This is a genomic window from Pantoea sp. BRR-3P (assembly GCF_039621635.1).
Classification (GTDB): domain Bacteria; phylum Pseudomonadota; class Gammaproteobacteria; order Enterobacterales; family Enterobacteriaceae; genus Pantoea; species Pantoea floridensis.
Map to the genome: position 1 here is coordinate 3,912,229 of NZ_CP155066.1, position 115,343 is coordinate 4,027,571.

Annotated in this window: 104 protein-coding genes, 2 tRNA genes and 1 pseudogene (2 of these 107 only partly in view); 54 read left to right on the forward strand and 53 right to left on the reverse strand. The window is 54.1% G+C overall.

The features are described 5' to 3' along the window. The 12 genes from bcsA to AAGR08_RS18110 form a co-directional block, all read right to left on the reverse strand. On the reverse strand, positions 1-629 hold the start of the coding sequence (bcsA, locus tag AAGR08_RS18055) for a UDP-forming cellulose synthase catalytic subunit (protein WP_345827530.1). Its footprint begins 1,477 nt before the window's first position; the window shows 629 of its 2,106 coding nt (coding positions 1-629); the start codon lies at positions 627-629; the stop codon falls past the left edge of the window. A 54-nt stretch (positions 630-683) separates the two neighbouring features. After that, complete coding sequence (gene bcsQ / locus AAGR08_RS18060; RefSeq protein WP_097095380.1) at positions 684-1,484, reverse strand: cellulose biosynthesis protein BcsQ; 801 nt, start codon at positions 1,482-1,484, stop codon at positions 684-686. Then, positions 1,475-2,125: a cellulose biosynthesis protein BcsO gene (gene bcsO, locus AAGR08_RS18065; protein ID WP_345827532.1), complete on the reverse strand. Its 651-nt coding sequence runs from the start codon at positions 2,123-2,125 to the stop codon at positions 1,475-1,477. The genes bcsQ and bcsO overlap by 10 nt, the downstream gene beginning before the upstream one ends. Positions 2,126-2,599: 474 nt before the next feature. Further along, entirely contained in the window at positions 2,600-3,610 is a 1,011-nt protein-coding gene (dppF, locus tag AAGR08_RS18070) for a dipeptide ABC transporter ATP-binding subunit DppF (RefSeq protein WP_345827533.1), read from the reverse strand. Further along, on the reverse strand, positions 3,600-4,586 hold the full coding sequence (dppD, locus tag AAGR08_RS18075) for a dipeptide ABC transporter ATP-binding protein (RefSeq protein ID WP_097095383.1): 987 nt from the start codon (positions 4,584-4,586) through the stop codon (positions 3,600-3,602). Before dppD ends, dppF begins: the two co-directional genes overlap by 11 nt. 12 nt (positions 4,587-4,598) lie before the next feature. Further along, a complete protein-coding gene (gene dppC, locus AAGR08_RS18080; RefSeq protein ID WP_061719333.1) occupies positions 4,599-5,501 on the reverse strand; it encodes a dipeptide ABC transporter permease DppC in 903 nt (300 codons plus the stop codon). A gap of 9 nt (positions 5,502-5,510) precedes the next feature. Then, positions 5,511-6,530: a dipeptide ABC transporter permease DppB gene (dppB, locus tag AAGR08_RS18085; protein WP_097095384.1), complete on the reverse strand. Its 1,020-nt coding sequence runs from the start codon at positions 6,528-6,530 to the stop codon at positions 5,511-5,513. Between the two features lie 198 nt (positions 6,531-6,728). Further along, complete coding sequence (dppA, locus tag AAGR08_RS18090) at positions 6,729-8,339, reverse strand: dipeptide ABC transporter periplasmic-binding protein DppA (RefSeq protein WP_007890813.1); 1,611 nt, start codon at positions 8,337-8,339, stop codon at positions 6,729-6,731. Positions 8,340-9,038: 699 nt separating this feature from the next. Further along, positions 9,039-9,115 (reverse strand) — tRNA-Pro (locus AAGR08_RS18095). A gap of 125 nt (positions 9,116-9,240) precedes the next feature. After that, positions 9,241-10,932: a kdo(2)-lipid A phosphoethanolamine 7''-transferase gene (eptB, locus tag AAGR08_RS18100; protein WP_097095386.1), complete on the reverse strand. Its 1,692-nt coding sequence runs from the start codon at positions 10,930-10,932 to the stop codon at positions 9,241-9,243. Positions 10,933-11,199: 267 nt separating this feature from the next. After that, on the reverse strand, positions 11,200-11,628 hold the full coding sequence (locus tag AAGR08_RS18105; protein ID WP_097095387.1) for an organic hydroperoxide resistance protein: 429 nt from the start codon (positions 11,626-11,628) through the stop codon (positions 11,200-11,202). 95 nt (positions 11,629-11,723) lie between these two features. Next, positions 11,724-12,188 carry a MarR family transcriptional regulator gene (locus tag AAGR08_RS18110; RefSeq protein ID WP_097095388.1) on the reverse strand — a complete coding sequence of 155 codons (465 nt, stop codon included), beginning with the start codon at positions 12,186-12,188 and terminating at the stop codon, positions 11,724-11,726. A 62-nt stretch (positions 12,189-12,250) separates the two neighbouring features. Between AAGR08_RS18110 and AAGR08_RS18115 the strand changes: the two genes are divergently transcribed. Next, positions 12,251-12,844 (forward strand): HD domain-containing protein, encoded by a 594-nt coding sequence (locus AAGR08_RS18115; protein WP_097095389.1) that lies wholly within the window; start codon positions 12,251-12,253, stop codon positions 12,842-12,844. Between the two features lie 46 nt (positions 12,845-12,890). Here AAGR08_RS18115 and AAGR08_RS18120 read toward each other — a convergent pair whose 3' ends face one another. Next, entirely contained in the window at positions 12,891-13,187 is a 297-nt protein-coding gene (locus tag AAGR08_RS18120; RefSeq protein WP_007893362.1) for an HTH-type transcriptional regulator, read from the reverse strand. Positions 13,188-13,667: 480 nt separating this feature from the next. On the opposite strand from AAGR08_RS18120, the gene AAGR08_RS18125 reads away from it, so the two are divergent. From AAGR08_RS18125 to AAGR08_RS18150, 6 genes are all read left to right on the forward strand, one after another. Beyond that, positions 13,668-15,266 carry a gamma-glutamyltransferase family protein gene (locus tag AAGR08_RS18125; RefSeq protein ID WP_345827542.1) on the forward strand — a complete coding sequence of 533 codons (1,599 nt, stop codon included), beginning with the start codon at positions 13,668-13,670 and terminating at the stop codon, positions 15,264-15,266. Positions 15,267-15,405: 139 nt separating this feature from the next. Beyond that, on the forward strand, positions 15,406-16,119 hold the full coding sequence (locus AAGR08_RS18130) for a DUF3053 domain-containing protein (protein ID WP_097095392.1): 714 nt from the start codon (positions 15,406-15,408) through the stop codon (positions 16,117-16,119). Between the two features lie 631 nt (positions 16,120-16,750). Continuing rightward, positions 16,751-18,685, forward strand: coding sequence for a PTS mannitol transporter subunit IICBA (locus tag AAGR08_RS18135; RefSeq protein WP_007893370.1), 1,935 nt, complete (start codon positions 16,751-16,753; stop codon positions 18,683-18,685). 94 nt (positions 18,686-18,779) lie between these two features. Then, complete coding sequence (gene mtlD / locus AAGR08_RS18140) at positions 18,780-19,928, forward strand: mannitol-1-phosphate 5-dehydrogenase (protein WP_345827545.1); 1,149 nt, start codon at positions 18,780-18,782, stop codon at positions 19,926-19,928. Positions 19,929-19,988: 60 nt separating this feature from the next. Continuing rightward, positions 19,989-20,534: a mannitol operon repressor MtlR gene (gene mtlR, locus AAGR08_RS18145; protein WP_176519138.1), complete on the forward strand. Its 546-nt coding sequence runs from the start codon at positions 19,989-19,991 to the stop codon at positions 20,532-20,534. A gap of 250 nt (positions 20,535-20,784) precedes the next feature. Then, positions 20,785-21,147 (forward strand): YibL family ribosome-associated protein, encoded by a 363-nt coding sequence (locus AAGR08_RS18150; protein ID WP_097095395.1) that lies wholly within the window; start codon positions 20,785-20,787, stop codon positions 21,145-21,147. A gap of 7 nt (positions 21,148-21,154) precedes the next feature. Here AAGR08_RS18150 and AAGR08_RS18155 read toward each other — a convergent pair whose 3' ends face one another. The 3 genes from AAGR08_RS18155 to AAGR08_RS18165 all read right to left on the reverse strand — a co-directional run bounded on the left by AAGR08_RS18155 (position 21,155) and on the right by AAGR08_RS18165 (position 24,111). After that, positions 21,155-22,117 (reverse strand): VirK/YbjX family protein, encoded by a 963-nt coding sequence (locus AAGR08_RS18155; protein WP_345827547.1) that lies wholly within the window; start codon positions 22,115-22,117, stop codon positions 21,155-21,157. Between the two features lie 191 nt (positions 22,118-22,308). Continuing rightward, positions 22,309-22,926 (reverse strand): superoxide dismutase [Mn], encoded by a 618-nt coding sequence (gene sodA, locus AAGR08_RS18160; protein ID WP_007893384.1) that lies wholly within the window; start codon positions 22,924-22,926, stop codon positions 22,309-22,311. Positions 22,927-23,085: 159 nt separating this feature from the next. Further along, positions 23,086-24,111 carry a LacI family DNA-binding transcriptional regulator gene (locus AAGR08_RS18165; protein WP_097095397.1) on the reverse strand — a complete coding sequence of 342 codons (1,026 nt, stop codon included), beginning with the start codon at positions 24,109-24,111 and terminating at the stop codon, positions 23,086-23,088. Between the two features lie 292 nt (positions 24,112-24,403). Here AAGR08_RS18165 and AAGR08_RS18170 point away from each other — a divergent pair, with 292 nt between their 5' ends. Genes AAGR08_RS18170 through alsE form a run of 4 tightly spaced genes read left to right on the forward strand, consistent with a single transcriptional unit; the run spans position 24,404 to position 27,161 of the window. Then, entirely contained in the window at positions 24,404-24,844 is a 441-nt protein-coding gene (locus AAGR08_RS18170) for a PTS sugar transporter subunit IIA (RefSeq protein WP_345827550.1), read from the forward strand. Between the two features lie 18 nt (positions 24,845-24,862). Further along, complete coding sequence (locus AAGR08_RS18175; protein ID WP_097095399.1) at positions 24,863-25,129, forward strand: PTS sugar transporter subunit IIB; 267 nt, start codon at positions 24,863-24,865, stop codon at positions 25,127-25,129. A 42-nt stretch (positions 25,130-25,171) separates the two neighbouring features. Then, positions 25,172-26,431 carry a PTS ascorbate transporter subunit IIC gene (locus AAGR08_RS18180; protein ID WP_097095400.1) on the forward strand — a complete coding sequence of 420 codons (1,260 nt, stop codon included), beginning with the start codon at positions 25,172-25,174 and terminating at the stop codon, positions 26,429-26,431. A 49-nt stretch (positions 26,432-26,480) separates the two neighbouring features. Beyond that, positions 26,481-27,161, forward strand: coding sequence for a D-allulose 6-phosphate 3-epimerase (gene alsE / locus AAGR08_RS18185; RefSeq protein ID WP_097095401.1), 681 nt, complete (start codon positions 26,481-26,483; stop codon positions 27,159-27,161). A 96-nt stretch (positions 27,162-27,257) separates the two neighbouring features. Here alsE and AAGR08_RS18190 read toward each other — a convergent pair whose 3' ends face one another. After that, positions 27,258-28,598, reverse strand: a complete 1,341-nt coding sequence (locus tag AAGR08_RS18190) for an aspartate aminotransferase family protein (protein ID WP_097095402.1) — start codon at positions 28,596-28,598, stop codon at positions 27,258-27,260. A gap of 174 nt (positions 28,599-28,772) precedes the next feature. On the opposite strand from AAGR08_RS18190, the gene AAGR08_RS18195 reads away from it, so the two are divergent. Next, on the forward strand, positions 28,773-29,549 hold the full coding sequence (locus tag AAGR08_RS18195) for a DeoR/GlpR family DNA-binding transcription regulator (protein ID WP_345827553.1): 777 nt from the start codon (positions 28,773-28,775) through the stop codon (positions 29,547-29,549). Here the strand turns inward: AAGR08_RS18195 and fdhD are convergent. After that, positions 29,546-30,397, reverse strand: coding sequence for a formate dehydrogenase accessory sulfurtransferase FdhD (gene fdhD / locus AAGR08_RS18200; RefSeq protein ID WP_345827555.1), 852 nt, complete (start codon positions 30,395-30,397; stop codon positions 29,546-29,548). The two genes, AAGR08_RS18195 and fdhD, sit on opposite strands and share 4 nt — an antisense overlap. Positions 30,398-30,490: 93 nt before the next feature. On the opposite strand from fdhD, the gene fdnG reads away from it, so the two are divergent. The 9 genes from fdnG (at position 30,491) to AAGR08_RS18245 (ending at position 40,587) form a co-directional block, all read left to right on the forward strand. Then, positions 30,491-33,538, forward strand: coding sequence for a formate dehydrogenase-N subunit alpha (fdnG, locus tag AAGR08_RS18205; protein ID WP_345827557.1), 3,048 nt, complete (start codon positions 30,491-30,493; stop codon positions 33,536-33,538). A gap of 11 nt (positions 33,539-33,549) precedes the next feature. After that, positions 33,550-34,449, forward strand: coding sequence for a formate dehydrogenase subunit beta (gene fdxH / locus AAGR08_RS18210; RefSeq protein ID WP_097095406.1), 900 nt, complete (start codon positions 33,550-33,552; stop codon positions 34,447-34,449). Further along, complete coding sequence (fdoI, locus tag AAGR08_RS18215; RefSeq protein WP_097095407.1) at positions 34,449-35,090, forward strand: formate dehydrogenase cytochrome b556 subunit; 642 nt, start codon at positions 34,449-34,451, stop codon at positions 35,088-35,090. The genes fdxH and fdoI overlap by 1 nt, the downstream gene beginning before the upstream one ends. Further along, the gene (gene fdhE / locus AAGR08_RS18220; protein WP_345827560.1) at positions 35,090-36,016 is read left to right on the forward strand and encodes a formate dehydrogenase accessory protein FdhE; all 927 of its coding nucleotides are present in this window, start codon (positions 35,090-35,092) and stop codon (positions 36,014-36,016) included. The genes fdoI and fdhE overlap by 1 nt, the downstream gene beginning before the upstream one ends. Positions 36,017-36,085: 69 nt before the next feature. After that, entirely contained in the window at positions 36,086-36,697 is a 612-nt protein-coding gene (locus AAGR08_RS18225; protein WP_345827562.1) for a glutathione S-transferase, read from the forward strand. Between the two features lie 8 nt (positions 36,698-36,705). Then, complete coding sequence (gene selA, locus AAGR08_RS18230) at positions 36,706-38,085, forward strand: L-seryl-tRNA(Sec) selenium transferase (protein WP_345827564.1); 1,380 nt, start codon at positions 36,706-36,708, stop codon at positions 38,083-38,085. Beyond that, positions 38,082-39,935 carry a selenocysteine-specific translation elongation factor gene (gene selB, locus AAGR08_RS18235; RefSeq protein ID WP_345827566.1) on the forward strand — a complete coding sequence of 618 codons (1,854 nt, stop codon included), beginning with the start codon at positions 38,082-38,084 and terminating at the stop codon, positions 39,933-39,935. The genes selA and selB overlap by 4 nt, the downstream gene beginning before the upstream one ends. 111 nt (positions 39,936-40,046) lie before the next feature. Then, positions 40,047-40,331: a type II toxin-antitoxin system ParD family antitoxin gene (locus AAGR08_RS18240; protein ID WP_061719305.1), complete on the forward strand. Its 285-nt coding sequence runs from the start codon at positions 40,047-40,049 to the stop codon at positions 40,329-40,331. After that, on the forward strand, positions 40,297-40,587 hold the full coding sequence (locus AAGR08_RS18245; RefSeq protein WP_097095412.1) for a type II toxin-antitoxin system RelE/ParE family toxin: 291 nt from the start codon (positions 40,297-40,299) through the stop codon (positions 40,585-40,587). Before AAGR08_RS18240 ends, AAGR08_RS18245 begins: the two co-directional genes overlap by 35 nt. A gap of 82 nt (positions 40,588-40,669) precedes the next feature. Here AAGR08_RS18245 and glyS read toward each other — a convergent pair whose 3' ends face one another. Together glyS and glyQ are read right to left on the reverse strand one after the other, a co-directional pair. Then, on the reverse strand, positions 40,670-42,739 hold the full coding sequence (glyS, locus tag AAGR08_RS18250; protein ID WP_097095413.1) for a glycine--tRNA ligase subunit beta: 2,070 nt from the start codon (positions 42,737-42,739) through the stop codon (positions 40,670-40,672). Between the two features lie 9 nt (positions 42,740-42,748). Then, the gene (glyQ, locus tag AAGR08_RS18255; protein WP_008105242.1) at positions 42,749-43,660 is read right to left on the reverse strand and encodes a glycine--tRNA ligase subunit alpha; all 912 of its coding nucleotides are present in this window, start codon (positions 43,658-43,660) and stop codon (positions 42,749-42,751) included. Positions 43,661-43,868: 208 nt separating this feature from the next. Between glyQ and AAGR08_RS18260 the strand changes: the two genes are divergently transcribed. After that, entirely contained in the window at positions 43,869-44,864 is a 996-nt protein-coding gene (locus AAGR08_RS18260; protein ID WP_097095414.1) for an acyltransferase, read from the forward strand. On the opposite strand, the gene AAGR08_RS18265 is transcribed toward AAGR08_RS18260, so the two are convergent. From AAGR08_RS18265 to xylA, 3 genes are all read right to left on the reverse strand, one after another. Further along, complete coding sequence (locus AAGR08_RS18265; RefSeq protein ID WP_097095415.1) at positions 44,849-45,781, reverse strand: helix-turn-helix domain-containing protein; 933 nt, start codon at positions 45,779-45,781, stop codon at positions 44,849-44,851. The two genes, AAGR08_RS18260 and AAGR08_RS18265, sit on opposite strands and share 16 nt — an antisense overlap. A gap of 165 nt (positions 45,782-45,946) precedes the next feature. Continuing rightward, positions 45,947-47,389 (reverse strand): xylulokinase, encoded by a 1,443-nt coding sequence (gene xylB, locus AAGR08_RS18270; RefSeq protein ID WP_345827572.1) that lies wholly within the window; start codon positions 47,387-47,389, stop codon positions 45,947-45,949. A 17-nt stretch (positions 47,390-47,406) separates the two neighbouring features. After that, positions 47,407-48,729, reverse strand: a complete 1,323-nt coding sequence (xylA, locus tag AAGR08_RS18275) for a xylose isomerase (RefSeq protein ID WP_097095417.1) — start codon at positions 48,727-48,729, stop codon at positions 47,407-47,409. Between the two features lie 354 nt (positions 48,730-49,083). On the opposite strand from xylA, the gene xylF reads away from it, so the two are divergent. The 5 genes from xylF to AAGR08_RS18300 all read left to right on the forward strand — a co-directional run bounded on the left by xylF (position 49,084) and on the right by AAGR08_RS18300 (position 54,226). Then, positions 49,084-50,076, forward strand: coding sequence for a D-xylose ABC transporter substrate-binding protein (gene xylF, locus AAGR08_RS18280; RefSeq protein WP_345829938.1), 993 nt, complete (start codon positions 49,084-49,086; stop codon positions 50,074-50,076). A 22-nt stretch (positions 50,077-50,098) separates the two neighbouring features. After that, the gene (locus AAGR08_RS18285) at positions 50,099-51,625 is read left to right on the forward strand and encodes a xylose ABC transporter ATP-binding protein (protein WP_097095419.1); all 1,527 of its coding nucleotides are present in this window, start codon (positions 50,099-50,101) and stop codon (positions 51,623-51,625) included. Beyond that, a complete protein-coding gene (gene xylH / locus AAGR08_RS18290) occupies positions 51,618-52,799 on the forward strand; it encodes a xylose ABC transporter permease XylH (protein WP_345827573.1) in 1,182 nt (393 codons plus the stop codon). Before AAGR08_RS18285 ends, xylH begins: the two co-directional genes overlap by 8 nt. A gap of 92 nt (positions 52,800-52,891) precedes the next feature. Beyond that, complete coding sequence (gene xylR, locus AAGR08_RS18295) at positions 52,892-54,070, forward strand: D-xylose utilization transcriptional activator XylR (RefSeq protein ID WP_345827574.1); 1,179 nt, start codon at positions 52,892-52,894, stop codon at positions 54,068-54,070. 61 nt (positions 54,071-54,131) lie between these two features. Next, positions 54,132-54,226: transfer RNA gene (locus AAGR08_RS18300), tRNA-Sec, on the forward strand. A gap of 65 nt (positions 54,227-54,291) precedes the next feature. Here the strand turns inward: AAGR08_RS18300 and torS are convergent. Further along, positions 54,292-56,988: pseudogene (gene torS / locus AAGR08_RS18305) on the reverse strand (TMAO reductase system sensor histidine kinase/response regulator TorS); the annotation flags it as partial. 77 nt (positions 56,989-57,065) lie between these two features. On the opposite strand from torS, the gene torT reads away from it, so the two are divergent. Further along, positions 57,066-58,094, forward strand: coding sequence for a TMAO reductase system periplasmic protein TorT (gene torT, locus AAGR08_RS18310; protein ID WP_345827576.1), 1,029 nt, complete (start codon positions 57,066-57,068; stop codon positions 58,092-58,094). Here the strand turns inward: torT and torR are convergent. After that, positions 58,067-58,759, reverse strand: coding sequence for a two-component system response regulator TorR (torR, locus tag AAGR08_RS18315; protein ID WP_097095439.1), 693 nt, complete (start codon positions 58,757-58,759; stop codon positions 58,067-58,069). The two genes, torT and torR, sit on opposite strands and share 28 nt — an antisense overlap. 132 nt (positions 58,760-58,891) lie before the next feature. On the opposite strand from torR, the gene torC reads away from it, so the two are divergent. The 4 genes from torC (at position 58,892) to AAGR08_RS18335 (ending at position 64,186) form a co-directional block, all read left to right on the forward strand. Next, positions 58,892-60,055: a pentaheme c-type cytochrome TorC gene (torC, locus tag AAGR08_RS18320; RefSeq protein WP_097095440.1), complete on the forward strand. Its 1,164-nt coding sequence runs from the start codon at positions 58,892-58,894 to the stop codon at positions 60,053-60,055. 10 nt (positions 60,056-60,065) lie between these two features. Next, positions 60,066-62,597, forward strand: a complete 2,532-nt coding sequence (gene torA, locus AAGR08_RS18325) for a trimethylamine-N-oxide reductase TorA (RefSeq protein WP_097095441.1) — start codon at positions 60,066-60,068, stop codon at positions 62,595-62,597. A gap of 2 nt (positions 62,598-62,599) precedes the next feature. Next, positions 62,600-63,235 carry a molecular chaperone TorD gene (gene torD / locus AAGR08_RS18330; protein ID WP_345827579.1) on the forward strand — a complete coding sequence of 212 codons (636 nt, stop codon included), beginning with the start codon at positions 62,600-62,602 and terminating at the stop codon, positions 63,233-63,235. Positions 63,236-63,337: 102 nt separating this feature from the next. Continuing rightward, positions 63,338-64,186: an AraC family transcriptional regulator gene (locus AAGR08_RS18335; RefSeq protein WP_345827581.1), complete on the forward strand. Its 849-nt coding sequence runs from the start codon at positions 63,338-63,340 to the stop codon at positions 64,184-64,186. On the opposite strand, the gene AAGR08_RS18340 is transcribed toward AAGR08_RS18335, so the two are convergent. Then, positions 64,143-64,541 (reverse strand): helix-turn-helix domain-containing protein, encoded by a 399-nt coding sequence (locus AAGR08_RS18340; RefSeq protein WP_345827583.1) that lies wholly within the window; start codon positions 64,539-64,541, stop codon positions 64,143-64,145. The two genes, AAGR08_RS18335 and AAGR08_RS18340, sit on opposite strands and share 44 nt — an antisense overlap. 238 nt (positions 64,542-64,779) lie before the next feature. Between AAGR08_RS18340 and AAGR08_RS18345 the strand changes: the two genes are divergently transcribed. Next, the gene (locus AAGR08_RS18345; RefSeq protein ID WP_176519140.1) at positions 64,780-65,157 is read left to right on the forward strand and encodes a DUF1360 domain-containing protein; all 378 of its coding nucleotides are present in this window, start codon (positions 64,780-64,782) and stop codon (positions 65,155-65,157) included. A 30-nt stretch (positions 65,158-65,187) separates the two neighbouring features. Here AAGR08_RS18345 and AAGR08_RS18350 read toward each other — a convergent pair whose 3' ends face one another. Together AAGR08_RS18350 and AAGR08_RS18355 are read right to left on the reverse strand one after the other, a co-directional pair. Next, the gene (locus AAGR08_RS18350; protein ID WP_097095445.1) at positions 65,188-65,652 is read right to left on the reverse strand and encodes an Rrf2 family transcriptional regulator; all 465 of its coding nucleotides are present in this window, start codon (positions 65,650-65,652) and stop codon (positions 65,188-65,190) included. Positions 65,653-65,811: 159 nt separating this feature from the next. Beyond that, a complete protein-coding gene (locus tag AAGR08_RS18355) occupies positions 65,812-66,780 on the reverse strand; it encodes an alpha/beta hydrolase (RefSeq protein ID WP_345827585.1) in 969 nt (322 codons plus the stop codon). 209 nt (positions 66,781-66,989) lie between these two features. On the opposite strand from AAGR08_RS18355, the gene AAGR08_RS18360 reads away from it, so the two are divergent. Together AAGR08_RS18360 and AAGR08_RS18365 are read left to right on the forward strand one after the other, a co-directional pair. After that, positions 66,990-68,123, forward strand: a complete 1,134-nt coding sequence (locus AAGR08_RS18360; protein ID WP_345827587.1) for an EpsG family protein — start codon at positions 66,990-66,992, stop codon at positions 68,121-68,123. Between the two features lie 235 nt (positions 68,124-68,358). Then, entirely contained in the window at positions 68,359-69,396 is a 1,038-nt protein-coding gene (locus tag AAGR08_RS18365) for an acyltransferase (protein WP_345827589.1), read from the forward strand. 57 nt (positions 69,397-69,453) lie between these two features. Here the strand turns inward: AAGR08_RS18365 and AAGR08_RS18370 are convergent, their stop codons facing one another. After that, positions 69,454-70,446 carry a LacI family DNA-binding transcriptional regulator gene (locus tag AAGR08_RS18370; RefSeq protein ID WP_097095449.1) on the reverse strand — a complete coding sequence of 331 codons (993 nt, stop codon included), beginning with the start codon at positions 70,444-70,446 and terminating at the stop codon, positions 69,454-69,456. Positions 70,447-70,847: 401 nt separating this feature from the next. On the opposite strand from AAGR08_RS18370, the gene AAGR08_RS18375 reads away from it, so the two are divergent. Then, positions 70,848-72,311 carry a sugar porter family MFS transporter gene (locus AAGR08_RS18375; RefSeq protein WP_097095450.1) on the forward strand — a complete coding sequence of 488 codons (1,464 nt, stop codon included), beginning with the start codon at positions 70,848-70,850 and terminating at the stop codon, positions 72,309-72,311. Between the two features lie 62 nt (positions 72,312-72,373). On the opposite strand, the gene AAGR08_RS18380 is transcribed toward AAGR08_RS18375, so the two are convergent. The 5 genes from AAGR08_RS18380 to AAGR08_RS18400 form a co-directional block, all read right to left on the reverse strand. Further along, entirely contained in the window at positions 72,374-73,507 is a 1,134-nt protein-coding gene (locus AAGR08_RS18380; RefSeq protein WP_097095451.1) for an ROK family protein, read from the reverse strand. A gap of 8 nt (positions 73,508-73,515) precedes the next feature. Further along, positions 73,516-74,256, reverse strand: coding sequence for a DNA replication protein DnaC (dnaC, locus tag AAGR08_RS18385; protein ID WP_097095452.1), 741 nt, complete (start codon positions 74,254-74,256; stop codon positions 73,516-73,518). After that, entirely contained in the window at positions 74,256-74,792 is a 537-nt protein-coding gene (gene dnaT, locus AAGR08_RS18390) for a primosomal protein DnaT (protein ID WP_097095453.1), read from the reverse strand. Before dnaT ends, dnaC begins: the two co-directional genes overlap by 1 nt. Positions 74,793-74,903: 111 nt before the next feature. Then, complete coding sequence (locus AAGR08_RS18395; RefSeq protein ID WP_345827593.1) at positions 74,904-75,581, reverse strand: hypothetical protein; 678 nt, start codon at positions 75,579-75,581, stop codon at positions 74,904-74,906. 73 nt (positions 75,582-75,654) lie between these two features. Beyond that, positions 75,655-76,350: an autotransporter gene (locus tag AAGR08_RS18400; protein WP_345827595.1), complete on the reverse strand. Its 696-nt coding sequence runs from the start codon at positions 76,348-76,350 to the stop codon at positions 75,655-75,657. Positions 76,351-76,493: 143 nt separating this feature from the next. On the opposite strand from AAGR08_RS18400, the gene AAGR08_RS18405 reads away from it, so the two are divergent. The 9 genes from AAGR08_RS18405 (at position 76,494) to AAGR08_RS18445 (ending at position 85,768) form a co-directional block, all read left to right on the forward strand. Continuing rightward, positions 76,494-77,054: a DNA-3-methyladenine glycosylase I gene (locus tag AAGR08_RS18405; RefSeq protein ID WP_345827596.1), complete on the forward strand. Its 561-nt coding sequence runs from the start codon at positions 76,494-76,496 to the stop codon at positions 77,052-77,054. A gap of 109 nt (positions 77,055-77,163) precedes the next feature. Then, positions 77,164-77,826: an OmpA family lipoprotein gene (locus tag AAGR08_RS18410; protein WP_097095457.1), complete on the forward strand. Its 663-nt coding sequence runs from the start codon at positions 77,164-77,166 to the stop codon at positions 77,824-77,826. 156 nt (positions 77,827-77,982) lie between these two features. Beyond that, positions 77,983-78,987, forward strand: a complete 1,005-nt coding sequence (locus AAGR08_RS18415; protein WP_345827597.1) for a LacI family DNA-binding transcriptional regulator — start codon at positions 77,983-77,985, stop codon at positions 78,985-78,987. A gap of 58 nt (positions 78,988-79,045) precedes the next feature. Continuing rightward, the gene (locus tag AAGR08_RS18420) at positions 79,046-80,071 is read left to right on the forward strand and encodes a LacI family DNA-binding transcriptional regulator (RefSeq protein WP_345827598.1); all 1,026 of its coding nucleotides are present in this window, start codon (positions 79,046-79,048) and stop codon (positions 80,069-80,071) included. A 124-nt stretch (positions 80,072-80,195) separates the two neighbouring features. Continuing rightward, the gene (locus AAGR08_RS18425) at positions 80,196-80,942 is read left to right on the forward strand and encodes a xylose isomerase (protein ID WP_097095460.1); all 747 of its coding nucleotides are present in this window, start codon (positions 80,196-80,198) and stop codon (positions 80,940-80,942) included. Positions 80,943-80,952: 10 nt separating this feature from the next. Continuing rightward, positions 80,953-81,897 (forward strand): sugar kinase, encoded by a 945-nt coding sequence (locus AAGR08_RS18430; protein WP_097095461.1) that lies wholly within the window; start codon positions 80,953-80,955, stop codon positions 81,895-81,897. Positions 81,898-82,126: 229 nt separating this feature from the next. Then, positions 82,127-83,410 (forward strand): MFS transporter, encoded by a 1,284-nt coding sequence (locus AAGR08_RS18435; protein WP_097095462.1) that lies wholly within the window; start codon positions 82,127-82,129, stop codon positions 83,408-83,410. A 50-nt stretch (positions 83,411-83,460) separates the two neighbouring features. After that, on the forward strand, positions 83,461-84,435 hold the full coding sequence (gene ghrB / locus AAGR08_RS18440; protein WP_345827599.1) for a glyoxylate/hydroxypyruvate reductase GhrB: 975 nt from the start codon (positions 83,461-83,463) through the stop codon (positions 84,433-84,435). An 82-nt stretch (positions 84,436-84,517) separates the two neighbouring features. Beyond that, complete coding sequence (locus AAGR08_RS18445) at positions 84,518-85,768, forward strand: valine--pyruvate transaminase (RefSeq protein ID WP_097095464.1); 1,251 nt, start codon at positions 84,518-84,520, stop codon at positions 85,766-85,768. 64 nt (positions 85,769-85,832) lie between these two features. Here the strand turns inward: AAGR08_RS18445 and AAGR08_RS18450 are convergent, their stop codons facing one another. The 5 genes from AAGR08_RS18450 to AAGR08_RS18470 form a co-directional block, all read right to left on the reverse strand. Then, positions 85,833-87,941: a peptidase domain-containing ABC transporter gene (locus AAGR08_RS18450; protein ID WP_345827600.1), complete on the reverse strand. Its 2,109-nt coding sequence runs from the start codon at positions 87,939-87,941 to the stop codon at positions 85,833-85,835. Next, complete coding sequence (locus tag AAGR08_RS18455; RefSeq protein ID WP_345827602.1) at positions 87,934-89,208, reverse strand: HlyD family secretion protein; 1,275 nt, start codon at positions 89,206-89,208, stop codon at positions 87,934-87,936. The genes AAGR08_RS18450 and AAGR08_RS18455 overlap by 8 nt, the downstream gene beginning before the upstream one ends. A 22-nt stretch (positions 89,209-89,230) precedes the next feature. Continuing rightward, complete coding sequence (locus AAGR08_RS18460; protein WP_345827604.1) at positions 89,231-89,881, reverse strand: CPBP family intramembrane glutamic endopeptidase; 651 nt, start codon at positions 89,879-89,881, stop codon at positions 89,231-89,233. Positions 89,882-90,172: 291 nt separating this feature from the next. Next, entirely contained in the window at positions 90,173-90,511 is a 339-nt protein-coding gene (locus AAGR08_RS18465; RefSeq protein ID WP_345827606.1) for a hypothetical protein, read from the reverse strand. Between the two features lie 378 nt (positions 90,512-90,889). Next, positions 90,890-92,326 carry a PLP-dependent aminotransferase family protein gene (locus tag AAGR08_RS18470; protein WP_345827608.1) on the reverse strand — a complete coding sequence of 479 codons (1,437 nt, stop codon included), beginning with the start codon at positions 92,324-92,326 and terminating at the stop codon, positions 90,890-90,892. Positions 92,327-92,517: 191 nt separating this feature from the next. Here AAGR08_RS18470 and AAGR08_RS18475 point away from each other — a divergent pair, with 191 nt between their 5' ends. From AAGR08_RS18475 to AAGR08_RS18500, 6 genes are read left to right on the forward strand one after another with little or no spacing between them, the layout of a single operon-like run. Next, entirely contained in the window at positions 92,518-93,984 is a 1,467-nt protein-coding gene (locus tag AAGR08_RS18475) for a hypothetical protein (RefSeq protein WP_345827610.1), read from the forward strand. A 17-nt stretch (positions 93,985-94,001) separates the two neighbouring features. Then, positions 94,002-95,279, forward strand: a complete 1,278-nt coding sequence (locus AAGR08_RS18480; RefSeq protein WP_345827612.1) for an ATP-grasp domain-containing protein — start codon at positions 94,002-94,004, stop codon at positions 95,277-95,279. Continuing rightward, complete coding sequence (locus AAGR08_RS18485; RefSeq protein ID WP_345827614.1) at positions 95,267-95,974, forward strand: class II glutamine amidotransferase; 708 nt, start codon at positions 95,267-95,269, stop codon at positions 95,972-95,974. Before AAGR08_RS18480 ends, AAGR08_RS18485 begins: the two co-directional genes overlap by 13 nt. Before the next feature lie 5 nt (positions 95,975-95,979). Further along, positions 95,980-96,780: a hypothetical protein gene (locus tag AAGR08_RS18490; protein WP_345827616.1), complete on the forward strand. Its 801-nt coding sequence runs from the start codon at positions 95,980-95,982 to the stop codon at positions 96,778-96,780. 27 nt (positions 96,781-96,807) lie between these two features. Beyond that, a complete protein-coding gene (locus tag AAGR08_RS18495) occupies positions 96,808-97,308 on the forward strand; it encodes a YbaK/EbsC family protein (protein ID WP_345827618.1) in 501 nt (166 codons plus the stop codon). A gap of 21 nt (positions 97,309-97,329) precedes the next feature. Beyond that, a complete protein-coding gene (locus tag AAGR08_RS18500; RefSeq protein WP_097095475.1) occupies positions 97,330-98,235 on the forward strand; it encodes an EamA family transporter in 906 nt (301 codons plus the stop codon). 49 nt (positions 98,236-98,284) lie between these two features. On the opposite strand, the gene ibpA is transcribed toward AAGR08_RS18500, so the two are convergent. Then, positions 98,285-98,698, reverse strand: coding sequence for a small heat shock chaperone IbpA (gene ibpA / locus AAGR08_RS18505; RefSeq protein WP_097095476.1), 414 nt, complete (start codon positions 98,696-98,698; stop codon positions 98,285-98,287). Positions 98,699-98,983: 285 nt separating this feature from the next. On the opposite strand from ibpA, the gene AAGR08_RS18510 reads away from it, so the two are divergent. Continuing rightward, positions 98,984-99,343, forward strand: a complete 360-nt coding sequence (locus AAGR08_RS18510; RefSeq protein ID WP_320204469.1) for a YceK/YidQ family lipoprotein — start codon at positions 98,984-98,986, stop codon at positions 99,341-99,343. On the opposite strand, the gene AAGR08_RS18515 is transcribed toward AAGR08_RS18510, so the two are convergent. From AAGR08_RS18515 to AAGR08_RS18560, 10 genes are all read right to left on the reverse strand, one after another. Beyond that, entirely contained in the window at positions 99,321-100,583 is a 1,263-nt protein-coding gene (locus AAGR08_RS18515; RefSeq protein WP_345827621.1) for a DUF3748 domain-containing protein, read from the reverse strand. The two genes, AAGR08_RS18510 and AAGR08_RS18515, sit on opposite strands and share 23 nt — an antisense overlap. Before the next feature lie 163 nt (positions 100,584-100,746). Beyond that, a complete protein-coding gene (locus AAGR08_RS18520) occupies positions 100,747-102,039 on the reverse strand; it encodes an MFS transporter (protein ID WP_097095479.1) in 1,293 nt (430 codons plus the stop codon). A gap of 245 nt (positions 102,040-102,284) precedes the next feature. Next, a complete protein-coding gene (gene dgoD, locus AAGR08_RS18525; protein WP_097095480.1) occupies positions 102,285-103,433 on the reverse strand; it encodes a galactonate dehydratase in 1,149 nt (382 codons plus the stop codon). Next, complete coding sequence (locus tag AAGR08_RS18530) at positions 103,430-104,047, reverse strand: 2-dehydro-3-deoxy-6-phosphogalactonate aldolase (RefSeq protein WP_345827624.1); 618 nt, start codon at positions 104,045-104,047, stop codon at positions 103,430-103,432. The genes dgoD and AAGR08_RS18530 overlap by 4 nt, the downstream gene beginning before the upstream one ends. Beyond that, complete coding sequence (locus AAGR08_RS18535; protein WP_097095482.1) at positions 104,031-104,909, reverse strand: 2-dehydro-3-deoxygalactonokinase; 879 nt, start codon at positions 104,907-104,909, stop codon at positions 104,031-104,033. The genes AAGR08_RS18530 and AAGR08_RS18535 overlap by 17 nt, the downstream gene beginning before the upstream one ends. After that, complete coding sequence (locus tag AAGR08_RS18540; RefSeq protein ID WP_345827626.1) at positions 104,906-105,604, reverse strand: FadR/GntR family transcriptional regulator; 699 nt, start codon at positions 105,602-105,604, stop codon at positions 104,906-104,908. The genes AAGR08_RS18535 and AAGR08_RS18540 overlap by 4 nt, the downstream gene beginning before the upstream one ends. Before the next feature lie 392 nt (positions 105,605-105,996). Further along, positions 105,997-106,806, reverse strand: coding sequence for a sugar-phosphatase (gene yidA / locus AAGR08_RS18545; protein WP_345827628.1), 810 nt, complete (start codon positions 106,804-106,806; stop codon positions 105,997-105,999). A 152-nt stretch (positions 106,807-106,958) separates the two neighbouring features. After that, positions 106,959-107,234 (reverse strand): hypothetical protein, encoded by a 276-nt coding sequence (locus tag AAGR08_RS18550; protein ID WP_345827630.1) that lies wholly within the window; start codon positions 107,232-107,234, stop codon positions 106,959-106,961. A gap of 68 nt (positions 107,235-107,302) precedes the next feature. After that, complete coding sequence (locus AAGR08_RS18555; RefSeq protein WP_345827631.1) at positions 107,303-108,091, reverse strand: molybdopterin-dependent oxidoreductase; 789 nt, start codon at positions 108,089-108,091, stop codon at positions 107,303-107,305. A gap of 10 nt (positions 108,092-108,101) precedes the next feature. After that, positions 108,102-108,719, reverse strand: a complete 618-nt coding sequence (locus tag AAGR08_RS18560) for a cytochrome b/b6 domain-containing protein (protein ID WP_345827632.1) — start codon at positions 108,717-108,719, stop codon at positions 108,102-108,104. Between the two features lie 264 nt (positions 108,720-108,983). Here AAGR08_RS18560 and AAGR08_RS18565 point away from each other — a divergent pair, with 264 nt between their 5' ends. Together AAGR08_RS18565 and AAGR08_RS18570 are read left to right on the forward strand one after the other, a co-directional pair. Beyond that, the gene (locus tag AAGR08_RS18565; RefSeq protein WP_345827633.1) at positions 108,984-109,694 is read left to right on the forward strand and encodes a response regulator transcription factor; all 711 of its coding nucleotides are present in this window, start codon (positions 108,984-108,986) and stop codon (positions 109,692-109,694) included. 9 nt (positions 109,695-109,703) lie between these two features. Further along, on the forward strand, positions 109,704-111,176 hold the full coding sequence (locus AAGR08_RS18570; protein WP_097095489.1) for a HAMP domain-containing sensor histidine kinase: 1,473 nt from the start codon (positions 109,704-109,706) through the stop codon (positions 111,174-111,176). Between the two features lie 51 nt (positions 111,177-111,227). Here AAGR08_RS18570 and gyrB read toward each other — a convergent pair whose 3' ends face one another. The 3 genes from gyrB to dnaN all read right to left on the reverse strand — a co-directional run. After that, entirely contained in the window at positions 111,228-113,636 is a 2,409-nt protein-coding gene (gene gyrB, locus AAGR08_RS18575) for a DNA topoisomerase (ATP-hydrolyzing) subunit B (protein WP_097095490.1), read from the reverse strand. Positions 113,637-113,653: 17 nt separating this feature from the next. Next, positions 113,654-114,739 carry a DNA replication/repair protein RecF gene (gene recF / locus AAGR08_RS18580; RefSeq protein WP_097095491.1) on the reverse strand — a complete coding sequence of 362 codons (1,086 nt, stop codon included), beginning with the start codon at positions 114,737-114,739 and terminating at the stop codon, positions 113,654-113,656. A 99-nt stretch (positions 114,740-114,838) separates the two neighbouring features. Continuing rightward, positions 114,839-115,343, reverse strand: the final stretch of a protein-coding gene (gene dnaN, locus AAGR08_RS18585; protein WP_097095492.1) for a DNA polymerase III subunit beta. It continues 596 nt past the right edge of the window; only the last 505 of its 1,101 coding nucleotides appear in the window; the start codon falls outside the window, past its right edge; it ends in the stop codon at positions 114,839-114,841.

The following is a 115,343-nucleotide window of genomic DNA, read 5'->3' on the forward strand; positions in this document are numbered from 1 at the left end:
ATCAGCTCACCTTTGGTGATCTTCATGGCGTGATTAAGGTTACCGGCTTTCGCGTGGCTGTTGTCATCACGGGTGATATAGCCTACGCCGACGTCGGCAGCAAATACCGCAAACTCGCTACGTTTGCCATCATCCAGTAAATAGACCTTCAGCTTGTCGCGCGGATAATCAATGCACTGCGCCGCCAGCACGGTATCTCGCACCACATCAAGGCTTTCATTATAGGTGGGAACATAAACGTCAACCGTCGGCCACAGGCTGGTATCATCGGGTAGCGGCTCAATGGTGCGTTTTAATGGCCAGGTGGTTTGCAGGAAACCAAGAATTAAAATCAGCCAGACATAGAGTTCGGCCAGATATAAGCCAATCCCAAGGATTGCTTCAATCTCTGAATTAAACTGCAGCGTCTCCGTGGTGCGCCACCAGATATATCGGGTCGACATCAGCGCAGAAAGGATAACCATCACAACGGTTATTTTGCGGCTTTTACTGAAGCCCAGTAGAAACATCATCCCGATGCTGATCAAGCCGAAGATATATTGCTTCTGGCTGTCCATAGGCGTGATGACGATTACCGCGGCTACAGGTGCAAGCACCAGCAGCAGCAGGTAAAACCCGAGTTTACTCATGATTCACCCTGAAGGAGCTGTATTGTTTTTATGCGGCCGATACCGGCCTCATTATTAATAATGGCTGCGGATAGGCGCCTGAACTTCACCATTTCCTACGGTGATATCCAGGATATTTGCCACGCGTTTCGCCACTAATTCGATATCAAACGCGGCGGCAGAAGCCGGGCTGAAATCATAAACCGATTGTTGTGAAGCATTCGCTTCAGCCACGCTTTCATCACGATGCACAACGCCTAATAAATTATCGCCCAAACGCTGCTGCATAAAGGTTGTGACTTCACGACTTATATTGCGGCGGTTATCACTTTGGTTAAGGACAAAATAATGACCACGTTTATTATTTAGCGGCTGACCTATCATGCGGTCATTTTCTATTTGCGGCAGCAAAGAGACTGATGCGGTATCCGCTAACATCACCACTACATGCATATCGGCAAGAGCGGTCATGGCTTTAAGCGCAGCACCCGGACCCGGAGGAAAATCGGCAATAATGACCAATCCCGGGTAATTCAGCACGGTATCCAGGCCGCGCTGCAGAAAGTGCGGATCTTTTACCAGGTTTTCTTCAAAACGTTCACGCTGTTCTTCGGTGACATCGCCATAGGGCATAACAAATATATTGCCGCCGGTGGTCAGAATGGATTGGCTCCAGTCGGCCTGATCGGCAGAGCGTGCAACAAAACCGCGGCCATCATGCAGCGGTACACCAAAATGCAGGCGCAGGGCGTTTTGCACATCAAAATCGATTGCCAATACCTTGCTGCCGGCGCGGGCCAGACTCCATGCAAGGTTGGCCGCCATGGTGGTTTTCCCTACTCCCCCTTTTGGCGAGCACACACAAACTAACGGCATAGCGCAATCTTCTCCAGTAGCGGTTTTAATGGTGTTTCTTTTGCAAGATTAGCAGGCTCTGCCGAGCGCGATCGGAACAGGGCACCAAAACGAGAAGGTGTGGGCGCTGCCGGACGTGCCGGTTCTACCGGTGCGGCAAAGGTGGGTGCTGGCGCGATAGGCGCTGCGGCCAGCGGAGCGGCTACAGGCTTAACAGCAGGCGCGACAGCAGGTTTCGCCGGCGGAAACAGTGATGTTGTCGCCTGACGTTCAACCAGCGTGGCCTTGGGCGCCAGCGGCGCCCCCGTTTGCGCCGGTTGCGCGGAGGGTGCTGGCGGGAACAGTGAAGAACCGATCGCCGATGGCGCTGCCACAGGCGCGCTTAAGCTCTCGAGAATCGATCCGCGCGACGTAGCCGCAACAGCGGCAGGCTCAGCCTGAGCAGGTGGTGCGGCAAATTCATCAACGCTAATCGGTTGTGGCTGCGGCAGATCGATACGCTGACCGCTGCCTAATTCCGACTCATCATCGCTAGCCAATTGGCGCAGCAACGCCCACTGACTTTGATCGGCTTCCTGCGACTGGCCGGACATATCCTTAAAAGCAATGTCTAGCGTCTGCGTTTTTTCTTTAAAACGCTGCAGATCGTCGTAATTCTTCATGATCAGAGCCTGTAAAAACGGGAGGGAATTTTCCGCGAATATATCACAAGCATTAAAAGACGGTGAGAGAATTCTGATTATTAAAGCGCCGCATTCAATAAAAGAGTTTTATCTTTATGATTGAAAAATCGGATATGCAAAAAGCGTGCAATTATTTATTGACGGCGATTAATTAATATCGATTAACAGAAATAATCACGCGGGTAATTTTAACCTAAGCTACTGAAAATACTCCACTGCGCTGCAACCTGCAGATTTTAATCTGATGTGATGATACTCACACAATGCTGGCAAAATTAGGAATTTGTCTTAACCCTTTATATCTTAGTCAGGACCAATTAAAGACTGATGCAATGGCGTAATGGTTTTAGAGCCGATTTAAGGATAATGATTTCTCCCGTTAATTTCCCTCATGTATTAAGGGTGAAAAAAGAAAGGCTCCCAAGGGAGCCTTTAACAATGTATGGCGGTAATTTATGGCGTAACCACCGGCTGGTTTTCATCCTGATCTACCGCGAAGCAGGCAATTTGCTGTTCGCCATATTGTTTCAGTTTTGGCTGCAGCTGGACACAAGTGCCAAAACGGCGACGGCAGCGCGCGTTAAACGCACAGCCCGGCGGCGGATTTAACGGACTAGGCAGCTCGCCCGTCAGCTTGATGCGCTCGCGACGCTCGTCGGGATTAAGACGTGGCGTCGCCGACAGCAGCGCCTGGGTGTAAGGATGACGCGGATTGCTGAAAATCGCCTCTTTACTCCCCTTCTCCACGCAGCGACCGAGATACATCACCATCACCTCATCGGCAATGTGTTCTACCACGGAAAGGTCATGCGAGATGAAGACATAGGACAGCCCTAAATCCTGCTGCAAATCCATCATCAGATTGAGCACCTGGGCGCGCACCGAGACGTCGAGTGCAGAAACCGGCTCATCGGCAATCAGGACATCGGGATCGAGCATCAGACCACGTGCGATAGCGATACGCTGACGCTGGCCACCTGAGAACATGTGCGGATAGCGATCGTAATGCTCGGTTTTCAGGCCCACCTTTGCCATCATCTCCAGCGTTTTTTCCTTGCGTTCCGCTTTGGTCAGCGAGGTGTTGATCACCAGCGGCTCTTCAAGAATCTGGCTGATCTTCTTACGCGGATTGAGCGAACCGTACGGGTTCTGGAACACAATCTGGATTTTCTGACGACGCAGCTTCTGCGCCTGCGGATCGTGCTTTAACAGATCCTGACCGTGCCAGAAGAGCTGGCCTTCGGTCGGCGTTTCAATCATGGTCAGCAGGCGGCCTAACGTCGATTTTCCGCAGCCGGATTCCCCCACCACCGCCAGCGTTTTGCCGCGCTCGAGGTTGAACGACACGCCATCCAGCGCTTTCACCAGACGTTCCTGGCCGAACAGACCTTTCTTCACCGGGTAATGTTTTTTCAGGTCAATGGCCTGCAGCAGGTATTCCTGCTGAGTGTTATCAAGACTCATAAGTTGGTCTCCCGGCATCATCCAGTGGGAAGTGACATTTGGCCTGACGGCCAGGAATGTCGCGCAGCTCCGGCTCTTCGCGGCGGCAGCGATCGGTCACGTACGGGCAGCGCGGGTTCAACAGGCAGCCCGTTGGACGATCGTATTTACCCGGCACCACGCCCGGCAGCGACGCCAGACGCGCTTTGTCGGCAGCAAACTCCGGCAGCGCGCGCAGCAGCGCTTGCGTGTAGGGATGACGCGGCGCTTTGAAGATATCCACCGCTTTACCGCTTTCCACCACCTGACCGGCATACATCACGATGATGTGCTGTGCCGCTTCGGCCACCAGCGCCAGATCGTGAGTAATCAGGATCAGCGCCATGTTCTCTTGCTTCTGCAACTCCAGCAGCAGTTCGATGATTTGCGCCTGAATGGTGACGTCGAGCGCCGTCGTCGGCTCATCGGCAATCAGCAGTTTCGGTTTGCAGGCAATCGCCATGGCGATCATCACGCGTTGGCTCATCCCGCCCGACAGCTGATGCGGATAAACATCCAGACGCGATGACGGATCGGGAATACCCACCTGGTCGAGCAAATCAATCGCGCGCTGACGACGGGTCCGTTTGCTGCCGCCCTGATGCACCTTTAACGCTTCCATAATCTGGAAACCTACGGTGTAGCACGGATTGAGGCTGGTCATTGGGTCCTGGAAGATCATCGCCACTTCAGCGCCCACCAGCTGGCGGCGCTCTTTTTCGGAGATTTTCTGCAGATCGCGCCCATTGAATTCCAGTTTTTCGGCCATCACGCGGCCGGGATAGTCAATCAGGCCCATAATCGCCAGCGAGCTGACCGATTTACCGGAACCCGACTCACCCACGATGCCCACCACCTGGCCTTGTTCGACCTGGTAGCTGATGCGGTCAACTGCACGAAACGGTGTCTTTTCGTCGCCGAAATGCACCGATAACTTATCTACATTTAATAACGCCATCTCGGTGCCTCTTTACTGCTTGAGTTTCGGGTCGAGTGCATCACGCAAACCATCGCCCATGAGGTTGAATGCCAGAACCGTTAGCAAAATGGTCACGCCAGGGAACGTCACCACCCACCAGGCACTTTGCGCATACTGCAACACGTCGGAGAGCATGGTGCCCCACTCCGGCGTTGGCGGTTGCGCCCCCATACCGAGAAAGCCCAACGCCGCCATATCGAGGATGGCGTTGGAGAAACCTAATGATGCCTGCACGATCAGCGGTGCGAGGCAGTTAGGCAGAATATTGATGAACATCTGGCGCAGCGTGCCGGCCCCCGCCACGCTTGACGCGGTGACGTAGTCGCGGTTGACTTCAACCAGCACCGCAGCACGCGTCAGACGGATATAGTGCGGCAGCGCCACGAAGGTAATCGCCAGCGAGGCGTTGACGATTGACGGACCAAAGATCGCCACTAACACCAGCGCCAACAGCAGGCTTGGCAGCGCCAGCATGATATCGACCACGCGCATAATGATGGCGTCGACCACGCCACCGAGGTAGCCGGCCATCAGGCCAAAGATCACGCCGAGAATCAGCGACAGCACCACCACCATGCAGCCGACCAGCAGCGACAGGCGTGCGCCGTACATCAGCCGCGACAGCACATCGCGGCCCACGTCATCGGTACCAAGGATATAGCTCCAGCTGCCGCCTTCCTGCCAGACCGGCGGGTGTAGCAAGGCATCGCGGAACTGTTCGGCCGGGGCATGCGGTGCCAGCACATCGGCAAAGATGGCGATTAACAGCATCAGTACGATGTAAACCAGGCCGATGACTGCGCCTTTATTACGTTTGAAGTAGTGCCAGAATTCCTGCAACGGGGTCATCGGCTTGGGTGCAGCAGTTACGCTTGCGGGATCAACAGCAGACATGATTCCCCCTTATTTCTTATGACGGATACGTGGATTGACCACGCCGTACAACAGATCAACCAGCAGGTTGACCACGATGATCAGGATGGCCACCAGCAATACGCCGCCCTGCACCACCGGATAGTCACGGCGTTGCAGCGCTTCGATCAGCCAGCGACCGAGTCCCGGCCACGAGAAGATGGTTTCGGTCAGAATCGCACCGGCCAGCAGGGTACCGACCTGCAAACCAATGACGGTGACGACCGGCAGCATGGCATTACGCAGCGCATGCACCACAATGACACGCATACGCGTCAGGCCTTTAGCACGCGCGGTGCGGATGTAGTCTTCTCCCAACACTTCCAGCATCGAGGAGCGCGTCATACGCACAATCACCGCCAGCGGGATGGTGCCGAGCACGATAGCGGGCAGAATCATGTGCATTACCGCATCTTTGAAATCACCCTCTTCTCCCCACAGCAGCGTATCAATCAGCATGAAGCCGGTGAGCGGATGAGTGTCATCAAGGAAGATGGTGTCGCTGACGCGTCCAGAGACCGGCGTGAGGTTTAACTGCACCGAAACCAGCATGATCAGCATGATGCCCCACCAAAAGATGGGCATCGAGTAACCGGTGAGGGAGATGCCGACGGCGGTGTGATCGAAGATGGAGCCGCGTTTAACCGCCGCCAGCACGCCCACCGGAATGCCGACAGCAATCGCGAACAGCATGGCGCAGATACCCAGTTCCAGCGTAGCTTTGAAGCGTGGTACGAATTCGTCCCAGACTGGGATGCGGCTTTTCAGCGAGATGCCGAGGTCGCCGTGCAGTACGCCATTGATGTAGGTGATGTACTGTTTCCACATCGGCTGATCGAGGCCAAACTGCGCCATCAGCTGGGCATGACGTTCCGGAGAGATACCGCGTTCGCCGGCCATGATCAGGACCGGATCGCCGGGGATCAAGTGGACAAACGCGAAGGTCAATAACGTGATTCCGATGAACGTTGGGATGACAAGGCCCAAACGTCGGAGTATGAATTGCAGCATAAGCCTGGTTCTCTGACATTTCCCATGGCGTTACCGCCGGGGACAACATTGCTCAACACTCGCAGCCAGCCATGGGCGGACGCGACGCAAGAAGCGCTTCAATAGTAGAATTAGCCGGAAAAAAAGTGCGGAGTGCGGGCGACGAAGAGGCCGCCCGAGGGCCAGCAGCGCTGGCCCTCACCGCGATAATCCGAAAGGTTATTCCTGGATATCGACGTTTTCGAAGTGATGTTTACCTAATGGATCAACCACATAACCCGATACTTTCTTGCTCACTGGCTCGTACACGGTTGAGTGAGCGATGATCAGCGCTGGTGCCTGGTCATGCATCACTACCTGAGCCTGTTTGTACAGTTCAATACGTTTGTTGTGATCGGCTTCAGCACGTGCTGGCTGAATCAGATCTTCAAACGGCTTGTAGCACCAACGTGAGTAGTTAGAACCGTCTTTCGCTGCTGCACAGCTGAACAGCGTGGCGAAGAAGTTATCCGGATCCCCATTATCACCGGTCCAGCCCATCATCACGGTCTGGTGTTCACCGGCTTTAGCACGCTTCAGATACTCACCCCACTCGAAGGTGACGATTTTGGCTTTCACGCCAATCTTCGCCCAGTCAGCCTGAACCATTTCCGCCATACGGCGTGCGTTCGGGTTGTATGGACGCTGAACCGGCATGGCCCACAGGTCGATTGAGAAACCATCCGGCATACCTGCTTCTTTCAGCAGCGCTTTCGCTTTCTCAGGATCATAGGCGTAATCTTTGATGTCGTCGTTGTAGCCCCACATGGTTGGCGGGATCAGGTTTTTCGCGGCCTGGCCAGCGCCCTGATAAACGGCATCAATAATGGCTTGTTTGTTTACCGCCATGGTCAGTGCCTGACGCACTTTCACGTTATCCAGCGGTTTTTTCTCGGTGTTGAACGACAGGTAACCGACGTTCAGACCTGGCTGCTCCATCAGATTGATTTTGTCGTCTTTCTTCATGCTGGCGATGTCGGCCGGGTTCGGGTACGGCATCACCTGGCACTCACCTTTCTGCAGTTTGGCATAACGCACTGACGCATCTGGCGTGATGGAGAACACTAAGCGATCAATCTTCGGCTTGGTGCCCCAGAAGTCTGGGTTAGCTTTGTAGAGAATGCGCGAATCTTTCTGGTACTGCTGCAGTACGAACGGACCGGTGCCCACTGGATTGAGGTCCAGCTTCTCTGGCGTGCCCGCTTTCAGCATGTTGTCGGCGTACTCTTTTGACAGAATTGAAGCGAAGTCCATGCCAAGGTCGGCGATGAACGGCGCTTCTGGACGGGTCAGGGTGAAGCGTACGGTGTAATCGTCAACTTTTTCGATTTTGGCGATCAGCTTAGGCATGTCCATGCCTTCGAAGTATTCGTAGCTGCCGCCAGAAACACCGTGATATTTGTTGTTTTTGTCGAGCTGACGCTCGAAGGAGAACACGACGTCATCGGCATTGAAGGTGCGGGTTGGCTTGAAGTCTTTGGTCGATTGCCACTTCACGCCCTGGCGCAGATGGAAGGTATAGGTTTTACCGTCCGCGCTAACATCCCATTTTTCTGCCAGACCTGGCTGCAGCTCGGTAGTACCGGTTTTGAACTCAACCAAGCGGTTGTAGATCGGTACAGAGCTTGCGTCGTAGGTGGTGCCCGAGGTGAAGAGCTGCGGGTTGAAACCTTCCGGCGAACCTTCAGAACAATAAACGAGGGTTTTCGCCTGGACACCAGCGGCAACGGTCATAGCAATCAGGCTGAGACCGACCTTCAGCATCCTGGATTTAGCCAGGGAGTTGATCATGTTTTGCTCCATTGTGATGTGATGTTGTGTGCGTCGCCCGACCTCTGATTTTTTTATGCGGTTCGGGCAGGTCAATTAAGAGTAAGCAAAATGTGAGCGGTTATAGTTGTTGCGCTGGCACCGTGGAATCTGTCAGGCACGTCCGTCTCTACATTTGATTGACGCATCAATTTGTCAACAGTTGCAATGAACGTCAATACAGTGTGGGGTTATTTACACAGAGTGTGAGTAAGTGCAAGCAACGATAAAAAACACCCTTCTGGCGCTAAGCCAAAATTAAAAAAGGTGATAAAGCGCTCAATACCGCGTGATTATCTGGCTATACAGCCAAATGACAGTGATTATCACCGCTAAAAAACATACAAAAGTTATTGGTAAATGTTGAATATCTGAACGATTCTTCGTGCGTTATGACGTTCAGGCAGCGGATTCTGCTAGTAAAATGGCATAAGAAATCAGCATGATGCATAAACCGGTCATAAGAAGAATGTGTCACGAATTAAGCGTGCGGCTTCGATTTGGCGTGGGGTGCAGCGTGTAAAGTGGACATAATACTGAGTATTTAGCGTTTAGCTGGCGGAAAGGGTGTATTTACGATTTTTGCTGTTTGCCCGCTGCGTTGCTCAGGAAAGGTGCAGCGATCCCGTCCAAATGACAGACGAAAAAAAACCTGCTTATAAAAGCAGGTTTCTTCAAAGATGGTCGGCGAGAGAGGATTCGAACCTCCGACCCACTGGTCCCAAACCAGTTGCGCTACCAAGCTGCGCTACTCGCCGATGGGGGCGCATATTACTGCGCTGCTAAAAAAGCGTCAATCCCTTTTACCTAAATTCCGCCCGATCGCCTGGAAAGCAAGCAGTGCCTTAAAAAGCCCTGCTGCTCAATAGCTTCCAGGTAAATATTACAGCGTTTTAGCCGGTGCGCCCGCAGGTGCCTGGCACCAGTTATTGGCAGCTTTAATTCCACCATCTGGAGAGGTATAACCGAGGCAACCTAAAATCGTATCAAACAGCTCAACATGACGATGCGTTTTACCTACGCGCTGCTGCGCCTGCAAGCGCTCGAAGTTGCTGCGGTTGGTTGGGTCTGCCAGATACTTATCGGAAGCCCAGACAATCATCGGCACGCGGAACTGCTCTGGCGGTGCCATCTCGCGCGGGGTACCGTGCAGATGCATATTCTCGCTGATCGATTCACCGTGGTCAGCGGCGTAGAACACTATCGCCTTCTTATCACGCAGCTGATCGAGCACGCTATCCAGCATGGTATCCACGTATAAAACGGAGTTGTCATAAGCATTGATCAACTGCGCTTTACTGCAGGTTTCATCAACCCCCATGCACTCTGGTTTATAGCGCGCGAAATCACGCGGGTAGCGCTGGGAATAAAGGTAGTGCGAACCTTTGGTATGCAGAATCACTACATGCTTACCTTTCGGGAAACGCTGCAGCGAGGCTTGCAGTTCAGGCACTAACAGCATGTCATCCACCGCCTTGCCCTGATTGCGCTTCTCAGAACCAATCTGCTCACGGAATGAGAAGTTGTTGGTATCTGCATTATCGTAGAACCACACTTCACTCTGCATAGCGAACAGCTCAGAGGTGAAGCCCAGCTCTTTCAGCACCGCAAAAATGTTTTGTTCTTTCAACGTGCGGCCTGGGTTGTCCATGGTGCCGCCTTCGCGCACAAACATGCAGCGCAGCGAGAGCTTGGTAGCGGTATCACATGATTCGCCGCGGAAAGCGACCAGGTTTTTCTCTTTCGACAATTTCGGTGTGGTGTCGCGATCGTAGCCCAGCATCCCCATATGGTCCCAGCGCGTGGTTTCACCAATCACAAACACCATATAAGTATCGTCAATGCCTGGCGGCGCAACGTAGGTGAACTTTTTCGCCGGATCCAGCAGCTCTTTGCCATCCCACTCTTCATCCACTTTGGTCCAGGCGAACAGTCCTAGCGCCGCGATCCAGTTTGATGGCAGATAGGAGTGCGCCACGACCCCGCCGTAACTCGGCAAATCGATGTTAGTGATCTCTTCGTTAACTTTCTGCAACTTGTCAAAATAGCGAATAGGCAGCCACACCAGCGCCACGCTCAGCAACAGAATCACCACGGGTTTAAGACGTTGACCCGGCGTTTTCAACTGTTCGATTAGCGTTTGGCTAAGGTTATTACTCCAAATTAGCAACAGCGGCAGCGCACTCACCAGCACCATCCACAGCACGAAACGCAGGCCAATCACTTCTTTAGAGAGATCGACATCGGTAGTCATCACCGAAGCAATGATGCCGTAGCCGATCACCACATTGAAGAACGCCATGTAATAGGCTGCAGCAACCGAAATCACCACAATTAGGCTGGCCAGAACGCGATAAGCCCATTTACCGCCCAGCGACAGCAAGCGCATCAGGAAGAAAGTCAGCAACACGGCCGCCATCACTTCCGCGGCAGCAGAGAGCCAGTTAGAGAGCGTCGATTGGGTTAAAAAACCGTCAAAACGGCGATAAAATATCGGCAAATTCAATAAGATGCCGAGATACAAAGCAAGCAGCAGTGACAGCTTTTGCTGCGTTAAACTTTTAATATAATTCATGAAAATATTTATTCCCGACCTGGTGTCGTTGTATCAACCGTTATGTGACTATTTAAAGGCAGTAGAGTTCGCTAAACCGCGGAAAAAGCGTGACGCAACGTGCAGGATCGGGACGATTCTGATTGGCGATAGGGCGATGACGCGAAGCGGAGCAGTAGAACATTTAACCAATGGTTAGACCAGAAAAATTTTTTCATCGGACCAATCGGCGTAATATTCAGATGTAAAAAAGGCCCCCGCAGGAGCCTTTTATTTTATCAACATCAATTAGTTAATGATGTTCAGCGTTACGTCAATGTTGCCGCGCGTAGCATTGGAATAAGGGCAAACAATGTGCGCCGCATCAACCAGTTTCTGTGCTTCGGCAGCATCCATGTCTGGCAGATGGATATTCAATTTGGCCTCAATACCGAAACCGTTCGGGATCGGGCCGATGCCCACTTCACCTTCAATCCACGCCTCTTTTGGCATGGTAATTTTATCGCGGCCGGCAACAAATTTCATCGCGCCAAGGAAACACGCCGAATAACCCGCAGCAAACAACTGCTCTGGATTAGTCACTTCGCCGCCTGCGCCACCCATCTCTTTTGGCACGCCCAGTTTTACATCCAGCACGTTATCTGAAGAAGTAGCACGACCATCACGACCACCGGTAGCTTTAGCTTTTGCAGTGTAAACAACTTTCTCTAAAGACATAATAACCTCATTAATTCGCTATATAATCGCGCACTACTTATTATGCGCAAGCCTGAACTTCATGGTGTGGGATGTCGAGACAGCGACTTCCCGAATTACTTAGCGCGAGACAAACTGTCGCGCAAATCGTCCAACTGGCCTTTCAGCAACGCCATCGCATCATCATCGCAGGCGGTCGCACACTGAATGGCTTCCGGAATACTTGCGGCTTTGGCACGTAACGCACGCCCCTCATCGGTTAGCGTTACCACCACCTGGCGTTCATCCTGACGTGAACGCTGGCGGCGCAATAAGCCGGCGCTTTCCAGACGTTTCAATAGCGGCGTCAGCGTTGCCGAATCAAGAAACAGCTGCTCGCCAATCTCCGATACCGTGACATCATCCTGATTCCACAGCACCAACATGACCAGATATTGCGGATAGGTAATCTCCAGCGTTGACAGCAGCTGACGATAGACTTTGTGCATCGCGAGATTCGCCGAGTACAGCGCAAAGCAGAGCTGCTGATCTAACTGAAGTGGCGCCTGCTTCACTTTTTTGTCATCTTGATTACTGTTCATGAGGTTCAATATAGATAGCGCGCTAGATAATTGCAAGCAATCTTTCTCTGGGAGAGTGGAATATGCGAGATTCACTGGAAGAGCAAGCGCGCCGTTATGCCACAGAAGCGCATGCTGCTGCGGGCCAGCGCCGTAAATATACGGATGAACCTTACATTGTTCATCCCGCTGCCGTCGCCGAACTGGTACGGAGCGTTACCGATGACGAACAGATGATTGCCGCCGCCTGGCTGCATGATACGGTTGAAGATACCCCCACCACTTTAGAAGACATTGAACGTCATTTCGGCGCGCGGGTGGCTGAACTGGTGGATATGCTCACTGACAGCGAGCAGCCCGCCGCAAAAAATCGTGCCGCTCGTAAGCTGGCGCATTTTCGTCATACCGCTGCGGCCTCACCCGAGGCGCAAACCATCAAACTGGCCGATATCATCGATAACACCCGCGCCATCGTGCAATACGATGCTCACTTTGCCCGCGTCTATCTGGTTGAAAAACAGATTCAGATTCAACTATTGCGCGAAGGGGATCGGCATTTGTGGCAGCAGGCGGAACAGACAATTAAGCAGGGTCTTGCTCAATTAGCACAGCCGCCGCACAGCGTGCCGGAAAGCTGGTTCGTGAAACAGGCGGCGAAGTATAGCGACGTAAATTAAAAAACCCGCCGTATAGGCGGGTTGGAGCACCAAATAAAGCCTGGTGTTACTCCAGCAGTTGACGCCCCAGATAGGGGTTTGCTTGCAGCAGCTTCATCAGTTTGCGCGCCGTAGCGGAAGGGCGCGTACGTTGCGCCTCCCAGCTTTTAACTGACGAGACGCTCACCCCCATCACGCGGGCGAATTCATCCACCTGCATGCCGGTCATCTCGCGTAAACGCTGCGGCTCGGGAACTGAAGCCTGATTGAGTGTAATTTCTGATACGGAAGGCTGAGCATCACGTGTCAAAACAATCTGCTCAAGGCTGCTGAGCAACTCGACCATTGGATCTTTAAATTCCATAGAGAACTCCTTAAAAACTCACTATGAAGCACGTGAAAGTAGAGACGTAAGCACCAAATGGTGCTGAAACCGACCCGTTTAGGTTGTATCGCGGAGTTATTATTAAACCGATGCGGGACACAGCCTGTTGTGCACTGCAAAAAGATGCCAGGGCAATGCAACAATTGTCCGGGTTTCTAAGTATGGGTCAGATCCCCGACTTTGCTGCTTGATTCCTGATTATTTTTTATTCTTTCTTATGCCATTACCCGATCGATCATCATAACCGATTGACCCACCAGCACTTGCTACCCAACCAGTGCCTAAAACTACGAGTCAGTAGCGTTAAGCAGTGCCTTGATTAAAATCTATTCAAAAAAAGTGCCAATTCGCTATCAACATGAATTATCTGACTTATTATTAAACACTTATCCCGCACATTCATGGTGCTGCACAGCGCTGCAGCGTTCCCGCACCAGCATGACGCAGAGAGAAAGGGTTATGAGCGATTTGGATTTTACCGCCAGCTATGCCTCACACCGCGTACCCATGATGGGCCGCAACGCAGTTGCTACCTCGCAGCCGCTTGCAGCACAGGCAGGTATTCGCATGCTGCAACAGGGCGGCAATGCGGTAGATGCCGCAATCGCCAGCGCAATGGCGCTCACGGTGTTAGAGCCGACGGGCAACGGCCTCGGTAGCGATGCTTTTGCCATTATCTGGGATGGCAAACAGCTGCATGGATTGAATGCTTCAGGACGTTCACCGGCGGCATGGAGCCCAGCACGTTTCGCCGGATATAACGCGATGCCGGAAATCGGTTGGGAATCCGTCACGGTGCCTGGCGCGGTATCGGCTTGGGTAACCCTGGCTGAACGCTTTGCCACCCTGCCGCTCACCACGCTGGCACAGCCGGCGATAGCGTATGCACGTGAAGGTTTCCCGGTTTCGCCGCTGATAGGTCACCTATGGCAGCGCGGCTATAACAAACTGAAAGATCAACCCGGCTTCGTCGAGTGCTTTGCGCCCGATGGCCTGCCGCCACGCGCCGGTGAGCTCTTCCGTAATCCGGCGCAAGCCACTACCTTGCAAAAAATCGCCGAAACGCGTGGCGAAGCTTTCTATCGCGGCGAACTCGCCGAAAAGATGGTGGCGTTTGCCAAACAGCACGGCGCATCCCTCACTATGTCTGACCTGGATAACCATCGCGCCGATTGGGTTGATCTGCTGTCGCGTCCGTTTGCCGGTGGATCGGTGCAGGAACTGCCCCCCAATGGCCAGGGCATCGCCACCTTGATTGCGCTGGGCATTCTCGAGCAGTGGGATATTGGCCGCTATACGCCGGATTCGGTGCCGTGGCTGCATCTCTCTATTGAGGCGATGAAACTGGCGCTGGTCGATCTGGATCGCTACGTTAGCGATTACGATCACCTTGAATTCCCTGCCGAACTGCTGTTGAGCGATCGCTATCTTCAGCAGCGTGCACAGCTTATCGATCCTGATAAAGCCGGAGATTTTACCTTTGGCGCACCGCAGCAGAGCGGCACGGTCTATGTTTCCACCGCCGATGCCAGCGGCATGATGGTTTCCTTTATACAATCCAACTTTATGGGCTTTGGCTCGGGCGTGGTGGTGCCAGGCACCGGCATCAGTCTGCAAAACCGCGGCTGTGGGTTCTCGCTCGATGCGCAACATCCGAACGTGGTGGCAGGCGGTAAACGTCCGTTCCACACCATTATTCCGGCGTTTGCTTTAGATGCTGCGGGACAGCCGCTGATGTCGTTTGGCGTGATGGGCGGTCCAATGCAGGCGCAAGGCCATCTGCAGCTGGCGCTACGTATCATGCAGCATAAACAAAACCCGCAGGCGGCGATTGATGCGCCGCGCTGGCGCGTTGAGCAAGGGCGTTCAGTGGTGGTCGAACCGGGTATCGATCGCAACGCGTTGGCAAAATTACGTGAAATGGGGCATCTGATCACGCTCGAAGATCCCCTTCTCGGCTATAACTTCGGCGGCGCGCAGGCGATTGTTCGCGATCCACAAGGCTTCTATATCGCCGCAACGGAAAGCCGCAAAGATGGACAGGCGCTGGTGTTTTAATTTGCCCGGTGCGCCCGTTGTACACACCAGACCATTGCACTATTCTTTAGGACCATTTTCGCAAAAATTTTAATCCCGAATAATTCGAGCATTGGCTTGGAATAGGATGGGAGAAAGCCATTATCACAGGAGTTGAATTATGGCGTCAGGATTATCCCGCATCTGGATGCGTACCGGCATGCTGATGGTCAGCGCATTGGTGGTGTTGCAACTCACCGCCTGTGGCGACAAAGAGGGCGATCAGCGTAAAGCTTTCAGTGATTTCCTTCAAAATACCGTGATGCGTAGCGGCGAGCATCTGCCCAGCCTGAGTGAAAACCAGAAGCAGACCTTCGGTAACTACGCCAGCGATTACGCCATCCTGTATGGCTTCTCACAGCAGGCGAACCAGGCAATTGATCAAGGTATGCGTCCCGTTGTCGATGAATTGGCCGCGATTCGTGTACCGCAGGATTATTTAACCCGCCGCGACAGCCTGCGCCAGGCGAGCAGTAATTTGAGTGTGCTGACACAGCAGATTCAGAGCGCCAAAATGCAGGCCGACAGCAGCAAAGCCACGCTTAAGCAGCCGGACGATCTGAAAAAAGTTTACGATGCCGCCTTCGCTAAAGTCGTCACACAGCCGGCCAGCACGCTGATTCCGCTACTGCCGCAGCTGCAGGCATTAAGCCAGGCGGCAGTGCAAACCGGGGATTATCTGCAATCGCAAGGCGCACGCGTTACCTTTAATGACGGCGGCGTGCAATTCCCAACGCAGGATCAGGCGACGCAATACAACACGCTAATGAGCAATCTTTCCAGTAACGCGCAGGCGCTCACGCAAGCGCAAAACGCGGTGCAAGGCGGTTTGTAAAACGTTGAGTCATTTGTGAGGGGTCGCCATAAATGGCGTAATACCCGTCAGTTAAGAGATGAAAACCCTAATTACCGAGCGCCCACATTGTAGCGGCGCAATTCATTGCGCGATAAATCGCGCCGCTACGGAATGTGCGGTAATTAGATACAGCGCTTAACTGATCGGCATTACGCCATAAAGGGCGTCCCTACAAACCGCCCTTTCTCGTCTCCTGATGGGTTCACCTCTTTTCAGATTTTCGTCACTTCCTTACAGCGCGCTTTTCTGCTGCACGATAGTGTGATCTGACGCATTTTCGACCACAAATTGTTTGTGACAAAGATCACATTTACACAACAAACCAACGCCAATAAAAGGTGATTCAAGTCACATTCATCACCTTGTTTTGCTTAAAAATCCGTCATCGTTGCTTTCTTACAGCTCTTTTTTGTGATCGATGTCACCTTATAGCCCCCTCATCACCCCAAGTTAGCGTGATCTGCATCACACTAAGCCCGTGCTCTACGCAGCGTAATAAACTAGTGCTAGAGTCCGCCTGCATACAGTAATGCCACGGCCCCCGCCGTAACGTTCAAACAAAAACAAACGCGCTCTCTTATTGCAGCGCGTCTCAATAAGGGGTGGGTTTATGTCCTCATCAGTAAAGGTCAAGGTTCAGAGCTTTGGTCGCTTTCTGAGTAATATGGTGATGCCTAACATCGGTGCGTTTATCGCCTGGGGTATCATCACTGCGCTGTTCATCCCAACCGGATGGATTCCAAACGAAACGCTGGCGAAACTCGTCGGCCCAATGATCACTTACCTGCTGCCGCTGCTGATTGGTTTCACCGGTGGACGTCTGGTAGGCGGCGATCGCGGTGGCGTGGTGGGTGCAATCACCACCATGGGCGTGATCGTCGGTGCCGATATGCCGATGTTCCTTGGCTCAATGATTGCCGGTCCGCTGGGCGGCTGGGCGATCAAATCCTTTGACCGCGTAGTAGATGGCAAGATCAAAAGCGGCTTCGAGATGCTGGTGAACAACTTCTCGGCCGGTATCATCGGGATGCTGCTGGCGCTGCTGGCGTTCCTGGCGATCGGTCCACTGGTTGAAGGTCTGTCACACATTCTCGCCGCTGGCGTGAACCTGATGGTGCAGAACAACCTGCTGCCACTGACCTCCATCTTTGTTGAACCGGCGAAAATCCTGTTCCTCAATAACGCCATCAACCACGGTATCTTCTCTCCACTGGGTATCCAGCAGGCGAGCGAGGCGGGCAAATCAATCTTCTTCCTGATTGAAGCCAACCCAGGTCCGGGTATGGGCGTGCTGGTTGCCTACATGATTTTTGGTCGCGGTAGCGCCAAACAATCTGCAGGCGGTGCAGCGATTATCCACTTCCTCGGTGGTATCCACGAAATCTACTTCCCGTACGTGCTGATGGCGCCGCGTCTGCTGCTGGCGGTTATCCTCGGTGGTATGACTGGCGTGTTCACCCTGACGCTGCTGAACGGAGGTCTGGTTTCACCAGCATCTCCAGGTTCCATCCTGGCGGTACTGGCGATGACGCCAAAAGGTGCCTACTTCGCTAACATTGCGGCAATTATCGCAGCCTTTGCTGTCTCCTTCGTGGTCTCTTCAATCCTGCTGAAAACCAGCAAAGTGAAAGAAGATGACGATATCGAAGCCGCGACTCAGCGCATGAAAGATATGAAAGCGCAGTCAAAAGGCCAGGCCGTTGCGGGTTCACCGGTCGCAGGCGATGCGATGAGCGTTGACCTGAACCACGTGCGCAAAATCATCGTGGCCTGTGACGCCGGTATGGGTTCAAGTGCGATGGGTGCAGGTGTGCTGCGTAAGAAAGTGCAGGATGCCGGCCTGAGCAATATCTCCGTCACTAACAGCGCGATTAACTCGCTGCCGGGCGATGTCGATTTGGTGATTACCCACCGCGATCTAACGGAACGTGCGATGCGCCAGGCGCCACAGGCGCAGCATATTTCGCTGAACAACTTCCTCGATAGCGCGCTGTACAGCAATCTGACTGAACGTCTGGTTGCCGCTAACCGCAGTGAAGCCCATCGCGAAACCGTGCAGACCACGCTGGCGGACAGCTATGACGAAGGCAACGCGCACCTGTTTAAACTGGGTGCAGACAATGTGTTCCTCGGTCTGAGCGCCACCCACAAAGAGCAGGCGATTCGCTTTGCCGGTGAACAGTTGGTGAAAGGCGGATATGTTCAGCCGGAATATGTTGAAGCGATGCTGGAACGTGAAAAGCTGACGCCAACCTATCTCGGTGAGTCAATTGCCGTTCCGCACGGTACCGTGGAAGCAAAAGATCGCGTGTTGAAAACCGGTGTGGTGTTCTGCCAGTATCCGGCCGGTGTACAGTTTGGTGATGAACCAGAAGACGTTGCGCGTCTGGTCATTGGTATCGCCGCTCGCAACAACGAGCATATTCAGGTCATTACCAGCCTGACGAATGCGCTGGACGATGACAGCGTAATTGAGAAGCTGGCAAACACCACCAGCGTGCAGGACGTATTGGACCTGCTCTCAGGCAGCACCGTTAAAGCGTAACAGCACGTTTTACCTTCCCTGGGGCGGGTAAGCCCGTCCCACATTTCCGGGGCGGACTTGCCCGCCCTTTCGTCATTTGATATGGGTCAAATTTATGAAAGCGTTACATTTTGGAGCAGGTAACATCGGTCGCGGTTTTATCGGTAAGTTGCTGGCAGATGCCGGAATCGAGCTGGTGTTTGCTGACGTCAATCAGGTGGTGCTTGATGCCCTTAACGCCCGTCATGAGTATCCGGTTCATGTGGTTGGCGAGCAGGCGAAAGTCGAAATCGTAAAAGGCGTTAGCGCCGTAAACAGCACCAGCGACGATATCGTTACGCTGATTGCTGAAGTGGATATTGTGACGACTGCGGTTGGTCCGCAAATTCTGGAACGCATCGCCGGTGGCGTGGCTAAAGGTCTGGCCAAACGCAGCGACAGCGGTAACGTCCGCCCGCTAAATATCATCGCCTGTGAAAATATGGTGCGCGGTACCAGCCAGCTGAAACAGCACGTGCTGAAAGCCCTGCCAGAGCAGTATCACGCATGGGTAGAAGCGCACGTTGGTTTCGTTGATTCTGCGGTAGACCGCATCGTCCCGCCGTCAGAAGCCGGCACCACCGATCCGCTGGAAGTCACCGTTGAAACCTTCAGCGAGTGGATTGTTGATAAAACCCAGTTCAAAGGCGAGCTGCCGAATATCCCAGGCATGGAACTGACCGATAATCTGATGGCATTCGTTGAGCGCAAGTTGTTCACCCTCAACACCGGCCATGCGATCACCGCTTATCTCGGCCAACTTGCAGGTCACGCGACCATTCGTGATGCGATTCTGGATAAGAAAGTCCGTGCCATCGTGCAAGGTGCCATGCAGGAAAGTGGTGCGGTACTGATTAAGCGCTATGGTTTTGAAGCCGATAAACATGCGGCTTACATCCAGAAGATCCTCAGTCGTTTCGAAAACCCATACCTGAAAGATGACGTTGAGCGCGTTGGCCGTCAGCCGCTGCGTAAGCTGAGTGCGGGCGATCGCCTGATCAAGCCAACGCTGGGCACGCTGGAGTATCAGCTGCCTCACGACAATCTGGTGCAGGGCATCGCCGCCGCGATGCACTATCGCAGCGAAGCCGATCCGCAAGCGCAAGAGCTGGTCGCTTTGCTGGCAGAAAAAGGCCCGCAGGCCACGCTGGCTGAGATTTCCGGCCTGGATGCCAATAGCGATGTGGTCACCTCAGTGGTGAGCGCTTACAACGCTATGGCATAATGCGCGCCCTTTAGTGGTTAACTCGGGCACATCTTCGTGCCCGCTGGCGGTAGCTGAACGATGCAGGCAATAATGGAAGAGAAGCAGGCTTTTGAAAACCGGGTGCTTGAGCGCCTGAATGCCGGTCGTTCGGTGAGAAGCTTTCTGATCGCCGCCGTTGAACTGCTGACCGAAGCGGTTAACCTGCTGGTGCTGCAAGTGTTTCGTAAGGACGATTACGCGGTTAAATATGCGGTAGAGCCGCTGCTGCTCGGTGATGGTCCGCTGGGTGAGCTCTCCGTTCGCCTCAAGTTGATTTACGGCCTGGGCGTCATCAACCGGCATGAGTATGAAGACTGTGAACTGCTGCTGGCGCTGCGCGAGGAGCTGAATCATGACATCAGCGATTATCGCTTTACTGACGATGAGATCCTTGGACCGTTTGGCGAATTGCACTGCGTGGTTGCCTGGCCGCCGCAGCCGGATTTCAACCGCGATGACGATCAACTCCGGTCAATGCAGCAGCAGCGTTATCTGCAAATGGTACGATCAACCATGGTGCTGTCGCTGACCGAGCTGATTTCCCGCATCTCGCACAAACAGGTGTTTAAAAAGCCGGCGGTGTAGGGTCGCCATTCATGGCGACCAGGTGCGCATGAATGCGCACCCTACGAAAACCTCGCCAAACCACTGTAGGGTCGCCATTCATGGTGACCAGGCGCGCATAAATGCGCCCCCTACGAAAACCTCGCCAAACCACTGTAGGGTCGCCATTCATGGTGACCAGGTGCGCATGAATGCGCCCCCTACGCTCCACGCTGCAAAACGGCGCAGATTTGTGTATCCTTTCCCTGTTTTCCTTAACGAGTTTCCCCCAATGAAAGAAAAAGAAAAAGCCGAGATCAAACTTCTCAGCGATCAGCTGGACGCACTCAACCGCAAAGAAGCCCCGCTGTTAGCGTCTGGCGATGCCGAAAAGCTCGGAGAGCTGCTGCGTGAAAAAGAGAAGCTGGAGCTGGAAATTGAGCGCCTGCGTGGTGTACGTACAGAGAAGTTAAGCAAAGAAGCGCAACAGCTGCAGAAGCTGGGCTTTAGCCGCGAAATTACCAAAAAAGAGCAGGCCAACATGGGCGCATTCAAGAAAAGCGTGCGCGGCCTGGTGGTAGTGCACCCAATGACCGCGCTCGGACGTGAGATGGGACTAAAAGTGATGACCGGCTACGCGAAGCAGCCGTTCTAATCATGACTTACGCGGCGTGTGAGACGTCGCGTTGGATGCCTGCCGCCTGATGAACTTGTTCATTTAGGCTGTCCAGCAAGGCATAGCGACGGCGGTACTCGGCGCGCTTCTTGCTGGCAATCTCTTCCAACTCTTTCCGCTCTGCGCGCAAAGGCAGCATAAACAGCTCATCCGCCCGCATCACCCCGCCCAGAGATAGCCAAAACTCGCTGTAGCTCGCAAAAAACTTGTCGCTCTTGCTGTGACGATAGCGCAGGCTGCGGAACACGTGTGTGGTATCACCAACGGCAGTTATCGCTTCTACGCCACACTGCTCCGCCAGGTTAAATACGGCTTCCATCAGCAGACGTTTTGGGAATACGCCGTGTGCGGCTTTCGTGGCATCGCGAATCACATCGTTAGAGATATGTTTACGCGGCCCCTGTAAACCACCGATTAATAAGGTGCGCTTCTGGCGCTCACCAATAATAGAGAACGAGAGAGACGCAATTAACTGGGTTTCGTAACGCAACTCCAGTGTAATTTCACCTTCACGGTCGAAGCGGCCCGGACAGCAATAAATCAAAAATGACTCATCATTTTTGCCGCTTAAATTGGCCAGCAAATTGTCGCCCGGACTCTGCAAAAGCTGGCGCAAGGTTGCGTTATCCAGCTGGTCCATCAACATATAGTGATCGATGATGGCCTGCGCGCGCTGCGCAACGCTAAAACCTGCGCGCAAGTAGGGACGATGAGGTTTGGCCGGCAGCAGGCCTTGTAGGCTCAATAATTGCGGCAGCGCTGGTAACTTCGCTAATTTATTAAGGTAACTGAAGGTAGTAATAGGAAATACCAACGACCTTAAGGCAAATTTTGTGCGGAAACTACTGCTATTCCATAATTTATCCGGTCTGAACTTCCCACTAATTAATGGCAAAAACAGTGATGCTGACGAATCATTATTCGTCACAGAAGTTGTGATAATAGACATGATTATTTAGGCTTTGCGAGACAAATTATCGCTACTATATGCCCCAAATTATCAACGGCAGGTTAATAGCTTTCGCAGCGTAATAATCGTGCGGAAAAATATCCGCGTCGTTTAGGAATGGTTTAATTAAAGCGAAAAAAAACCGGTGAACAACTCCACCGGTTACCTATATTGCGGGCGTTAGCCAGAACTTATTTAGCAGAAGCAAAACGCGCTGCAGCTTCGTCCCAGTTCACAACGTTCCAGAATGCTTTGATGTAATCAGGACGTTTGTTCTGATACTTCAGGTAGTAAGCGTGTTCCCACACGTCTAAACCGATGATTGGGAAACCTGAAACGCCAGCGACGGCTTCACCCATCAGCGGGCTGTCCTGGTTTGCGGTAGAAACCACAGCCAGTTTGTCGCCTTTTTTCACCAGCCACGCCCAGCCTGAGCCGAAGCGAGTGGTCGCGGCTTTCTCAAACTCAGCCTGGAAAGCTTCAACGCTACCGAAATCTTTTTCGATTGCTGCTTTCAGGTCGCCTTGCAGCGAGGTGCCCAGCTTCAGACCTTTCCAGAAGAAGCTGTGGTTGGCATGGCCGCCCGCGTTGTTACGCAGTGGACCTTTTTTATCTGCTGGCAGCTGATCCAGTTTGGTGATCAGCTCTTCTACCGGCAGGTTGGCGAATTCGGTACCTTCCAGCGCGGCGTTAGCGTTGTTAACGTAGGTCTGGTGGTGTTTAGTGTGATGGATTTCCATCGTCTGCTTGTCGAAGTGCGGTTCCAGTGCGTCGTAGGCATACGGCAGGGATGGCAGTGAATAACTCATGTTCTTCCTCTCCATTTAGTGTTTTGCAGCACTACCTCACTGGGTGTGCCGCGTAAGCAGTCGGATCATTATAGTTAAAAACATGATCCGTAAAAGGGTTATCAATGCCTTAGAATTGATAAGGATTTGATGAATCTGGGAAAAGGTGCGCACTTACCGCTACACCTTATGCGTGCTGGCGCGCAATTTGAGTTGAACCGGCAGCTCATTGATAGCAGGTGGCTCGTCGCCCTTAAGCGCCGACAGCAGACGTTTGCCCGCTGTCCGCCCCATCTCTTCATACGGCAGCACAATGCTGGTAAGCGGTGGCGAACACACTGCCGCTAACGGACCCCCTCCGATGCTGGCAATCGCTAACTGGCTGGGAATCGAGATCCCTGCTGCATGACACGCCATAATGGCACCGCAGGCAACTTCATCGCTGGTGCAAATCAATACATCCAGTTCGGGCCAGGTCATGCGGATCTCCGCCAGCAGGCTATGTCCCGCAGCAAAGGTCGGCATCTTCGGTGACGTTACCACGCGATGTGGCGCTTGATTCAGCGCTAACATGCCGCTGTGCCAGCCATTCAGCAGCTGGCGAAAGATGGTGTTGTTACTTTGGGTGCAGAGCAAGCCGAGGTTGCGATAGCCACGCTCTACCAGGCTCTGCACCAGCTGGCGAATCGCTTTGGCGTAATCGACGCCAATGCTGATCCCCGCCGAATCCTGATGTACGCCGCCAATATCCATCACCGGCAGCCCGGAATTGCTCAGCAAACGATGCGCCTCGGCAGCGTTATCGAAATTGAAATGCACCATCGCCGCCGGATTATAAGAGAGCAGCATTTCGATCAGTTCGCTCTCTTCCGCAGCCGAATGGTTGGCTTCTGCCAGCATCATGTTGTAACCCTGTGGACGCAGCACTTCCTGCAGCGCTTCCGAAACAATGGTACTGCCCGGCGTGGCAAATGAGGGCACCACCATGGTGATCAGCCGCGAAGTTGCCGATGCCAGATTGCTTGCCTGCACGTTAGGCACGTACGACAACTCAATGACCGCCGCATCAATTTTGGCGCGAATGTCAGGCGAAACCTTCTCCGGCATGCGCAGCGCGCGCGATGCGGTCATGGTACTTACGCCCACCAAACGGGCAACATCGGCCAGGGTGCTTTTGCCGGTACTGCGCCGTTTTTTTTCTGTCATGCACTCTCCTGCATTACTCACCGCTTGTGCCAGGACGCAGCTTAAAACCAAAATTGTTAACGCGCCATGTTAAAAACCACAGATTCGGTCATCCCTCACCCGCGAACTCGCCAGAATGCGTGAGCATGTCAGGTGCTTGCAACAATGACAAACCCATCACATGAAAATGTTAGCGATAACACGTTTTTTAACAATCTCAGTGTTAGCGCTAACTTTTGCGACAATCATCACAGAAAATGGGCGAGAAAATAACCTACATTGCACCCCATCGAAGAATAAAGAGGAATTACTGATGCTCACTCAATGGCTAACGCCACAACATATTCGTGTCGTCGAGCAGGTCAGCAACTGGCAGGAAGCGGTGCGCTTATCTGCTGAACCGCTGCTGGCGGAAGGGGCAATCAGTCCGGCTTATCTTGATGCCATCTTCACCTCGCATGCAGAACTGGGCCCCTACTACGTGCTGGCTCCGGGACTGGCGATGCCACATGCTCGTCCGGAACAGGGTGCGCAGAAAAATGGCTTGTCGCTGCTGCACGTGAAAAAGGGTATGAGTTTTCAGGCAGATGAAAACGATCCTGTGTATGTCGTCATCATGCTATGCGCGGTATCAGGCGACGATCATATTCAAATGATCACCGCATTAGCGGAGGTATTTAGTGACGAATCTCGCCTGCAGCAGCTGCTGTCGGCTTCTACTCTGTCAGCCATAAACGCTGTCATTCAAAATTAATCACCAGAGAACCCTACGATGAAAAAAATCCTGATTGTGTGTGGCAATGGTTTAGGTAGCAGCTTCATTGTTGAAATGAATGTGAAGAAGATTGTAGCGGAATTAGGCAAAGAAGCCGAAGTCGGTCATACCGATTTAACCTCTGCGAAATCTGAACATGCCGATTTAATTATTGCCGCCAAAGATATTGCCGATCAGTTAGCGGGGCACAGCGCGAAAGTGGTTGGCCTGACTAACCTGCTGGATAATGCCAAAATTAAAGAAATCCTGGCTGAGAATATATAACAACACAATACCCCGAAAACTTTACTCACCACGGAGTAAGTTATGCTGCAATTTATTATTAAGGATGTTCTTGGAACACCCGCTATACTTGTCGGCCTTTTTTCCCTGTTTGGTTTATTATTGCAAAAGAAACCGGTCTCTGATGTTATTTCCGGTACGCTTAAAACCATTATGGGTTTTGTTATTCTCATCGCCGGGGCCAATTTAATTGCGGCCACACTGACCATTTTTAGCCAACTCTTTGAACACTCGTTTAATATTCAGGGTGTGGTGCCAAACACCGACGCAATGGCGGCGCTGGCGCAGAAAAGCTACGGCACGGAAACCGCGATGATCATGGTGTTCGGCATGTTGGTGAACATTCTACTGGCACGCATTACGCCGCTGAAATACATCTTCCTGACCGGCCACCATACTCTGTATATGTCGGCGATGCTGGCGGTAATCCTGTCAGTGGGTGGTGTGCACGGATTCTGGTTAGTCGTAATTGGATCACTGATTCTCGGCACCATGATGGTGGTGTGCCCGGCAATTCTGCAGCCCTTTACGCGCAAGATTACCAATTCGGACGATCTGGCGCTCGGCCACTTTGGCTCCACCGGTTACCTGCTCTCTGCGCTGGTAGGTAAAGTGGTCGGTAAAGGCAGCCCGTCGATTGAAGAGTTGAAGGTACCAAAAACGCTCAACTTCCTGCGCGATTCATCGGTAGCGATTTCGCTGACCATGATGATTCTGTTCATCGCGCTGGTGTTGGTCGCCGGTAAAGCATTTACCGAAACCATCAGTGGCGGCCAGAACTACATTGTGTTCGCCATCATCCAGTCGATTACCTTTGCAGCCGGCGTCTACATTATCCTGGCCGGCGTACGTATGGTGATTGCGGAGATCGTCCCCGCCTTCAAAGGCATTGCCGATAAACTGGTGCCTAACGCCAAGCCGGCATTGGATTGCCCAACGGTGTTCCCGTTCGCGCCTAATGCGGTGATCATCGGTTTCCTGTCGAGCTTCTCCGCCGGTTTGATCAGCATGTTCCTGTGCCCGTTGTTTGGTCTGAGCGTGATCGTTCCCGGCCTGGTGCCACACTTCTTCTGCGGTGCCACCGCTGGCGTCTACGGCAATATCACCGGCGGACGTCGTGGTGCGGTGATCGGCGCCTTTGTGCAAGGGTTACTGATCTCCTTCCTGCCCGCGATTCTGCTGCCGATGATGGGTGACCTCGGCTTCGCTTCCACCACCTTTGGTGACGCGGATTTCGGCATTGTCGGTATCGTGCTCGGCCACATTATTTCGTTCTTCCATTGATGTCATCAACAGCGCCTGCGGGCGCTGTTTTTGTAATGAGGAAAGAGTTATGAGTGCAAAATTTTCGCCGTCATTAATGTGCATGGACCTTACCCGCTTCCGCGAGCAAGTGGAGGCAATGAATAGCACCGCTGCGTTTTATCATGTCGATATTATGGATGGCAGCTACGTCAAAAATATTACCCTATCGCCGTTCTTTATTGAGAACCTACGTAAAATTACTGAAGTGCCGATTGATGTGCATTTAATGGTGAATCATCCGGAAGATATTATTCCAATGTGCATTGAGGCGGGCGCGGATATTATTAGCTTTCACCCCGAAACCGCCAATAATAAAATCTTCCGTTTACTTACGCAGATCAAAGAGGCCGGACGGCGTTGCGGCGTCGTGTTAAATCCGGCAACCCCAGCGGAAACCATTCGTGAATACGCGCATCTGCTGGATAAAGTAACGGTGATGTCAGTAGATCCCGGCTTTGCTGGACAGAAATTTATACCGGAAACGCTGAATAAGATCCGCCAGCTGATTGCGATGCGTGAAGAGCAGGGTTATCACTATCTGACCGAAATTGATGGTTCGTGCAATGCGCGCACCTTCAAGCAGATTGCGGCGTCGGGTGTTGATGTGTTTATCGTTGGCACATCGGGATTATTTAATCTGCATGACGATGTAGCGCAGGCGTGGCAAAAGATGGAGCGCATTTTCGCCGCTGAAACCGCCAGAGTCTGAGAATGAGGTGGCCATAAATGACCACCCTACAAAATCCGTAGGGTCGCCATTCATGGCGACCTTGTTAATAATCGCACCTTATTTATGACGATCGTTCTATCGTCCCAGCTCGCTCAGCGACTTATCCAGCGCCCCTACCAGCCAATCGATATCCGCCTCCTGGAACGCCAACGGCGGACGCAGCTTCAGCACGTTGCCGTACGGGCCCGCAACTGACGTCAGCACGTGGTGCTCACGCAGTTTCTCAATCAAATCCAGCGCTAGCGCTTTATCCGGCGTTTTGCTGGCGCGGTCTTGCACCAGTTCGAAACCAATAAACAGCCCGGCGCCGCGCACATCGCCGATTGATTCATGACGATCCATCAGTTTCTGCAATTCGCTCAACAGCTTAGCCCCGACTACGCGGCTATGCTCCTGCAGGTCCTCTTCTTTAATCACCGTCAACACCGCCTGCGCTGCGGCCATTGCCACCGGATTACCGCCAAAGGTGTTGAAGTAAGGAATTTCATCGCTAAACGCCGCCAGCACATCGCTTTTTGCCAGCAGGCCGGAAACAGGAATACCGTTGCCCATTGGCTTGCCGGTGGTGACCACATCCGGCACCACGCCGTGGCGTGCAAAGCCCCAGAACGCATCGCCGGTACGGCCAAAGCCTGGCTGCACTTCATCGGCGATAAAAATCCCGCCGTTGGCATGCACCACATCGACCGCTTTCTGCAAGAAGCCGCGCGGGTTAGGCAGCACACCATCTGAAGAGAAGATGGAATCAGCGAGGAAGCCGGCAAACTTAATACCGTGGGCTTTCATATCGTCGATCTGCTTTTGGATTTCATTGGCAAACCACTCGCCGAGATCGGGCGCATTGACGCGATAGGCATCCGGCGGCGGCACCAGACGCGTGGTTGCTGCTAACGGCTGTCCGCTGCCGAGCGCCGGTGAAACCCCCGACGTGAGATCGCTGGTGCCGTGATAGGCCTCCTGCGACACAATAATGCCGGTGCCGCCGCTGAAGGCACGCGCTACGCGAATCGCCAAATCGTTGGCTTCCGAACCGGTGCACATGTACATCGCGCGGTCGATGGCATCCGGTGTGGTCGCCAGCAGCGCTTCGGTATAATCGAGAATGCGCTCATGCAGATAACGCGTATGGGTGTTCAGCATCTTCATCTGCTGATTGACCGCCTCAATCACCGCCGGATGGCAGTGACCAATGCTCGCCACGTTGTTGTACACATCAAGATATTTATGGCCAGCGGCATCCCATAAATATTGCCCTTCGCCGCGCACCAGATGCACTGGCTTGCGGTAAAACAGACGATATGACTCGCCCAACACTTTGCTGCGTTTATCGGTCAGCTTGCGGGTTTCCGCATCCAAATCGTCGGCGTGCTCTGCACGAAAACTGTTGGTGTCCATGATGGTAGAACGTGTAGCCATGGTAACTCCCGTTGCGAAGGTGAAAGGGGTGCATGCGAAATAGCCAATTGTCGCTATCATGCCTGCTTTAGCGACAAATGCAACCAAATACACAAATACAACCAAATACACATGACGGCCTGATGACACTCAGGTAAGCTTAGGCCCAGATTGAACACGCCCCAGGGAAAAGTCATGCTGCAGGAAACTCGCTTACACCGCATTCGTGCGCTCCTGACCACGCAACATCAGGTCAGTACCGAGCGCATTATTAAAGAGCTTGGCATCTCGCGCGAAACCGCACGGCGCGACATTATTGAGCTGGAAGCACAAGGATTGGCGCGGCGGGTGCATGGTGGTTTGGTGGCCGTTGATAGTCAGCCAGAGCCGCCGCTGCAGGTGCGCCGCAACGCGCAGGCGAAAGAGAAACGCGCCATCGCCATCGCCGCCGCGCAGCATTTGCAGCCGGGACAAACCCTGTTCCTTGATGCCGGCACCACGACAACCATGCTGGCGGAAGCGCTGCGCACCATGTCGGGTTTAACCATCATCACTAACAGCCTGCAGGCCGCGCTGGCGCTGAGCGCGGCGGAAGAGCATGAGACATTGAATAATCAGGTGATTTTGATTGGCGGCATGATGATGGCAGGCGCACAGCAAACGCGCGGCGAAATGACCCTCGGCGAGATTTATCGTTATCGCGCTGATGTCGCGCTGCTTTCGCCGGTCGGCATTGATGCTAAAAACGGTGCCAGCAGCTTCCATCCCCATGAAGCAGCAATTGCCCGTGCCATGGTGCAGCAGGCGAATCGCACGATTTTACTGGCGGATCACAGCAAGCTCGGGGTGGTTAGCCGCACGGTTTACGCTCCGATTGCCGATGTCGATTTGCTGATCTGCGACAGCGGCCCGGCAAAACCCGGCGCGCTGGCGGCACTGCAACAGGCGCTGCCGCAGGTACAGGTAGTTTAACGCAGGCGTTGCGGATGACTGTAAACGGTGGCGCGGCCCGGTTTACTGAAGCCAACCAACGTGAGATTGCAACGCTCGGCTACCTCAACGGCGAGCTGTGTCGCCGCCGATACCGCAAACAGAATTTCAACGCCGCACATGGCGGATTTCTGCACCATCTCATAGCTGGCGCGGCTGGAAACCAGCACCGCGCCCTGCTGCCACGGCTGCTGGCTGCGACTGCCGAGCAGTTTATCCAGCGCCACATGACGTCCCACATCTTCGTAACCACCCTGCAACTCGCCCTGCGGCGACATCCAGGCCGCCGCGTGTGTGCAACCGGTGAGATTACCGATCGGCTGATAATCGCGCAGCTGCGCCAGCCCTTTATCAAGATGGTCTAAATCAAAGGTTTGGCTGAACGGCAGCGGCTGCAACGGTTTGCCGATTTGATCGAGTTGCTCCACGCCGCATACGCCGCAGCCGGTGCGACCCGCCATGGCGCGACGCTGCTCTTTTAACGCCATAAAGCGGCGGCTGGAGAGCTCAATCTGCACTTCAATACCCTGGCAACCCGGCACCACGTCCATGCCGAAAATCTCATTCGGCTGCTCGATAATCCCTTCCGATAGCGAAAAACCGAGCGCAAAGGCTTCGAGATCGTTGGGCGTCGCCATCATCACCACGTGCGAAATGCCGTTATAGACCAGCGCGATCGGCACTTCCTGCGCCAGCCAGTCGGTTTCTGCGCTATCGATAGTACGGCGCTGCCACACCGGCGACTGCACCGCACCTGAGATCTTATTCACACTCTCGTTACATTCTGGCTGATTCACGTTCACTTTTTTCGTCTCGGGCAACAACCACATTAAAGCTGTGGTAATATTTAGCCGCTATTGTCACAAGTTTAGTCGGGTCATTCTTGCACCGTATATCGCAAGAATATAGAGGGATAATAATCCATGAATGTCAGCCGAAGAAAATTCTTCAAAGTATGCGCTGGCGGTATGGCAGGGACAACGGCAGCACTGCTCGGCTTTGCGCCGGAAGTGGCATTGGCGGAAACACGACAGTACAAACTGCTGCGTGCCCGCGAAACCCGTAATACCTGTACTTACTGCTCAGTCGGCTGTGGCTTGTTAATGTACAGCCTCGGCGACGGCGCGAAAAACGCCAAAGAGACCATTTTCCATATTGAAGGGGATCCGGATCATCCGGTGAGCCGCGGTGCATTGTGCCCGAAAGGCGCAGGCCTGCTCGACTTCGTGCACAGCGACAGTCGTCTGCATTTCCCGGAATATCGCGCACCAGGCTCCAATAAATGGCAGCGCATTAGCTGGGATGATGCCTTTGATCGCATCGCCAAGCTGATGAAAGCTGACCGCGATGCCAATTTCATCGCGCAAAATGCGGCGGGCGTGACGGTTAACCGTTGGCTCTCCACCGGCATGCTGTGCGCTTCGGCATCCAGCAATGAAACCGGCTATTTAACCCAGAAATTTACCCGATCGCTCGGCATGTTAGCGGTCGACAACCAGGCACGCGTTTGACACGGACCAACGGTAGCAAGTCTTGCTCCAACATTTGGTCGCGGTGCGATGACCAACCACTGGGTCGACATCCGTAATGCCAATCTGATCGTTGTGATGGGCGGGAACGCGGCTGAAGCGCATCCTGTCGGTTTCCGCTGGGCGATGGAAGCCAAGATTCACAACAAAGCCAAACTGATAGTTATCGATCCGCGCTTTACGCGTACGGCATCGGTCGCTGATTTCTATACGCCGATTCGCTCGGGCACCGACATCACCTTCCTGTCGGGCGTACTGCTGTGGCTGCTGCAAAACGACAAAATCCAGCATGAATATGTGCAGGCGTATACCAATGCCAGCCTGATCGTGCGTGAGGATTATCACTTTGAAGATGGCCTGTTCAGCGGCTACGACGAAGAGAATCGCAAATACGATAAAACCAGCTGGAACTACGAGATGGGCGACGACGGCTTCGCCAAACGCGACGCCACGCTCACCCATCCGCGCTGCGTGTGGAACCTGCTGAAACAGCACGTCAGCCGCTACACGCCGGAGATCGTCGAACGTATCTGCGGTACGCCGAAAGCAGACTTCCTGCACGTTTGCGAACTGATTGGCGAAACCAGCGCGCGCGATCGCACCACCTCGTTCCTGTATGCGCTCGGCTGGACGCAGCACTCGGTGGGCGCGCAGAACATCCGCACCATGGCGATGATTCAGCTGCTGCTCGGCAACATGGGCATGATTGGCGGCGGCGTAAATGCGCTGCGCGGCCACTCCAATATTCAGGGGCTCACCGATCTCGGCCTGCTGTCGCAAAGCCTGCCGGGTTACATGACTTTGCCGTCGGAGAAACAAGCCGATTTGCAAGCCTATCTGGCTGCCAATACGCCAAAAGCGCTGCTGCCGGATCAGGTGAACTACTGGAGCAACTATCCGAAATTCTTTGTCAGCCAGATGAAAGCGTTCTACGGCGACAAAGCCCAGAAGGAAAATAGCTGGGGCTTCGATTGGTTGCCGAAGTGGGACAAAGGCTACGATGTGCTGCAGTACTTCGAAATGATGTCGCAAGGTAAGGTCAACGGCTATCTGTGCCAGGGCTTTAACCCGGTGGCGTCGTTCCCGAATAAGCGCAAAGTGATCGCCTCGCTGTCGAAGCTGAAGTTCCTGGTCACCATTGATCCGCTCAACACCGAAACCGCCACCTTCTGGGAGAATCACGACGAATTTAATGATGTTGATCCGTCACAGATTCAAACCGAAGTGTTCCGCTTACCGTCCACCTGCTTCGCCGAAGAGAACGGTTCCATCGTTAACTCCGGTCGCTGGCTGCAGTGGCACTTCAAAGGCCAGGATGCGCCAGGCGAAGCGCTGAATGATGGCGAGATTCTTTCCGGCATTTACTCTCGCCTGCGCAAGATGTACGCCAGTGAAGGCGGTGCGCTGCCTGAGCAGGTGTTGAACATGAGCTGGAACTATAAAACGCCTGAAAATCCTGCCCCGGAAGAAGTGGCGATGGAGAGCAACGGTAAAGCACTGGCGGACGTGTTCGATGATAAAGGCACGCTGCTGGTGAAAAAAGGCCAACAGCTCAGCACCTTTGCCCATCTGAAAGATGACGGCAGTACCAGCAGCGGCTGCTGGATTTTCGCCGGCAGCTGGACGCCAGAAGGCAACCAGATGGCGCGCCGTGACAACACCGATCCAACCGGACTCGGCAACACGCTGAACTGGAGCTGGGCATGGCCGCTCAACCGCCGCATTCTCTACAACCGCGCCTCAGCGGATCCGCAAGGCAATCCGTGGGATCCGAAACGTCAGATCCTGAAGTGGGATGGCAGCAAATGGGGCGGCATGGATGTGCCGGACTACAGCGCCGCCGCGCCGGGCAGCGATGTCGGGCCGTTCATCATGCAGCCAGAAGGTCTTGGTCGCCTGTTTGCGCTCGACAAAATGGCCGAAGGTCCGTTCCCGGAACACTACGAGCCGTTTGAAACGCCGATTGGCACCAACCCACTGCATCCGAATGTGATATCCAACCCGGCGGCGCGCGTGTTCAAGGACGATTTGGCCTCGATGGGCCAGGCGGAGCAGTTCCCGTATGTCGGCACCACCTATCGTCTCACCGAGCATTTCCATTACTGGACCAAGCACGCGCGGCTCAACGCCATCGCGCAGCCGGAGCAGTTTATTGAAATCGGCGAGAAGCTGGCCAACAAGCTCGGCATCGCGCAGGGCGATACGGTGAAAGTGAGCTCCAATCGCGGCTATATCAAAGCCAAAGCGGTGGTCACCAAGCGCATCCGTCCACTGAACGTCGACGGCAAAATCGTCGATACCATCGGCATTCCGATTCACTGGGGCTATCAGGGCGTGGCGAAGAAAGGCTTTATTGCTAATACCCTGACGCCGTTTGTCGGTGATGCCAACACGCAAACGCCAGAATTCAAGGCGTTCCTGGTCAACGTCGAGAAGGTGTAAGGAGAACGAATATGGCTTATCAATCTCAAGACATTATCCGCCGCTCCGCCACCAATGGACTCACGCCTGCCCCGCAGGCGCGTAACCATCAGCAGGAAGTGGCGAAACTGATCGACGTGACCACCTGTATCGGCTGCAAAGCGTGTCAGGTGGCGTGTTCAGAGTGGAACGATATCCGCGATGAAGTGGGGCATAACGTGGGGGTATATGACAACCCCGCCGATTTAACCGCCAAATCCTGGACGGTGATGCGCTTCTCAGAAGTGGAAGAGAACGGCAAGTTAGAGTGGCTGATCCGCAAGGATGGCTGCATGCACTGCGCCGATCCCGGCTGTCTGAAAGCCTGTCCCTCTGAAGGTGCGATTATTCAGTACGCTAACGGCATCGTCGATTTTCAGTCCGAACAGTGCATTGGCTGCGGCTACTGCATTGCGGGCTGTCCGTTCGACGTGCCGCGTCTGAATAAAGATGATAACCGCGTGTATAAATGCACGTTGTGCGTCGATCGTGTCAATGTTGGCCAGGAACCGGCATGCGTGAAAACCTGCCCGACCGGTGCGATTCATTTCGGCAGCAAAAGCGATATGCAGGCGCTGGCGGGTGAACGCGTGGCCGAGCTCAACACGCGCGGTTATGCCAATGCGGGCTTGTACGATCCCGCAGGCGTGGGCGGCACACACGTGATGTACGTGCTGCACCACGCCGACAAGCCGCAGCTCTATCACGGTTTGCCGGAAAATCCGAGCATCAGCCCGGCGGTGACGTTCTGGAAGGGGATCTGGAAACCGCTGGCGGCCATCGGTTTTGCCGCCACCTTTGCTGCCTCGGTGTTCCACTACGTCGGCGTAGGCCCGAACCGCGTGGAAGAGGATGAAGACGAGAACCTGCACGAAAAAGAGGAGCGCGAATAATGAAAAAACGCGATCGTCTGGTGCGCTACAGCGCACCGGAACGCATCAATCACTGGATTGTGGCGTTCTGTTTTGTCTTCGCCGCGCTGAGCGGACTGGGTTTCTTTTTCCCTTCGTTTAACTGGCTGATGCACGTTCTTGGCACGCCGCAGCTGGCGCGCATCCTGCATCCGTTTGTCGGTGTAGTGATGTTTGCCGCCTTTATCATCATGTTCTTACGTTATTGGAAACATAATCTGATCAACCGTGAAGACCTGGTGTGGGCGAAAAACATCCGCAAAATCGTGCAAAACGAAGAGGTGGGCGACACCGGCAAATACAACTTCGGGCAGAAGTGTGTGTTCTGGGCTGCTATCATCAGCTTAGTCTTGCTGCTGGTGAGCGGGATTGTCATCTGGCGCCCTTACTTTGCCGGCGCCTTTGCCATTCCGCTGATTCGCGCCGCCTTAGTGGTGCATTCGGTCTCAGCTGTGGCGCTGATCGTGGTGATTATGGTGCACATTTACGCCGCGTTGTGGGTAAAAGGCACCATTACCGCCATGGTTGAGGGCTGGGTTCCGGCCGCGTGGGCGAAGAAACATCATCCACGCTGGTATCGCGAGCAGCGCCAACGCCAAACACAACAGGAAAAACGTCCCTGATGAGTATTCGCATCATCCCGCAGGACCAGCTGGATAAAGGCGAAAAGCACACGGCGGAGCAGGTTCCGCCGTTACTTTTCCCCCGGTTGAAAAATCTGTATAGCCGCCGCGCGGCGCGTTTGCGCGATCTGGCCGCGAAGAATCCGCTGGGTGATTACCTGCGCTTTGCCGCGGTGATCGCCGAGGCGCAGGAGATCGTGCTGTATGACCATCCGCTGCAGCTTGATCTGCAGCAGCGGCTGGCGCAAAGCGCCGAACAGGGCAAACCGCCGCTCGATATCCACACCTATCCGCGCGATGCGCACTGGCAACGTCTGCTGCATTCGCTGATTGCCGAGCTGAAGCCGGAGATGAGCGGTCAGGCGCTGGCGGTGCTGGAGAATCTGGAAAAAGCCTCCACCACCGAGCTGGAGAATCTGGCACAGGCGCTGCTGGAAGGTGATTTTGCCCAGGTCAGCAGCGACAAATCGCCCTTTATCTGGGCGGCGCTGTCGATCTACTGGGCGCAGATGGCGGCATTGATTCCTGGCAAAGCGCGCGCGGAATATGGCGAGCATCGCCAGTTCTGTCCGGTGTGCGCCAGCGTGCCGGTGACCAGCGTGGTGCACATGAGCGTGGGCCAGCAGGGATTGCGCTATCTGCACTGCAATCTGTGTGAAAGCGAATGGTATGTGGTGCGCAGCAAATGCTCCAACTGCGAACAAACTGGCGATCTGCATTACTGGTCGCTGGACAGTGAAAAAGCGGCGGTGAAAGCAGAAAGCTGCGGCGACTGCGGCACCTACCTGAAGATGCTGTATCAGGAGAAGGATCCCGCCGTGGAGCCCGTCGCCGATGATTTGGCCTCGCTGGTGCTGGATGCCCGCATGGAGCAGGAAGGATTCGCTCGCAGCAGTTTGAATCCGTTTATGTTCCCCGGCGATTAAACGTTCCGTTTGTAGGGTCGCCATTCATGGCGACCTTCTTCATGAATTCATTCAACACGGAGGCGAACGATGAAACTGATTGGCAGCTACACCAGTCCTTTTGTACGCAAAATTTCGGTGATTTTGCTGGAAAAAGGTCTGGTTTTTGAATTCGTGAATCAATCTCCGTGGACCGACGACACTCATGTGCCGCAATACAATCCGCTGGGCAAAGTGCCGGCGCTAATTGATGACAATCAGCTCACCTGGTTTGACTCCTCCATCATTGCGCAGGTAATTGAACTGCGCGGTGACGCGCCTGCCCTGCTGCCCGATGATCCCCTCCGCGCTTTGCAAATCCGTCAGCTGGAAAAACTGGCCGACGGCATCAATGACGCCGCGGTGATGATCGTGCGTGAGCAAATGCGTCCCGGCGATCGGCAATCCGAAGAGGTGCTGCTGCGCAATCGCGATAAAATCCAGCGCGGCCTTGATGCACTGGAAACCGCCGCCGCGCAGGGGGAACTGCTCAATAGCGTCGCGCTCAATCTGGCCGATATCGCCACCGGCTGCATGCTTGGCTACCTCAACTTCCGCCGCGTCATGCCAAACTGGTGCGTTAATCGCCCGGCGCTGGTGAAGCTGGCTGAAACCCTGTTTGAACGGGAAAGTTTTGCCCGCACCGTACCCCCCACTTGTTAAGCCATCCGATGAAAACCCTGTACAGCCAACTACCTGCTATCGATAGCCTGCTGCGCGATCCCGCGCTGCAGCCGCTGCTTGCTCAAACCGGTACCGCCTTTACCACCCATCAGCTACGCGCCATGCAGCAGGAAGCGCGTGAACACATTCAGCAGCATCAAACGTTGCCCGCCTGGCACGCCAACTGGCCGCAGGAAGCATTACGGCGTGCAGCACGACAGCAGCAAAGTGCGCTACGCCCGGTGTTTAATCTCACCGGCACGGTGCTGCACACCAATCTCGGCCGCGCACAACTGAGCGATCGCGCCATTGAAGCGGTGGTTAACTGTTTACGCCAGCCGGTAACGCTGGAATACGCGCTGGATGAGGCGGCCCGTGGCCATCGCGATAATGCCGTCAGTGCGCTGCTGTGCGAGTTAACCGGCGCCGAAGCGGCATGCATCGTCAATAACAACGCGGCGGCAGTTTTACTGATGCTGGCGGCCTTAGCGCCGGGGCGTGAAGTGATAGTCTCGCGCGGCGAGCTGGTCGAAATTGGCGGCGCTTTCCGTATTCCTGACGTAATGCGTCAAGCGGGCTGCACACTGGTTGAAGTTGGCACCACCAATCGTACTCACCTGAAGGATTATCGCGCCGCGATCGCAGAAAATAGCGGCCTGTTGATGAAGGTGCATACCAGTAATTACCAGATTCAGGGCTTTACCCATGCGGTAACCGAAGCGGAGTTGGTTGAGTTAGGCGAAGCGTATCAATTACCGGTGATTACCGATCTTGGCAGCGGTTCGCTTATAGATATGACCGGGTTTGGCCTACCCGCCGAGCCGATGCCGCAGCAGCTGATTGCCGCCGGCGTCAGTTTAGTCAGTTTCTCTGGCGACAAGCTGTTAGGCGGACCGCAGGCTGGCATCATCATCGGTAAAAAAGCGCTGATTGAGCAGCTGCAATCGCATCCGCTGAAGCGTGCTCTGCGCGTTGATAAAATGACGCTCGCCGCGCTGGAAGCGACCTTGCAACTGTATCGTCAGCCAGAAACCTTGCGTGAAGTCTTGCCGACGCTACGGCTGCTGACGCGCAGCTCGCAGGATATTCTGCAGCAGGCTGAACGGGTACTGCCGCCCTTAGCGCAACGTTATAGCGCTGATTTTTCACTGGCGATCGCGGCGTGTTCATCACAAATTGGTAGCGGATCGCTGCCGGTTGAGCGCATTCCCAGTTATGCCATCACCTTCACACCGCGCGATGGTCGCGGCAGTCACCTAAACCACTTGTCGCAACGCTGGCGTAGCCTGGCGCGCCCGGTGATTGGTCGCATTCAGGAAGGCAAACTGTGGCTGGATTTACGCTGCCTCGATGATGAAACCGCCCTGATTCAGGCGTTAGTCGCATGATTATTGCCACCGCTGGGCACGTCGATCACGGCAAAACCGCACTGTTGCAAGCGTTAACCGGCGTCGATGCCGATCGCCTGCCGGAAGAGAAACGGCGCGGTATGACTATCGATCTCGGCTACGCCTACTGGCCGCAGCCGGATGGGCGCGTGCTCGGCTTTATTGATGTACCGGGCCACGAGAAATTCCTCGCTAATATGCTGGCCGGCATTGGCGGCATTCATCATGCGCTGCTGGTGGTGGCCTGCGACGATGGCGTGATGCCGCAAACGCGCGAACATCTGCAACTGCTCAGCATGGCCGGCCAGCCGCCGCTCAGCGTGGCGCTGACCAAAGCCGATCGCGTGGATGAAGCGCGCATCGCCGAAGTACAGCAACAGGTAGCTCAGCTCACCCAACAGCTCGGCTGGCTGGCGGTGCCACAATTTGTTACCAGCAGCCACACGCAGCACGGCATCGATGCGCTGCGGCGGCATCTCAGCACCCTGCAGGAGCCGGCGTTCGACACTCGCTACCGTTTTCGTCTCGCCATCGATCGCGCCTTTACCTTAAAAGGCACCGGTTTGGTGGTCACCGGCACCGCACTGTCGGGGGAGATCAACGTCGGCGACACGCTGTGGCTCAGCAGCCTGAATGTGCCACTGCGCGTGCGCGCGCTGCATGCGCAAAACCAATCGGTGACGCGGGCGCAGGCCGGTGAGCGCATCGCGCTGAATATCGTTGGCGATGTGGAAAAAGCGCAGATCGCCCGCGGCGACTGGCTGCTGGCAGAACCACAACCGCAAGGCACCACGCGTTTAACCGTGGCGCTGCGCTTGCTGCAGCCACCAAAAAGCACCTCGCAGCCCATTCATGTCCATCATGCCGCCAGCCGCGTTACCGGACGCATTATGCTCCTGGCCGATAATCTGGCAGAAATAGTGCTGAATGAACCGCTCTGGCTGGCAGAGAACGATCGGCTGATTATCCGCGACAGCAACGCCCAGCAAACGTTGGGCGGCGCGCGCGTGCTGCTGCTTAACAGCAAAAAGCGCGGGAAACGTCAGGCGGATTACCTTGCCTGGCTGCAACAACTGGCCGCATCAGAAGGCGATGACGCCAACCTGCGCGCGCATCTGACGTATCAACCCCGCGAATCAGCTGAATTGGCCTGGGCGCGGCAGCTTACGCCGCCCGCGCTGGACGCCCTGATGGAAAATGTCGCACCGGTTCAGCTCGGTAACGCGCTGATGAGTGCCGCACAAGCAGCCAACTGGCAACAGACGCTGCTGGAGGCGTTGGCGCATTTTCATCAGCAGCATCCGGAAGTGCCGGGCATCGGGCAGGATCGTCTGCGCCGGGTAGCAATGTCGCATCAACCGGCCGCATGGGTCTTCGCGCTGATTGAGCAACTGCTGGCACAAGGTCAGCTGCAACAGCGACAGGGCTGGCTCCATCTGCCTGATTTCGAACCGCGCTTTAACCCGCAGGAAGAAATAGTGTGGCGGCAGGTTGGCCCGCTGTTTAGCGACCAGCCGCTATGGGTACGCGATATCGCGCTGACGTTACAGCAGGATGAGCAGACCATTCGCTCGCTGCTGCTGACCGCTGCCCGCCTCGGGCACATTACAGCGATCGTGCGCGATCGCTACTATCGCAGCGACCAGATCCAGATCTTCGCCGATCTGATTCGCCAGCGCGCCGCGCAAGGTGGCAGCACCAGCGCCGCCGATTTCCGCAACCAGCTCGGTACCGGGCGTAAAGTGGCGGTGCAGATTCTGGAATTCTTTGACCGCAGCGGCTTCACCCGCCGTCGTGGCAACGATCATCTGCTGCGCGACGCACGCCTGTTCCCCACCTCTTCTGCTTAAAATCTTTCGCGTTGCCTCGCAGTTTTATCTGTAACCGCGCTGCAACGCGCATTCCCCGTTGCGCAAAAAAGTGCCAGAATGTAAGAAATACTCTTACAGTGGATAACGATAATGGCACGTACCATGACGATCGATTTAGGCGATGAACTGCGCGAGTTTGTTGAATCTCTGGTTGAGTCCGGCGACTACCGTACGCAAAGCGAAGTGGTACGCGACTCGCTGCGTTTGCTGCGTGAGAAACAGGCGGAATCGAAGCTGGAGAAGCTCAGAGAGTTAGTCAGAGAGGGTTTCGAAAGCGGCCCAGGAAAAGAGTGGGATCATGAAGATTTTCTAAGACGTGCAAAAGCCAGGGTAGGCATTTATGAAAAGGACCATCACGATAAAACCGGAAGCTGATGCGGATCTGATGAAGATCTGGATTTATGGATACTGGAATTATGGCGAGCAGTTAGCTGATGATTATAGCTCCAGATTTGCTCAGCTCTTCGACAAACTCGCCATGTTTGATTTAGGTCGCAAACGACCAGATTTAGGTAAGCAGATATATTCGCTGCCTCTCGGACAGCATGTTGTGATCTATCGCGCTGAAGTGGATGAAATCTTTATCGGCCGCATCTTGCACCACTCGCAGGAAATCAGCGCCGAATTTTAAAACAACAAGGGACGATTTCTCGTCCCTTCCGATTTATCCGGCCCCTACAGCGTAGGGTCGCCATTTATGGCGACCAAGCCAATTACTGCAACAGCGAAATATCCGCTACCTGCAGGAACAGCTGACGCAGCTGTGCCAGCAGCGTCAGACGGTTAATACGCACCGCCTGATCGTCAGCGTTAACCATCACTTTATCGAAGAAGTTGTCCACCGCTTCACGCAGTTGTGCCAGTTCCACCAGCGCATCCTGATAGCGACCCTCTGCAAAGAACGGCTGCAGCTTATCGCCCAGCGCGGTCACGAAGGTCGCCAGCTGGATCTCTTCGTTCTCTTTCAGCAGGGAAGCCTGCACGCTGTCATTCAGGGTTTCGGTCGATTTCGCCAGGATATTCGACACGCGCTTGTTGGCCGCGGCCAGCGTGGCTGCGGCTTCCAGCGTACGGAAATGCGAAACCGCCTTCATGCGCGCATCGAAGTCTGCCGGACGAGTTGGACGACGCGCCAGCACCGCCTGAATGGTGTCAACGCTGTGGCCCTCTTCCTGATACCAGGTACGGAAGCGACCCAGCATAAAGTCGATCACTTCATCGACCACTTTCGCGTTGCTCAGCTTGCTACCGTACAGACGCACCGCTTCTTCGGTTAGCGTTTGCAGATCGAGCGGCAGGTTTTTCTCAACGATGATGCGCAGCACGCCCAGTGCCGCGCGACGCAGTGCGAACGGGTCTTTATCGCCTTTAGGATGCTGACCAATACCGAAGATGCCCGCGAGGGTATCCATCTTGTCAGCAATCGCTACGGCACAGGCGACAGGATTCGACGGCAGATCGTCACCGGCAAAGCGCGGCTGATACTGCTCGTTCAGGGCCACGGCCACATCTTCCGCTTCGCCATCGTGGCGCGCGTAGTGCATGCCCATCACGCCCTGCGTATCGGTGAACTCGAAGACCATGTTGGTCATCAGGTCACATTTCGACAGCAAGCCGGCGCGGGTCGCGTGATTGACATCGGCGCCAATCTGCGCCGCAATCCAGCCAGCCAGCGCCTGAATGCGGTCAGTTTTATCGCGCAACGTACCCAGCTCTTTCTGGAACAGGACCGTTTCCAGACGCGGCAGGTTATCTTCCAGACGCTGTTTGCGGTCAGTATTGAAGAAGAATTCCGCATCCGCCAGACGCGGGCGCACTACCTTCTCGTTACCGGAGATGATCTGCTGCGGATCTTTGGATTCGATGTTGGTGACGAAGATGAAATTCGGCAGCAGTTTGCCCGCCGCGTCGTACACCGGGAAGTACTTCTGGTCACCTTTCATGGTGTACACCAGCGCTTCAGCCGGTACCGCGAGGAACTTCTCTTCGAACTTCGCCGTCAGCACCACCGGCCATTCCACCAGCGAGGTCACTTCTTCCAGCAGGCTTTCGCTCAGATCGGCGATGCCGCCAATTTTCTGCGCTGCCGCTTCAGCATCCGCTTTGATTTTGGCTTTACGCGCGGCGTAATCAGCGACAACGTTGCCACGCTCCAGCAGCAGCTGCGGATATTGATCGGCATTATCGATAGTGAACTCTGGCTCGCCCATAAAGCGATGACCGCGAATCACGCGATCGGACTCAATACCGAGAATCTTCGCGGGAATCAACTCATCGCCGAGCAGCAGCGTAACGGTGTGTACCGGACGCACAAACTGCACATCGCTCGCACCCCAGCGCATTAGCTTAGGAATCGGCAGCTTGCTCAGCGCAGTCGCGACCATCGCGGGCAGCAGCGCCTGCGCGCTTTCGCCAGTGATCGCTGCGCGATGCACCAGCCATTCGCCTTTATCGGTGCTCAGGCGCTCAGCCTGATCAACGGTGATGCCGTTGCCACGCGCCCAGCCTTCGGCCGCTTTGGTCGCCTTGCCGTCGGCATCAAACGCAGCGGCGATAGCCGGGCCACGTTTTTCAACTTCGCGATCCGGCTGCGCGGCGGCAAGGGTAGCCACTTTCAGCGCCAGACGGCGCGGCGCGGCAAACCAGCTCACTTCGCCATGCGCCAGACCGGCGCTATCAAGTTCAGCGGTGAAGTGCGCAGCAAAGGCTTCTGCCAGGCTGCGCAGCGCTTTCGGAGGCAACTCTTCGGTGCCAATTTCCACCAGGAAAGTTTTATCGGTCATGGCTGCCTCTTACTTGTTTTTATTGCACATTGGGAAGCCAAGCGCCTCGCGGGACGCGTAATAGGCTTCCGCCACGGCTTTCGTCAGGGTGCGGATACGCAGGATATAGCGCTGGCGTTCGGTGACTGAAATCGCCTTGCGGGCGTCCAGCAGGTTAAAGCTGTGTGCCGCTTTCAGAATGCGCTCGTAGGCAGGCAGCGGCAGCGGTTTTTCCAGCGCCAGCAGCTGCTGCGCTTCTTTCTCATACTGCTCGAAGCAGGTGAAAAGGAAGTCGACGTCAGCGTATTCGAAGTTGTAGGTCGACTGCTCCACTTCGTTCTGATGGAACACTTCGCCGTAAGTGGTTTTGCCGAACGGACCATCGCTCCACACCAGATCGTAAACGCTGTCTACGCCCTGGATGTACATAGCCAGGCGCTCTAAGCCGTAAGTGATCTCGCCGGTCACCGGCTTACACTCAAGGCCGCCCACCTGCTGGAAGTACGTAAACTGCGTCACTTCCATGCCGTTCAGCCACACTTCCCAACCGAGTCCCCACGCACCGAGCGTTGGGTTTTCCCAGTTATCTTCGACAAAGCGAATATCGTGAATGGTCGGATCCATACCCAGCTCTTTCAGCGACCCAAGGTACAGCTCCTGAAGATTGTCCGGGTTGGGCTTAATCACCACCTGGAACTGGTAATAGTGCTGCAAACGGTTCGGGTTTTCACCGTAGCGTCCGTCAGTTGGACGACGCGATGGCTGCACGTAGGCGGTGGCCATCGGCTCTGGGCCTAAGGCACGCAGGCAAGTCATCGGGTGAGAGGTGCCGGCGCCCACTTCCATGTCCAACGGTTGGACGATGGTGCAGCCTTGACGCGCCCAGTAATCCTGCAAGGTCAGGATCAGGCCCTGAAAGGTCTTGGTATCAAACTTTTGCATGTTGAATTCGCACGCGATACGGATCGGTTAAAAAAAGAGTGCGCCAGTATACCCTTTGACCGCAGATTGTGCAGCCGGAAATCCAGCGCCAATTTCGTCGCCATAGCGCGCAGGTTATTGATACAGAGTGATCTGAATTGCAGCCAGAAGGGTTGTTGGCGTGCCACCCACTGGCTACCCTTCTTCGCAGTGAATGCAAGAGGACGCCATGCAGCAAAAAATCTACTGGATCGATAACTTACGCGCGGTGGCCTGCCTGATGGTGATCGTCATCCACACCACCACCTGGTACATCACCGGGCCCATGGCGGTAACCGGCACCAGCTGGGATGTGGCGAACCTGCTTAACTCGGCGTCGCGCGTCTGCGTTCCGCTATTCTTTATGATCTCAGGCTATCTGTTCTTCGGCGAACGCAGCGCGCAGGGGCGGCATCTGCTGCGCATCGTGCTGTGCCTGCTGTTTTACAGCGCGGTGGCGCTGGCATATATCACCTGGCTAACGCCGATCAGTGAAGGACGATCGCTGCTCAAACTGCTGCAAAAACCGGTCTTCTATCACCTGTGGTTCTTCTTCGCCATTATCGGCATCTATCTGCTTTCACCGTTGATTCAGGTGAAAAGTGTGGCGCCGCGTTACGTGGCCATGTTGGTCATCGTGTTGGCGGTACTGGCGAATCCCAATACCGTGAGCCAGTCGCTGGGGCCATTCCACTGGCTGCCGGTGAATCTTTATGTCAGCGGCGACAGCATTTATTACCTGCTGTATGCGCTGCTCGGTCGCGCGATTGGCTGTATGGAGACGGATAAGCGCGGCATTAGCTGGCTGGCTGGATTAGGCTTTATCGCCTGCGTGATTGGCATTGCACTCGGCACTAAACAGATGCTGAAAATCAACGGCGCGTTCAATGATACATGGTATCTCTACTGCGGACCGCTGGTGTTTATTGCTGCAATTAGCCTACTGATAGTGTTCAAAAATAGGTTGAATCAGCGCGCCCTGCCGGGGCTGGCGACGATCTCGCGCTATTCACTGCCGATTTATGGTTTCCACGCGCTGTTTATCCATTATCTGCGCACCCATCATTACGACGACATGTCGCGGCCGTGGCTCGATTTACCTTGGGTGATGGGCGTTACGCTCCTTGGCAGTTTGCTGCTAGCGATGCTGTTAAAACGCATCGATAAACGTCATCTGGTGAGCTGATCGTCCCAACGCTGATACGCTCGCTTCAGCTGGCGTGCCGAGGAGAATCCGGCCGCCAGCGCCGCTTTTTCCGCCGCTTCGCCCTGCTGCTGACGTTGACGTGCAATCACCAAACGCAGCTGCTCATGATACTCACGTACGCTGATCCCCAGATGCTGACGGAACAGCCGCGTGAGATGACGCTCGCTGACGTGCGCCCGCTCGGCGAGTGCGGTAAGCGACCAGTCGCGCTCGGGATGGGCAATCATCAGGTCCTGCGCGCGATGAATCGCCGGATGCAGATGGTTGCGATAGCGCAGCCACGGCGAGAGTTGCGGATCATCGCCCGAACGGCGGAACCACACCACCATTTCGCGCGCCACCTTCAGCGCCTGTTGCGCACCACATAAGCGATTGATCAGATGGAGCGCCAGGTCGATCCCCGCGGTAATGCCAGCGCTGGTCCAGATGCCACCATCTTCCACGAACACGCGGTTATCTTTCACCAATGCAGCGGGTGCGGCGGCTTTCAAACGTGGCAGAACATCATGATGGGTGGTGCATTGCACGCCATCCAGCAATCCCGCCTGAGCCGAGAGCAAAGCACCGGAACAGATACAGATCAATGTGATGCGCTTAGCATCAATGTCCGCTTGCTGCTGACGCAGCCAGTCACGCGCCAGCGCCGCCGGTGCGGTATCAAACCATACGCGTGAATCATAGACGCCTGGCACCACCAGCAGGCTGTTTTCAGGAAGCTGTGCCGGTAGCGGCGCAACGTCTGCGATGGTCATGCCGGTGGAGCACAGCACGCTGGGCTGCGGGCCGACGTAGTGCAGCGCGAAGTGACCGTCGGCCAGCTGCAGGGTTTCCGCCGGGCCGGTGAGATCCAGCGCCATCACGCCGGGAAGGACAAGGAAGAAGACGTGTTGTGGCATGATGGGCTCCGGGTTAGGGGTGAGGTCTTCAGCCAGGGCAGCATAAATGCCGCCCCTACAGCGTAGGGTCGCCATTCATGGCGACCAAATCAGGCCACACCATCTGACATTACTCACTTATCATATCTAATAAAAATTTCCAGCACCTGCCAAATCCAGCCATCATTAAGACATCAACGGCTTTAACTGCTGATACAAGCGCGCAAACTTGTCGCGCTGCGGCTGATAGGCCTGATGACGCGCCGCATCGGGCTGATGCCGCTGCGCCAACGCCAGCGACGGCCATTCGCTATCTGCATCAATCGCCAGCTGCGCTAATCTCGCCGCACCCAGCGCCGGACCGACTTCGCCGCCGTGACAATAATCCAGCGTCAGCCCGCTAATATCGGCCAACATCTGCCGCCAGTATGCACTGCGCGCGCCGCCGCCAATCAGCATCACGGTTTTTGGCTGCACACCACACTCGTGCACCGCATCCATGCCTTCAGCCAATGCAAAACCCACGCCTTCCAGCACCGCGCGCGCCAGCTCCGGTCGGCCATGTTGATGCGTTAAACCAAAGAATGCGCCCTGCGCCTGCGGATTGTTGTGCGGCGTCCGCTCACCAGAGAGATACGGCAGGAACCACAGCGGCGAGGCATCGCTGCGCGCGGTTTCTGCTTCGGCCAGCAGCTGCGGCACACTCTCGCAGCCGGTCAGCGCCGCCGCCCAATCGAGGCAGGACGCAGCGCTTAACATTACTGACATCAAATGCCAGCGCTGTGGCAGCGCATGGCAGAAGCTGTGCACGGCACGCGCTGGATTGCTGAGATAGCCGTCGCTCACTACGAAATAAACACCGGATGTGCCAAGTGAAAGCATGCCTTGTCCCGGCTCGACCATACCAACACCCACGGCGCCCGCCGCATTATCGCCACCGCCCGCCACCAGCGGTACGGCTTGCATACCCCAGCGCGTGGCAACATCCGGCAATAAGCTGCCGGTGATCTGATTGCCCTCAAACAGCTGCGGCATCTGGCTGCGCTGCAAATCACAGGCGTTGAGCATCACATCGCTCCAGTCACGCTGTGCCACATCCAGCCATAGGGTTCCCGCCGCATCCGACATATCGCTGGCGAAGTCACCGCTCATACGCCAGCGCAGATAATCTTTCGGCAGCAGCACCTTAGCCACCTGCGCAAACAGCTGCGGCTCATGCTGTTTCACCCACAGCAGCTTGGGCGCGGTAAAGCCGGGCATCATCAGATTGCCGGTGATGTGACGCGTATCCGGCACGCGCTGCTCCAGCTCGCGGCACTGCTCGCCGCTGCGCCCGTCATTCCATAAAATCGCCGGGCGCAGCACCTGGTTATCGCTATCCAGCAAGGTAGCACCGTGCATCTGGCCGCTTAGACCTATCGCCTTAACGCCGCTGAGATCGTGCTGCTGCCCCAGCGTCTGCATGGCTTTATCTGTCGCCTGCCACCAGCTTTCCGGATCCTGTTCGCTCCACAGCGGCTGCGGGCGTGAGATCTCCAGCGGCGCACTCGCCACGGCAATCACCTTGCCGACTGCATCCAGCAACACCACTTTCACGCCGGAGGTGCCCAAATCGATGCCGATAACCATGCTGCGCTCCTGAAAATTTAAAAATCAAACAGATAGTGATTCACCAGGTTTTCCAGCTGTTCCTGACGGCCACTGCGATGTTGTGGATTGAACTGCTGTTGTTCTGCTTGCTCTGCCAGCGCTGCAAGTGAGAACTCTCCTTTCAGAATCTGCTGACCAAACTCCCCGTTCCAGCCGCTATAACGCTGTGCTACGCGCTTATCCAGCTCGCCATCCGCTACCATGCGTGCCGCAACTTTTAATGCCAGCGCCATCGTATCCATCGCCCCGATATGGCCATAGAACAGATCATATTTATCCGTGCTCTGACGCCGCACTTTGGCATCAAAGTTTAAGCCGCCGGTGGTAAATCCGCCCGCTTTGATAATTTCGTACAACACCAGAGCGTTCTCTTCGACGCTGATGGGGAATTGGTCGGTGTCCCAGCCGCACTGAGCATCACCGCGGTTTGCATCTACCGAACCAAAAATACCGAGCGCGATAGCGGTAGCAATTTCGTGGTGGAACGAGTGGCCCGCCAGCGTGGCGTGGTTAGCCTCCACATTCACCTTAATCTCTTTCTCCAGCCCAAACTGCTTCAGGAAGCCATAAACCGTCGCCACATCATAATCATACTGATGTTTTGTAGGCTCCTGTGGCTTCGGCTCAATCAGCAACATGCCGTTGAAACCGATTTTGTGCTTATGTTCCACCACCATCTGCATAAACCGGCCAATCTGCTCGCGCTCCTGGCGCAGGTCGGTATTCAGCAAGGTTTCATAACCTTCGCGGCCGCCCCATAACACATAATTTTCGCCGCCAAGGGTTTGTGTCGCCTGCATCGCACTGCACACCTGAGTCGCCGCCCAGGCAAAAATTTCCGGATCCGGATTGGTGGCTGCCCCGGCGCCGTAGCGCGGATGAGTGAAGCAGTTTGCGGTTCCCCACAGCAACTTCACGCCGGTTTCCTGCTGCTTTTGCAGCAACTTATCCGTCATGACGGCAAAGTTCTCTCGATAGCGTTGCAGCGAGTCGCCTTCCGGAGAGACATCTACATCATGGAAGCAGTAATAGGGTACGTTCAGCTTCTGGAAAAATTCAAAAGCGACATCCGCCTTTTGCTGCGCCAGCGTGAGCGCATCGCCCTGCTTCTGCCAGGGGCGATCAAATGCACCAACGCCAAACATATCCGCGCCATTCCAGCAGAAAGTGTGCCAGTAACAGGCCGCAAAACGCAGATGCTCAGCCATGGTTTTCCCCAGGATCACTTCTTCTGGGTTGTAATGGCGGAACGCCAGCGGATTATGCGTTGCGGTCCCTTCATAACGAACGCGGTCAAGCTGGTCGAAATAGGCGTGCATATAAAGCTCCTTAGCATGAGGACCCGAATGGTCAGCTTTGAGCCTTCATTGTGATAATGTAATTTACTGCTTCTCAATTACGATATTTAACACTCGCAGTGAGATAATTATTATTTGTGCGCCAGCTCGCAAAACAATGTTGTTATTTTCATTATCCCCTTTCATCTTCTCCACACCATTCCTTTTTCTGAAAACAATTAAATCCCGATCGCGCTCATAAAATCGCAAATAAACCAAAAAACGTAATGGCCAGATAAAAATCAGTAATTGATGTTGTCAGAAACTCAGCGCAACAATTCATCGGCCTGGTTTTTCCTTACAACGACAATAGCCTCAACCTACAGGATGAACACCATGAAGATAAAACATTCACTGTTAGCCGCCTGCGCAGCACTGGCTCTGTTTAGTCATGCTGGTAGTGCTAAAGAAGTAAAAATCGGTATGGCCATTGATGATTTACGCCTGGAGCGTTGGCAGAAAGACCGCGATATCTTTGTTAAACAAGCTGAATCTATGGGTGCCAAAGTGTTTGTGCAATCGGCAAACGGCAATGAAGAAACCCAGATGTCGCAAATTGAGAATATGATAAATCGCGGCGTCGATGTGTTAGTCATCATCCCTTATAACGGCCAGGTTTTAAGTAATGTCGTGGCAGAAGCGAAACGTGAAGGTATTAAAGTTCTGGCCTATGACCGCATGATTAATAACGCTGACATTGATTTTTATATCTCTTTTGATAATGAAAAGGTTGGCGAATTGCAGGCTGAAAGCATTGTGAAACAGGTACCAAAAGGGAATTATTTTCTAATGGGGGGTTCGCCCGTTGATAATAATGCTCGCCTGTTCCGCGCAGGTCAGATGAAAGTGTTAAAACCTTATATTGATAATGGCAGTATTAAAGTGGTGGGCGATCAGTGGGTTGATGCCTGGCTGCCGGAAAATGCCCTGAAAATTATGGAAAATGCGTTAACCGCTAACGGTAACCATATTGATGCCGTTGTGGCCTCGAATGATGCCACCGCCGGGGGGGCGATTCAGGCGCTTAGTGCGCAGGGGCTTTCGGGCAAAGTTGCCATCTCCGGGCAGGATGCCGATCTTGCCGCTATCAAACGCATTATGAACGGCACACAAACCATGACGGTTTATAAACCCATCACAGAGCTTGCCACCGAAGCAGCCAAAATCGCCGTGCAACTGGGTGACAATCAACAGCCGACCAGCAACGGCAAACTCAATAATGGCCTTAAAGATGTGCCATCACGTCTGCTGAAACCGATCTCCGTAAACAAAGACAATATTGAAAGCACAGTTGTTAAAGATGGCTTCCACAAGCAGAGCGAACTTTAAAAAGTGAGCCGGTGAAGGAGAGATGTCGATGTTGCTGGAAATGAACCATATCACAAAGCGTTTCGGCACGGTGAAAGCACTGGATGACGTTAGCTTGCGGCTGGAAGCGGGTGAAGTGATGTCACTGTGCGGTGAAAACGGCTCAGGAAAATCGACACTGATGAAGATCCTGTGCGGGCTTTATCCACACGGTGACTTCGACGGCACTATCCAGTTTGCAGGTGATGAAATCCAGGCGCAGACCATTCGTGATACCGAGCGCAAAGGGATTGTGATTATTCATCAAGAGCTGGCGCTGGTGCGACAACTGACGGTCATGGAGAATATTTTCCTCGGTGCGGAGCTGAGCCGCTTTGGCATGGTGGATGATGAAATCATGACGTTGCGCTGCCAGCAGTTGCTGGAGCGAGTCAAACTCCATGTCTCACCTGACACGCGCGTCGGCGAACTGGGATTAGGCCAACAGCAGCTGGTGGAGATTGCGCGCGCCCTGAATAAACAGGTGCGCCTGTTGATTCTCGATGAACCAACCTCTTCGCTCACGGAACAGGAAACCGGGGTTCTCCTTAGCATCATCCAGAACCTGCGCGAACATGGCATCGCCTGTATTTACATCTCGCACAAGCTCAACGAAGTGAAGGCGATTTCAGACACCATCTGCGTAATCCGCGATGGCCAGCATATCGCCACCCGTCCTGCCGCTGGCCTGAGCGAGGATGACATTATTACCATGATGGTGGGCCGAGAATTAACTGCACTCTATCCCCACACTCCACATGAAATGGGTGACACCGTGTTGCAGGTTGAGAATCTCACCGCCTGGCATCCCATCAACCGTCATGTTCGAAGGGTAAATAATGTCTCTTTCAGCCTGAAACGTGGCGAAATCCTTGGCATCGCCGGTCTGGTGGGTGCGGGCCGAACAGAAACCGTGCAGTGCTTATTTGGCGTTTGGCCGGGCCGCTGGCAGGGAGACATCTTTATCAACGGGAAGAAGGCCCACATCCGCGACTGCCGCAGCGCCATTGCCCATGGCATTGCGATGGTGCCCGAAGATCGTAAAAAGGATGGGATTGTTTCACTAATGGGCGTGGGTAAAAACATCACCCTTGCCGCCCTGGAACAATTCACACCACGACTTTCCATCCTGGACGAAGCGCAGGAGCAGCAAGCGATCAATCAGGCCATTACGCGCCTGCGGGTGAAAACCTCGTCGCCGGAGCTGCCGATTGGTCGCCTGAGCGGCGGGAACCAACAGAAGGCAATTCTCGCCAAATGCCTGCTGCTCAATCCGCAGATTTTAATTCTTGATGAGCCAACGCGCGGCATTGATGTCGGCGCACGCCAGGAGATCTATCTGCTGATCAATGCGCTGGTGCAGCAAGGGATTGCCGTGATTGTTATTTCTTCGGAGTTGCCCGAGGTGCTGGGGCTGAGCGATCGGGTTTTGGTGATGCATGAAGGACAAATCAAAGCCGATCTGATTAACGATAACCTGACTCAGGAGCAGGTGATGGAAGCCGCCCTGCGGAGTGAACATTATGCTTAAGACCGAAAGTACACAACGCGGCCTCACTACACCCGGTAAAGGCGCGCCGGGGAGATTCGCACTGCCTGATCTACAGGTACTGGTGATGCTGGGTGCGATTGTGCTGATTGCTCTGTTCTTTACCTGGACCACCGACGGGGCGTGGCTCAGCGCCCGGAATGTTTCCAATCTGCTGCGCCAGACTGCCATTACCGGCATTCTTGCGGTCGGCATGGTGTTTGTCATTATCTCCGCAGAAATCGATCTCTCGGTCGGATCAATGATGGGTTTGCTCGGCGGTGCAGCAGCCATTTTTGACGTCTGGCTCGGTTGGCCTCTGCCACTGACTATTGTCGTAACGCTGGTAATGGGGTTGCTACTTGGCACCTGGAACGGCTGGTGGGTAGCCTATCGCAAAGTGCCTTCCTTTATCGTCACGCTGGCGGGGATGCTGGCGTTTCGTGGCATTCTGGTGGGCATCACCGACGGCACAACGGTTGCGCCGACCAGCCCAGCCATGTCACAAATTGGGCAAAGCTATCTGCCTGGCGGTATTGGTTTCGGATTCGGCTTTGCGGGTCTTGCGTTATTTATTCTCTGGCAATGGCGTTTACGTCTGCGCCGTCAAAAGCTGGGCCTGACGCAGGCCTCAGTCAGTGGTGCGCTGGTACGGCAGGCCATTACCGCCATTTTGGTGCTGGGCGCGATCTGGCTGCTGAACGATTATCGCGGCGTACCTACGCCCGTACTGTTATTAGCCCTGCTATTGCTGGGCGGAATGTTTATGGCAACCCGTACTGCATTTGGTCGCCGGATCTATGCCATAGGCGGCAATCTTGATGCCGCGCGTCTCTCCGGAATCAATGTGGCCCGCACCAAGCTGGCTGTTTTCGCGATCAATGGCGTTATGGTGGCGATTGCTGGTTTGATTTTGAGTTCACGCCTGGGTGCGGGTTCGCCTTCAGCGGGCAACATAGCTGAACTGGATGCCATCGCCGCCTGTGTCATCGGCGGCACCAGCCTCGCGGGCGGGGTGGGATCTGTGGCCGGCGCGGTAATAGGCGCCTTTATCATGGCTTCACTTGATAACGGCATGAGCATGATGGATGTCCCGACCTTCTGGCAGTACATCGTTAAGGGCGCGATTCTGCTGCTCGCGGTATGGATGGACACCGCGACGCGACGCCGGATGTAATCGCGTGAGCGATCACAATGTGGCGCAAATTCTTTCTGCCATCGGCTGCGCCGTGCTATGCAAGGTGCAGCGAGTTTAGGAGGGGCGCCATTATGCATGAGAAACGTTTTCGCATTACGTTGCTGTTCAACGCCAACAAGGTTTATGACCGCCAAGTGGTTGAAGGTGTTGGTGAATATTTACAGGCGTCGCAGACGGACTGGGACATCTTTATAGAAGAGGATTTTCGCTGCCGTATCGACAACATTCGCGAATGGCTGGGCGATGGCGTAATCGCCGATTACGACGATCCTTCCATTGAAAAATTGCTGGCGAATGTGTCGGTACCGATTGTGGGTGTTGGAGGATCTTATCATCAGCAACAGGACTATCCGCCCGTTCATTATATCGCCACTGATAATGCCGCGCTGGTGGAGAGTGCCTTCTTACATTTAAAAGAAAAAGGCATTAACCGCTTCGCCTTTTATGGCCTGCCCACCGCCAGCGGCAAACGCTGGGCACAGGAGCGTGAATATGCTTTTCGCCAGCTGGTATCGCGCGAGCGCTATCAGGGGGTGGTTTATCAGGGAATGGAAACGGCACCGGAAAATTGGCAGCACGCACAAAACCGTTTGGCAGACTGGCTGCAAACGCTGCCACCACAAACCGGCATCATCGCCGTCACCGATGCCCGTGCACGACACCTTCTGCAGGCCTGTGAATACCTGAAAATTCCAGTGCCGGAAAAGCTCACCGTAATTGGCATCGACAACGAAGAGTTGACGCGTTATCTATCGCGCGTGGCGCTCTCATCGGTCGCGCAGGGATCGCGCCAGATGGGTTATCAGGCAGCAAAACTGCTGCATCGCCTGCTGGATAAGCACTCTTTGGAACTGCAACGCATTCTGGTGCCGCCGGTGAAAGTGATTGCGCGTCGCTCCACCGATTACCGCTCCTTACACGATCCCGCCGTCATTCAGGCGATGCATTACATCCGTTTTAACGCCTGTAAAGGCATCAAGGTTGAGCAGGTTCTCGACGCCATCGGTATTTCACGCTCTAACCTGGAAAAACGCTTCCGCGACGAAACCGGCGATACCATCCACGCCATGATCCATCGGGAAAAACTGGAGAAAGCGCGCGAGTTGCTGGCGTGTTCTTCAATGAGCATCAATGAGATCTCGCAAATGTGCGGTTATCCTTCGCTGCAATACTTCTATTCGGTGTTTAAAAAGAGTTATGCCAATACGCCAAAGGAGTATCGGCAACTTCACGGCGAAAATGTGTTGTGACGACTGGCTAAGATCAAGAATTCCCCCGCTTTTGCCGCTATACTCCTGCGGCAACGTAAAAGGAAGATCGTCGTCTCCGGTGAGGCGGCCGGATTTCAAATCCGGTTAGGGCCGCCAGCGGTCCTGGGCAGGTTCGACTCCTGTGATCTTCCGCCACTTCTGTTACGAACGCCTTTCTCCTCACCACTTGAGTCACTTTGCGCCTCACGATTCTCCTGATAAATCCACGCCTCCACCTCCACCAACCCGCGTTCAACAATGGCTCTTAGAGGGATATCCGCTTGTGGATCCTGCTCCAGCCGTGCGCAGGCTTGCCAGGCGGTTTGCATCCCCAAACTGCCGCAGCTACTTTTGAGCTGATGCGCTAACTTCGATACGATTTCATCCTGTTCTGCAGATTCAATGTCATCCAGTAACGGCATTGCATGTTGGCGAAACAATGCAAGCCAGCCACGCAGCGTATCCGCACCAAAGGTGTCGTAATCTTGCTTTAGTTGGTTAGCGTTGAGATCCGTTACGGGGGCAGAAGCCAAAAAGCGCACTATCTGACGGCACAGCGTTTCACCGTGGACGGGTTTCTGGATAATGCCGCAGAACAGCTCGTCAGCATGCGGCTGCAACTCGTCGGGAACGCTTGCGCTGAAGCCGATACGCCGCGTGGCGGGATAAAATTGCGCCAGTTTTTGTGCTAACTCGATGCCATTCGCATCGGGTAACGCGAAATCTACCAGCGCACAATCGATGTCATCGCCTTGTGCCAAAAACGCCAACGCTGACTCAGCGCTACCGGCAATACTGACGCGTGCGCCCTTACGCTTCAGCATTTCTGCCGTAATCTGCTGCGTCAGCGGATTGTCTTCAATAATTAACACATGCAAATGGCTAAGGTCGGCGGGAGCGGAATCGGGCAATAACACCGTGGCCGATGCATGAACCAGCGGCAACGTCAGCCGGAAACAACTGCCGACCTCCGGCTGGCTGGTGACGGTTAACTGGCCCTGCATCGCCTGCGCCAAACCGCGACAAATCGCCAAGCCTAAACCGGTGCCGCCCTTGCCGGGTTGTAACTGGACGAAAGGCGCGAAAATGGCCTCCTGATGGTCATGCGCAATACCGCAACCCTCGTCATCAACCTCAATAAACCACTCAGAGGCGCAACTCTTCATACGTAGCACGATGGCGCCATTTTCGGTGAATCTCAACGCATTCATCACCAGGTTCATCACAATTTGTCGTAATCGGTGTACATCTCCCTGTATCCATTCTGGTACATGCGCATCCACTTCAATGTTGAGCGCCAGCCCTTTGTTGTGTGCGCGGCCATTCATCAACTGCGCAACACTGCCGAGCAGCTGGCGCGGTTCGAACGGCGCGTTGTGTAAAGTGATGGTTTTCGGGCTGGACTCAATCGCCGAATAATCAAGAATATCGTTAAGGATAAACAGCAGCGTTTCGCCGGAATCGTTGATCGCTTGCACATAGCGTTGATCGCTAATGTTAAGCGGCTGATCGGCAAGCAGCTGCGCGGTACCCAAAATCCCGTGTAATGGCGTGCGAATTTCGTGGCTCATCGCCGCCAGAAATGCGGATTTTGCGCGGTTAGCCTGCTCAGCATCGGCGCGCGCCTGATGATGTTCGACCACCAGCGCCTGCAACTCTTCGGTGCGGTTTTTTACTAACTCCGCCAAATGCTGCTGCTGATATTGCAACGCACGGACATTGGTACGAAAGGCCTCCATCAGGCGGCTGATGGTATTGAGTTCGCGGGCATTGCCACTGGAGGGAAAGGGGGAGTCGAGATCGCCGTCGAGTAGACGTTGCAGCGCATCGGTTTGCCGCGCCAGCGGCAGCGAAACCGAGCGATAAACCAACCGCCAAAGCACCAGAGATAAGATCAGCAATGCCATCACACCCAACAGCGCCAGTGCGACGGTACCGAGTACGCGCGCGCGGTTTACCCGGCTCAGCGCCTCCGCGTTACGCTGTTCAATCTCGCTCACCTGCCGTTCCATTTCGCTACTGAAACGGCTGAAAAGCGTGAAATTTTGCTGCGATAGCGTTGCTAATTGTGCGTGTAAGCGCTGCTGCTGCTGGCACATTTCAAGCAGCGTGGTGTAATGCGCAACAATCGCCAGCGCCTCGCGAATATCTTGTCTGATACGGGGATCTTCAACGCGCTGCTGGCGACGATGCAGTACCTGTATCAACTCTGCCAGCGGTGTCTCTGCCGGCTCCGCCGCGCCGTTATAGCGCTTCAACGTCATCACTATCTGCTCAACGCGTAGCGCAATGAGGCGCAATTCGCCCATCTGATTGAGATACTCAAGATCAACATCAATCAACCGGTCGAGTGCCTGTCCGGCGGCGGCGGTATGCTGTTGTTCGATGAGATCGTAGATGCCTGCCTGCGTTGCGCCTGCTGCGGTGGCCGCATTACTCGCCTGCCCCTGTGCCAAATCAACAATGCGATGTGCGGCTGCTCCAATATTATCGCTCAACTGGCGCTGCTGCTGGGTGAGCTGCAGGCGCTGATGCACCACATCGCCCTGCTGGATGATCGCCTGCCGGTTAGCGGTCTCCAGCTGCACCATCGCGCGAGTATCAAAGCCTTGTGCGCTAAGCTGGTGGAGGAGATAAACGATTTTCTGACTCTGCTTGCCCAGCATAGTGCGTTGAACCTGCCACTCCTGCTCATCCTGGGCGCTAAGGAGCTGCTGTGCAGAAAAGAGCACCCTGGCGCTCGCTACACTAAGGTGACGCGCCATGTTCATGCTGGAAAGGAGCGATTGGGTATCGGCCTGTTCAACGCGGCCGACATAGCGCAGATTCAGCCAGCCCGTGGCCACGCTCAGCAGCGTGAGTAACGCCATCAGGGCAAAGGCCAGCCATAACCGACGAATTAAGGAAGTATTAGCCATGCGGTTTCGCGCTAAAAAGAGTTGAGTCCGGCGGGCGAATGCCACTAGCATTAGCCGCACTTTGTTTGAGGTTATTTATGCGCATACTTCTTTTAACGTTGTTAGTGCTGGCAATGCCGCTGCAGGCAGCGCTACCGCTGCTGCACTGGCAGGACAATCGCAGCAGCTCCCCCGCCGCCAGCCTGCCAGCACTGAGCGCTTCACGTGCCTGGAAATTGTGCGCACTTTACCCCAATCTGAAAGACGGTTACTGGCTCTCGATCAATTATGGGATGAGTAAAGCGGCAGCCCGATTAGGCGTCACGCTCAATGTTTTTGAAGCCGGTGGCTATCGTCAGGGCGACGTACAGCAACATCAGCTGGAAGCCTGCCAGCGCTGGGGAGCAGAGGCTATTTTACTCGGCAGCAGCGTGGCAACGTTTCCTGGTGCGGTGTTATTTGCCCAACACACCCCGATCATTGAGGTGGTGAATGCCGTTAACGATGTTCCGGCGCGGACGCGCGTTGGCGTTCCCTGGTATCAAATGGGATATCAAATTGGCCACTATCTGGTGGCGCATCATCAAGATAAGCCGATGCAGATTCTACTGATGCCGGGACCGATTGATGCGGGAGGGAGCCAGGAGATGAGCAGCGGTTTCCGGGCAGCACTCACTGGCAGCCTGCTGAAAATCGTCGATGTTGCCTATGGTGATAATGACATTGAGGTGCAGCGTAACCTGTTACAGGACCGCCTGGAGCGCTATCCCGAAATCAATCTGGTGGCGGGCACGGCGATTGCAGCGGAAGTGGCCATGGGCGAAGGGCGTAATCGGACAACACCGCTGGAGATCGCCTCATTTTATTTAACCCATCAGGTTTATCGTGGATTGAAGCGCGATCGCATCGTGGTTGCGGCCAGCGATCAGATGGTTTGGCAGGGTGAGCTCGCCGTGGAGCAAGCGGTGCGGGTACTACAAGGCCAACGCGTACCGGATAATATCAGCCCGCCGATATTGATTTTGACAGCAAAAAACAGCAACAGCGCCGGTGTCGCGCTTTCGCTCTCTCCTCCGGGATTTCGTCCGGTGTATTTCTATCAACGCACGTCAGCTGCCAGTAAATAACCTTCGCCATGCTGAGTCACAAACAGCTCACTGCGTAACTTACTGCGCAGGCGGCGAATTAACACATCGACGGTGCGCATATCAGGCTGATCGACGCGGCTCGATGTCAGCATACGCAGCAGACGCTCGCGACTCAGTATCTGGCCCGGATTCGTCACAAAAGCCACCAGCATCTCGTATTCGGCGCGCGTCAGTTTGATCAACTCCCCTTCATGCTCCAGCGTATGGCGGGAAATATTCAGGCTGTAACCAGCAAACAGATAGCTATTCTCCTCCTGCAGCGGCTGCGCCTGGCGCGCCAGATCGATGCGCCACAGCAAATTTTTCACCCGCACCACCAGTTCGCGCAGCTCGAGCGGCTTTGTAACATAATCATCGGCACCCATTTCCAGCCCGACGATACGATCAATTTGATCGCTGCGTCCCGTGACCAAAATAATGCCCACCGTGGATCGCTCGCGCAGCGCACGCGTGAGTTGCAGGCCATTTTCACCGGGCAGATTGATGTCCAGCAGGACTAAATCAACGGGTTGCAGCAGCATGTGTTCTCGTAATCCCGCACCGCTGCTGGTCACCGAAACGCGATATCCCTCCTGAATGAAGTAGTCGCGCAACCGCGCCTGCGTCACCACATCATCTTCAACAATCACTATGTGATGCGACATCGCTAGCCCATTCCTTTCTGTTCATAACTGTTCATATTACGCCGTATTCTGTTCATGCCGCCCGCTGACCTTGTTCATATCTCATCCCTAAAATTGCCGCGCGATATAGCTAAAAAAAACAGGGTTACAGCAATGAAAACACTATGGAAGCGATTACGCCGACCCAGCGCACGTTGGTCAGTGCTGGCAATCCTGCTCGTCGGGATTGTCATTGGATTAGCCGTTATTGTGGTACCTCACACCGGGATTAAACTGACCAGCTCAACAGAGTTTTGCGTGAGCTGTCACGGGATGCAGCAACCGTACAAAGAGTATAAGCAGTCCACCCACTTCAAGAATCCATCAGGCGTTCGCGCAGAGTGCCGCGATTGCCATATCCCCCGTGATATTCCGGGCATGCTAAAGCGCAAGCTGGAAGCAAGTAATGATCTCTATCAGGCTCTGATTGCGCGGTCGATTGATACGCCAGAAAAGTTTGAAGCGAAGCGCTTAATCCTTGCTGAGCGCGAGTGGAAGCGCATGAAAGAGAGCAATTCCGCCGTATGTCGCGGTTGCCATAACTATGATGCGATGGATCATACGCGCCAGAAACCCGAGGCTGCGCGCCAGATGAGTGCCGCCGCGCTGGAAAATCGCTCCTGTATTGACTGCCATAAAGGTATCACTCATCAGCTGCCCGATATGAGCAGCGGTTTCCGTAAACAGTTTGAAGAGATGCGCAAAACCGCCGATGCCAACAGTAGCGGCGATACCTTGTTCGCACTCGATATGAAGCCGCTCTTCGCCAACAAAACCGACAGCGCCCCTTCAGGATCGCTGCTGCCTGCTTCAGAAGTGCATGTCGTGAAGCGTGACGGCGACTGGCTGCAAGTGCAGGTCACCGGCTGGACCGAAACCGAAGGTCGCCAGCGCGTGCTGTCACTCATGCCAGGCAAACGTATTTTTGTCTCTTCCATCCGCGACGATCTGCAAAAAGACGCGAAAACGCTGGAAACCACCACGGTTGCGGCCACGAACGTGAAATGGAGCAAACTGCAAACCACCGCGTGGATGCAGAAAGGCGACATGGTTAATGACAGCAAACCGATTTGGGCCTATGCCAGCGCGCTTTACAGCGGCACCTGTAATCAGTGTCACGGCGCGCCGGATAAAGCGCACTTTGATGCCAACGGCTGGATCGGCACCCTCAACGGCATGATCGGCTTCACCAGTCTGGATAAACGTGAAGAACGTACCTTGCTGAAATATCTCCAGTTGAATGCGTCCGATACCGGCGGCGCGCAGCAGAAACACTAAGGAAGCGAGCATGAAACATACTGATTCGTTTAACCAATCACGCCGCCGCTTTCTTGTTCAGCTCGGCGGACTGAGCGCGCTGGGCATGTTTGCGCCCTCGCTGCTGGTGCCACGTCAGGCACAGGCGGCAACCCATGCGGCACAAGGTATTCTCACCGGATCACACTGGGGTGCAATTCGCGCTACGGTGGTGGAGGGTCGCTTTGTGAAAGCCACGCCGTTTGAGCAAGACCGTTATCCCAGCAAAATCATCGCCGGATTACCGGATCACGTGCATAGCACCGCCCGCGTGCGCTACCCGATGGTGCGGGTGGACTGGCTGCGTAAACGCCATCAAAGCGATACGCGTCAGCGCGGCGATAACCGTTTTGTTCGCGTGAGCTGGGACGAAGCGCTGGACCTGTTCTATCAAGAGCTGGAACGCGTGCAGACGACTTATGGTCCAAGCGCGTTACTGAGCGGCAGTGGCTGGCAATCTACCGGTATGTTCCACAACGCCGGTGGCATGCTGAGCCGTGCGCTGGCGCTGCATGGTGCCTCTGTTGGCAGCGGCGGTGACTACTCCACCGGTGCGGCACAGGTGATTCTGCCGCGCGTTGTTGGATCGATGGAAGTTTACGAACAACAGACGTCATGGCCGCTGGTGCTGGAAAACAGCAAAACGCTGCTGCTGTGGGGATCCGACATGGTGAAAAACCAGCAGGCAAACTGGTGGTGCCCGGATCACGACGTGTATGACTATTACGCGCAGCTAAAAGAGAAGGTCGAGAAAGGCGAGATCCGCGTCGTCAGCGTCGATCCCGTGGTATCCAGCACCCATGAATTTTTGGGGCGCGATAAGGTGCAGCATATTGCTCTGCATCCACAAACTGACGTCCCCCTCCTGCTGGCACTCGCGCATACGCTCTACAGTGAAAAGCTGCACGACAGCCAGTTCCTCAGCACCTATTGCGTGGGCTTTGAGCAGTTCCTGCCTTATCTCACTGGGGAAACCGACGGCCAGCCAAAAGATGCCGAATGGGCAGCAACCTTAACCGGTATTGATGCACAGACGATTCGCGCTCTGGCGCGTCAGCTGGCGGCCGATCGTAGCCAGATTATCGCGGGCTGGTGCGTGCAGCGCATGCAGCACGGCGAGCAATGGGCGTGGATGGTGGTGGTGCTGGCCGCGATGCTGGGCCAAATTGGTCTGCCCGGCGGTGGCTTCGGTTTCGGCTGGCATTACAACGGCGCGGGTACGCCAACACGTAACGGCATCATCCTGAGCGGTTTCTCCGGCTCAACGACAACGCCGCCGCGTCACACCAGCACCGACTACAAAGGTTACAGCAGCACTATCCCCATCGCGCGTTTTGTTGATGCCATGCTGGAACCTGGCAAAGTGATCAACTGGAACGGCAAAAAAGTCACCCTGCCACAGCTGAAGATGTGTGTGTTTGCCGGTACCAACCCGTTCCATCGCCATCAGCAAACTAACCGTATCATTGAAGGCTGGCAGACGCTGGAAACCGTGGTATCGATTGATAACCAGTGGACCGCAACCTGCCGCTTCGCCGATATCGTGCTGCCCGCGACCACGCAGTTCGAGCGCAATGATATCGATCAGTACGGCAATCTCTCAAACCGCGGTCTGCTCGGCATGAAGCAAATTGTGCCGCCACAGTTTGAAGCGCGTAACGACTTCGATATTTTCCGCGACCTATGCCGTCGCTTTGATCGCGAACAGGCCTTCACCGAAGGGCTGGATGAGATGGGCTGGCTGAAGCGTATTTATCAGGATGGCGCCAAGCAGGGTAAAGGCCGCGGCCTGCAGTTACCGGCATTCGACGCTTTCTGGAATGAGAGCGGCTATATCGAGTTTAACGATCCTAAGCTGTTTGTTCGTCATCAGGCATTCCGTAACGACCCCGATCTGGAGCCGTTAGGAACGCCGAGTGGCTTAATTGAGATCTACTCGAAGAGCATTGCCGATCTGCACTATGACGATTGTCAGGGTCACCCGATGTGGTTTGAAAAAGCCGAGCGCTCGCATGGTGGACCGGGATCGTCACGCTATCCGCTGCATCTGCAGTCGGTGCATCCCGATTTCCGTTTACATTCGCAACTCTGCGAATCCGAAACGCTGCGTGCACAATACAGCGTGGCGGGCAAAGAGCCGGTCTATATCAGCCCGCAGGATGCTAGCGCACGCGGGATTCGCAGCGGCGATGTGGTCCGCGTATTTAATGCGCGCGGTCAGGTGCTGGCGGGCGCGGTGGTCACCGATCGTTACAAGCCAGGCGTGATTCGCATCCATGAAGGCGCGTGGTACAACCCAGATCGCGGCGGCGTAGTGGGCGCACTGTGCAAATATGGCAATCCGAATGTGCTTACCCTGGACGTTGGCTCGTCGCAGTTGGCTCAGGCAACCAGCGCACATACCGCTATCGTGAATATCGAGAAATATCAGGGTGATATCGCGCCGGTAACGGCTTTCGCCGGTCCAACTGAGATGATCGCGAAGTGTGACTACATTCCGAAGCCAGAAGAGGCGAGTGCGTAATCATGGCGGGTCAATTAACACCTCATCATTACGCCTGCTTGTATGGCTGGTTCGCCGGGATGTTCGCCCGTGAATTAGACGAGCAGCAGCTTGCGCAGTTGCAGAGCCCGGATGTGGCGTTATGGCTTGAGCATCTGGCTGCCGAGGCTGCATTACAGGATGGCGTGCTCGCCTCCCGGAACAGCATCGCGGCGCTGCAATTGCGCCCCGATGCGCGTCTGGAACTGGCGGCTGATTTTGCCGGTCTGTTCCTGATGTCGCAAAAACAGGCGGCGTTGCCTTATGCCTCCTGTTATGAGCCGGGTAATGCGCGCTTCCGTCAGGCTGCCTGTGAAGAGATGCAGGCGCTGCTGCTGGAAGCCGGTTTGGAGCGCGATCGGGCGTTTCCTGAACCGGAAGATCATCTGGCGATTTGCCTTGAGTTGTTGAGCTACCTGAGTTTTGCCGCCAGCGAAAACAGAGCGAATGCCGCGGCCTGTCTGGCGCTGCGCGACAAGACGCTTGGCCTGCTGTGGCGTTGGCTACCCGCGTTTACCGCACACTGCATTGAGCATGACGCATTCGGTTTTTATGCTGCACAGAGCCAGCTGTTACTGGCTCTGGTAACCTATGACCGTATGAGCCAGAACGCTCTCTAATCTTTGCAAAAGCGGGCACAGTCGCCAATCGATCTGCGCCCGCACTTTACTTCCCCCCTAATCTCCGCCACTTTGCTTCTTCAGCGCACAGCGGAGGCAAAAATGCTTATTCATCCGACCGACACTCTCACCTTTTCTGGCCATCCGCGGCAGGATGAGTTGCGAAAGCGCCTGCTGGCGCCAGATGCACCAAAAGTGATTGCCGCTGCATTGTCGAAGCAGCTACATGGTGAAAGCATCACGCATCGCCATGCTGCCGGACAGCTCTACTGCCTCAAACAAGGATTAATGACGGTGAAAACGCCTTCGGGCATCTTTGCTAATCCACCCCGTCTGGTCGGCTGGATTCCCCCCTACTTTGAACATGCGATTATCGGACCGGGACGCGTGCTGGGTTGGACAGTATTAGTTGACGACTCGCTGGCCGCACCGCTGCCCGATCGCCCAGTGTTACTCTCCTGCCCCACGGTGCTGGAACCGTTGGCAGAAAGACTGGCCACGCTGTCACCCGATCACTGGGGTAGCGCGCGCTACAATCGTCTGTGCGAGGTGTTCCTTGATGAGCTCAATGAATCAACCGAGCATCCCCTCACGCTACCCTTGCCTGCCGAACCGCGGCTGCACCAGATTGCGCGACTGTTGATGGACGATCCTTCCGATGCGCGCACCGGGCCAGAACTCGCACGCTGGGCAGGATTAAGCCCGCGCAGCCTGAGCCGTCACTGGTCTAGCGCGGTGGGGATGAGCTTGACGCGCTATCGTCAGGTTTCACGCTTACTCAAATCACTGGAAGGATTGGCAGCCGGCAAAAGTGTGCAGCAGGTTGCGTGGCAGGTTGGTTTCGACAGCGTTAGCAGCTACCTCAGCGCTTTTCGCAGCGCATTTGGTTCAACGCCGGGAAAATATTTTACGCCGCCTGCCGACTCAGCGGATGCAAAAACAGCAGACTAGCTGGCCCATCAATTTCCGGCAGGCTGTACTGAAACTTGCGACGAAATGCACCGGGCGGCAGATGGTACATGCGACGGAAGGTGCGGCAATAGGTTTGCTGCGAGTCGAAGCCATATTTGATAGCAATATCCATCAGCGGCATGTTTCCGTTCAATAACGCAATCACCGATGCGGTTAACTTTCTCTCGCGAATATAGGTGCCGAGCGCAATGCCGGTATAGCTACGGAACAACCGCTGCAGATGCCACTGCGAATAACCGGCGCGACGCGCTACGGTTTCCAGAATGAGTTTCTGCTCAATATTATCCTCAATCCAGAGCATCAGTTGCTGCATAAAGGCGACGTTAATATCCATCTTTCCTCCTGATGTCGAAAGGTAAAGCCGGAAACGTTTCCAGCGAGTGGATAGCATTATAGAAAGGCGCTAGCTGGCTATGTGATGGGTAAAAGCCAATAAATAACGATAACTCGCCAATTTAACCCTGTTGGGCTCATAGCCACATCGCGGCATCTTGCGGCACAGCCATTCATGTAATATTGTTAGTTACATGAAATCACCTCTCACCCTCTGCTCTGAACTAAAAGGAAGTTATATGAATACGCTCCTGATGTCCGATCTGGCGATATGCCTGGCGATTGCGCTGGCATCCGCCAGCATTTCTATGACGATAACTCAAACTGAGCTGTTCGCGGGATTACGCGCCTGGACCGCTAAAAAACATGCCTTATTGGGCCACCTATTCCATTGCTTCTACTGCCTAAGCCATTGGGTAGTGTTTATCGCAATGGTGATTTATCACCCTTATTTACTGCACAGCGGGATAACGATTGTTGACTGGGCGATGACCGCCTTTATCACCTTAACGCTAACCACATTTATTAATGGTTTGATGTTTAAGGTCTTTCAGGCAGCGGTCACTACGCACGTTATGAAGCATGAGGCACAAAAAGCGTTACAGAAGCAGGATTAATGCGCATAGCGAATAACCGACAAAAATCGGTTATTCGCTGCAGTCAGGGAAGGTGTCAGACGGAAGCCCAAGTTTTTTCATTTTTGCCAGGTAATCGTCGCTGATATCGGCAACGGTTATTTGGCTAAAACGCTTTAACAACATCGCTTCCGCTTCATTCAGCGCCTCGTCGAGCCGCGCATCGACGGCGTGTTCCACCAAACAAGGTGATGACTCGGCGGCGGGACCAATGCTAAACAAGGCCGGCGATCCAATGGCTTGATAAACGTCCAGCAGGGAAATGTCTGACAGCGCCGCACGCAGCTCCCAGCCTCCTCCATGCCCTTTTTCTGACACCACATACCCTTTTTCGCGCAGGCCAGACATCATGCGGCGCACCACTACCGGATTGGTATCCAGCATTTTGGCAATGGTTTCGGACGTAGCGCGTTTAACGTGACGATCCAGATGTATCAGCACATGGAGTGAGCGAGATAAGCGATTGTCGCGTGGCATAGAGCATTCCTTTAAAATTCATCACACTCTAACAAAGGAACCGCGCGGTAACGAGCGTGAAATGAGAACACGATGGAGAGGAATATATAAGCGCAGGAGAGCGATAATCGGCAGGGAAATCCCTTTCCCCTGCTGCCTCTGCGCTATCTGCCATGATCGTTAATGCTTCACCAGACTCGCCTGCCAGTCGCTGAACAGCGTCGGCCAGTTTTTGGCGGGGATATTCTGCTTCTGGGCGGTACCGAAGCCATGTCCGCCCTGCTGGAAGAGATGCAGTTCCACTTTCACTTTGTTTTTGCGCAGCGCATCAAACATGCGCAATGCGTTTTGCGGTGAGGCCGTACCATCATCCAGCGCCTGCGCCAGGAATGTTGGTGGCGTATTGGCAGTGACACGATCTTCCTGCGAGTTCTGCTCAATCACTTCAGGGCTAATCGCTTTCCCGTACATCGCTGCACGGGTTCCCACATGCGTTATCCCATCTTTCAATGACAGCACCGGGTAGATCAGCGCGGTGAAATCCGGTCGCGCTGAAACCTTGTCCTGCTCATCGGCTGCAGGGTAGTTAGTCACATCCGGGTTGTTACTGACGTTAGCGGCCAGGAAAGCGCCCGCCGAAAAGCCCATCACGCCAATTTGATTGGGTGCAATGTGATAATTAGCGGCGTTGGCACGAATCAAGCGCATCGCTCGCTGCACATCGGCGAATGCGTTATTTCTATTAACGTCAGAACCGTCGTGCGGCATACGGTAAATAAGAACAAAAGAGGAATATCCCTTCTGGCTCAATATTTTTGCCACATCCAAACCTTCAAGATCTTTCATAATATAAGAAAAACCACCACCAGGAATGATTAGCACCGCCGAATGATTATTTTTTCCAGTGGGTGGAACATAAAACATTTCTGGAGAATCAACATTTGTGACAGCACGATTATTACTGGCCGGGTTTTTACTGAAATTAATAAATTTATTATTTCCTGACATTTCATTTGGCCAGATCGGAATTTCCTTATTGGCAAACACCGCAGGAAGATACAGTAAAAAAAGCAGGGCTGACAATTGAGGGAACTTCATCACACGGGCTCCAAATCCTGAGTAAAAACAGCGACAAAAAACGGTTCGCATCGGCAAAAAGTGGCCTTTGTTACATTACGCTTACCCATGAGATAGCGAAATAGTAGCGGAGCAAAAAACGCATCCCTGAACGTTAGCAAATAATAATACTCGCTTGCACTCAATATAATACCGGGCCAGTAAAAATTAGACTTTTCTCATGTTTACGTTAACAAGACCATATGTTATAAGTAAATTTTAAACTATAAGAATATGTGACCATGGGAATTTACTGGATCATAAGTCTTAGCCTGACTTTCGTCGCTATCGTCGAAACCATGTTAAGTAAAAATGAAAACACAGCACAAATCAGAACCTATCTTTATTTTGTCGCCGTAGTAGTACTTTTTACTTTCGGCGGTATTCGTGGTCTGGGAACCGGCCTGGATGACTTCCAGTATCGTGATTTCTTCGTACAGTTTGTTGATAAAATTGTTATCGAAGGCTTTTGGCGTACCGTAGAGGAGTTTCGTTACGAACCCGCTATATACGCAATTGCTGGGATTACCCGTATGTTTACGGCGAATCCCGATATCTTCATTTTTGTTTTTGCTGTGATTTCGGTTGGCGTCAATGCCCACTATTTCCGCAAACTGACGCCGCTGCCACTGGTTGCACTGGCCGTATACTCCGCACACTTGTTCATTAACAAAGACATGAACCAAATTCGCTTCGGTTTATGTTCCGCCTTCCTGATGGGCTTTGTTTACCATATGTCCCGCCGCAGCAAATCCGGGATGATTACCACCTTTATTCTTTCATTTATTAGTCATGCCACCGCGATTGTTGCCATTCTCATTCCTTTGGCGATGATTGTCCGAAAAAACAAATACATTCCAATCTTCATCGTGCTGGCCAGCCTGCCGCTCGCCTTTATGGGCAGCTCGGCGCTGATTGCCTTACTCTCCAGCCATCTTGGTGGATTAGGCGACAGGGCAATGGGTTACGCCAACCAGGATTCGACTCAGGATCAGGGGATTCTCACCCTCTCTAACCTGAAAAATATTGGCTTCGTATTTATTTTTAGTTTTGTTCTGCTCAGCGATAAGATTAAAAACCTTGATCTTGAAAAGTTTAACACTTATTACATTCTGGTCATTACCTTCGCGATTGGTAGTGGTCTAAGGATGGCGCTGCAGGATTATGCTTCAGGCGGTCGTCTGGCTAACTATTTATTACAGGTTGAACCGGTGCTGATTTCCCTGTGTATTTGGGAATGTAAAAAGCTCAAGAAATTGGTTGCAGTGGCCATTACCATATTAATGGTGTTGTATTACCTTTATTACAATACTGTTTCCAGCAAGCAGTCGATTACTGGCTATCAGGTTTCACAAAGCTTTAAGATTTTCCGGTAGGGCCAGAAACGCTAACTGATTACAGTTAGCGTTTTTCATTTTATAAGATAACACTGATAGACGCCTGGCGAAATTCTGAATATTTTGCCTAATTCTGGCATCAGTTGCATTTTGCTTTATTTGAACCTCTAATAGGTAACATCTGTGCCAGCAGAGGTCGGAATATTCCTAACCATCCACGCGAAGTCTCCCGTGACTTTTCTGGTGCCACGTCACTCAATGTAAGAATGCAGACATGAACGAAAAAAATAACTTTGACATCGTACGATTCTCACTCGCCTTTATCGTCATGCTCGTGCATGCCGCCGAGGTGACACGGAATGCCGATATTCGTTTCCTCGCTCATTTTCTAAATAGTGACTTTGCCGTGAAAGGATTTTTCGCAATAAGTGGATTTCTTATTGCGAAAAGTTACTTAAGAAGTAAATCACTTAAATCCTATTTTATTAAACGCGCACAACGCATTTTACCTGCTTATATATTCGTTATTATTCTGTGTTTTGTGATTGGCATGTGTTTGACCACGCTGCCGCTGATGGATTTCCTCAAGAATAAAGAAACCATCAAGTATTTGATTGCTAACTTCTCTTTCCTTAACTTCATTCAGGCTTCGCTGCCGGGCGTGTTCACTCACAACCCGAATCAGCCGATGGATGGATCGCTGTGGACCATCAAGGCCGAACTGACGCTCTATGTGCTGCTGCCGTTTATCGTGCCGTTGATGAAAAGGCATCCACTGAAAGTGTGGAGCGTGATTTTCGTTATCTCCTGCGCCTGGTTCTTCTACTTCACTACCATTTATACCGGCGCGAAAGCCGATACGCTGGCGAAACAGTTTATCTCGCTGTCGTCTTACTTCTTCTTCGGTAGCCTGTTAGCGGTTCATCAGCCCATTTTTGAGCGCCTGAAGGAAATTACCATTGTTTCACTGGTGCTGTTCCTGCTGTTTAAGAGCACCGATTATGCCTTCATCATTGAACCGGTGGCGTTCTCTTCTGTGGTGATTTTGTTCTGCACCAACCTGTGCAAAGAGGTCAAAATCAGCCAGTACGGCGATCTCTCATACGGTATGTATCTCTATCACTGGCCGATCATTCAGGTACTGCAGCACTTTGGCGTGTACGATTCCAATGCCTTTGTTGGTCTGCTGCTGACGATAGTGATTACGCTGGCGCTGGCTTACACCTCATGGAACGTGCTGGAAAGTCGCTTCCTGAAGCGTGCGCATCATGCTCAGCCACCGATTGTTCCTACCACGACAGCGCGCGACTGAGTTCGTCAGGCTGTAAAAAACCCGCTTCCGCTGCAGCCTGAAGCGGGTTTTATTTTTTCAGATGGTCGCGCCCATTGAGAGCCGGTAATGCAAATTTACCTGCTCGATGGTCGGCTGCTGATTGATTTTTTTCAGGATGATTTCCGTCGCCACTTTGCCCATCTCAAAGCGTGGCGTAATCACGCTGGCTAATCTTGGCGTGGTTGCCTGACCAATATCCAGCCCGTGAAAACCGGCAATCGCCATCGCTTGCGGAACGGCAATGCCCGCCGCCTGGCACTCCTGCAACACGCCGACCGCTAAATCATCATTGGTACACAGAATGGCATCCATCTCAGGATAGAGCTGGCGCGCCAGCGTCATCATGCCGGTTCCAATCGATACCGAGGAGATCTTATTTGGCACGATTCGCCCTGCAGGCAAGCCCGCGGCTTCAACCGCATCGCGATAACCGGCATAGCGCTGCTCATCACGGCGATCGGACATTGAACCAAAATAGATGACGCGCTGTTTGCCGCTGGCCAGCAGCATGGCTGTCATATCGTAGCCGGCGCGATAGTTGTCGAAACCCACGTTGATACGTCCACGCGCCTCCGTCAGCCCCATCACTTCTGCCACGGGGATATTGGCCGCATTAAGGTATTTCTCCGCCCGCACCGTGTGCACCGATTCAGTCAGAATCAGCCCTTTGATGTTGAAGGCCAGCACCGTAGCGATCTGCTCCTCTTCACGCTGCGCGTTGTAATCATAATTGACCACCAGCGTTTGATAGCCTTGCGCACTGGTAACCGATTCGATTCCTGCCAGCAGATCGGCAAAGATTTGATTATTAAAGGAAGGAATTAATACGCCAATACGGGGAGGATTTTGCCGGCTCGTCGCCACGTTCTCGGTATCCGCGACGTAGCCAATTTCGGCAATAACGCTGGCAATCTTCTCTGCCGTCTCCGTTTTGACTTTCTCAGGGGTGCGCAGATAGCGGCTGACCGTCATTTTCGTGACGCCTGCCAAAGTAGCAATATCGTCCAGGGTGATGCGCTGCGTTTTCATTACGGCGTCCGCAAAGAGGGGCTGAGAATCAACATATTATGCCCGTTGCCTGGCAAAAAATGAAACGCGCTAATCCGCTCAGCATACTGAAATAACGTCTACAATGCTGAGCGCACAACAGAATGAAAATTCCATTATTAAGCAAGCTTTGCAATGTCCTTACAAAGAACGCTGACGAAAAACCTATCATTTCATTGAGCTATAAATTAGCCGCGGCTCCGTTAATCAATGAATTTCGCAACCCCCTTCACACTTTTCGGAAAAAATGATCCAAAAAATACCATTTAGAACATATATTCCACAATGAAGACCTCGCGTGAATAACAGTTGAACATCTGAACCTACACCACCCTCTTTCTGAACAAGCAACGTTCAGGCCGTAGAGACAAGGGGCTATAACAATGGATACCAGGCAAAAACGCTACAACATGAAGTATGTCATTCTCTGCTGTACCGTCGCGGCATTTGGCGGCCTGCTGATGGGATATGACTCTTCCATTATTTCCGGTGCAATCGAACCCTTAAGTGAATATTTCCAGTTAACGCCAGCTGAAACGGGCTGGGCGGTTTCCAATATCCTGCTCGGTAGTTTGGTCGGCTGCTTTATGGCGCCGCGCCTCAGCGACAGACTCGGACGCAAGAAATCACTCGCCATCACCGCTCTACTGTTCACCGTTTCGGTAGTCGGTACTGCTATCGCCCATAACTTCACCGTCTTTGTTATCTTCCGCATGATCGGGGGGTTAGCGATTGGCCTGGCATCGGTGATTTCCCCCATCTATCTGGCCGAACTTTCCCCTTCAAAGTTTCGCGGCCGCACGACCGCGCTGTATGCCGTGTGCTGCGTCGGCGGTCAATCAGTCGTGTTGCTGACCAACTATTTCATCACCAAATCCACCTTGCCCGAGGTGATGATCAATATGGGCTGGCGCTACATCCTCGCGACGGCGCTGGTGCCCTGTGCGCTGTTTATGCTGTTCATCGCCTTTATCCCGGAATCCCCGCGCTGGAATGTGCTGAAAGGGAAATATGATGAAGCGCTGGATACGCTAACCAAGATCTCAAACCGCGAACATGCCGAGAGCGTGTTCAACGAAATCAAACACTCTTTTTCTGACAAAACCGCTCAACAGCATAAATCGCGCCTGCGACTGGATAAAACGACCATTCCGCTGCTGATCGTCGGTGTTGGCCTGGCGGTGGGTAATCAGATTAGCGGTATCAACGTGATTCAGTATTTCGGGCCCACGCTGCTGAAGAATGTGGCGGGCAGCACCGACTCGGCGCTGCTGCAAACTTTCTGGCTGTCGATTTGTCAATTTATTGGCGTACTGGCCGGCATGCTGCTGATTGATAAAGTGGGGCGTCGTAAGCTGCTGCTGCTGGGTGCCATCACCTCCTGCGTGTGCCTGACGTACTCCTTTATCGCCTTCTATTACCATTTACCGGGCATGCTGGCGGTGGTTGGCCTGTTCGCTTACATGATCTTCTTCGGTATGACGTGGGGACAGATCGTGTGGACCGTGCTGGGCGAAGTGTTCCCTACGGAGATTCGTTCGATTTGCGTGGGGATTTCCATCTGTGCGATGTCGATGGCGAACTTTGTCATCAGCAGCACCTTCCCAATTATGAACAGTAGCCCGATGCTGCTGGATATGTTCCACGGCGGCTTCCCGCTGCTGCTGTTCGCGATTTTCTCGCTGGGGATGTACTTCTTTACCTTCCGCTATTTACCAGAAACGGCGGGCGTATCGCTTGAGAAGATCCATGCGTTGGTACTGCGTAAGTTTAATGTCGAAGCCGATTTGCCGGAGAGCACCGCAACTGGCAAGCCGAGCGAGTCGTTTGATATTCCAAGGCATTAATCGAAAGGATGCGCAATGAATTGCGCCGCTACGGACTTGTAGCGGCGCGATTTATCGCGCTGTTATTGGCTTGGACGCTCGTACTGCTCGATCACCGCCAGTGCTAAACCGTTGGCAGGATCGATACGCAGCGGCAGAAAATGCAGCGCAGTATGGGCGAAGGTAAAGGCCAGCGCACCGGCCTGCGCCGCCTGCTGCACGGCAAGCACAAAAGCAGGTTGGGCATTCCAGGGTCCATCAATGATAATGCTGGCCGGATTCACCAGCTGCATGACCTGACTCAGCGCATTGCCTAAATGGGTGCCCGCCTGCTTCATCACCTCATTGACGATCTCCGGCTCGCTCTCGCAGTTCTGCCAGCGCAAACCCGATTTGCGTTTTGCCAGCTGCTGCTGAATCGCGGGCTTACTCACCAACGTTTCCAAACATCCCAGCCGTCCGCAGCTACAGCGCTCGCCGTTGGGCTGAATGGTCAGATGGCCAATCTCGCCAGCCGTCCAGCTGCTGCCGGTGAACACTTCACCCTGCTCCACCAGCGCTCCGCCCAATCCTTCAGAGATACGCAGATAGAAATGGCTCTGCGACTTATCCAGCTCCAGCTGTTGCACCGAGAGCAGCGCTGCGGCTTTAACGTTGTTCATAATGCGCAGAGGCAAAGGGACTTCACGGTGCAGCAGGGTCATGACATCAACATCCTGCCAACCGAGATGGGCAGAGAAATGGACCCATCCACGCACGGGATCGATGATGCCCGGGAAGCCAATCGCTACGCCCAGCAACTCGGGATGGGCAGCATGCAGGGTTTGGCATACTTCCACCAGCTCATGCAGCAGATGCTCTGGATCGCGGGTTTCCGTTCGCCAGGTTTGTTCCGCAATCACCTGCGAAAAGTAGTCACAGACGCGCCAGTGAATCGCCTGTCGTTCCACCATAATGCCGGCGCTTTTCAACTTTTCTGCGCGCAGCGAAATTTCAATTTTTGGCCGACCGGCCGATGCCACGCTGACCGGGCCAAGCTCGTTGATCAGCCCTTGCTCCAGTAAATCATCAACAATCAAAGAGACGGTGTTTTTGCTGAGTTCAAGCGCTAGTGCCAGATCCTGGCGGGAGGTGATGCGGGTCGAACGCAGTTGCGTCATTACCCGCTTCAGATTGTTCAGACGAAGTAACGCTGGACCTTTACCGGCTGCTTTCATAGCCCCCCTCAATACTCATCACCGCGCACGCGGCTGCGGTAACTTTCCCAATCAAAGCGCACCCACAGGCTATTGCCGAGGCGCATACGATCCATTACGCGTTCGCCGAGCAGAGAATTCATCCCGGCCGGATCAAGATTGGATAGCATTCCCGTCGGGCGTTTCGATGAAGATCGACGATCGACAATCTGATTGATGATTACTTTTTCATAGCGCGATTCACTCTGCATACCGATCTCATCGATCACCAGCAGATCAACATGGCTAAGATCGTGCAGCAGACGCTCTTCGGTTAAATCACTGCCACCGCTGAAGGTGCCTTTCATGCTGGACATCAAATCGGCCACGGTAACAATCAGCACGCTTTTACCGCGGATAATCAGATCGTTGCCAATCGCCGCAGCAAGATGATTTTTGCCGGTGCCGGGACGGCCGGAAAAGACAAAGCTGGAGATGCTATTTTCAAATCCAGCGGCATATTCGCGCGCCATGGCCAGCGCTTTACGCTGCCCATCATTTTCCACGCGATAGTTATCGAACGAGCAGTTCATGTGCAGCTCACGGATGCCGGAGCGTCCCATGATGCGCTGCATTTTCATCGCGCGGTTTTCCCGCACAATTGCTTCCGAGCGCAAACGGCCCTGCTCCTGATTCCAGGCCAGCAGCTCCGCACCGTTTTTAAATTTCGGCTGCACGTCGGACGGCATCATTTTTTTCAGGCGGCTAAAAAGTTCGTTCGGCGTTTTCATTACTCACCTCGGAATCCATCGGGAATATCATAATCAGTATTGCTGATTTGCGTGAGATCGCGTTTTGGCTGCCCGCCATTGGCGGCACGGTTCATCTGCACGCTGCGCGCTAATTTTTGCTGCCACTGGACGTGGTGGAATAATCGGCCTTCCGCCTGCCAGTACGCGACAAAAGCGGCCAGCTCAGCGGCGGTGACGCCTTCGCTCAGCGCCACGCCCCAAATGGCCGCCTGACGCTGAAAATCGCTATCCGGCTGCCAGCCTTCGTACATAGCGAACTTGCCCACCGGCGTGGCAATGGGCGCGCTTTCTGTCTGAAAGAGACTTTCATCCAGCGTGACATCATTAGGCTGCTGCGCGGCCGCTTCCAGCGCCAGCAACTGCGCCAGACGCTGCGGCGTCAGCGCATAAAACGCGGGCGTATTGTTATGCAGCACCGCCAGCGTGCCGTTATCGGCCTGTTGCAGTACCGCGAGCGGGTCATGACAAAAGCCATCCAGCCCCACCAACGTTGAAGATAAGATTTTGACTGACATGAAGAAACCTGACGTTAACCAGCATGATGCGTCGGGCGGCAAATTCAGACCGACGTTATGCGGTAAGTGTACCTGTTTTAGGGCAAGGGATCGCCAAAAAGGTCGTAGGTATTAGCGTGATGCAGACAGCGGTTGAGCGTGTTCCACATGGCGTGAAACCGGCAGTGCCTGAACCGAGACAGGCTGTGGTCGGGTTTGCCACAAATAGCGTGCAGAGGCGATCAGGCAAAGAGTGTAACCGAACATCTCGCTGCCCTCTTCCGCCATATTTTTCACCACGCGGTTATATCCGTCCATCATCAGATGTTCCCACAGCTGATGCATGCCAAATAAGCGCGAAAACACCAGCACAGCCAGTAATCCTGCGGCCATCATCTGCCAGCTGCGATGCTGCACCAGCGATACCAGACAGGGCAGAATCTGACGTGGCTGGCGCAATGCCATGGCCAGACTGGCAGCCGTTGTCGCCAGCGCAAACCACAGCCACGATCCGTGCCTGATGAAATCGAACAGAAAGTCCATCTCGCGAATCAGCATACAGCTATAAAAACCGCCGACCAGGAGCAGCACGCTGCGCTGCTGCGACCGTTGCCAGGCGCAGAGGAAATAGCAGGAAGCGATCAGCAGCAGCATTACCTCCTGCGTGATTTCGGTGAAAGACGCTTCGTGCAGTGCATCGTTCATCCAGTTGACGTCGATATAGACCATCGCCATACAGAAAACCAGCACCAATCCACTGATGATAAATGCCGTAATTTCACGGCTAATAAGAATAATATTGTTGCGCATATTGTGACCAAGGTAATGATTAGCGCGCTTAGTATATTGACCTCACTTTTTAACACTTCTCTTTTTATGCCGATTAGAAGCTGGCGCTGACGCCAAGGCTATAAATAAACTGCTCGCCGCTGCTCACCGCACCGGTTTGTGCAAAGGAGGCAAAGGCCGCCATATTTTGGCCCAGCGGCATATTGGCACCGACGCTCACATCCACCCAATTGTTTTCACGGCCATTCGTCTCATCGGGGCGGAGGCGCGTGGGGGAAGAAAGCTCTTCATTCACCAGATGGCTATAGCTCACCTGTGCCCAGGGCAATATCCCGCCGAGGCTGGAGTCAACGCGCCAGCCTAATGACGCAATATGCTCGGCGTTATTGCTGTCTACCCATTCACACTTTGGACAGCTGAGCGTCGAATCATCGACCGCAAATTGTGCAACCGGTCCGGTGCTGATTGTGCCACTCATCGGCATTGACCAGCCTGCTGAGTAACGATTCACAAACGGCGCGGCACCGACGCTGGCGGTTTCGCTATGCAGCACCATCTCGCTGTTATTGGGTGAGTTAAGTGCCGCGTCTAGCAAGCTGACATCGCTATTTTCCGTCAGCATCAGATGATTACTGGAAATTTTTTCAGCAAGAATTGCGTTGTAATCGGGAACACTATTTTGGCTCGTCTGATCTAAGGCATGCGCATTCCCGGCCAGAAAAAATAGCCACAAACCGCCAAAAGCCAGCGCAAGATTGTGCTGGCCTGTCCGCTGACTTTTCTGCAACATGAAAGACTCCTGACGAGCCGGGGAAGAGAATGGGCGTTAAGATTTTATAAGATCACTATCGGCACCCATTGCTTAACTATTAATCGATTTCGTCATTCGTCAAGGGATTTACGGCTTTTTCATCTGCTAAAGGGAGTGAGGCAATGCAACGTTGTGGCTGGGTAACTCAGGATCCGCTGTATATCGCGTACCACGACCAGGAATGGGGTGTTCCGCAAACTGATAAGCGCGTCTTATTCGAGATGATATGCCTTGAAGGCCAGCAGGCCGGTCTTTCATGGATAACGGTATTAAAAAAGCGCGAAAATTATCGCCGCGCATTCCATGAATTTGATGCCAATGCTGTGGCCCTGATGGATGAAGACGATTTGGCGCGCCTGATGCAGGATGCCGGCCTGATCCGCCATCGCGGCAAGCTGGAAGCCATCATCAATAATGCCCGCGCGCTGCTCGCGCTGGAAGCCGCGGGGGAAGACTTTTCCCGCTTTATCTGGTCATTTGTTGATAATCAGCCGATTTTGCATCATTACGCGGATTATAAATCGGCCCCCACCACCTCCGAACCCGCAATTGCGCTCTCTAAGGCGCTTAAAAAGCGTGGCTTTAAATTCGTCGGCCCAACAATTTGCCACTCATTTCTACAGGCTTGCGGCCTGATCAACGATCATCAAACCACCTGTTTCTGCCATCCTGATAATCTTTAACGCAATTCTTTACATTTTAAGACTGCCTCTCACGCATTTCCCCATCATTGAACGGCATAATAGTGCCGTTTTGGGGCTTTTCCCCGTTTAAATCTGTGAGGGATTTTTTATGAACAAGCGTATTTTGGCGCTGACCTTGTTATTGAGCGGTAGTGTTGCTTTGTCAGGATGTACCACCAATCCTTACACCGGCGAATCACAGGCCGGAAAATCGGGCATCGGCGCCGGGTTAGGCGCGGTGCTGGGCGCAGGTGTCGGCGTGCTGTCATCGTCGAAGAAAGATCGCGGTAAAGGCGCGTTAATTGGCGCAGCCTCTGGTGCCGCACTGGGCGGTGGCGCGGGCTATTACATGGACGTGCAGGAAGCCAAACTGCGCGACAAAATGCGCGGTACCGGCGTGAGCGTGACGCGTCAGGGCGATAACATCGTGCTCAACATGCCAAATAACGTCACGTTTGATTCCAACAGCAGCAACCTGAAACCGGCGGGGGCCAATACTCTGACCGGCGTGGCTATGGTGCTGAAAGAGTATCCAAAAACAGCCGTGAATGTGGTGGGCTACACCGACAGCACCGGCACTCGCGCGCTGAATATGCGCCTGTCACAGCAGCGTGCAGAGAGCGTGGCCAGCGGCCTGATTCTGCAAGGCGTGGCACAAAACCGCCTGCGGACCCAAGGTTTAGGTCCGGACAATCCGATCGCCAGCAACAGCACCGAAGACGGCAAAGCACAGAACCGTCGTGTAGAGATTACGCTTAGCCCGCTGAGCTAAGCGGGCAGCCGGTCTGCACGGGCAGGCCGGTTTTTACGCGCTTTTTAGCAACTTTCAACAGCATATTTGTTAGAAAAAGCTAAAAAATCGTCCACTTCTAGAGCCGCCGTTTCCTTTATGCTAGCGTGATCAAAATTTGATCAATGGAACGTCATCATGTCGCTAAAAGCCATCGCTGCTACCCTTGGCCTCTCTGTTACCACCGTGAGCCGGGCGCTAAATGGCTATGACGATGTAGCCGCCACCACCCGTAAACGCATTGAAGAAGAAGCGCATGCGCGCGGTTATCGCCCTAATGATGCTGCTCGCCGCCTGAAAACCGGGCGCGCTAATGCGGTGGGTTTGGTGTTTCCTATCAGCCATGCTTCGCTCAATGACAGCTATTACAGCCAAATGCTGCTGACGCTGGATCAATGCCTTGCTCAACACGATATTGATTTGCTGCTGCTGCCCGATAAATCTCACGATCAGCACCGTAAGCTGATGCGTATGATGCGCAGCGGCGCGATTGATGCACTGATTCTGACCCACACGCTGCCGCAGGATGCGCGCCTGCAACGCTTGCAGCAGAAGGGGTTTCGCTTTTTGACACTCGGCCGCAGCGAGCTGCCACAGCCTTATGCCTGGATTGATTACGATAACCACGCTGGCACCTTTCTGGCGGTAGAACACTGCCTGCAACAAGGATTACCGCGCCTCGCCTATCTCGGCAGTAATGAATTCTCGACTTTCACCCTCGATCGCCGCCAGGGGTTTATCGATGCGTTAATCCAACACCAGGCGCCGGTCGATCAATCATTGATGGCAGCGTTGCCCGCTACGCGCCGCTCCGGCTATCAGCAAACCAATGCCTGGCTGGCACAAGGCGATGCGCCGCAGGCGATCATTACCGATTGCAGTACGCTGGGTGAAGGTGCCGCGATTGCCCTGCAGCAGGCTGCGAGGCTGAAGGGCGCGCAGGCTATCCCGCTGTATGTTTACGATGGTTTACCGCATGACTCAATCATCGATCAGCCGGTCAATACTATTCTGCAACTCTCACAGCAGCGCATCGGCGAGCGCATCGCGGAAATGGTGCTACAGCTGCTTAATGATACCCCTGTTAACCAGTTGCAGACGCTGTGGCAACCGGTATTGCGCCTCACTTCTGACGCGCAATGATTGCGCCAGGCGCGAGCTGTGTTAGTCTTCGCCTGTTTCTTTACAGCAGGTGTAAGCAATGAAAACCAGGCCGCCACGAGCCACAATCAGTGACGTTGCCCGTACGGCAAAAACCGGTAAAACCAGCGTTTCACGCTACCTCAATGGCGAAGTGAATCTCCTCTCGCCCGATCTCAAAGCCCGTATCGAACAGGCCATCGCCGAACTCAACTATCGTCCCAGCCAGATGGCGCGCGGGCTCAAACGCGGCCGCACCCGTTTGATCGGCCTGATCATTGCCGATATTACCAATCCCTACTCGGTGGATGTGCTAAGCGGCATCGAAGCGGCCTGCCGCGCGCAGGGTTTTACTCTGTTGATGTGTAATACCAACAATGAAGTCGATCTCGAGCAGCATTATCTGCAGCTGCTGAGCAGCTATCAGGTTGAAGGTATTGTGGTGAATGCGGTAGGTATGCATGAAGAGGTGTTGAATCGGCTACAGCAATCGATGCTGCCAATGGTGTTGATCGACCGTAAAATCCCCGACTTCGCCTGCGATGTGGTTGGGTTGAACAACCTTGAAGCGTCGAACATTGCCACACAGCATCTGCTGGAGAATGGCTATCAGGCGCTGCTCTTTCTCAGTGAACCGCTGGGCAGCGTCAACACGCGTCGCGAACGTCTGCGCGCCTTCTATGACACGGTAAAAAACGCCGCACACGTGCAAGCGGAGAATGCCGAAGTGGCGCTGCATCAGCCCGATGCGCTGGAAACGCTGTTACGTGACTTCCACCAGCGCCATCCGGGTAAAAATTGTGCGGTAATCGCGGCTAACGGCGCGCTCACCTTGCAAGTCGCGCGTGCACTGCAACGCTTGCAACTGCGCTGGGGCGAATCTATCGGCCTGCTCGGTTTCGATGAACTGGAGTGGGCCGCGCTGGCGGGGGTTGGCATTACCACCCTGAAGCAGCCCACCTGGCAAATTGGCTATGCCGCGCTGGAGCAAGTGATCGCGCGTATTGAAGGCAGCGAGACGGCGATCCGTGAGCAGCTCTTCTCCGGCGAACTGATCGTGCGTGGCTCCAGCCAGCCGCTACGCTAACCCCTTATTTGTGGCTCACTTCGTGAGCATGATCATACTTCCGCAGTCTGCGCCTTTCTTTTGGAACCGGTTCCATTTAGCTTTTTTACAACGAATGGGATGTGGTCATGCCCGGAGAGAAGCGATGAAACCAGAAATTATTGTTGTATCTGCCGCATACGGCGCGCAGAAAGTAGCGGAACTTGGCGGCCAGGCTGCGCTGCTGCCGCTGATAAAAAAAGCAGGCGCGGATGGCATAGAAATCCGTCGCGAGCTCTTCAGTGACAGTGAACTCTGCCTGCTGCACGCGCTGGGCAACGCGATTTCCCAGCATCAGCTCAGCGCCAGCTATTCCGTGCCGGAAGCGCTGTGGCTGGATGATGGCGCACTAAATCCACGTCTGGCCCAGTTTCTGCACGAAGCTGAGCAGATCGGTGCTAAACGCCTGAAGCTGGCGTTAGGGCATTTCGTTGCTTTGGACGTCACCCCGCTGCTCGCCGTGTTGCAGGCGTCAAACGTGACGCTGGTGGTGGAAAACGACCAAACACCTGACAGCAAACTGGCGCCGATGCTGCGCTTCTTCCATCAAGCCTGCGATGCGGCTCTGCCGCTGGATATGACCTTCGATATGGGCAACTGGCAGTGGACGGGTGAAGAGGGTTTGCAGGCCGCGGCCCAGCTCAGCCGTTATGTCAGCTATATTCACGTTAAGGCCGCCGTGCCGCATGGCGACACTTTCCGCGCCATCGCGCTGGATGACGCCGATGACAGCTGGCGTTCGCTGCTCAACGCGCTGCCCGCCGATGCACCGCGCGGTATCGAATTCCCGCTGGAAGGTGCGGATTTGCTGGCGGTGACCCGCCATTACGTTGACCTGCTGCGTGCAGCGTAAGGAACCGATGATGACGCAAAAAACGCTGGATGTGGTGACGATTGGCGAAGCGATGGCGATGTTTATTGCCCAACAAACCGGCGATCTCGCGGCGGCTGAAGGCTTCATCAAACGCATCGCCGGCGCCGAGCTCAACGTGGCGATTGGCCTGGCACGTCTCGGGTTGAACGTGGGTTGGGTCAGCCGGGTCGGCGACGACAGTTTTGGCCGCTTTACGCTGCAGCAGCTGGAAAAAGAGGGCGTCGATCACCGCTGCGTCACCACCGATGCGCGCTATCGCACTGGCTTCCAGCTTAAATCTCGCGTTGATGATGGCTCCGATCCGGAAGTGGAGTATTTCCGTAAAGGTTCGGCCGCCAGCCACCTATCGCCAGATGATTTCAACGACGACTATTTTGGTCACGCGCGCCACCTGCACTTAAGCGGCGTGGCGGCTGCGATCTCTGATACGTCACTTCAGCTGGCACAACACGCGGCGAAAGAGATGCGCGCACGTGGCAAAACCATCTCCTTTGATCCTAATCTGCGTCCGGTGCTATGGCGCAGCGAAGAGGAGATGCGCAAGCAGCTGAACCATTTAGCGGAATATGCCGATTGGGTGCTGCCGGGTGAGAAAGAGGGGTTGATTCTCACCGGCTTCAGTCAGCCTGAAGCCATTGCCGACTTCTACCTCGATAAAGGGGTGAAAGCGGTGGTGATTAAAACCGGCGGCGATGGCGCCTGGTACAAAACCGCCAGCGGTGAGCAGGGTCAGGTGGCGCCAATTCATGTGGCAAACGTGGTCGATACCGTGGGTGCCGGCGATGGATTTGCCGTTGGTCTGATAAGCGCCTTGCTGGAAGGAAAAACGCTGCCGCAGGCGATTTTGCGCGGCAACAAAATCGGTTCACTGGCGATTCAGGTCGCCGGCGATAGCGAAGGCCTGCCGACCCGCGCGGCGCTGGGCGATTACTAAGCACGATTCCGTATTCAAAACCCTGGTCGCCATAAATGGCGACCCTACGAGATTGGTGCGGTTTTGTAGGGTCGCCATTCATGGCGACCACCCAACGTCAGTGCGGTTTTTGTAGGGTTGTCATTCATGGCGACCACCTGACAAAGATTCAAAAATAGTCTGTACCTACAACAACGATATTCCGAGGCGCATCCATAGAATGCGCCCACCTCAACCAGAGGAGTCACCCATGAAATCGCAGACAATCGCGCCAAAACGCTGGTGGTTTATCATGCCCATCGTGTTTATCACCTACAGTCTGGCGTATCTGGACCGGGCGAACTTCAGCTTCGCCTCTGCCGCAGGGATTAATGAAGATCTCGGCATCACCAAAGGCATGTCATCGCTGCTGGGCGCCCTGTTCTTCCTCGGCTACTTCTTCTTCCAGATCCCCGGCGCGCTGTATGCCGAACGCCGCAGCGTTAAGAAACTGATTTTCTGGTGCCTGATTTTATGGGGCGGCTGCGCCTCGCTGACCGGCATCGTCAGTAACATCCCGATGCTGGCGGCGATTCGCTTTGTGCTCGGCGTGGTGGAAGCGGCGGTGATGCCAGCAATGCTGATCTATATCAGCAACTGGTTTACCAAATCAGAGCGTTCGCGCGCCAATACTTTCCTGATTCTCGGTAATCCGGTCACGGTGCTGTGGATGTCGGTGGTTTCTGGCTATCTGATTGAATCCTTTGGCTGGCGCGAAATGTTTATCTTTGAAGGCATCCCGGCGGTCATCTGGGCGGTGGCCTGGTGGTTTATGGTGCAGGACAAACCTGCGCAGGCCAAATGGATGAGCGAAAGCGAGAAAGCGGCGCTGCAGGCGCAGCTGCAAAAAGAGCAGGAAGGCATTAAAGCGGTACGTAACTACGGTGAAGCGTTCCGCAATCGCAACGTCATCCTGCTGTGCCTGCAATATTTTGCCTGGAGCATCGGCGTGTATGGCTTCGTACTGTGGTTGCCATCCATTCTGCGCAATGGTTCGCAGATGGGTATGGTGGAAGCCGGTTGGCTTTCTGCCGTGCCGTATCTGGTGGCGACCATTGCGATGATCGTGGTGTCGTGGGCGTCCGATAAAACCCAGAACCGTAAACTGTTTGTCTGGCCGCTGCTGCTGATTGGCGCGCTGGCTTTCCTCGGTTCGTATCTGGTCGGTTCCAGCAACTTCTGGCTGTCGTATACGCTGCTGGTGATCGCTGGTGGTGCGATGTATGCACCGTACGGCCCCTTCTTCGCCATCATTCCCGAGATGCTGCCGCGCAACGTCGCCGGCGGGGCTATGGCATTGATAAACAGTATGGGCGCGCTCGGTTCCTTCATTGGATCGTGGATTGTAGGCTATCTTAATGGGGCTACCGGCAGCCCTGCTGCCTCCTACATTTTCATGGGTGCAGCGCTGCTGGCTTCGGTTTGGCTAACGCTTGTCGTGAAACCCGCCCAGAACAAAACCTCGCCGCCCGTCCACGGGGCGAAGCACGCGTAATCGATTCGGGAGGCCGCAAGGCCTCCCCAACATTTTAAAGGGAGCAAAAGATGAAACCTGCTGTGATTCTGTATAAGAGCCTGCCAGATGACCTGCGCGCCAAGCTGGACGGTCATTTCTCCGTCACTGAAGTAGATGATATTTCCGCGGAAACTATCCAGCAGCACCAGGCACAGTTCGAACAGGCGCAAGGTTTACTTGGCTCTGGCGGCAAAGTAAATGGCGATCTGCTGGCAAAAATGCCCGCGCTGCGCGCCTGCTCAACCGTATCGGTGGGATACGATAATTTTGATGTCGATGCACTGAATCAACGCAACGTATTACTGATGCATACGCCAACCGTGCTGACCGAAACCGTCGCCGATACCATGATGGCGCTGGTATTAAGCACTGCACGTCGTGTTACCGAGCTGGATAAGTGGGTGAAGGGCGGCGAATGGAAAGCGAGTATTGGCCCGGATCATTTCGGCATTGATGTGCACCACAAAACCCTCGGTATTCTTGGCATGGGCCGCATCGGTCTGGCGCTGGCGCAACGAGCACATTTCGGCTTCGGTATGAATATTCTCTACAATGCGCGCCGTCAGCATGAAGAAGCCGAAACCCGCTTTGGCGCGCGCGCCTGCGATCTCGAAACCTTGCTGAAAGAGAGTGATTTTGTCTGCATCAGCCTGCCGTTAACCGAACAGACGCACCATATGATTGGCGCGGCGCAGCTCAAGCTGATGAAGCCAAGTGCAATCCTGATCAATGCCGGTCGCGGCCCGGTAGTCGATGAGCAGGCGCTGACCGCCGCACTGAAAGACGGCACAATTCATGCCGCTGGGCTTGATGTTTTCGAAGTTGAGCCGGTGCCTGCCGATGCCGAGATTTTAACGCTGCCAAACGTGGTGGCCCTGCCACACATTGGGTCTGCCACCCATGAAACCCGTTATGGCATGGCGCGCGACGCGGTTGATAATCTGATTGCAGCCCTAAGCGGTAAAGTGGAGAAAAACTGTGTGAACCCACAGATCCAACGCTAAGCCGGCTGCTTTACCCATTGCGCCTGCCAGCGGCGGGCGCTATGGTGGTTCCCCATTCGATTTCACAACGTTTTAACTTCCTATGTCCTTTTCTCAGTTCGGCGACAAATTTACTCAACATTCCGGCATCTCCCGTCTGATGGAAGACATGGGTGAAGGCCTGCGCACGCCCGGTACCATCATGCTGGGCGGCGGTAATCCCGCGCAAATCCCGGCGATGAACGACTACTTCCATCAACTGCTGCTGCAGATGCATCAGGACGGCAAGCTGAGCGAAGCGCTGTGTAACTACGACGGCCCGCGCGGCAAAGCGCTGCTGCTGGAAGCGCTGGCGAAGATGCTGCGTGAGGAACTCGGCTGGCCGTTAACCGCGCAAAATATTGCGCTGACCAACGGCAGCCAGAGTGCGTTTTTCTATCTCTTTAATCTGTTCGCCGGACGTCGCGCCGATGGCAGCAAAAAACGCGTGCTGTTCCCGTTAGCGCCGGAATATCTTGGCTACGCCGATGCCGGACTGGAAGAGGATCTGTTTGTCTCCGCCAAACCGAACATTGAGCTGCTGCCGGAAGGCCAATTCAAATATCACGTCGATTTCGATCACCTGCCGCTGAATGATGATATCGGGCTGATCTGCGTTTCGCGTCCGACCAATCCGACCGGCAACGTGATCACCGATGACGAACTGCTGCAGCTCGATGCGCTGGCACAGCAGCACGGCGTTCCATTGCTGATTGATAACGCTTACGGCGTGCCGTTCCCGGGCATCATCTTTAGCGAAGCGCGACCGCTGTGGAACCCGAATACCATTCTGTGCATGAGCCTGTCGAAACTCGGCCTGCCGGGTGCGCGCTGTGGCATTATCGTCGCCGATGAAAGCACCATCGCCGCCATTGGTAACATGAACGGCATTATCAGCCTCGCGCCGGGCAGCATTGGGCCGGCGATTGCCAATGAGATGATCGTACGCGGAGATTTGCTGCGTCTGTCAGAAGAGGTGATTAAGCCGTTCTATCAGGCCAAAGTCAGCGAGACGATTGCCATTCTGCGCCGCTATTTGCCGGAAGATCGCTGTCTGATTCATAAACCTGAAGGCGCCATTTTCCTGTGGCTGTGGTTCCGCGATCTGCCTATTAGCACCGAAACGCTCTATCAGCGCCTGAAAGCGCGCGGCGTACTGATGGTGCCCGGCCACTTCTTCTTCCCCGGCCTGGAACATGAATGGCCGCATACCCATCAATGCATGCGCATGAACTACGTGCCGGATGCGCAGAAGATTGAGCGCGCGGTGCAAATTCTGGCGCAAGAGTTGGAAAACGCGTTTAACGGCGAGTAAAAAATTCCGCGTTGTAGCCAGGTGCGCCTGAATGCGTACCTGGCTCAGGTCAGTTGTAAGGTCGTCAATTACATGACTTTAGCGTAATAACTCTATCTGCTGATGCTATCGTGCTCTCTCGGTGTGCGATGATTAACCGCGTAATGCTCAGTTTTTTGATTGCCTGATTCACCATTGCTTCACTCTCTTTGTCCAGTGCGCTGGTGGCCTCGTCCAGAAATAGAATCGCAGGTTTCTTGTACAATGCCCGGGCGATGAACAACCGCTGCTTTTGCCCGCCAGACAGCCCTTCGCCCAATTCACCAATCAGCGTTTCATATCCCATTGGCATACGCGTAATAACCTCATGCAAATAGCTGGCTCGAGCACACTCCTTCATCCACGCTTCATCTATTTCCTCTGCAAAGCTGCAAATATTCTCCCGGACTGAGCCGCAGAACAGTTTATCGTCCTGCATCACGCAGGCGATCATCTTGTGATAGTTGTTGATACCGATTTGCTGGATATCAACGCCATCCACCTCGACACAGCCACTTGTAGGAGAAAATAAACCGCACAGTACTTTCAACAGCGTGGATTTTCCCGAACCGGACGAGCCGACAATCGCCACGCACTCTCCCGGTAAGATCGAAATGTTCAGTGCATCAAATATTGCCGGAGACTGGCTGTCGTAGCGGTAGCTCAGCGCATGGGTTACCAGCCCCATTGGTTGCAGTCTCGCTTCGTAGCAGAGCTCAGGTCTATAATTTTCCCGCGGGTGCAGAGCAATGTCGGCAATGCGCTCGTTATGCAGACTCATCATGCGTAGCTGCAGTAAAAATTCTGTCAGCGACCCAACGCGGTCTGAGAACTGTGCGCGAAAAACGCCAAATGCGACAAACATACCCATCGTTATCTGGTTATCGATCACGAGGAGGGTTCCCATCCACAGAACAACAACCTGATCGCAGGCGGCAATAAAGGTACTGATACCGCCAAACAGCATATCCATTTTGGTGACGCGAATACCGGTGTTAATTGAATCGATTTCGAGATTCAGCCAGTGGGAGACGCGGCGCTGAGCCATGCCCTGCATTTTGACGGCGGCAATGCCATAGAGTGTTTCCATAAAATACGAGCTGGCGCGCGCTTCCCTGACCAATAACTCTTCAGAAAGTTGCCGGTAATACTCGTAGGTTACCAGGCGCAGCAGAACATAAAAGGTGGTAAACGCTATCACGATCCAGGTCAGCCAGCCGCCATACAGAACCATCATCACCAGCACGCCAATCACCATGATGCTGTCCATAATGCCGCCAACGATGCTGGTAGTGAAGGTGCTGCGCAGCGTATCCAGTGAAGCGAATCGAGACTGAATATCACCCAACTTACGCCGCTCAAAGTAACCAAGCGGCAGGCGTACCAGATGATTGAACAGGCCGGATTGCCACTGCACGTTGATAAACGTTGCCATAACCAGCGCGGTCCAGGCGCGTCCCATCCCCACGGCAGCACGCAGCAGGATAAAAAAGAGTAATCCAGCACAGATTAAGGTCAGTAAACCCCGATCGCCTGCGGGTATGGCGTGATCCATCACCAGCTGCGTGCCGACCGGCATCACAAGATTGATGGTCTCGAACACCAGTGATAAGCAAAGTATTTTGCCGAGTACGGTCTTGAGGCCGTGCACGCTAGCGATCAGAGTACGGAAGCTGATTTTGTTGTGGACGCTGTCGGCGGTAAATGTGCTGCCTGGGCAGGCTTCGAGCGCCACACCGCTAAAATTTTTCGACAGCTCTGCGAAGCTGACCGTCCGGCGGCCGCGCGCCGGATCGTGTAGCACCACACCATTCCGCCGGATGCTTACCAGTACGACAAAATGGTTGAATTCCCAGTGCAAGATGCACGGTATCTTCAATGCGCCTAACTCGTCGATATCGAGTGATAGCGGTCGGGTGCTCAGCCCTAGCTGATCAGCTATCCCCGTCAGTGCCGACAGCGTAGTGCCGCGAGCCGAGAGGTTGAACTGCCGTCGCAGCGCTATCAAATCAACATTCTTGCCGTAGTATCCGCAGATCATTGCAAGGCAGGCCAGACCGCACTCGGCTGACTCGGTTTGGTGGATCATTGGGACACGGTGGCGCAGCCATAATTCCAGCTGACCGACCAGCGTTTTGCAGGTCAATCTACTCATTGACTGGCCCCATAACGCTGTGTTTCATGTCGTAGAACGGCGAAAACATCCATTGATATAGCCTCCTTTTTTCAAGGAACAGCGTGCTCTGTGCTTTAATGCCGTTCTCCAAACTCAGACGTTTACCGCCATACATAACAACCGGCTTTTCTGGCCTGACGATGACTTTGTAATAGGGGATCGCGGCAGTTAATGCCGATCGGGGTGCGCCCTGGTAGGTCAGCATTTCCTGCGGTGATGCGGGTGCTCTGGAGATGGCAGTAACGGTGCCAGCAAACTGACCAAATTTCTCCGCAGGGAAGGCTTCATAGCGAATATTGACCCGATCGCCGAGGGTGAGATAAGGGATTGCGTCATTGGGCACCCACAACACTAGGGCGTAATGGTCGATAGTGTGAGGGAGAATTTGCAGCAAACTGTCGCCAGCGTTAACCATCTGTCCAACCGTAACGCTCAGCGAATCGATACGGCCAGCAGCCAGCGCTCGCACAATGATGGTTCCACCGGCATCAATGTTGAGTTGTTCTTTTTGCAATTCAAAACGCTGCAGTTCCATCTGGTAAATCTGATTGTCAAATTCAGCGCCCTGAGTATATATCTGGCTCTCCAACGCCGTGACTTGCAGCGCATTTTGATCATTCTGGCTTGATAGTCCGAGGAGATTATTTTGCTGTTGGTAATACAGTGCTACTTGGTTGGTAAGTTGATCTTTATTTACTAATCCCCGGAGCTGATAACGCCGATAGTTATCCATATTCTCCTTAATAATACCGATCCCTTCCTGGGCGCGGCGGAGGATGTCAGTAGAGCGCAATAACGCGCCGGCATACTGCTCTTTTTGTTTTTCCAGCATGTCGAGAGTGGCTTTCTTGCTGCTTTCAAGCCGGCTAATAATCTGTGCAATACGTTCAAGCTGGTGATCAATATCCCGGCGTTGATTTTCACTGACCACGCCGTTGTGAGTAGTTTTGCTGACGTCTATTTGGTAAATGGGTGCACCCGTTTCAATCATCTGCCCTGCAGTAACGAACTGCTTAACCACGACACCCTGAACGCTGGAATAGACATTAGCTGCGCGAGGATAAGTGGATATTTCTCCCGTGACGTTGATCCGTCGGGTATAAGTGCTAGCAATAACAAAGGTCAGGAATAGAGTAATAAAAAAGAGAGACAGCCCCGCAATGAGCCAAAAAGGGATGCCGGGGAGCAGCAAGGCTCGACCGCGCCATTTCATTCTGTGATTCTCAACCGCTTCCTGGCGAAACAATTTAGTATTCCTTACTCATTTTTTAGTGGCCGAATAGATAATGTCCATTGACCACAATGCCGTTCATAAAGACATGCAGCAATACAGGTAATAATAATCCCTTTGACAAGACTCTCGCAGCAACCAGCGTTAAAGAAATAAGATAGAGAAGAAAGAAAGGCTTAAACCCAGAATACTGGGTGTGCAGCAGCGAAAAAATTAAGGACGTTACAAGCGCAGAAAATATTTTACTGTTAGAAAAAACAGTTAACGCGCCAAATAACCCGCCTCTGATGGCTATCTCTTCATAAACTGGCACCATCAAAATATAAGATATTTGCGTGAGAATAAGCGTATAGAGCGGTAGCGAAATCTGCTGATGGCTGACAACGACTTCGCCTGTGTTAAAAAGTACCTTTGGTATAACAAACTGGATGATTAAAATTAAAGCAAAAAACATAACAAATTGCATTAGTGTAAAGTTACCGACACCGAACCCCTCTTTCTTCTGAAATTTAAATAGATAAACGGGCACAATTACAAAAAACTCAACTATAAAGCCATACGGTAAAAACAATTCAGACGCAATTAATTCTCTTCGATTGGGAAAAAGCAACGGAACAGCTGTCAGTAGAAACATCAAAAGAAAAAGAGATAGGTTTAACAAACCTTCTTTTTTAGTGTTTGTTTCCACAAGCCTTTTCCCTTAGCATTATATCGTCATCATGACACTTTGTATTTTTTTGCTAAAAAACTGTTTACCTTATGAGCCAGAGCAACAAAGGATAATAATGAACTGATAATGACGACCAATTTTGACAACTCAGGTGGCGGGGTGTAAATGAAGAATTCTGCAACAACCCCAGCGCCACTAATAAATAAAAAACCAGTCATCAAAAACACAAAAAAAACAAAATTCTTGAATAAAAAGAACACGTCTAACTCCTATTTACCCGCTCGCAAATAAGGAGCGGGTGAGGGTTATCTATCGGCTGCAGGAACCGCCCATCCCACCTGAATTACAATTTCCAGAGGAATTACTGTTACCGTTATTATTACCGTTGCCACTGCCTGTGAAACAACCCCCGGCTATCGCGCCACCGACCATTCCCAGGCCTGCGCCGACGATTCCACCAGCGGCCCCAGCAATAGTGCCGCCAATGATGCCATTATTACAACCAACCACATAGCCGCTGTTGTAACCTGAGCTACCTCCAGCGCCACCGTTATTGCTATTGTTTTTACTATTTGAGCCCCGAGGGGGATCGTTACGACCACCACCACCAGAAATGAAGCTCAGTAATTCTCTCTCAATTACTTTCATAAACAACTCCTTTGTTCAATATTGTAATCCCACATACCTATTCAGCGAGGAGATTAATACCTCACTTTTTATTTCGTGCAAAGCGGTTTTTCTCGGAACTAATTAGCTGGTCTTGTAATAAGAATCCAATAAAATAGCGTATTATTTGGCTAAATTATTGTTTTTTAGATTTAATTTAAATGACCAGGTTCGTGCTATTTTTTTGCGATTTTATTCCTGGCAGATATCAAGATTAACGTTAATCAGAGCAATGAGCGTAGTTACTAATATTAAAGGAAGTATTTAATGAATCTATTAATTCGTAGATGGAGAGTAGCGACAAAGTCATTGTTCCTTTGCCGTTTATGCTATTAACGCGACCCTTTCCTCAGAGTATATTTACATCGCCGCCCCCAACGACAACTGGCACCACTGCCCCAGCTGCTGAATCGCCTGCTCCACTTCGGCATTCCAGCCAAAGCCGGCGTTGAGTCGGAAACAGTGATCGTAGCGGTCATCAGTGGCGAAAATATGCCCCGGTGCAATACCGATGCCTGCATTACGCGCCTTGAGAAACAGCGCGCGCACGTTCAACGCGCCCAATGGCATCTCCACCCATAACACATATCCTCCTTCGGGATCGGAGACGCGCGTGCCCGGCGGGAAGTAGCGCAGCACCGCCTGGCGCATGTGCTGGATTTGGTTTTTCAGCTCGCGCCGCAGCTTGCGCAGATGGGCGTCGTAGCCGCCGCTGCGCAGCAGTTCGGCAATTGCCGCCTGCGACAGCACCGAGGTTCCCATGCTGGTGGTGTATTTCAGCGAGGCGATTTTGCGCATGTAGTTGCTGCTGTGCACCCAGCCAATACGTATGCCGGGCGCGACGGTTTTCGAGAAGCCGCTGCACAAAATGGCATTTGGGCTGAAGGCGCGCATCGGGAACGGCCGACGCTCGCCAAAGGCGGTATCGCCAAAAATATCATCTTCGATGATCACCACATCGTTCTCGTCGGCCTGGCGCGCGATATACGCTTTCTGCTCGTTAGGAATGCTTTTGCCCAGCGGATTATTGATGTTGTTAATGGTGAGGTAGGCCTGCACCGCTTTGCGCTGAAATAGCGACGTCAGTTTTTCAACATTCACGTAGCCTGCCGGGCCAGCCTCCACTTCAATCACGCGTAGATTGAGGTTATGCAGCATTTGCAGCAGTACAAAATAGCAGGGCGATTCCACTGCGACGATATCGCCAGGCTGCGTCGTCGCGCGCAGCGCCAGAGAGATCGCTTCAATACAGCCATTGGTGATCAGGATGTCATCTGCACTGATATTGCAGCCATAATCCACCGCCCGGCGGGCAATTTCGGTTTTCAATGGCATATAACCGGTGCCTTTAACCGTATTCCCCAGCAGCGCCGGTTTGCTGTAACCCATCTGACGCATCAGCAAGCCGATTTTCTTGACCGGATAGAGTGAAATATCGCCGTTCGCCAGATCCAGCCGCACGCGACAGTCCGATCCCAGCATCGCCAGATGCAGTTCGGTTTGCTCGTCGAGCGGCGCAACGTCGCGCGCTTGCTCATTGATGACCCCCGGAAAAACGTTATCGGCCTTGCGCGGCGCGACAAAAAACCCGGACTTCGGCCGCGCGACCGCGTAGTGCTCATCCTCAAGCGTACGTAATGTTTTTAGCGCAGTGGTCATACTGACACTGTGCTGCGTTGCCAGCGTGCGCACCGAAGGTAAACGGCTGTCGGGCGGCAGAGAACCGCTATGAATGGCTTGTTTTATCTGTTCTGCAATTTGACGGTAACGACTGCCCTGTTCCGTTTCACCCGCCATCTGTTCCACCCTATTTCGTGATGATCTGTGCGTATTCACCAGATTACATTCAAAGTACTTTAGGCTGCATTAGTTAATTGAGAACCCTGCGCGCTGAAAAATTCATTCCGTAACCCCTTCGTGGCCCATTTTCCGCTCGCTGCCGCCAGCAGGACAATTGCGATTTTCTTAGCCAAAGGATGAAGTGAAAAATGAATAATCTGTCCACCATGATGAGAGAAATTGAAGAATATCTCACTGCCACGATTATCGACTCAGCCCAGCGTTGCTCGCGCCGTCTGCTTGCCGCGTTACCCGATGCGGCCAATCCTGGAAACAATCGCGTACTGCTGGCTTATGGCGGCGGCAAAGACAGCAGCTATATGGTGGCGTATGTACGCTACATTCAGGGACTGATCTGGCAGCAGCACGGCAGCACGTTTCAGTTGCGCATCAGCACCAACCGCCATGCGGCGATGAACGACAGCGTGATGGAAAATATTGATCGCGTGTATCGCGCGTTGCATATCTTTGAAGATGACTTCACCGAATGTTTGGTAACCGATGGCCTGCAAATCCGCCCTTTCGATCGTCATTTGCCCATGCCAGACAGCGTACGTCAGCAGAATCGCAACGATGTGCTGATGAATGGCCACCGTTTCCGTGCCGATGCGCGCTCTACCTTTTGTAATGCCTGCAACCTCAGCATGGTGAACTCCTTTGGTTTGGCAGCGCATTATGACGGCGGCGTTGATGTGATCATTACCGGCGATTCACCGCAGGAACAAACCGCTTATCTGGCGTGGGCGCGCCATCTTTCACGTCTGTTTAATGCACCGGTGGCGGATAAGTCACGCGGCTTTAGCGGCTTCCTGCAAACCTTAGATGGCGTCGCTGAGCGCTACTTTGCTGATATTTACGGCGCCGATCAGGTGACCCCCGCGCACCGTATTACCTGGCAGCTGGCGCGCGATCCGCTGTTCTTCAACATCTATCAAGACACCGCCTATGAGGCCGGCGCGCACTGGGCGCTGCTGACGGAATTTATGCATTTCCGCTTTGATGAGCTGATGTTCAGCTTTTCCGAATCGGACTGCGGCAACCCGACGTTAATGGCACATATTCGCGGTCTGCGTGCGGAGACGCTATTACAGCGTAGCTACGCCGAAGGCATTCGCGAATATGTGCGCTTTGCGCTTGGGTTAATGGTGAAAAAGGATTTCCCACCGCAGCTGATCGATGAAATGGCAGCACGTTATCAGGACGATGAAGCGATTAAACGCGCCCGCCAGCGCGCCGCGCAGTTCGCCGAGCAGGCTTTTGGTCTGAATGAAACCCAGCTGATTTGCATGATCTATTCACCATTTATCGCCGCAGGCCACCAGCTGAAAAACTGGCTGCAGCAGGTAGAGGATGCACCGGACGAAGCGGCAGTGCGCACGCTGCTGGGCGGCGATAACGACGATCTGCTGGTAGCGCAACAGCTGGAGCAGCTTTCTGGTTTAACCCTTACGCAAATGCGCCATTGCTGGCGCAGCGAGCAGGTGAGTTCACTGCTGGACAGCCAGCGCGGCGATGCGCTCTCACGCGTGCTGCGTTTTGATCCGCACAAAGCAGTGATTCAGGTGAATAACGGTGTGCTGCAAGACATCGTCACTGAAGTGATCTCCGGGCGTTAACCCGGTAAGGCAACGCGATGAGAAAGATTTTCCTGCAGATTGGCGCCACCCGCGATGGGCAAAATCCCTACTGCGCGGTGGCCAAACGCGAGGGCTATTTTACCGTGCTGGCGGAGATGGGCGATTTTGTCGATTACCAATCGCTAAGCATCCCGTTGCCGTTCGATCTGGTTGTGCGCCTCGATCGCCCGGAAAATCCGTGGGATGTGCTGCAGGCCTGTTTGCATGCCGGGTTAATGGAACATCCGCAGATCGTGCTGGCAGGCTTTGAGGCCTACAACACCAGCGCCGGGCGCGTGCGGGAGTTGCTGGCCGGGCCGGACGCCGCCAGGTGCTTTATTCCCCCGGATAAGTACGCTCAGCGCATGGCATTACGCAAAGCCTGGCAGCGGTTTCCGCAGCCGGAATTTCGCTTCTTCGCCTCACCGCTGAGCATCCGTGACGCGCGTGATGCCCTGCTCTATCCCTGCGTCGTCAAGCCCGTCGACGGCGGCGGCGGCCTGGGCATTTGGCTCGTCAAAGACGCGCAGCAGCTGGATGCGGTGATCAACAAGCTGGTCGATACCATGAATTACGGCGGTCGCGGCTTCAGCGGCTTTATCGTCGAGAGCTGGCTGGCTGGCGATGAGTACTCGCTGCAAGGCGTGGTGGCGGAAGGCCATGCGCTGGCGCTGACCTGCTGCCAAAAGGTGATCGAACATCACACCGATGTCGACGGCTGCGTCAGTTTTTACGAATCCGGCCATGTCGCCGTCGCGGCGCAGCAGCTGCCTGCCAGCTTCTCTAGCCTGATGAGCTTCTGCTGCGAAACCTTTGGCTATCGTCAGGGCGCGTTTCACATCGACTTCATTATGGTGAACGGCGAACCGCACTTTCTCGAAATGGGCTTTCGCCTCTCCGGCATGGGCGTGGTGAATCTGGTGCAGGAAGTCACCGGCATCAACTGGGCTGAAGTGGCGTTCCATATCGAAGCCGGTCACGGCCTGCCGCAGCTTGATTTCCCTGTCCAGCCGCCGGCGGTGGGGCGTGTACGTTTACGTCAGCGCCTGCAATATGACGCCGCAGAACGCTGGATCGCGCAGCAGCAGCGCGGTCAGCTGTTGCCGCCGCTCAATCTACCGGTGCTGGATGTCTCACCGCGATCTTCGCTGTATGCCGATCTAACCCGTCACGCCGGGATTCTGGCGACCTTTCGTCTTGCGGCAGAGAGCCGGGACGAGATTCTGGCGATTTTCCATCAGATCCTCGACGTCTCATCGCTCACCACACAGAGAGATTTACTATGTGCAGAATGATTCTGGCGCACGGCCAATTTGATGCCGCCGCGGTGCTGGAGGCCGCACGCGCCATGAGCTGCGGCGAAACCGCCACGCATGAAGGACCGATCAAACAGCATCCCAACGGCTGGGGCTGTTTATGGCTGGAGCAAGGCCACATCCGCACGCTACACGGCACCGGCACCTTCGCCGATGCGCTGCCGGGCATTGATGTTGATCGCCTGCGCGGACGCTTTTTGGCGGTACATGTGCGCCACGCCACTTTAAGTAAGAATCAGGGTATCGAATTTTCCCATCCGCTGTGGCGCACCAGCGGCGAAACCCAGTGGTACATGATGCATAACGGGTTTTTGCCTACCGTGTATCAGCAATTAGGCATGGCCGCGTCGCGCTTCGATTCTGCCGAGTATCTTGAGTACATCGTTGATCGCGCCACGCCCGCTGATTTCACCCGCGACTATTTGCGCAACAAAATGGCGCAGGTGGCGCCAGGCGGCAGTTCGGCGAACGCAATTTTTGTTACCCGCGAAAAAGCCTGGGCATGGCAGTGGCATCCCGCTGATACGCTCTATCCCAACTATTTCACGCTGCACCGTTTCCAAAACAACAACACGACATTTATCTCTTCTGAACCTATTTCGGCACTGGGCACGGCGTCTGAATGGCGCCGCATGAGCAACCATGAACTTCATGAATTTCCTTTAGGGGAGTGATCAACATGGCTATTTTCAATCAGATACGCGTTATAAACCCAGAAATGTTTGTGGAAAGTACCTGGCTGGACGACATCGTTACGGCACGCGTGCCGCTGCTGGTTTTACGCAACTTTCTAACGCCGGAGGTGCGCGAAGCCGTGGTGAACGATTTGCAACGCTGCCGCGAGCAGGTGCGCGTATCGCACTACCCCAATGGCGCGTTGACGACGCTCGGCCCTTATCTGGCGAAGCATACCGCCGCGCCGGAAAACTACTTCACCGAACTGCGCGATATCCAGCCGATGCTGCCGCCCTCGCTGCACTGCCTGCGCGATCAGATCTACCATTGGGTGAAACACGCCTTACGTCTGGAAAGCCTGCAAACCGCCAACGAGCCTGAGTTGGGCGATTACGCCGGTTCGATTGTGCGTTTCCACGCCAACGGCGTCGCCAATCCCCTGCATAACGACAATATCGTGCGTGATGCCGCCGGCAGCGGCCTGGCCGTGACCGGGATCTTGCATCAGCTGAGCTGCGTGGTCTGTTTGCAGGAGTGCAACGCGGGCGGCAAGCTGCGCATCTTCAATAAGAAGTGGCAGCCTCTGGATGAGCGCTTCAAAACGCCGGGGGAACTCGGCTATCAAACCGCCGTGATTGAACACAGTGAAGTGTGTGAATTTTCACCGCGCGGTGGCGATATCTACCTGTTTAACCCGGCTTTTTATCATGAAATTGATCGTGTGGAAGGCGACACGCGCATCACCATGGGCTTTTTCTTTGGCCTGACCGACAAAAAAATGAAACACGCCATCGCCTGGAGTTAACGCCAGGTTTTAGACGAGGAGACGAGCATGAACAGTTTTGAAAAGGTGACGGCCCTGCTGGATCAGCATCAGGCGCGCTATCGCGTGGTGGAGCATGAAGCCATTGGCCAAACCGATCGAATTAGCGCCATTCGCGGTAACGATCTCAATCAGGCGGCCAAAGCGATGGTGCTGGAAGTGACGATGCCAGAGGGTGCCGATCCGCGCTATCTGCTGGCGATTGTGCCGGGTGACTGCAAGATCAACTTTAAAAGCGCCGCCCGCGCTATCGGCGGCAAGAAATCGAGCTTTGCTGCGCCTGAAAAGGCGCAGGAACTGACGCAGTGCGAGATGGGCGCGGTGCCGCCGTTTAGTTTTGATGACCGGCTGGCGCTGCGGGTTGATAATCGCCTGCGCGATGTTGGCACGCTGTGGTTTAACGCGGGTGCTCTGGATCGCTCTATGGCGTTACAGGTGGCTGATTTCTTTCGCGTTGTCGGTGATGAATGTTGTGCCGAGATTGCAACACCGATGACGGCAACCGCCTGAATGCGGCAGTAAGGAAACGGTATGTCAGTAAAAGATATGTTGTTGGCCCTGTGTGTCGTGGTGGCGTGGGGCATCAATTTTGTGGTGATCAAGCTGGGTCTGCAGGGCATGCCGCCCTTTTTGCTGGCCGGACTGCGTTTTACCCTGGTGGCATTTCCGGCGATCTTCTTTGTGAAGCGTCCGGCGATTCCCCTGCGCTGGCTGGTGGTTTATGGCATGACCATTAGCTTCGGCCAGTTCGCCTTTCTGTTCCTTGCCATCAAGCTCGGCATGCCCGCGGGATTGGCGTCATTGGTATTGCAGGCGCAGGCATTTTTCACCCTGCTGCTCGGCGCGCTGTTCCTGGCGGAGAAGCTGCGCTGGAATCACATCGTCGGGATTTTAGTGGCGACGCTCGGCATGTTTATGCTGGCGACCGCCGGCATGGAGGGGCAAACCACCGCGGGCATCACGCTCACCACCATGATGCTGACGCTGGCTGCGGCGCTGTCATGGGGCCTCGGGAACATCACCAACAAAATCATTTTGCGTAATCGCAGCGTGCCGGTGATGTCGCTGGTGGTGTGGAGCGCGCTGGTTCCGGTCGTGCCGTTCTTTGCCTGCTCATGGCTGTTTGAGGGGGAAACGGTGATTGTCACCAGCCTGCTGCATATCTCGCTGCAAACTCTATTGGCGCTGATCTACCTCGCCTTTGTCGCCACCATCATGGGCTATGCGATTTGGGGCAATCTGCTCAGCCGCTACGAAACCTGGCGTATAGCGCCGCTCTCTTTGCTGGTACCGGTGGTGGGGATTCTCAGCGCTGCGTTGATTCTGAATGAGACCCTGTCGCTACGGCAGATGATCGGCGTTTCCGTGATCATTCTCGGCCTGCTGGTCAATGTATTTGGCGGGATGGTGACGCAGCGATTAGCGGTGCGCACCTAAACAAAAACGCCGCATCGCTGCGGCGTTTTCATTCAACTGAGTATCCTGATTACAGGATTTCGATACGACGTGGTTTCGCCTCTTCCGGGACGATACGCACCAGATCGATGCTTAACAGACCATTTTCCAGACGCGCATCGCGCACCGTAATGTGATCGGCCAGCTGGAATTTGCGCTCGAAGTTGCGTTCGGCAATGCCCTGATACAGATATTTACGCTCCTGCTGCTCTTCAGGATGCGCACCGCGCACCACCAGCACATTGTCGTGAGAGGTGATATCTAATTCGCTCTGCGCGAAGCCTGCTACGGCAATGGTGATGCGGTAGAAGTTCTCATCCACCAGCTCGACGTTGTACGGAGGATAGCCACCGTTGGCCTGGTTCTGATTGGTCTCTAGCAGGTTAATTAAACGATCAAAACCAATTGCAGAACGATAAAGCGGAGAGAGATCAAAGTTACGCATAATAAGACTCCTGATAATCAGCAAGTTTAGGCAACCTTCCACCATGGACAGGTTGTTTAGCCCGTTGCTGCCCCTTACGGCAACAGCAACAACACTGTTCTCTGAAAATGGGTGCAGCCTGATGACTTTCAAGGGCTAATGCGTATTTTTTTACAGCAATTCTGACGATATGGCATACACTCAGGGGACGATTCGCCTGAAATGCCAGACATGGCCACAGAGCTTTGCTAACGTCAGGTGACACACTCCAGCCAGGGCGATGCCATGTCTGAAGGGATGATGAAAATGAATATGATGAAACGCTTTCCGCTCACCGCTGTGCTGGTGTGCACGACCTTTGCGACCTCGGGCTGCTCCAGCGTTATGTCTCATACTGGCGCAAGTCAGGGCTATTATCCCGGCACGCGCGCCAGCGCAGAGATGCTGACTGACGACAAAACCAGTTGGGCGATCAAGCCGCTGGCGCTGATCGATTTACCTTTCTCCGCCGTGATGGATACGATTCTGCTGCCGTGGGATTACTTCCGTTCCGATGACGACAGAAGTAAAGATTCCATACACGAACGCGTGCTGCAGAGCGAAAAGCTGGCGGGCACCCAAGCCAGCCTGGCGACTGCAGCATCTATGCCTGGGGAATCGCACTGACGCAGAATAGCTGACGCCACCCCTCAACATCCCGCATATAGGCGATCTGCTCGCCATCCGGCGACCATACCACTGCATCACCGGATGGCGCTTGCTCACTACGTTGTGTCAGACGTGAGCATTGCCCCGTCGCCACCTCACAGCGCATGACGCTGTTATCGCAAATGAAGGCTATCGCGTTGCCAGCAGGTTGCCAGCTGAAGGCGGACTGAATGCTACTCGCCAGCTGTGTGATCTGACGCGGTTCTCCGCCATTAGGCGATACCTGCCACAGCTGCACGACGTCGCGATCGTCTGCCATTAAGAAGGCAATGGCGCTGCCGTTGGGTGCGGCGCGTAGCCAATGACGCGGCTGCGGTGCTAAACCTCTGCCGTGCGTAATGCGTCGCTGCTGCACGCCCGCCGGGGGCGCAGGCAGTTTTTCGGCTGTGCCCTGCAAAGGCGATGCGCCTGCTTTCGCGTAATCCGCCAAAGGTTCGGGTAAATCCACGACAAAGATTTCTGCCACTTTGTCGCCATTCGCCGCACGCGTATCGCCGATAAAGGCAATTGCCCAGCGCTGCCAGCTTCCATCGGCTTTCTGATAGCCTTGATCACCTATCCAGCACTCTTCATAAGCGCGGTCAATCTGATCGCTGCCGGGCTGTGGCTCACGCTGCGTCTGGCTTATCAGCACGCAATAATGGCTGCCGTCATATTCACGCGGATGCTGTTTGGGCGGACACACCGGATGCAGCGGTACCGCAACGCCCACGTTGCGCAGGTCATCGCGCGCATCCTTTTCATGCATCACGTGATCGTTGTAGGTAAAACTCAGGCGTGTCCCATCGGGGCTGAAGACGTGCACATGTGAACCACCGCGTAATGCCCCGGGCGTATAAGGCGCGGTGATGTCACAGGCATCGAGATTCTCCGCCATGCCTTGCTGCACGATTACGCCGCGACGGTGATGAAAATCATAGCGCCAGTGTGCATCCGGATGTTCTGGGCCGTGAATGCAGACATAACGTGGTGGCAAATCCGGGCTAACGGTCACCACGCCAACGTGTGCGCCATCGCGCGCCTGATACAGCACTTCAATGGCACCACTCGCCACATTGACGCGTTCGATAGTCAGGCTGGTAAAAGAGGCGCCGGAAGGTCGCACATCAAACGCCAGCCATTGGCTGTCGCCGGTCCAGACGTTGATGTTGGTCAACTGGTGATGACGCTGAGCAAAGGTGAGTTGTTTTTCTGACATGAGGCAACCTTACAGCTAACAGTTGCCGGATAAATTACGTGATTTGCAGGCGGGATGCGAATAAACCCGGTCGCCATTATCGTGCGGTTATTAGCCAGGTCGCCATGAATGGCGACCCTACTACACGGTTTTGTAGGGTGCGCATTCATGCGCACCGGATGAGTTAACCCACGCGCTTCACGTCACCAACCAGCAGGATGTACGACAACGCACCGATCAGCGCCACCGCTGAGATATACACCAGCGCAGGCGCAAAACCATAATCCTGCGCCAGATAGCCCACCACCAGCGGTACAGTGATGCCGCCCAGGCCACCGACAAAGTTGAACATCCCGCCGGTCAGGCCAATCAAGCGCACCGGCGCCAGCGACGACACCAGCGACCAGGTAATCGAAGCGAAGCCGTTGCCGAAGAAGGCGATGGCCATCAACGTCATAATCCAGATGGGATCGTTGGTGTAGTTAGCGCCCATGATGCAGGTTGAAATCAGCAAGCCGCAGATAATCGGCGTTTTACGGGCGAACCCAAGTGAACGGCCGCTGCGCACCAGGCGATCGGCAACGATGCCCGACAGAATCACGCCAACAAACGCCGCGAGGAAAGGCACCGTGGTCATAAAGCCCGCGGTCAGCGCCGCGATGTGTTTTTCCTGCGTCAGGTAGTTCGGGAACCAGGTCAGGAAGAACCACAGCGTTGACGTCACCGCGAATTGGCCGAGATACACGCCGCACAGCTTGCGATGGAATACCAGTTTCCAGTCGGCAGCGGTAAGTTTGGTACGGGTTTTCTTCTCGCTCGGCGCATCGCCATCAACCATCGCGCCCCCTTCACGGATGTAATCCAGCTCGGCTTTGTTGATGCCTTTGCTCTGACTCGGTGCCTGATAGCACTTAATCCAGACCAGCGACCAGATAATGCCGATGGCCCCGGTGATGATGAACACCCAATGCCAGCTCAACAGTTCCTGGATCCAGATCAGCAGCGGCGTCAGGAATGCCAGGCCAACAAACTGGCCGGAGGTATAAAAGCCCACCGCTGAAGCGCGCTCCTGTTCCGGGAACCAACTGGTCACCAGACGGTTATTGGTGGGGAAGGCGGGCGCTTCAAAGATGCCCGTAATAGCGCGCAGGCCAATTAAGGATAATAAGCCCGTCGCGAATCCCTGGAATAGCGTTGCGACCGACCAACCGAAGATGGCAATAAAATAGGTTAAGCGTGAACCAACGCGATCAAGGAACCAACCGCCGGGAATCTGGCACAGCGTATATAACCAGGCAAAGGCAGAAAATACATAACCCATTTGCGCTTTGGTGATGCCGAATTCTTCCTGAATATGGGCAGAGGCCACCGCTAAATTAGCGCGATCGACATAACAAATAACCACCGTAATAAAGATCATCAACAAGGTAATATAACGACGGCGCGTCGGTTTGGCGTGAACAGCAGAGAGATCCATGGTGTTTCTCCGTAATCGCGATTGCCGTTAAGGCGCGATAAAGCGCGCCCCGGTAAACGCAGGTAGTGGTAACAAAGGTAAAGCCGCCGTGGCGGTAAATAAGCTGTGCCGGGAAAAAGGCTGAGTGAAGCCCTATGCCCTATTTCACCGGCATATAATCGTTTAGATTTAATTTAATTAAATTTAATATCCTAAATAATTTAAGTGGCAGAAAACACATCTGCAGTCTAAATTAAGATAGGTATTTACCATTCAGCAACTGAACCGTCCGGGAATCTCCAGAGTGGGTTTCTCCAGTCCGGTGCATTTTTACTACGCTCAATCACTAACTCTTCGTTAATTTCCACGCCGAGGCCCGGTTTATTTAACGGATAGAAATGACCGTCATCCATTTTGAAATCGTCTTTATTGATCACGTAATCGAGCAGTTCAGCGCCCTGATTATAGTGAATCCCCATGCTTTGTTCCTGGAACACCGCATTGCGCGAGACGAAATCGACGTGCAGGCACGCCGCCAGCGCGATCGGGCCCAGCGGGCAGTGTGGTGCCAGCGCGACATCGTAGGATTCGGCCATTGCGGCAATTTTATAGCACTCGGTGATACCGCCCGCATGCGACAGATCCGGTTGCAGAATCGCCAGACCACCCGCTTCCAGCACGCGTTTGAATTCAAAGCGCGAGAACATACGTTCGCCAGCGGCAATTGGGATGTGGGTTTGTGCGGCGAGGCGCGGATAGTATTCCGCCTGTTCGGCCAGCACCGGCTCTTCAATAAACAGCGGACGATAGGGTTCCAGCTCTTTGATCAGCACTTTTGCCATTGGCGCACTGACGCGACCGTGGAAATCGAGGCCGAATTCAATCTCTTTACCGAAGGCTTCACGAATCTGTGCCACGGTATTGACGGCCTCGTCGACTTTGCGGGCGTTATCAATAATGCCCATCTCTTCACAGCCGTTGAGTTTAAAGGTATCAAAACCGATAGTGCGCAGTTTCTTAATGCCATCAATCACCTCTGATGGGCGATCGCCGCCTACCCAGCTGTAGGCTTTGATGCTGTCGCGCACTAAGCCGCCGAGCAGTTGATAAACCGGTACGCCCAGCGCTTTACCTTTGATATCCCACAACGCCTGATCGATACCGGCAATCGCGCTCATCAGAATCGGGCCACCGCGATAGAAACCACCGCGATACATCACCTGCCATAAATCATTGATGCGCGCCGGATCCTGGCCAATCAAATACTCCGACAGCTCGTGTACCGCCGCTTCCACGCTGCGAGCGCGCCCTTCGATGACCGGTTCGCCCCAGCCGACAATGCCTTCATCGGTTTCAATTTTCAGGAACATCCAGCGCGGCGGCAGGCGATAAGTGGTCAGTTTGGTAATTTTCATCGTACAGCGTCCTTATAAGCAGCAATAAATGCGCGAGCCTGTTCCACAGTGCGCGACAACGGTTGCCCGGCGCGATAAAGATCGCTACCTAAGCCGGCACCAATGCAGCCTGCGGCCATAAACTCATGCAGGTTCTCCGGCGTCACGCCGCCCACGGCAAACACCGGCACCTCTGGCGGCAACACCGCTTTCAACGCTTTGATGTAGCCCGGACCAAAAGCCGACGACGGGAAAATTTTCAGCGCCTGCGCCCCGGCCTGTAAAGCAGTGAACGCTTCGGTGGCGGTCGCACATCCGGCGGCAACGATCATGCCTTTGGCCACCGCCTGGCGGATAACCGCAGCATCGGTATTCGGCGTGACCACTAATTTGCTATTCAGCGTCGCCAGCTCGTCGACCTGCGCCGGATTCAGCACCGTACCGGCGCCAATTAGCGCCTTGTCGCCAAAGGTTTTCACCATCGCGCCAATACTTTTGCCCCATTGCGGCGAGTTCAGCGGGATTTCAATCGCGTCGAAACCCGCGTCGATCAATGCGCCAACGTGCGCTTCCGCTTCATCCGGCGTGATACCGCGCAGAATCGCGATCAGCGGAACCTTAGTTTGCCAGGACATTCGCAATACTCCTTATTCCGTGCTGGAAAGCACGATCGCCCTCCAGCGTGACTGAATCCAGGCCGATAAAATGCAGCGCCTGCTGATAGCGTTGCGCCAGCGCACTTCCGGCAATAATGGTGATCGGTTGGCTGCCTGCCGCGTGGTTTTTTGTCATTAGCGCCACTTCGTGGCCGATCAGTAAACCTGAGAGAAAATCACTGATATGACGGCGATCGCGCGCGCCGAGTACGTGTGAAGCACGCACCTCAAACAGCCGAGACAGAATCGAGGCATCGTTGCTACCGATCTGTAGGCCATCGAGGAAGGCGGTGGCGTTCTCTTCTTGCTGCGGTAAACCGGCGCCCACCAGCGACTGTTTCAGCAGCAGATGGTGTAGCTCACCGGTCATTACGGTACGGAAATCCAGCACGCGATCCTGTTCCACCTGCACCCATTTAGCATGCGTACCGGGCATGACGTAGAGCGGCGCGGGCTGCAATGCCAGCGCACCGAGTAGCTGTGTCTCTTCACCGCGCATCACGTTGTAGTTGTCGTCACGTTCGACGCTCAGTCCCGGCACGATCCATGCCTTATCTTCAACGCGCGTCAGTCGGCTACTCAACTCACCCAGCGCCACCGGGCAGGACAGATAGGGCACCGATAGCCAGCCCGCGTTGCTGCCAACCATGCCGGCCATGACGACGGGAACGTCATTGGTTGGCCAACCGTCGGTCACGCTGGCAAAGACTTCGGCAGGTGTGCGCTCGCCCAGGCGCGTGACACCCGCTTCTGAACGGCGCTCCTCTTTGCATTCACCGGCCTGATAATACCAGGCGCGCAGGTTGGTCGATCCCCAATCAATCGCGATATAGCTGGTCACATAATCTCCTTGAGTCGTGCCGTTGAGCTGGCAATCATCGCTTTAGCCGCCTGCTCCGCTGCATCACCATCCTGATGGCGAATGGCATCAAACAGCGCTTTATGTTCGGCTAAGGTGCGCGGCATGTTGCCTTCATCAGCCATATAGGTTTGCGCAAACACCGCTTTTTGCAGCTGGCTGATTGCCACATTGAGCTGCTGCAATACCGGGTTGTGCACCGAATTCAACACCGCTTCGTGATAGCGAATATCCGCTTCGTTAAAGGCTTCACGATTGAGGTGATTGGCCACCATGGCGTTGTAGGCCAGCTCAATGGCGGCCAGATCGGTTGAAGTGGCGCGCTCGGCTGACCAGCGCGCAATCTGCGGCTCCACCAGCACACGCACTTCGTTCATTGCCGCAATCAGACGCGGATCCTGATCGTGCGCCAGCGCCCACTGCAACACATCGCTATCCAGATAGTTCCACTGGTTACGTGGCGTAACGAAGGCGCCGCGATAGCGCTTCATCTCCATTAAACGCTTCGCCATCAGCGAACGAAAAACTTCACGGATGATGTTGCGCGAGGTGCCAAAACGCTCACACAGTTCAGCTTCCGCCGGCAACGCCGCACCTGGCACAAACTTCCCTGCCACAATCTCTTCACCCAGCGTGAGGATGATGCGTTCCGTTTTACTTAATTGTTCTTGCGTCATGATGTTCCATTCAGTGAAAGGCGATAGCGCATCAGATTACTGCTTTCGTTCCGCGAAGCCTACGCCGCCGATTGTAGTACCATAACGTTAAGTTGTACTACAATGTGGATCACAAAATAGACAATCCATAGGTGAAATCGCGGTAGGGTTGCCAGAAATGGCGTAATGCTCGTCAGTTAAACCTGAATCGGTCACCATGAATGGTGACCCTACGTGGATATAGCCCGGGTTTTCGTAGGGTGCGCATTCATGCGCACCAGCATAAACAGGCATTTTTTTGCTTAACCGATCGGTATTACGCCAGGAATGGTGACCTTAAAATCGCATCGAAGGGTTTGTTGGGTCGCCACTCATGGCGACCCAATCACAACGTGAGGAGAAAAAAGAAGGGTTTACAGCACCAGCTCTTCGATAGCGTGCGCCACGCCATCTTCCATGTTGGTTTTGGTAATGAACTGCGCAATTTTTTTCACCGAATCAATGGCATTACCCATTGCTACGCCCGTTCCAGCATACTCAATCATGGCCAGATCGTTTTCCTGATCGCCAATCGCCATCACTTCCTCACGCGCCAGGCCAAGTTTCTCAGCCAGCATTTTCACGCCTTGTCCTTTATTCGCACGCGAATCGAGGATTTCGAGGTAATACGGGGCGCTTTTGAGGATGGTGTAATTATCGCGAGCCTGCTGTGGCAAACGCTGAATGGCAGAATCCAGCAGATCGGGTTTATCGATCATCATCAGCTTAGGGAAGCGCGTGGCGCGATCCATTTCTTCAACGGAGCGATAGCGCACCGGAATGCCAGTGAGGCTCGCTTCGTGGATGGTGAATTCGCTGATGTCTTTGTTTGGCGTATAGAGGAAGGATTTGTCGAAAGCCTGGAAGTGGACGCCAAGGTCACGCGCTAGCTGTTCAATATAAAGGTAGTCGTCAAAGCCCAGGGTAATTTCTGCAACGCATTCACCATCATTGGCACGATGCACCAGCGCACCGTTATAACTGATGCAGTATTGGCCCTCATCAACCAAATTCAGCTCCATTAAATAGCGCTGAATACCGACGTAGGGACGGCCAGTGGTAAGCACCACCATAACGCCTTTTTTGTGCGCGCGCTCAATCGCGGATTTAACGGCGGGCGTGATCTCATGCTGCGGATTGAGCAGCGTGCCGTCCATATCGATTGCAACCAGTTTTATTGCCATAACGTCCTCGTTGAGTCAGGGTTTTGATCAATGCTAGCGCGATTCAGCTCGCATTGACCAGTTTCACAGCAGACTTAGGACTTTTTACTCAACCATTAAAAAAGGCCATCATATACATGATGGCCTGAAATACAGGGAGCAAGAGGCTGGTTTTACTGGCTCATTGCGTCTTTTTTCATTTTATCTTCTTTACCCATCGCATCCTTCTTCATGCCCATTGCATCTTTGTGCATGCCGTCTTTTTTCATGCCCATTTCATCTTTGTGCATGCCCTCTTTCTTCATGCCCATTTCATCTTTGTGCATGGCCTCTTTCTTCATGCCCATTTCATCTTTTTTCATGGCGTCTTTGCCCATGGTGTCAGCAGCATAGGCAACGGACATGGTCATCATTGAAGCGATAAAGGTTGCTACGATTACGTTTTTCATAGGGTGTTTCCTTACATTATTTTCATTTATGAAGCGTATTGGCGCACCAGGCGCCGGGTTTTTAGCGATCAGCTTCCGCCGAACCAGTTGTATCCTTCGTCTTCCCAGTAACCGCCGGTATAACGGTTGGTTACTTCAATCACCTGTATATGCTTTGGATTTTTGTATCCCAGCTTGGTTGGGATACGGATTTTCATCGGATAACCATATTCAGGCGGTAAAATGCGTCCATCCCAGCTCAATGCCATGATGGTTTGTGGATGCAGCGCCGATGCCATATCGATGCTGGTGTAGTAATCATCCGCACATTTGAAACTGACATATTTGGCCGTGGTATCAGCCCCGATGAGTTTCAGGAAGTCAGCAAAACGCACGCCGCCCCAGCGGCCAATCGCGCTCCAGCCTTCCACGCAGATATGGCGCGTAATCTGATCAACCTGCTGCAGGTTGTAGAGCTGTGGCAGCGACCAGCTGCGCTTATCACTCACCAGACCGGCAATCTCCAGGCGCCACTGCTCGCCGTTAACCTGTGGAATATCCTCTTCACCGTAAAACGCGTTGAACGGGAAAGACTTAGCGATACGATCTGCGCTGTATTCCGGTGCCAAACTGGCAGGATTAAATAGCCAGCCCTGAACGCGATCGTTGAAGCGAGAAAAGCTATTCAGCACGCTATCCACGTCGGGCGTTTCGCGGAGATCGCAGCCGGTTAGCATCACCACCCCACCAAGTGTTAATCCCTGGCGTAAAAAACGGCGACGTGCGGATGAATCCAGCTGGCGCGCCAAAAGTTGCTGCGCTTCTTTTACTACTGCCTCCGCATCGCCCGGTGAAAGTCCGAGATTACTTTTTTTCATTTCGCTCTCCTTAGCGTCCACGCAGCATGGCAATGAAGGTTTTAGGCACCAGCGCCACCATCACCAGATGCACCACGACAAAACCCATCAGCGCTGTCATCGCGTAAAAATGGATGAAACGCGCGGCCTCATAACCGCCAAGGAGTTCGCGTAACAATCCAAACTGGACGGATTTCCATAACACCAGCCCAGACAGCACCAGCAGCAGGCAATCCACCATTACAAACAGATAGGCAGCCCGTTGAACGTTGTTGTAATGCCGTAAATCCGCATGTGCCAGTTTGCCCTTTAGCGCGTTGATGGCATCCTGCTGGATCCCACGTAGCGTCAGCGGTAGAAACTTTTTGGCAAAACGTCCGGTCACGATATTCATCGTCAGATAAAACACGCCATTCGCAGCGAAAATCCACATGGCGGCGAAGTGCCACTGCAGCGCTCCGCCTAACCAGCCGCCGAGAGTAACCTCGCTCGGAAAATAAAAGTCGAATAGGGGTGAAGCGTTATAAATGCGCCATCCGCTCAACGTCATAAGCACAATGGCTGCGGCATTGATCCAGTGGCACGCTCGCAGCCAGCGTGGATGAATCACGGCCGGGCATGCGGTATTTTTGTCCAAATGAATGTCCATATCATCTGCCTCCCTTTTTAATGTGGCCGCATTGTTGCGCGGGCCCGCTCTGCCCTATGACAAGAAATGTCTCAATGACTGGCTTTTAAACCCACGGCCTCATGGAGAAATTTTCAATCCGTGTCTGAGCTCAGCGTTTAAGGTCTGAATGCTATTGTGGTGCGTTGTTGTTCACTAAAGCCTCACGCAGGTTTAAACAAAATGTGAACACTTTCCGCTGTCTTTAGCGGTAAATTGATCTGATAAGCGAAGCAGGAATGGATGATGCACAACGCAAAAAAAATACTTATCGTCGAAGATGACTGCGGAATTGCCGACGTTTTACGTCTGAACTTTCAGGATGAAGGCTACGATGTAACCCACGCAGCCGAAGGGAATCTCGCTGTGCAGCTGCTTGAAACCCAGCATTGGGATGCCTTAATTCTTGATTTGATGTTGCCCGGCGTGGATGGATTAGAAATCTGTCGTCGAGCCCGCGCGATGAAGCGTTATACGCCAATTATCATGATCAGCGCACGTTCAAGCGAGGTGCATCGCGTATTGGGTCTGGAACTGGGTGCAGATGATTACCTGCCAAAACCTTTTTCCGTACTGGAACTGGTGGCGCGGCTCAAAGCCCTATTTCGTCGCCAGGAGGCGATGGCCATCAATTCACGCATGGAAGCCGGTACGCTGCACCACGAGGCGCTAATGATTGATCCCATGGCACGAGAAGTCTGGCTGCGCAGCAAGCCAGTAAATTTAACGCCGCGCGAGTTCGATCTGCTCTACTACTTTGCCAGGCATCCCGGAAAAGTTTTTTCTCGCCTCAACCTGCTTAATCAGGTTTGGGGTTATCAACACGATGGTTATGAACACACCGTAAACACCCATATCAACCGTTTACGGTTGAAAATTGAAGACAACCCAGCCGAACCCCGCTACATCCTGACGGTGTGGGGGAAAGGCTATAAATTTTCGCTGCCTGCGAATTAGGTTTTAAACATGAAACGCCTGACACTCAGCCAGCGCCTGGCGCTGGTTTTTGCTTCTCTGCTATTACTTTGCACACTGTTGTCGGGCTGGATGCAGATTCGCATTAATGCACAATATGGCAGCGCCGTGGTTCAACGCTTATCCGACGGACTTGCCAGACATATCGCCAGCCTTAATCCCGATATGATTGGCGAAAAAGGCGTTAACCTGCCGCTCATGAAGGCGCTGTTTAATGATTTGATGGCGCTCAACCCCAGCGTTGAGGTCTATTTGCTGGATTTGCAGGGCAATATTCTGGCCGATGCCGCGCCGCCTCATCATATTAAACGTACCAACGTCAGCGTTGCCCCCCTGCGATCACAGCTCAACGGCGCCGCTGCGCCAGTTTATGGTGATGACCCGCGTAATCTGCAGGAGAAGAAAGTGTTTAGCGTTGCGCCCCTTTCTCTTAATGGCCAGCCTGTTGGCTATCTGTATGTCATTCTCCAGGGAGAAAATTATCTCCAGCTGGAGCAGGAAGCGCAGCTCGATATTTTACAGCGTACGTCATTGTGGTCTTCTTTATTGGTGGTGCTGTTTGGGCTGACGGCGGGCGTGGTGGCGTTCAGTTTAATTACCCGACCGATGCGTCAGTTAACGCAGCGCGTACGCAAACTTAACCGCGAAGACATGACGGAGATAAAACAGCTAGCCGAGTTACCGTTGCCGCAACAACAAGAAAAGGATGAGGTGGCGGTATTACAAGGTGCTTTTGTCGGTATGGCGCGTCGCGTTGCCTTTCAGTGGGAAAAGCTGGCTTATCAGGATCAGCTGCGCCGCGATTTTGTCGCCAATATCTCGCACGACCTGCGCACGCCGCTTACCACTTTGCATGGTTATCTTGAAACCTTGCTGTATAAAGCGGATAGCCTAAAAGCAGATGAAAGTCAGCGTTATTTGCATATCGCGCTTTCGCAAAGCCAGAAAGTGAGCATGTTAGCCCAGCAGTTATTTGAATTGGCGCAGCTGGAATATGGCGTGATAAAACCCAACTGTGAGGCGTTTAGTCTTTCTGAACTCACTTACGATGTGGTGCAGAAATTCGAATTAATGGCCAGTACGCGTAATATTCGCTTCGTGGTGGATATGCCAGACCAGTTGCCGCAGGTAAATGCCGATGTCTCAATGATTGACCGTGTGCTAACTAACTTACTGGATAACGCGCTTAAATATACGCCACAGGCGGGTACGATTGAAGTTACGCTGCGTAACGCAGAACGTGAGGTTGAAGTGAGCCTGAAAGATTCCGGGCCGGGTATTCCCGAGGCTTTACGAGCCACACTGTTTGAGCGTCCTTCTGCACTTTCGCACGCCAGCACCCGAAAAAACAGCGGTGGTTTGGGATTAATGGTGGTTCGCCGCATTCTGCAACTGCATGGCAAAGATATCCGCCTGGATGAAAAATACCCCGGCGCATGCTTCCGTTTCTCCGTCCCACGCTGAAAATAAAAAACCCTTCCACCAGGGAAGGGTTTTCTGTCTCGGCCTTATCGATTAGATATCGATATTGGCCGCTTTCAGCGCATTCTCTTCGATAAACGCACGACGCGGTTCAACTGCATCGCCCATTAAGGTAGTGAACAGCTGATCAGCAGCAATAGCATCCTTGATCGTCACGCGCAGCATGCGGCGGCTATCCGGATCCATGGTGGTTTCCCACAGCTGCTCAGGGTTCATCTCACCCAAACCTTTATAACGTTGAACAGACAGACCACGACGCGACTCTTTCACCAGCCACTCAATCGCCTGCTCGAAGCTGCTTACCGGCTGGCGACGTTCACCACGTTCGATAAATGCATCTTCTTCGATCAGACCACGCAGCTGCTCGCCCAGACTACAGATTTTGCGGTATTCCGGGCCATCGATGAATTCACTATCCAGCGGATAATCGGTATCAACACCGTGGGTGCGGACACGCAGCACCGGTTCGAACAGATTCTGTTCGCGGTTTGCACGCACCTGCGCCACATAGCTGCTGCCATGCGCTTCGCGCTCGGTGAGATACGCGACTAAAGCGTCGATCCAGCCCTGTACTGCGGCTTCGTCACTGAGGTCATTTAACGTTGGATGGTAGATCAGGCCACGCAGCAGAGCCGCTGGGAAACGACGCTCCATACGCTTGATCATGCGCTGCGTACTGTTGAAATCAGCCACCAGCGTTTCCAGCGGCTGACCCGCCAAAGCTGGCGCGCTGGCATTGGTGTGCAGCGTTGCGCCATCGAGCGCGATAGAAATCTGATATTGATCCATCGCTTCGTCGTCTTTAATGTACTGTTCTTGCTTGCCTTTCTTCACTTTGTACAGCGGCGGCTGAGCAATATAGACGTGACCACGCTCCACGATTTCCGGCATCTGACGATAGAAGAAGGTCAACAGCAGCGTACGGATGTGCGAGCCGTCGACGTCCGCATCGGTCATGATGATGATGCTGTGATAACGCAGTTTGTCCGGGTTGTATTCGTCGCGACCGATACCACAGCCCAGCGCAGTGATCAGCGTGGCGACTTCCTGCGACGCCAGCATCTTGTCGAAACGCGCTTTCTCCACGTTCAGGATTTTACCTTTCAGCGGCAGAATCGCCTGGTTTTTACGGTTACGGCCCTGCTTGGCGGAGCCGCCTGCGGAGTCACCCTCCACCAGGTAGATTTCAGACAGCGCCGGATCGCGCTCCTGACAATCCGCCAGTTTGCCCGGCAGACCGGCCAAATCCAGCGCACCTTTACGGCGCGTCATTTCACGCGCACGACGCGCCGCTTCACGCGCACGCGCCGCATCAATGATCTTGCCTACCACGATTTTGGCGTCAGATGGATTTTCCAGCAGGTATTCTGCCAGCAGTTCGTTCATCTGCTGCTCTACCGCCGATTTCACTTCTGAAGAGACCAGCTTGTCTTTGGTCTGGGAAGAGAACTTCGGATCCGGCACTTTCACCGAAACCACGGCGATCAGACCTTCACGCGCATCGTCACCGGTGGCGCTGACTTTGGCTTTTTTGCTGTAACCTTCTTTATCCATGTAGGCGTTCAGGGTACGCGTCATTGCCGCACGGAAACCGGCCAGGTGCGTACCGCCGTCGCGCTGTGGAATGTTGTTGGTGAAGCAGTAGATGTTTTCCTGGAAACCGTCGTTCCACTGCAGCGCCACTTCCACGCCAATGCCATCTTTCTCGGTAGAGAAATAGAACACGGTGGGATGGATTGGCGTTTTGTTTTTGTTGAGATACTCAACAAACGCCTTGATACCGCCTTCGTAGTGGAAGTGATCGCTCTTGCCGTCGCGTTTATCTTCGAGACGAATCGAAACGCCAGAGTTGAGGAACGAGAGTTCACGCAGGCGCTTCGCCAGGATGTCGTACTCAAATTCAATCACATTAGTGAAGGTTTCATAGCTCGGCCAGAAACGCACGCGGGTACCGGTTGCGTCGGTATCACCTGATACCGCCAGCGGTGCCTGCGGCACGCCGTGCTGATAAACCTGCTGGTGCACTTTACCTTCGCGACGAATGGTCAGCTCCAGCTTCTGCGACAGGGCGTTTACCACGGAAACGCCGACGCCGTGCAGACCGCCCGATACTTTATATGAGTTATCATCAAATTTACCGCCTGCGTGCAGAACGGTCATGATCACTTCCGCCGCAGAGACGCCCTCTTCCGGGTGAATGCCGGTAGGAATACCACGGCCATCATCCTGCACGGAAACCGAGTTATCGGCATGAATAGTAACGGTAATGTCACTGCAGTGACCGGCGAGCGCTTCGTCGATAGCGTTATCCACGACTTCGAATACCATGTGATGCAGACCGGTGCCGTCATCCGTATCGCCGATGTACATGCCCGGGCGTTTGCGTACCGCATCAAGCCCTTTCAGGACTTTGATACTTGAGGAGTCATAAGAATTCGACATCAACGTTTCTCGCTCATTTAATCTTCAGGTTGAACCACTATTTTACCCTGTTCCACGCGGAACATCTTGCCCTTTTCATCACTCATGTCGATTACATGCTCGACACCAATGGCGCTGACAAATACTTGAGCCTGCGTGGCTTTTAGGCGTTCAGCTAACAGCCGGCGACGGGTGTCATCCAGCTCTGAGGCAAAGTCATCAATCAGATACAAACAGCGTCGTCCGCTGCTGCGCGTCAGATATTCGCCCTGCGCTAAGCGCAGCGCGCACATCAGTAGCTTTAACTGACCGCGTGAGAGTAAATCTTCCACCGGCGTGCCCTCAGCACGAATACGAAAATCGGCTTTATGCGGGCCGCTGGCGGTGTAGGTGAGCGCGCGATCGCGCTCGAAATTACGCTCCAGCAATTCGGCGTAGTCGCTCTCTTTATCCCAGCCGCGCTGGAAAGAGAACGCTAGCTCGAACTCTGGTAAAAATTGGCCACAGGTGGCGATGATCTCGCGGGAAATCGCCGCGCTGTATTCGGCGCGCCATGCGCTGATTTGCTCGGCCAGCGGCACCAGTTCCTGATCCCACGGACGAATCTGGCTGTAGCGCGATACCTGGCGCAGCGCCGCATTGCGCTGTTTCAGCAGACGACGCAGATTGCTCCAGGCATGGAAAAAGCCGGGCGCGGCGTGAAAACATCCCCAATCGATATAGGCGCGACGATATTTGGGACCGCCATTCAGCAGCGTAAAACCTTCCGGTGTGATCAGCTGCATGGGTAACAGTTGCGCTAACTCAGCGACTTTGTGACCGTCGCTGCCATCAATGCGTACTTTGCTGTCGCCGGCGCGATTTTTGGTTAACCCCACCGACAGTTCGCGTTCACTGCCTTCAATACGGCCGTGCAGCACAAAGGCGTCTTGATCGTGACGAATAACGCGCCCCGCTTGCAAACTGCGAAACGCACGACCGTGGCCCAGCGTGTAAATCGCCTCCAGCACGCTGGTCTTGCCGCTACCGTTGGCGCCAACTAAAAAATTGAAACCGGGGGCCAGCGCCAGATCGGCCTGCTCAATATTGCGAAAATCTTTAATCAGGAGGCGGGTTAAAGCCATGAAGTGTTCCGGGATGAAGCTATTCGGGATCTTGTAGGGGAGCCACTAATGGCTCCCAGGATGGTGCGAACATTCGCCAGGTCGGCATAAATGCCGACCTTACAAGCGCATTGGCATAACGACATACGCTGCGGCTGGACTAGCAACATCTTCAATTTGTACGCTGGAAACAGAGTCAGTTAAAAGCAAACGCACATTTTCGCACTTCAGTGCATTGAGCACATCCAGCACATAACTGACGTTGAATCCGATCTCCAAATCGGTGCCGTTATAAGAGACATCCAGCATCTCTTCCGCTTCTTCCTGCTCGGGATTATTTGCCGTGATTTTGAGCTGATTTTCGGTGATGTAGATGCGAACGCCGCGAAACTTCTCATTCGACAGAATCGCCGCACGCGCAAATGCCTGTTTCAGAATATCGCATCCGGCTTCTAAGGCTTTATCAGGATTCTTCGGCAATACGCGGCGATAATCCGGGAAACGTCCGTCAACCAGCTTGGAGGTGAAAATAAAGTCGCCAACGTGAGCACGAATATTGCTGCTGCCGATCTGCACCTGCAGCGGTGTTTCACCACCATCAAGCAGGCGCATCAGCTCAATCACA

Coding starts and splice junctions, on each gene's coding strand:
- AAGR08_RS18245 (WP_097095412.1), top strand. CDS start 40,297: ATGAAAAGGACCATCACGATAAAACCGGAAGCTGATGCGGATCTGATG.
- AAGR08_RS18435 (WP_097095462.1), top strand. CDS start 82,127: ATGAAATCGCAGACAATCGCGCCAAAACGCTGGTGGTTTATCATGCCC.
- AAGR08_RS18445 (WP_097095464.1), top strand. CDS start 84,518: ATGTCCTTTTCTCAGTTCGGCGACAAATTTACTCAACATTCCGGCATC.
- AAGR08_RS18465 (WP_345827606.1), bottom strand. CDS start 90,511: ATGAAAGTAATTGAGAGAGAATTACTGAGCTTCATTTCTGGTGGTGGT.
- AAGR08_RS18115 (WP_097095389.1), top strand. CDS start 12,251: ATGCGAGATTCACTGGAAGAGCAAGCGCGCCGTTATGCCACAGAAGCG.
- AAGR08_RS18400 (WP_345827595.1), bottom strand. CDS start 76,350: ATGTTGCAGAAAAGTCAGCGGACAGGCCAGCACAATCTTGCGCTGGCT.
- xylA (WP_097095417.1), bottom strand. CDS start 48,729: ATGCACGCCTATTTCGACCAGCTTGACCGCGTTCGTTATGAAGGGACC.
- AAGR08_RS18285 (WP_097095419.1), top strand. CDS start 50,099: ATGTCGATGTTGCTGGAAATGAACCATATCACAAAGCGTTTCGGCACG.
- AAGR08_RS18375 (WP_097095450.1), top strand. CDS start 70,848: ATGGATACCAGGCAAAAACGCTACAACATGAAGTATGTCATTCTCTGC.
- dgoD (WP_097095480.1), bottom strand. CDS start 103,433: ATGAAAATTACCAAACTGACCACTTATCGCCTGCCGCCGCGCTGGATG.
- glyQ (WP_008105242.1), bottom strand. CDS start 43,660: ATGCAAAAGTTTGATACCAAGACCTTTCAGGGCCTGATCCTGACCTTG.
- dnaT (WP_097095453.1), bottom strand. CDS start 74,792: ATGTCAGTCAAAATCTTATCTTCAACGTTGGTGGGGCTGGATGGCTTT.
- AAGR08_RS18555 (WP_345827631.1), bottom strand. CDS start 108,091: ATGAAAAAAAGTAATCTCGGACTTTCACCGGGCGATGCGGAGGCAGTA.
- AAGR08_RS18495 (WP_345827618.1), top strand. CDS start 96,808: ATGAACAGTTTTGAAAAGGTGACGGCCCTGCTGGATCAGCATCAGGCG.
- selA (WP_345827564.1), top strand. CDS start 36,706: ATGAAAACCCTGTACAGCCAACTACCTGCTATCGATAGCCTGCTGCGC.
- AAGR08_RS18335 (WP_345827581.1), top strand. CDS start 63,338: ATGCTTATTCATCCGACCGACACTCTCACCTTTTCTGGCCATCCGCGG.
- gyrB (WP_097095490.1), bottom strand. CDS start 113,636: ATGTCGAATTCTTATGACTCCTCAAGTATCAAAGTCCTGAAAGGGCTT.
- AAGR08_RS18360 (WP_345827587.1), top strand. CDS start 66,990: ATGGGAATTTACTGGATCATAAGTCTTAGCCTGACTTTCGTCGCTATC.
- AAGR08_RS18180 (WP_097095400.1), top strand. CDS start 25,172: ATGCTGCAATTTATTATTAAGGATGTTCTTGGAACACCCGCTATACTT.
- AAGR08_RS18490 (WP_345827616.1), top strand. CDS start 95,980: ATGGCTATTTTCAATCAGATACGCGTTATAAACCCAGAAATGTTTGTG.
- AAGR08_RS18565 (WP_345827633.1), top strand. CDS start 108,984: ATGCACAACGCAAAAAAAATACTTATCGTCGAAGATGACTGCGGAATT.
- yidA (WP_345827628.1), bottom strand. CDS start 106,806: ATGGCAATAAAACTGGTTGCAATCGATATGGACGGCACGCTGCTCAAT.
- AAGR08_RS18265 (WP_097095415.1), bottom strand. CDS start 45,781: ATGCCACAACACGTCTTCTTCCTTGTCCTTCCCGGCGTGATGGCGCTG.
- AAGR08_RS18510 (WP_320204469.1), top strand. CDS start 98,984: ATGAATATGATGAAACGCTTTCCGCTCACCGCTGTGCTGGTGTGCACG.
- AAGR08_RS18165 (WP_097095397.1), bottom strand. CDS start 24,111: ATGACAGAAAAAAAACGGCGCAGTACCGGCAAAAGCACCCTGGCCGAT.
- recF (WP_097095491.1), bottom strand. CDS start 114,739: ATGGCTTTAACCCGCCTCCTGATTAAAGATTTTCGCAATATTGAGCAG.
- bcsQ (WP_097095380.1), bottom strand. CDS start 1,484: ATGCCGTTAGTTTGTGTGTGCTCGCCAAAAGGGGGAGTAGGGAAAACC.
- AAGR08_RS18345 (WP_176519140.1), top strand. CDS start 64,780: ATGAATACGCTCCTGATGTCCGATCTGGCGATATGCCTGGCGATTGCG.
- AAGR08_RS18530 (WP_345827624.1), bottom strand. CDS start 104,047: ATGTCCTGGCAAACTAAGGTTCCGCTGATCGCGATTCTGCGCGGTATC.
- AAGR08_RS18120 (WP_007893362.1), bottom strand. CDS start 13,187: ATGGAATTTAAAGATCCAATGGTCGAGTTGCTCAGCAGCCTTGAGCAG.
- AAGR08_RS18125 (WP_345827542.1), top strand. CDS start 13,668: ATGAGCGATTTGGATTTTACCGCCAGCTATGCCTCACACCGCGTACCC.
- sodA (WP_007893384.1), bottom strand. CDS start 22,926: ATGAGTTATTCACTGCCATCCCTGCCGTATGCCTACGACGCACTGGAA.
- AAGR08_RS18475 (WP_345827610.1), top strand. CDS start 92,518: ATGAATAATCTGTCCACCATGATGAGAGAAATTGAAGAATATCTCACT.
- AAGR08_RS18355 (WP_345827585.1), bottom strand. CDS start 66,780: ATGCGAACCGTTTTTTGTCGCTGTTTTTACTCAGGATTTGGAGCCCGT.
- torR (WP_097095439.1), bottom strand. CDS start 58,759: ATGTCGCATCACATAGTGATTGTTGAAGATGATGTGGTGACGCAGGCG.
- ghrB (WP_345827599.1), top strand. CDS start 83,461: ATGAAACCTGCTGTGATTCTGTATAAGAGCCTGCCAGATGACCTGCGC.
- dppB (WP_097095384.1), bottom strand. CDS start 6,530: ATGCTGCAATTCATACTCCGACGTTTGGGCCTTGTCATCCCAACGTTC.
- AAGR08_RS18370 (WP_097095449.1), bottom strand. CDS start 70,446: ATGAAAACGCAGCGCATCACCCTGGACGATATTGCTACTTTGGCAGGC.
- bcsO (WP_345827532.1), bottom strand. CDS start 2,125: ATGAAGAATTACGACGATCTGCAGCGTTTTAAAGAAAAAACGCAGACG.
- dnaC (WP_097095452.1), bottom strand. CDS start 74,256: ATGAAAACGCCGAACGAACTTTTTAGCCGCCTGAAAAAAATGATGCCG.
- fdhE (WP_345827560.1), top strand. CDS start 35,090: ATGAGTATTCGCATCATCCCGCAGGACCAGCTGGATAAAGGCGAAAAG.
- AAGR08_RS18420 (WP_345827598.1), top strand. CDS start 79,046: ATGAAAACCAGGCCGCCACGAGCCACAATCAGTGACGTTGCCCGTACG.
- ibpA (WP_097095476.1), bottom strand. CDS start 98,698: ATGCGTAACTTTGATCTCTCTCCGCTTTATCGTTCTGCAATTGGTTTT.
- fdhD (WP_345827555.1), bottom strand. CDS start 30,397: ATGTGGTTGTTGCCCGAGACGAAAAAAGTGAACGTGAATCAGCCAGAA.
- selB (WP_345827566.1), top strand. CDS start 38,082: ATGATTATTGCCACCGCTGGGCACGTCGATCACGGCAAAACCGCACTG.
- AAGR08_RS18240 (WP_061719305.1), top strand. CDS start 40,047: ATGGCACGTACCATGACGATCGATTTAGGCGATGAACTGCGCGAGTTT.
- dppA (WP_007890813.1), bottom strand. CDS start 8,339: ATGATCAACTCCCTGGCTAAATCCAGGATGCTGAAGGTCGGTCTCAGC.
- AAGR08_RS18190 (WP_097095402.1), bottom strand. CDS start 28,598: ATGGCTACACGTTCTACCATCATGGACACCAACAGTTTTCGTGCAGAG.
- AAGR08_RS18540 (WP_345827626.1), bottom strand. CDS start 105,604: ATGACGCAAGAACAATTAAGTAAAACGGAACGCATCATCCTCACGCTG.
- AAGR08_RS18170 (WP_345827550.1), top strand. CDS start 24,404: ATGCTCACTCAATGGCTAACGCCACAACATATTCGTGTCGTCGAGCAG.
- AAGR08_RS18480 (WP_345827612.1), top strand. CDS start 94,002: ATGAGAAAGATTTTCCTGCAGATTGGCGCCACCCGCGATGGGCAAAAT.
- torD (WP_345827579.1), top strand. CDS start 62,600: ATGGCGGGTCAATTAACACCTCATCATTACGCCTGCTTGTATGGCTGG.
- AAGR08_RS18380 (WP_097095451.1), bottom strand. CDS start 73,507: ATGAAAGCAGCCGGTAAAGGTCCAGCGTTACTTCGTCTGAACAATCTG.
- AAGR08_RS18470 (WP_345827608.1), bottom strand. CDS start 92,326: ATGGCGGGTGAAACGGAACAGGGCAGTCGTTACCGTCAAATTGCAGAA.
- AAGR08_RS18260 (WP_097095414.1), top strand. CDS start 43,869: ATGCAGCAAAAAATCTACTGGATCGATAACTTACGCGCGGTGGCCTGC.
- AAGR08_RS18410 (WP_097095457.1), top strand. CDS start 77,164: ATGAACAAGCGTATTTTGGCGCTGACCTTGTTATTGAGCGGTAGTGTT.
- AAGR08_RS18560 (WP_345827632.1), bottom strand. CDS start 108,719: ATGGACATTCATTTGGACAAAAATACCGCATGCCCGGCCGTGATTCAT.
- xylB (WP_345827572.1), bottom strand. CDS start 47,389: ATGGTTATCGGCATCGATTTGGGCACCTCCGGCGTGAAAGTGGTGTTG.
- AAGR08_RS18570 (WP_097095489.1), top strand. CDS start 109,704: ATGAAACGCCTGACACTCAGCCAGCGCCTGGCGCTGGTTTTTGCTTCT.
- fdoI (WP_097095407.1), top strand. CDS start 34,449: ATGAAAAAACGCGATCGTCTGGTGCGCTACAGCGCACCGGAACGCATC.
- AAGR08_RS18195 (WP_345827553.1), top strand. CDS start 28,773: ATGCTGCAGGAAACTCGCTTACACCGCATTCGTGCGCTCCTGACCACG.
- AAGR08_RS18425 (WP_097095460.1), top strand. CDS start 80,196: ATGAAACCAGAAATTATTGTTGTATCTGCCGCATACGGCGCGCAGAAA.
- torT (WP_345827576.1), top strand. CDS start 57,066: ATGCGCATACTTCTTTTAACGTTGTTAGTGCTGGCAATGCCGCTGCAG.
- mtlR (WP_176519138.1), top strand. CDS start 19,989: ATGCAGGCAATAATGGAAGAGAAGCAGGCTTTTGAAAACCGGGTGCTT.
- xylR (WP_345827574.1), top strand. CDS start 52,892: ATGCATGAGAAACGTTTTCGCATTACGTTGCTGTTCAACGCCAACAAG.
- glyS (WP_097095413.1), bottom strand. CDS start 42,739: ATGACCGATAAAACTTTCCTGGTGGAAATTGGCACCGAAGAGTTGCCT.
- AAGR08_RS18485 (WP_345827614.1), top strand. CDS start 95,267: ATGTGCAGAATGATTCTGGCGCACGGCCAATTTGATGCCGCCGCGGTG.
- mtlD (WP_345827545.1), top strand. CDS start 18,780: ATGAAAGCGTTACATTTTGGAGCAGGTAACATCGGTCGCGGTTTTATC.
- AAGR08_RS18450 (WP_345827600.1), bottom strand. CDS start 87,941: ATGAGTAGATTGACCTGCAAAACGCTGGTCGGTCAGCTGGAATTATGG.
- AAGR08_RS18155 (WP_345827547.1), bottom strand. CDS start 22,117: ATGTCTATTATCACAACTTCTGTGACGAATAATGATTCGTCAGCATCA.
- AAGR08_RS18110 (WP_097095388.1), bottom strand. CDS start 12,188: ATGAACAGTAATCAAGATGACAAAAAAGTGAAGCAGGCGCCACTTCAG.
- AAGR08_RS18520 (WP_097095479.1), bottom strand. CDS start 102,039: ATGGATCTCTCTGCTGTTCACGCCAAACCGACGCGCCGTCGTTATATT.
- xylF (WP_345829938.1), top strand. CDS start 49,084: ATGAAGATAAAACATTCACTGTTAGCCGCCTGCGCAGCACTGGCTCTG.
- AAGR08_RS18365 (WP_345827589.1), top strand. CDS start 68,359: ATGAACGAAAAAAATAACTTTGACATCGTACGATTCTCACTCGCCTTT.
- alsE (WP_097095401.1), top strand. CDS start 26,481: ATGAGTGCAAAATTTTCGCCGTCATTAATGTGCATGGACCTTACCCGC.
- AAGR08_RS18405 (WP_345827596.1), top strand. CDS start 76,494: ATGCAACGTTGTGGCTGGGTAACTCAGGATCCGCTGTATATCGCGTAC.
- dppC (WP_061719333.1), bottom strand. CDS start 5,501: ATGTCTGCTGTTGATCCCGCAAGCGTAACTGCTGCACCCAAGCCGATG.
- AAGR08_RS18135 (WP_007893370.1), top strand. CDS start 16,751: ATGTCCTCATCAGTAAAGGTCAAGGTTCAGAGCTTTGGTCGCTTTCTG.
- AAGR08_RS18350 (WP_097095445.1), bottom strand. CDS start 65,652: ATGCCACGCGACAATCGCTTATCTCGCTCACTCCATGTGCTGATACAT.
- AAGR08_RS18430 (WP_097095461.1), top strand. CDS start 80,953: ATGACGCAAAAAACGCTGGATGTGGTGACGATTGGCGAAGCGATGGCG.
- AAGR08_RS18515 (WP_345827621.1), bottom strand. CDS start 100,583: ATGTCAGAAAAACAACTCACCTTTGCTCAGCGTCATCACCAGTTGACC.
- AAGR08_RS18225 (WP_345827562.1), top strand. CDS start 36,086: ATGAAACTGATTGGCAGCTACACCAGTCCTTTTGTACGCAAAATTTCG.
- fdxH (WP_097095406.1), top strand. CDS start 33,550: ATGGCTTATCAATCTCAAGACATTATCCGCCGCTCCGCCACCAATGGA.
- dppF (WP_345827533.1), bottom strand. CDS start 3,610: ATGAGTCTTGATAACACTCAGCAGGAATACCTGCTGCAGGCCATTGAC.
- AAGR08_RS18175 (WP_097095399.1), top strand. CDS start 24,863: ATGAAAAAAATCCTGATTGTGTGTGGCAATGGTTTAGGTAGCAGCTTC.
- xylH (WP_345827573.1), top strand. CDS start 51,618: ATGCTTAAGACCGAAAGTACACAACGCGGCCTCACTACACCCGGTAAA.
- AAGR08_RS18340 (WP_345827583.1), bottom strand. CDS start 64,541: ATGGATATTAACGTCGCCTTTATGCAGCAACTGATGCTCTGGATTGAG.
- AAGR08_RS18550 (WP_345827630.1), bottom strand. CDS start 107,234: ATGAAAAACGTAATCGTAGCAACCTTTATCGCTTCAATGATGACCATG.
- AAGR08_RS18130 (WP_097095392.1), top strand. CDS start 15,406: ATGGCGTCAGGATTATCCCGCATCTGGATGCGTACCGGCATGCTGATG.
- AAGR08_RS18150 (WP_097095395.1), top strand. CDS start 20,785: ATGAAAGAAAAAGAAAAAGCCGAGATCAAACTTCTCAGCGATCAGCTG.
- dppD (WP_097095383.1), bottom strand. CDS start 4,586: ATGGCGTTATTAAATGTAGATAAGTTATCGGTGCATTTCGGCGACGAA.
- AAGR08_RS18395 (WP_345827593.1), bottom strand. CDS start 75,581: ATGCGCAACAATATTATTCTTATTAGCCGTGAAATTACGGCATTTATC.
- AAGR08_RS18415 (WP_345827597.1), top strand. CDS start 77,983: ATGTCGCTAAAAGCCATCGCTGCTACCCTTGGCCTCTCTGTTACCACC.
- AAGR08_RS18105 (WP_097095387.1), bottom strand. CDS start 11,628: ATGTCTTTAGAGAAAGTTGTTTACACTGCAAAAGCTAAAGCTACCGGT.
- eptB (WP_097095386.1), bottom strand. CDS start 10,932: ATGAATTATATTAAAAGTTTAACGCAGCAAAAGCTGTCACTGCTGCTT.
- torA (WP_097095441.1), top strand. CDS start 60,066: ATGAAACATACTGATTCGTTTAACCAATCACGCCGCCGCTTTCTTGTT.
- torC (WP_097095440.1), top strand. CDS start 58,892: ATGAAAACACTATGGAAGCGATTACGCCGACCCAGCGCACGTTGGTCA.
- AAGR08_RS18500 (WP_097095475.1), top strand. CDS start 97,330: ATGTCAGTAAAAGATATGTTGTTGGCCCTGTGTGTCGTGGTGGCGTGG.